Source organism: Agromyces sp. GXQ0307 (assembly GCF_044769845.1).
Taxonomy (GTDB): domain Bacteria; phylum Actinomycetota; class Actinomycetes; order Actinomycetales; family Microbacteriaceae; genus Agromyces.
This window is the reverse complement of record NZ_JBIZVY010000003.1, coordinates 338,738-454,080: the sequence shown is the minus strand read 5'-3', so window position 1 is coordinate 454,080 and position 115,343 is coordinate 338,738. Positions and strand designations below refer to the sequence as shown.

The following is a 115,343-nucleotide window of genomic DNA, read 5'->3' as shown; positions in this document are numbered from 1 at the left end:
CCACTCCGAGCGCGACGAGGCGCCAGAGCACCGGATCGGTCCAATCCGCGATGAGCGCGGGGACGAGGAGCACCGCGAGACCGGGGCCGAGCGTGGGCCAGCTGTGCTGGTCGGGTGAACGACGGAGGCGGATCGCCCCGGCGGCGACCAGTGTCGCGCCGATCGGCACGGTCACCAGATCGAAGGGATCGACCGCGCCGGAGCCGAGCGCGAGTCCGCCGGCCATCAGGGCCACGGCCAGACTGGTCCAGCCGAGCACGGGCCCCGCGAATGGTCGCGCTCGGACGGCCGTGCTGAGCACGTGCGCGGCTCCGACGACGAGCAGGAGCGCCGGAACGCGGGCATCGGCATCGAGACCGCGCACGATCGCGAGCGTGGTCGGTGCCGCGGCAGCCGTCAGCGACGCCGCGAGCGCGGCCTCGGCGAGGCCGGTCGGTTCGACCCGGTCGCGAACCCACAGCAGGCTCGCCACGACTCCGATCGAAAGGGCGATCACCGGCCAGAACTCGACCGGGAGGTCGCCGGGGCGGCCCGTGGCGATCGCCGAGCCCCGAACGAGCGCCGCGCCCGTCGCAGCAACCCATCCGGTGCCGACGACGAGCATGCGGATGGGAACGCCGCGCGCGAGGTCGGGGGTGAAGCTCCCGGCGATCACGAGCACGGCGCCCGTCGTGACGAGCACGAGCGTTCGCAGCTCGGACCCGCCCGCCAGGGCGACGCTCGGCAGGACGGCCACGGCTGCCGCCGCGCAGAGGAGCGCCGTGCGCCCTGCGGCAGTCGAGTCGGGCACGGCTCGCCTCCAGATCAGCAGTCCCGCCGCTGCCAGCAGGAAGCCAGCGAGCGGGAGCGTGTACGGCTCGACGTCGTCGACACCGCGATCGCTCGTCCACGTCCAGACGGTCCCGATGCCGAGTACGAGCGATCCCCACGACGCGTGCGCCGAAGGCGACGGGCCCGCGATCGGATCCCCGAACAGCGTGGCGATGAGCACCGGCACCGGGGTCAGAAGGAGGAGGACCAGCCAGGCCTCGTCGGGTGGAGCGGAGCCCGATACGCCGACGACGGCGGCGACCACGGTGAGTGCACCGGCGACGATCCCGGAAGCCCGCCTGAGGAGCGGCTCCGCCGGCACTACGACAAGCGAGACGCCGACGGCCGCGAGCACGCCGGCCGCGATTCCGATCGCGACGTTCCCGCCGTCGAGTTCCGCGCTCAGGCCCGCACCCGCGAACACCGCAGCCAGCGGGACGCCCCCGGCGAACAGCACCCTCATGGGCCGGAGGTCCGAGCGGACCCAGACGAGTCCGACCGCGACGAGCGCGATCGCCGGAGCCCACGCCCACGGCGCGAAGCCGGTCACCGCGAGCCAGGTCGTCCCGATCATCGCACCGGCGAACAGTGCCGCTCCGGCGGTGAGGCGATCGTCGCGCGGGAGTCGGCGCGCGGCGGCGAGCACCCCGAGCGCGAGCGTCGCGACCACGGCGGCGAGGAAGGCGGGTTCGTCCCACGGCGTCGGGACCGGCACGCCGGAGTCGACGGCCCGGCTCGGGTAGGCCACCGCCGCGAGCAGCGCGACGAGGGACGCCGCGAGCACGTGGAGGACCCGGGCCGTCGGCGCGGCGGCCCGGGTCACCCGATCGGCGAGGAGGCGCCCCGCGATCGTCAGAGCGAACACCGACGGCACCGCCCACCACCAGAGGCTCGTCCCGGCATTCGCGACCAGCCATGCGCCCGCGGCGGCAGGGATACCGCCGGCCGCGAGGACGGGGATCGCGCCCGCCAGTCGCCCCACCGCGGGGATCGAGGCGGCCGCGAGCGACGTCGCGGCGACGACGAGGAGCGCAGTCGTCGCCCAGGCCACGGTCGGCATGACCAGCGAGGCGGCGAGTGCGGTCGCGAGTCCGGTCGCGAGTGCGATCGCGGCGAGGCGGCGCAGTCGGCCGGTCAGCGCGAGGACGACCACGAGGGCGAGGGTTGCGATCCCGAGTGCGAGCACGGCGCTCCAGGCCTCGGCCGGCAGGTCTCGCGCCGCGGTCGAGCCGGGCGCACGCGACCATGACGCGTCCGCCACCAGCGCTTCCAGGCCGCCCAGCGCGACGACGAGCGCCGGGAGCGTCGCGATGACCGCGATCGTGCACGCCGTGAGCAGTGCGGGGAGCGCGTCCCGGCGCAGGGGGCGGATCTTCGTCACCGCCGCGAGGGTGCAGGCCACGAGTGCCGCGAGGCCCGGTGCGAGCCAGACGGACGTCTCGGGCTCTCGGTCGAGCGCGACCTCGAGGACGAATGCGAGCGGGATGGCGAGGCCCACTGCGACTGAGGAGAGCACCCGCCATCCGCTCGGGCCGGTCGCAGACGACGGCATCGAGACGAGGACCACGATCCACGCCGCCGCGACCGCGAGGAAGGACCACATGGTCCCGAACCCGACCGTAGGGAGCGACCATGCGGCGGACGCGAGTGCGATCCCCCCGCCGGCGAAGCCGAGGGTGCGCACGATGGTCCGCTCCGCGCCGGATCGGATGAACCGGGATGCCGCGCCGATGAGGGCGAGCGCCATCCCTCCCAGCCACAGTCCGGTGGCGATCTCGTCGTCGGGTGCGACGGCGACGGCGGCGATGAACGCGCCCGCCGGGGCGAGCGCCGATGCGGCGAGTCTCGGAAGACGCAGGCGGGTGATGAACGCGGCTCCGGTGAGGACCGCGGCGACGACGAGCAGCGCCACGCCCCAGTAGGCCGCCGCATCGAGGCGGTCGGCCCGGAAGAGGCCGTTCGCCTGGACGATCCAGGCATCGAGGACGAGCAGTACCGCAGCGACGGCCGACACCCCCTCAGCCGTGCCGGGGAGCCGGCGCGCGCGCAGGAACCACGCGAGGGCCAGGACGATCACGCTGACGACAGCGGTGATGAGCGAACGCATCTCGAGGTCGGCGACGACGAACGCGAAGAAGAGGAAGACCATCGCGGCGACCGAGAGGAGTACGACCCCGAGCGTGAGCAGCAGCAGCTGGACGCCGGACCGGCGAGGAGCCTCCGGGGCCGCGGCGATCGGTTCCCTGGCGGGCTCGGAGCTTCCCGGGATGGCGCGCCGCGGTGCGGTCGGCGCAGGCGGTGCGATCGGCACCTCGATGGAGGAGACGGCGCGGGTCGTGGCGCTCGCCGGGGCGGGCGCAGACTGCTCGGCGCGCATCCGCGTGATGATCGACTGCCGATCGGACTCCGCATCGCGGACGCGCACGCCTGCCGCGAGCAGGTCGGCCGCGGCGGCGACATCGAGTCGAAGCCCGCACATTCCGCAGGCGGCGCCGAGGAGGCGCGAGAAGCAGCCGGGACAGAGCGTGGTGTCGGTGAACTGAGCGGGGTCGCTCGGCCATCGACGCAGGTCGGGCGCAAGGGGGCGCGACGGGTCGGTCATGGCCACACTCTGGCATCGCGGGGGAAGCGGGCACCATAGGGGACTGCACTGAGCGAGTTCTCCACAACGCTCGCGGACGGCTCGGGCCTCGCGCTTCGGGTGCACCACGGCTCGTGCAGTAGACTTTCCCGGGTCCATTCCGCGCTTCGACGTGCTTCGGCGTGCCGACGCGCAGGACCGGCGAGTCAAGCCGGCGACTCGGGGCGTAGCTCAGCTTGGCTAGAGCGCCCGCTTTGGGAGCGGGAGGTCGCAGGTTCGAATCCTGTCGCCCCGACGAGTCGCATCGGCTCGACCACGTACTTCCACCAAACAGGAGAGACTTCCCCATGCCGACCACTTCGGTTGAGAAGCTGAGCCCGACGCGCGCCAAGCTCACCATCTCGGTGACGCCCGAGGAGCTGAAGCCCAGCATCGCCCACGCCTACGAGCACATCGCCGAGCAGATCAACGTTCCCGGCTTCCGCAAGGGCAAGGTCCCCGCGCCCGTCATCGACCAGCGCGTCGGCAAGGCCGCCGTCCTCGAGCACGCGGTCAACGAAGGGCTCGACAGCTTCTACCGCGCCGCCGTCACCGAGCACGAGCTGCGTCCGCTCGGCCGTCCCTCGGCCGACATCGTCGAGTGGCCGAACGAGAAGGACTTCTCGGGCGACCTGCTGCTGTCGATCGAGGTCGACGTCCGCCCCGAGATCGAGCTGCCCGACTACGCGGGCCTCGAGGTGACCGTGGACTCGGTCGAGGTCGCCGACGACGAGGTCGACGCAGAGCTCGAGCGGCTCCGCAGCCGTTTCGGCACCCTGATCACCGTCGACCGACCGGCCAAGACCGGCGACTTCGTGACGCTCGACCTCGTCGCGAAGATCGACGAGGCCGAGGTCGACACCGCCAGCGGCGTGTCGTACGAGCTCGGCTCCGGTGAGCTGCTCGAGGGCATCGACGAGGCGCTCGATTCGCTCACCGCCGGCGAGACCACCACCTTCTCGTCCAAGCTGCTCGGCGGCGACCACGAGGGCGAGACCGCCGAGATCACCGTCACCGTCACGGCGGTCAAGGAGCGCGAGCTCCCCGCGGCCGACGACGACTTCGCGCAGATCGCGAGCGAGTTCGACACGCTCGACGAGCTGACCGCGAGCCTGAAGGAGCAGGTCGCGAAGAACAAGTCGTTCGGCCAGGGCACCCAGGCGCGCGACCTCCTCGTCGACAAGCTCCTCGAGCTCGTCGAGGTTCCGGTGGCCGACAGCGTCATCGAGGACGAGGTGCACCGTCACCTCGAGTCCGAGGGTCGCCTCGAGGACGACGAGCACCGCGCCGAGGTCACCGAGGCGAGCACCAAGGCCTTCAAGACCCAGATCGTCCTCGACGCGATCGCCGAGGCGGAGAAGGTCCAGGTCAGCCAGGAGGAGCTCACCCAGTACCTCGTGCAGGGCGCCGCGCAGTACGGCATGGACCCGAACGAGTTCGTGCAGATCCTGAGCCAGAACGGCCAGATCCCCGCCATGGTCGGCGAGGTCGCGCGCAACAAGGCGCTCGCGATCGCGCTCGGCAAGGCGAAGGTGGCGGATGCCGCGGGCAACGCCGTGGACCTGTCCGAGTTCACCGCCGTCGCAGGCGACGACGAGGCCGCCGACGAGGCTCCGGCCGAGGCCGCCGCCGAGGAGGCTCCCGCCGAGAAGAAGCCGGCGCGCAAGCGGTCGACCAAGAAGGCCGCCGAGGAGGCTCCGGCTGAGGCCGCCGACGAGGCTCCCGCCGACGAGAAGAAGCCGGCGCGCAAGCGCACCACCAAGAAGGCCGACGCCGAGTAGTCGACGGTCGAGGCGACGGGGTCGGGCAGGCATGCCCGGCCCCGTCGTCGTCTTCCGGGCGAGTCGACGCGACGAGGAGATGAGGAGGAGACGTTGGACGACTGGCAGCGCCGCGTCGACGAGATCTGGGACGCGGCATCCGAGCTGGGCGAGCACGAGGTGATCGTGCGGATCGACGCGCTCGCCGCCGAACTCCCCGACGACGACCCGCGAGGGCCGTTCGAGGCCGCGGGCGCCCGCGACTCGGCGGGCCTCGAGGAGGAGGCCGAGCCACGCTACCGGCGTGCGCTCGAGCTCGGACTGTCGGGGCGGGCCCGTGTCGAGGCGCACATCCAGCTCGCCTCGACGATCCGGAACCTCGGCCGCCCGGGGGAGTCGCTCGCCCTGCTCGATGAGGTCGCCGGCGACGCGGGCGACCTCGCCGACGCGGTGGCCGCCTTCCGCGCCCTGGCGCTCGCCTCGATGGGCGACGAGGATGCCGCGGCATCCGTCGCCCTCATCGCGCTCGCCCCGCACCTGACGCAGTACCGTCGCGCGGTCGAAGGCTATGCCCGCGAACTCGTCGCGCCGCCGGCCGGCGCGCCGCGGACCGGCGCCTGACGGGCTCGACCGCGGCGCGGCATCCGCCGACGGCGAACAGCCCGGTTCGCGCGTGTTGCACCGGATAGATTCGAGATCAACGACGCAACGGAACGGAGCGAAATCCATGGCCGAACCGACACTGCAGCCCAGTGTGTTCGATCGACTGCTGAAGGACCGCATCATCTGGCTCGGCTCCGAGGTGCGCGACGACAACGCGAACGAGATCGCCGCGAAGCTGCTGCTCCTCGCCGCCGAGGACCCGAAGAAGGACATCTACCTCTACATCAACTCACCCGGCGGCTCGATCACGGCGGGCATGGCGATCTACGACACCATGCAGTTCGTCCCGAACGACATCGTCACGGTCGGCATCGGCATGGCGGCCTCGATGGGGCAGCTGCTCCTCACGGCCGGTACGAAGGGCAAGCGCTACATCACCCCGAACGCGCGCGTGCTGCTCCACCAGCCGCACGGCGGCTTCGGCGGCACCGCGAGCGACATCCAGACGCAGGCGCAGCTCATCCTCGACATGAAGAAGCGACTGGCCGAGATCACGGCGGCGCAGACCGGCAAGACGGTCGAGCAGATCAACCGCGACGGCGACCGCGACCGCTGGTTCTCCGCGCAGGAGGCGCTCGAGTACGGCTTCGTCGACCACATCCGCGAGTCGGCGCTCGACGTGTCGGGCGGCGGCGGGACCCAGGCCTAGGAAGAGAGAGACAGTGAGCATGAACATCCCCGCTTTCGGCGGCACCGCCTTCTCGGGCGGTGTGCAGGCCCCGGGCTCGCGGTACATCCTGCCGAGCTTCGAGGAGCGCACGGCCTACGGGTACAAGCGTCAGGACCCGTACGCGAAGCTGTTCGAGGACCGGATCATCTTCCTCGGCGTGCAGGTCGACGACGCGTCGGCCGACGACATCATGGCCCAGCTGCTGGTGCTCGAGTCGATGGACCCCGACCGGGACATCATGATGTACATCAACTCGCCCGGCGGCTCCTTCACGGCCATGACGGCGATCTACGACACGATGCAGTACATCCGGCCGCAGATCCAGACCGTCGTGCTCGGCCAGGCCGCGTCGGCCGCAGCGGTCATCGCCGCGGCGGGCACGCCCGGTCGTCGTCTCGCGCTGCCGAACGCGCGCGTGCTGATCCACCAGCCCGCGATGGGCGAGGCCGGCCACGGTCAGGCATCCGACATCGAGATCCAGGCGGCTGAGATCCTGCGAATGCGCACCTGGCTGGAGGAGACGCTGTCGCGCCACTCCAACCGCACCATGGGGCAGGTGAACGCCGACATCGATCGCGACAAGATCCTGTCGGCCGAGGAGGCCCGCGAATACGGCCTCATCGACCAGGTGCTGACTTCGCGCAAGACGCTGCCTGCGCTGAGCCGGTAGCTCGGAACGGATCCGAGGGGCGGGTGCATGTCGCATCCGCCCCTCGCCATGTCGTTTCCGCCAAACCGCGGCGGATCGGCTCCCAGCGGCCCGCGTCGGGCTAGGCTCGGAACAGACTCGGTTCGAGGGAGGAAGCGATGGCACGCATCGGGGAGAGTGCGGACCTCTTGAAGTGCTCCTTCTGCGGGAAGAGCCAGAAGCAGGTGCAGCAGCTCATCGCCGGCCCGGGCGTGTACATCTGCGACGAGTGCGTCGAACTGTGCAACGAGATCATCGAGGAGCGGCTCGCCGAGGCGGGCGAGCCCGAGTCCGGCGAGTTCGAACTTCCGAAGCCGAAGGAGATCTTCGCGTTCCTCGAGGAGTACGTGATCGGGCAGGATGCCGCCAAGCGCGCCCTCGCCGTCGCCGTCTACAACCACTACAAGCGCGTCCGCGCGAAAGCCGCGATCACGCCTGCCGAACGCGCGCACGACGACGTCGAGATCGCGAAGTCGAACATCCTCCTCATCGGCCCCACCGGCTGCGGCAAGACCTATCTCGCCCAGACGCTCGCGAAGCAGCTGAACGTGCCGTTCGCGGTGGCGGATGCCACGGCGCTCACCGAGGCCGGCTACGTCGGCGAAGACGTCGAGAACATCCTGCTGAAGCTCATCCAGGCGGCCGACTACGACGTCAAGCGCGCCGAGACCGGCATCATCTACATCGACGAGGTCGACAAGATCGCGCGGAAGGCCGAGAACCCGTCGATCACGCGCGACGTCTCGGGCGAGGGCGTGCAGCAGGCACTCCTGAAGATCCTCGAGGGCACGGTCGCCTCCGTTCCGCCCCAGGGCGGGCGCAAGCACCCGCACCAGGAGTTCATCCAGATCGACACCACGAACGTCCTCTTCATCGTGGCCGGTGCGTTCGCCGGACTGGAGGAGATCATCTCCTCGCGTGCAGGCAAGCGCGGCATCGGCTTCGGCGCGCCGCTGCACTCCAAGCAGGACGAGGCCGAGCTCTTCAGCGAGGTCCTCCCCGAAGACCTGCACAAGTTCGGGTTGATCCCCGAGTTCATCGGGAGACTCCCCGTCGTCGCCACCGTGACCCCGCTCGATCGGGCGGCGCTGATGGAGATCCTCACCGAGCCCCGCAATGCGCTCGTCAAGCAGTACCAGCGCATGTTCGAGCTCGACGGCGTGCAGCTCGACTTCGATCACGCGGCGCTCGAGGCGATCGCCGACCTCGCGGTGCTGCGCCAGACCGGTGCCCGCGGCCTCCGCGCGATCATGGAGGAGGTGCTCGGGCCGATCATGTTCGAGGTGCCGTCCTCCACCGGGGTCGCGCGCGTCGTCGTGACGAAGGAGACGGTCATCGACAACGCCGCGCCGACGATCGTGCCGTCGAAGCCGCGCCGCGCCGAGAAGTCGGCCTGATCGGCGTTCCGCAACTCGAGCGCCCGGCGAAGGCGGCGATGCTCGACGCCTCCGTCAGGCGGCGATGACACGGCTCAATCGAAGACGCGCAGCACGTGCCAGTGCGCGCCGTCGTGTCCGACGTCGAACACGTGGGTCTCGCCATCGGAGTCCGTCGCCTGGAAGCGCCATCCGGTGATCGCGAGCGGGGCGCGCCCCGCGGTCGCGTGCTCGCCCGCGAACGGGAGCCACCAGTCGGCGGGACCGACGAGTGGCGTCGGCATGTCGTCGACGCGATAGCGGCGGGCACGCCACACGAGGCGCTCCGGTGCGCCTGAGGCACCGGTCCACACTTCCACCGGTTCCATCGTCTGTGGCATCCCGGACCTCCGACATTCGAAACTCTGTTCGAATGCTAGCACCGAGAGAGCCACGGGGGAACGGTTCCGGAGCGTCAGCCGCGGCACCGGCGTGCGCACCGCGGTCGCCGCCGCGGCGCTCTCGTGCGCCTACGCCAGGTCGTCGTCGCTGCGAGCGCCGAAGACGATCTCGTCCCAGCTCGGCATCGCCGCGCGCCCCTTCTTCTGACGGGCGGTCTGGCCGGACTTGCCGCCCCACAGTGCCCTCGCGGCCGCGCCGGCTCGCTGCTGGGTCTCGTCCGCGTCCGGGTCGTCGTCGGTGAGTTGCTCGGGCCGGTCGGATGCGGAGTCGGAGGGTTCCGCCGGGGTGGTCGGCGCAGCCGGGGACGGCGTCAGGGTGATCCGCTCGGGGACCGGGCCCACCTCGCGCTCGCCGCGCCGCCGGCGCAGGGCCTCGAGCAGGTCGGCCGTCTCGCCCGTCGGCGGCGCCGGCTCATCCGCGCGCTTGATCGCCGCGCGCGCGACCGCTGCGCTCGATGCGGTCGTCGTCGACGACCCGGAACCGTTCGGTGCTGCGCCGGGCCGCGCGACCGCGAGCTCGGGCTGCGGAGCGGTGTCGTCGTCGGCCGTGTCGGCGGCATCGAAGGTGAACGCGCCGCTGTCGAAGCGGGACGCGTCGTCTGCGGTGGAGACGGCACGCAACCGCGGGATCATCCCCCCGCGGACCTCGCCGTGCTTCGACAGCGTCGTCGCGTCGGCGTTCTGCGGGTGCAGCGCCTGCTTGCGCGGCTCGAACGACCACCGGGCGTCGTGGTCGATGCCGTCGGCGGTGAACTCGAGCTTGACCATCCAGCCGCGTTCCTCGTCCTTCCAGCTCGCCCAGCGCTCGCCGTGCGCCCCGAGGCCGGCGAGGCGTTCCCGCACCATCGTGCCGAACGACGTCGGCTCTTCGCCCTCCGCGACCTCGGCGTGGGTGGGGACGGCGAGCGCCGAGGTCACCATGTGTTCGCGCTCCGCGATCACGGGGCCCTCGAATCGGCGGATGAACTCGACGGACGCACCGGTGAGCTCGGCGACCTCGTCGGCAGAGAGACCGGAGCGGATGTGCGCCTGCACCTCCCGAGGGGAGAGCTTCGGCCCCGTGTGCGTTTCGGGGACCGCCTGGCGGATGCGCGACTGCAGCACCTCGTCGACCTCGATCCGGAATCGCGCCCCGTCGTCGGAGGCCGCGATGAGGGCGCCGCTCTCGACCCCGATCACCTTGAGTTCCTGCATGGCGAGAAGCCCTTCCGTGCCCTTGATCTCCGCCCAAGGATGCCACGCGCCATCCCTCGCCGCTGGGAATACGCCGGGCGTGCCGTGAGTTGTGCATTCCACCGGTTCGGACGGTCGACGGATGGTTTGCTTACGCACTTGATTTCGTGCAGACTATGGCCGCCGAATCCTCGGCAATGGAAAAAGGATGGGAATGGCAACGGATTACGACGCGCCGCGGAAGACCGACGACGACTCCGAGTCGATCGAGGCCCTCAAGGAGCGCGTGCCCGACAAGATGTCGGGAAGCGTCGACGTCGAGGACGCCGACAACCCCGGCAGCTTCGACCTGGCGGGAGCCGACCTGTCCGACGTCGAACTCGACGTCGTCGTGCTGCCGCCGCAGGCGGATGAGTTCACCTGCGTCAGCTGCTTCCTCGTGAAGCACCGCTCGCAGATCGACCACGAGACGAAGCTCGGGCCGATCTGCCTGGAGTGCGCCGCCTAGGCAGGCTCCCCACCGACACGAGGCCGTCGCGATCCGTTGATCGCGGCGGCCATTTCGTGCGGATGCCGCGTCGAGACGAGCCAGTACGGTGCCGGATCGGCGGGGTCCTCGATGGGAATCCGCACGACGTCGCGGATCCATCCGCGGATCACGAGGAAGGCGCGAGCGTCGAGGCCGGTACCGCGTTCGATCCGCGCGGCCTCGCCCTCTGCGGGGACGGCCTGGCCCGTGAGCTCGAGCGGGACCTGGGCGCGCCCGGCGCGGACGCGGCCGTCGGACACCTCGATCACCGGCGAGGTGAGCGTCAGCGATCCCGCGACGGCCACGTAGAGGATCACTCCGGTGACGATGCCCGCGGGCAGCGACACCGGGGCGAGCACGAGGATGCTCGCCGGGACGAGCAGGAGACTGGTGAGGTAGATCCAGGGCGTCGGCCAGAGCCGTTCGCGGTAGTCGGGCATGGGACTATCAGACCAGACTTCTGCACTACCCTCGAACGGTGACCGATTCCGTCGATGTGCTGATCACGGCCGACCACGTCCCCGCCTACGCCCATCCGGGCGACGCCGGGGCCGACCTCCACGCCGCCGAGTCCGTCGTGCTCGAGCCGGGCGAGCGTGCCACGGTGGGCACGGGAGTGGCGATCGCGCTGCCCGACGGCTACGTCGCCTTCGTGGTTCCGCGCTCGGGCCTCGCGTTCAAGCACGGCATCACGATCGTGAACGCACCGGGAACGGTCGATGCGGGCTATCGCGGCGAGATCAGGGTCGCACTCCTGAACACCGACGCCCGTGAGCCGTACCGGATCGAGGCGGGGGACCGGATCGCGCAGCTCGTGGTCATGCCGGTGAGCCGAGCACGGTTCGTCGAGGTCGAGAAGCTGCCCGGAAGCCTTCGCGGCGAGGGAGGATTCGGGTCCACCGGATTCGGGGCGAACCAGTCAGGAGTACACGCGTGAGCGACATCGAGAACATCGACGACATCCCCGTCGACCACCCCAAGTCCGCCCCAGAGGACCGTGCGACGAACGGTCCCCTGGACGAGTCGGAGGCCAACCCGGTCCGCCCGTACGTCGACCTCGGCGGAGTCAAGGTCCTGCCCCGCGAGGGTCTGCACCTCCGACTCGAGGTCGAGGAGGGCACGAAGCGCGTCGTCGCGGTCGGACTCGACTACGCCAATTCGACCCTGCAGGTCCAGCCGTTCTCGGCCCCGAGGTCGAGCGGCCTGTGGCACGAGATCCGCGGCCAGATCGCCGACCAGATCGCCCGTCAGGGCGGCACCACGCAGGTGCGCGAGGGCACGTTCGGTCCGGAGCTGCTGGCTCAGATCCCCGTGACGACCGCCGACGGGCAGGCCGGCCAGATGCGACTCGCGCGATTCATCGGCGTCGACGGTCCGCGCTGGTTCCTCCGCGGCGTGATCGCCGGCGAGGCGGCGGCCGACCCGACCGCCGCGGCGAAGGTCGAAGACCTCTTCCGTTCGATCGTCGTGGTACGCGGCAACACGCCCATGCCGCCGCGCGACCTCATCCCGCTGCGCATGCCCGCTCCCTCCTCGGGTGGTCCGTCCGCGTGAGCGACGATCACGCTGCCGATCGCACGGACCGGGATCGCGCCGGCGAGGGCACCGGTGCTCCGAACGGCGAGGCGGATGACACGGCCGCCGAGTTCGGCCGACAGGTCGCGGCGGCCGCCGAGAAGTCCGGCCTCGGGCGCATCGCGCGCGACGAGACGCTGACTCCCGCCGACCTGGTCGGAGCGCTGGGCGGCATCCGCGGCCTCGCCGAGGCGATCCTCCCCGGCCTGGTCTTCCTCGTCGTCTACACGTTCACGCGCGAGCTCGGCTGGGCGCTCGGCGCCTCGCTCGGCCTCGCCGTCGTCTTCACCGCGCTGCGCCTGATCACGCGCAGCCAGCCGACGCAGGCGATCGCCGGACTGATCGGGGTCGCGGCATCCGCCGCGCTCTCGCTCTGGACCGGCCGGGCGGAAGACAACTACGTCATCGGCTTCTACACGAACGCCGCGTACGCCGTTGCGATCCTCATCTCCCTCGTCGTCCGCTGGCCGCTCGTCGGGCTCGTCGTCGGGTTCCTGATGGGCGACGGCACCGCCTGGCGCCGCGAGCGTCGGAAGTACCGCGCGATGCAGTTCCTGACCGTCGTCTGGCTCGGCATGTTCGTCGCGCGGCTGCTGGTGCAGGTGCCGTTCTACTACGCGGGCAACGTCGAGGCGCTCGGCGCGATGCGACTGCTCATGGGCGTGCCGCTGTACGCGCTGCTGCTCGTGTTCTCGTGGCTCGTCGTGCGCGCGGTCTACCCCGCGAAGCGCGCCGCCGAGTGATACAGTTATCTCGACATCAAGATAAATCACGGGTGCGGCCGGCGGCCTGTCGGCCGACGACGCGGTTGGGCTAGCCTTGCTGGGGCGGCTCCCGGCGACGCACGACGTGCGGCGCCCGGAACCGCCGGACCGCGGCATCCGCGAAGGAGAGGACATCGTGTCTGCAGTGAACAGTTTCGGGGCGAAGGACACGCTCCAGGTCGGGGACACCTCCTATGAGATCTTCCGGATCGACACCGTCCCCGGGTACGAGAAGCTTCCGTTCAGCCTGAAGGTGCTCCTGGAGAACCTGCTCCGCACGGAGGACGGCGCGAACGTCACCAAGGAGCAGATCGAGGCGCTGGGCTCGTGGGAGCCGACGGCGGAGCCCGACACCGAGATCCAGTTCACGCCGGCACGTGTGGTCATGCAGGACTTCACGGGCGTGCCCTGCATCGTCGACCTCGCCACCATGCGCGAGGCGGTCACCGCCCTCGGCGGCGACCCCAACCGGATCAACCCGCTCTCGCCCGCCGAGATGGTCATCGACCACTCGGTGATCGCCGACCTCTTCGGCACCGAGAACGCGCTCGAGCGCAACGTCGAGATCGAGTACGAGCGCAACGGCGAGCGCTACCAGTTCCTCCGCTGGGGGCAGACCGCGTTCGACGACTTCAAGGTCGTCCCGCCCGGCACCGGCATCGTGCACCAGGTGAACATCGAGCACCTCGCCAAGGTCATCTACGACCGCACGGTCGACGGCGTGCTCCGCGCCTACCCCGACACGTGCGTCGGCACCGACTCGCACACGACGATGGTCAACGGCCTCGGCGTGCTCGGATGGGGTGTCGGCGGCATCGAGGCCGAGGCCGCGATGCTCGGCCAGCCCGTGTCGATGCTCATCCCGCGAGTCGTCGGGTTCAAGCTCTCCGGCGAGATTCCCGCGGGTGTCACGGCCACCGACGTCGTGCTGACGATCACCGACATGCTCCGCAAGCACGGCGTCGTCGGCAAGTTCGTCGAGTTCTACGGCGAGGGCGTCGCGTCGGTCCCGCTCGCCAACCGCGCCACCATCGGCAACATGAGCCCCGAGTTCGGCTCGACCGCGGCGATCTTCCCGATCGACGACGTGACCCTGGAGTACCTCCGCCTCACGGGTCGCGACGAGCAGACCGTCGCGCTCGTCGAGCAGTACGCGAAGCTCCAGTCGCTCTGGCACGATGCGGCGAACGAGCCGTCGTACAGCGAGTACCTCGAACTCGACCTGTCGACCGTCGTCCCGTCGATCGCCGGCCCGAAGCGTCCGCAGGACCGCATCCTCCTCTCCGAAGCGAAGGAGCAGTTCAACGCCGACCTCACGAACTACGCCGACGCCGACCACGACCTCGTCGACCTGACGATCTCCGAGTCGTTCCCGGCGTCCGACCCGCCCGGCTTCACCCCTGAAGACGAGCACAGCCACCACGAGCACCACCACCACTCGCACGCGCCGCACACGGTCTCGAAGCCCACGGCCGTGACCCTCGCCGACGGCCCGTCGTTCACCCTGAACCACGGTTCCGTCGCGCTCGCGGCGATCACCTCGTGCACCAACACCTCGAACCCGTCGGTCATGATCGCGGCCGGACTCCTCGCGAAGAAGGCGCTCGAGAAGGGTCTGAAGTCGAAGCCGTGGGTCAAGACCACGCTGGGCCCGGGCTCGAAGGTCGTCACCGACTACTACGAGAAGTCGGGCCTCGACAAGGCGCTCGAGGGCCTCGGCTTCTACACCGTCGGCTACGGCTGCACGATCTGCATCGGCAACTCGGGTCCGCTGATCGAGGAGGTCTCCGCGGCGATCAACGACAACGACCTCGCCGTCACGGCGGTCCTCTCGGGCAACCGCAACTTCGAGGGTCGCATCAGCCCCGACGTGAAGATGAACTACCTCGCCTCGCCGCCGCTCGTCGTCGCGTACGCGCTGGCCGGTTCGATGAACTTCGACTTCGAGTCCGACCCGCTCGGCACGGACTCCGACGGCAACGACGTCTTCCTGAAGGACGTCTGGCCCGCGCCGGAGGAGGTCCAGGAGATCATCGATGCGTCGATCTCGCGCGAGCAGTTCATCAAGCAGTACGCGACCGTGTTCGACGGCGACGAGCGCTGGAAGAGCCTGCCGACCCCGGCCGGCCCGGTCTTCGAGTGGGACGCCTCCTCGACCTACGTCCGCAAGGCGCCGTACTTCGATGGCATGTCGATGGACCTCACGCCCGTGGCCGACATCACGGGTGCACGCGTCATGGCGACGCTCGGCGATTCGGTCACGACCGACCACATCAGCCCGGCGGGCAACATCAAGGCGGGCACGCCGGCAGCCCAGTACCTCACCGAGCACGGCGTCGCGCAGAAGGACTTCAACTCGTACGGCTCGCGCCGTGGCAACCACGAGGTGATGATCCGCGGCACGTTCGCGAACATCCGCCTCAAGAACGAGCTGGTCGCTGCCGTCAACGACGGTCAGGTCGTCGAGGGCGGTTTCACCCGCGACTTCACGAAGGAGGGCGGCCCGCAGTCGTACATCTACGACGCCTGCATGAACTACCAGGCGCAGGGAACGCCGCTCGTCGTGTTCGGCGGCAAGGAGTACGGCTCGGGCTCGTCCCGCGACTGGGCGGCCAAGGGCACCAACCTGCTCGGCGTGAAGGCCGTCATCACCGAGAGCTTCGAGCGCATCCATCGCTCGAACCTCATCGGCATGGGCGTCGTTCCGCTGCAGTTCCCGGCCGGCGAGAGCTGGAAGTCGCTCGGCCTGGACGGCACGGAGGTCGTCTCGATCACGGGCCTCGAGCAGCTGAACGAGGGCGTCACGCCGAAGACCGTGCGTGTCACCGCCGAACCGAGCGAGTTCTCGCCCGAGGGCAAGCAGACGATCGAGTTCGACGCGGTCGTCCGCATCGACACGCCCGGTGAGGCCGACTACTACCGCAACGGCGGCATCCTGCAGTACGTGCTCCGCAGCCTCGTCTGACGACGGCACGCGACGGGGGCGGCGGGCTTCGGCTCGCCGCCCCCGATCTCTGCCCGGGCTCACAGGTCGCCCGGCGTACACTCGAACGAAACCGGGCGCATGGCGCCCCTCGCACCCGGAGGCACGACGGATGAGGCTGCTCGACACGATCCGCGGACCGCGCGACCTCGATGCGCTGTCCTACGACCAGGTGGAGGAGTTGGCCCGCGAGATCCGCGAGGTCCTCGTGGCCGACGTGTCGAAGACGGGTGGGCACCTCGGCCCGAACCTCGGCGTCGTCGAGCTCACCCTCGCCATCCATCGCGTGTTCGATTCTCCTCGCGACCCGATCATCTTCGACACCGGGCACCAGTCGTACGTGCACAAGCTGCTCACCGGGCGGCAGGACTTCTCGACCTTGCGCCAGACGGGCGGGCTTGCGGGCTATCCGCAGCGCTCCGAGTCCGAGCACGACGTCGTCGAGAGTTCGCACGCGTCGAGTTCCCTGTCGTGGGCCGACGGCATCTCCAAGGCCTTCGAGATGACCGGCCAGGGCGACCGCCACGTCATCGCGGTGGTCGGCGACGGCGCGCTGACGGGTGGCATGACGTGGGAGGCGCTGAACAACATCTCCGACGACAACACCCGCAACCTGGTCGTGGTCGTCAATGACAACGGGCGATCCTATGCGCCGACCATCGGCGGGATGGCGCGCTTCCTCAACTCCGTGCGGACCAAGCAGTCGTACCGCTCGCTGCACCTCAAGAGTCGCAGCGCGTTCGACCGGCTCGGCGCGCCCGGGCGAGCGATCTACCGCGGCGTCCGCGGCGGGCTCCACGGTTTCCTGAGTCGGGTCAGCGGCAACGAGGCGCTGTACTCGAACCTCGACATCAAGTACATCGGCCCGATCGACGGCCACGACGAGCGCGCGCTCGAAGAGGCACTTCGACAGGCGAAGGACTACGGCGCACCGGTCATCGTCCACACGATCACCGAGAAGGGGCGCGGCTACGAGCCCGCGCGCCGCGACGCCGCCGACCAGTTCCACGCGGTCGGCCAGATCGACCCCGAGACAGGCGAATCGCTCGAGACTGCACCGGCGCCGTCATGGACGAGTGTCTTCGCCGACGAACTCGTGACCCTCGCCGAACGAGACGAGCGACTCGTGGGCATCACCGCCGCGATGCTCCGCCCGACGGGCCTCCACCGCATGGCCGAGCGATTCCCGAACCGCGTGTTCGACGTGGGGATCGCCGAGCAGCACGCCGTGACCTCCGCCGCGGGCCTCGCGTTCGGCGGCCTGCATCCGGTGGTCGCCGTGTACGCGACCTTCATCAACCGGGCGTTCGACCAGGTGCTGATGGATGTCGCCCTGCACCGGGCGGGCGTGACGTTCGTGCTCGATCGCGCAGGTGTCACCGGACCGGACGGGCCGAGTCACCACGGCGTCTGGGATCTGTCGATCTTGCAGGTCGTCCCCGGAATCCGCCTGGCGGCGCCGCGCGACTCCATCCGCCTCGCCGAGGAACTGGCCGAGGCGGTCCGCGTCGACGACGCCCCCACGGTCGTCCGGTTCCCGAAGGGCACGGTCGGCAACGAGTTCGAGGCGGTCCGCCGCTTGCATGACGGGGTCGACGTGCTCGCCGAGTCCGAGCGTCGCGACGTGCTCATCGTGACGGTCGGTCCGATGGCCGGGATCGGCCTCGAGGTGGCACGCAAGCTGGAGGCGCAGGGGATCGGGGCGACGGTCGTCGATCCGCGCTGGGTCGTTCCCGTCCCCGAGAGCGTCGTGTCGCTCGCGGGCGACTACCGCATCGTCGTGAGCATCGAGGACGGCATCCGCGTCGGCGGTATCGGGACCCGCATCCGCCAGGACCTGCGGGAGGCCGGCGTCGACACGGCGGTCACCGAGGTCGGGCTGCCGGACGAGTTCCTCGACCACGGCTCGCGCGCCGACATCCTGGAGCGCGTCGGACTCACGCCGCAGCACATCGCGCGCGACGTCACCGCGATGGTGCTCGGCAGCAAGCTCCCGCACGCACGCAACGCGGGCATCGACGTCGCGGCGGACACGGGCGCGCAGCCCCGAGTCTGATGCGGAACGCCCCCGCGCCGGGCACGATCAGCCGACGCGGTACACGTGCTCGACCGCGTCGCCGAGCCGCGTCACCCCGGTGAGGCTGAGCACCGGTGTGACGTCGGCGACCGGCAGGAGCGGTCGCCCGCGCCCGAGCGCGACCGGCATGTAGGTCACGAGCAGCTCGTCGAGGCGCCCAGCCGCGAGGAACTGCGCCGCGACGGGACCGCCGCCCACGACCCAGACGTTCCGTTCGCCGGCGGCCGCGACCGCCGCATCGGCGACCGACTCGATGTCGCCGGACGCGAAGCGGATGTCGGCTCCCTCCGGTGTCTCGAGCACGCGGTGGGTGAGCACCCACGTCGGCAGCTCGCCGTACGGCCACCCGCCGCCCTCTCGGAGCACCCACTCGTACGTCGTCGCGCCGAGGACGAGCGCCCCGACCGCCGCGAAGAAGCGTTCGTAATGCTCGCTGAAGTCGGCCATGCCGAACTGCAGGAGCCACTCGAGCCCGTCGTGCTCGTCGGCAATGAAACCGTCGAGCGTGGAGGCGACGTAGTACTGGATGCGCGTCACGACACCGAACATACGACCGGCCCCCGACATCGCGTCGGGGGCCGGTCGGGCGGTCGCCGGGTCGTCAGCCTTCGACGCCCTTCACGGGCGGATGGTGGAAGGTGTCGCCGAACACCCGCTCGGACGCGCCGACCCGGTCGAGGTAGGGCGTCAGCCCGCCCATCTGGAAGGGGAACCCGGCGCCGAGGATCATGCAGAGGTCGATGTCCTCGGCGGCCGCGACGACGTCGCCGTCGAGCATGAGCTTCGTCTCGCGAGCCAGGCCGTCCTGAAGCCGGGCGAGGATCGCCTCGGGGCTCGACGGGTTCGTGCCGCCGGCCACGATCTTCAGGGCACCCTTGTCGAAGCCCTTGACCTTGCCCTTGTCGTCCTTGTCGAGCAGCGAGCCGTAGTCGGCCAGCTTGTGGAGGTTCTCCGACCGGTAGAACCGGTCGGGGAATGCCGCGTGGTGGGTGTCGAGCACGTGTGCGCCCACCTTGAGGCCGACGAGGTCGAGCAGGACCGACGGCGACATCGGCAGGCCGAGCGGCGCCATCGCCTGGTCGACCGTCTCGAACGAGGTCCCTTCGTCGACCGCGCGCATCGCCTCGCCGAGCAGCACGGCGAGAAGGCGGTTCACGACGAAGCCGGGGGTGTCGGCCGTGATGACGGCGTTCTTCTTGAGCTTCGCGGCGGTGACCATCGCCGTCGAGAGCGTCGCGTCATCCGTCTTCGTGGTCTTCACGACCTCGATGAGCGGCATGACGGCGACGGGCGTGAAGAAGTGGAACCCGACGACCCGCTCCGGGTGCTCGAGCTTTGCTCCGATCTCCTCGACCGACAACGACGAGGTGTTCGTGGCGAGCACGGCCTCGGGGGAGACGACCTTCTCGATCTCGGCGAAGACGTCCTGCTTGATCGAGAGCTCTTCGAACACGGCCTCGATGACCCAGTCGCAGTCCGCGAACTCGGCCTTGTCGGTCGTGCCGTGCACGAGTGCCTTCAGGCGATTGGCCTCGTCGGGCGAGATGCGGCCCTTGCCGAGCAGCGTGTCGATCTCACCGCTGATGTACGCCACGCCCTTGTCCACGCGCTCCTGGTCGAGGTCGGTGATGATCACGGGCACCTGCAGGCGGCGGAGGAAGAGCAGGGCGAACTGGCTCGCCATGTAGCCGGCGCCGAGAACGCCGACCTTGGTGACGGGCTTCGCGAGCGCCTTGTCCGGCGCACCGGCCGGCTTCTTCGCCCGCTTCTGCACGAGGTTGAACGCGTACATCGACGCGTGGAACTGGTCGCCGGAGACCAGGTCGGCGAGCATCTCGTCCTCACGCGCGAAACCCTCTTCGCGCGTGCCGGACTTCGCGGCCTTAAGCAGTTCCAGCGCAGCGTACGGCGACTTCGGGACGGAGCCGATCCGGCTCTGCAGCATCTTCTTCGCGATGCCGATCGCGGCGTCCCACTTGACGAGCCGCTCGACCTTGCCGGGCTCGTTCGGCCGCTTCACCTTGACGCGTCCGGAGATCACGTCGTCGGCCCAGCGGATCGAGTCCTCGAGGTAGTTGACGGACGGGAACATCACGTCGGCGATGCCCAGTTCGAGCACCTCCGGCGCCTTGATGGTCCGGTTCTGCTTGAGCGGGTTCTCGACGACGATCTTCAGCGCGTTCTCGATGCCGATGAGGTTCGGCAGCAGCGTCGCGCCGCCCCAGCCGGGGATCATGCCGAGGAACACCTCGGGCAGCGCGAGGGCGGGCAGCGACGCATCGACCGTGCGGTAGTCGGCGTGCAGGCCGATCTCGACGCCGCCGCCGAGCGCGAGCCCGTTGATGAAGGCGAACGAGGGCACCCCGACGGTGGCGAGCTTGCCGAGCGCGTGGTGACCGAGCTGCGCGATGCGCAGGCCGGCCTCGCGGTTCGGCAGCTGGGACACCTTCGAGAGGTCCGCGCCCGCGGCGAGGATGAACGGCTTGCCCGTCACGGCCACGGCGTGGATCTCGCCGGCGGCGGCGCGAGCGGTCAACGCGTCGAGCGCGGCGGCGTACTCGAGGAGCGTGTTCGGCCCGAGCGTGTTGGGCCGGGTGTGGTCGCGCCCGTTGTCGAGCGTGACGAGCGCGAGCGTGCGCCCGTCCGACAGCGGGATGTCGCGCACGTACGAGTGCGTGACGACCTCGTCGTCGAACATGCCGGCGAGTTCGGTGAAGTCGATCTTCGTGTAATCGGTCATCGTCGTCGTCCTCAGGCCTTCTTCGCGGCCTTGCGCGAGTAGTTCGGGTTCTCCCAGACCATCGTCCCGCCCTGGCCGAGGCCGACGCACATGGTCGTGATGCCGTAGCGCACGTCGGGGCGCTCGGCGAACTGGCTGGCGAGCTGGTTCATCAGGCGCACGCCCGAGGAGGCGAGCGGGTGGCCGACCGCGATCGCACCGCCCCAGGGGTTCACGCGCGGGTCGTCGTCGTCAATGCCGTAGTGGTCGAGGAGCGAGAGCACCTGCACGGCGAACGCCTCGTTGACCTCGAGGATGCCGATGTCGTCCATCTTCAACCCGGCGATGCGGAGCGCCTTCTCGGTCGCGGGGACCGGGCCGATGCCCATGATGGCCGGGTCGACACCCGCGAAGGCGTAGCTCACGAGCTTCATCTTGACATTGAGGCCGTACTCCTTCGCGGCGTCGCCGCTGGCGAGGAGCGCGGCCGTGGCGCCGTCGTTCAGGCCCGAGGCGTTGCCCGCGGTCACCCGGCCGTGCGGTCGGAACGGCGTCTTCAGGGTCGCGAGCCCCTCGAGCGTCGTCTCGGGGCGCATGACCTCGTCGCGCGTGGCGAGGCCCCAGCCTTCGCCGGTGCGGATGGCGACGGGCACGAGGTCCTGCTGGATCTTGCCCGCCTCGTAGGCGGCGGCGGTGCGCTGCTGGCTGCCCATCGCGTAGCGGTCCGCGCGTTCCTTGGTCAGGTGAGGGAAGCGGTCGTGGATGCGCTCCGCGGTGGCGCCCATGACGAGGGCGTCCTCCGAGACCATCTTCTCGGCGACGAAGCGGGGGTTCGGGTCGACGCCCGAGCCCATCGGGTGGTGGCCCATGTGCTCGACGCCGCCGCCGATCGCCAGGCGGTACTGCCCGTAGCCGATGGACCCGGCGAGCATGGCCACCGAGGTCATCGCGCCGGCGCACATGCGGTCGATGGCGAAGCCGGGGACCGACTTCGGCAGGCCCGCGAGGATCGCGGCGCTCCGGCCGATCGTGAGTCCCTGGTCGCCGGTCTGGGTGGTGGCCGCGATGGCCACGTCGTCGATCTGGTCCTTCGGCGCGTTCGGGTTGCGCTCGAGGAGCCCGACGATCGCCTTCACCACCAGGTCGTCGGCTCGGGTGTTCCAGTACATGCCCTTTTCGCCGGCCTTGCCGAAGGGGGTACGCACCCCGTCGACGAACACGACGTCAGCTCGTTCAGCCACGCTGCAGCTCCCTTTCGAATGGAGGATCACCCGATCCTAGGAAGGCCCTCGGCGAGCTTCGGAATCGGTTGCCGGTTCCTACGAAGCGTCGTGTGCGGCGTCTTCGAGCGATTGTGCCGCCTGGACAAACGCATCGGCGATCTTCTGTGAGGTCGCCTCAATCTGCCAGGGCCGAGCACCGAGCTCGCCGAGTGCGCCGGCGATCGCCTCCGGCGTTGCATCGGCGGGCGGATGCCATGCGACGCGCCGCAGGTGATCGGGGGTGAGCAGGTTCTCGACGGGCATGCCGTACTCGTCTGCCACGTCGCCGACCGCCGCCTTCGCGAGCCGGAGGCGGGCGTCGGCCTCCGGGTTGCGCGACGCCCAGGCCCGAGGAGGCGGGGGAGCGTCGCTCGGGACGCGCGAGGCGGGCGGATCCGCCGTGCGTGCGTCTTCGATGGCGGCCCACCAGCGGTCGATCTCGGTGCGGCTCGCCCGACCGTTGAACGCCTTGAGGTCGGCGAGCGCGCGCTTGGACTCGGGGAGGGACTTCGCGACGGCGAGGATCGACGCATCCGGCACGAGGCGTCCGGGGGCGACATCCGTCTCGGACGCCAGGTCGTCGCGCGCGTGCCAGAGCGCGCGCGCGACCGCGAGGTTGCGGGGCGACCTGAGGGCGTGGATGCCGCTGAGCCGCCGCCACGGCTCGGCCGCCGGGGGCTTCGCCGCTCGATGGACGGTCGCGTCGAACTCCTGCCGGGCGATCTCCTCCTTGCCGGCGTCGACGAGGCGTTCCGCGAGACGGTCGCGCACGTCGACGAGGAGCTCGACGTCGAGCGCCGCGTAACGCAGCCAGGACTGGGGGAGCGGGCGTGTCGACCAGTCGGCCGCGGAGTGCTCCTTGGCGAGGCGGATGTCGAGGAGTTCCTCGACCACGGAGGCGAGGCCGACCCTGGGCATGCCGAGCAGGCGCGCCGCGAGTTCGGTGTCGAAGATACCGCTCGGGTCGAGCCCGACCTCGCGGAGGCACGCCAGGTCCTGGCTGGCCGCGTGCAGCACCCACTCCTCGTCGCGGATCGCCTCCTGGAGGCCCGTGAAGTCGTCGATCATCGTCGGGTCGAACAGGAAGGTGCCGGAATCGCGGCGGAACAGCTGGATCAGGTACGCGCGCTGCGAGTAACGGAAGCCGCTCGCCCGCTCGGCGTCGACGGCGACCGGACCCACGCCCCCCGCGATGGACTCGACGGCCTCGTCGTACGCCTCGCGGGAGTCGATCACGTGGAACTCGTCAGCCACGTCTCCTCCTCCGTGTGGGAAGGGCCGTCACCCCCTCCGAGCTCGGAGGCAGGCCGGCCAGCATGCACAGCAACTCGCTCCAGCCTTCCACATGCGGCGCGATCACGGCATCGAGCGGTGTCCACGACGCTCGCAGCTCGAGCTCGGCGCCGTCGCCCTGCCGGGCGAGTTCGCCGTACCCCGTCGAGAGGATCTTCGTCACGGTCCCGGACGCGGCGACGTAGCGTGCGCCGTGCGCGTCGAGCGCGTCGACGAGCCACGACCACGCGACATCCGCAAGGAACGGGTCGACGCCGATGTCGGTCTCGAGTGGAGCCTGCGCGAAGCAGACGACGCGGAAGCGTCCGCCCCACGACTCGGGCTCGGACGGGTCGTGGAGCAGCACGAACCGTCCGGTGCCGAGATCGGAGTCCTCCGCGTGGCGCCCGGGGATCAGGTCGGCCGAGAGCGCCACGGCCCACGGGGCGAGCGAGGAGGGCGCGGCGATCTCCGACACGCGCAGTTCGGCTCGCGGTGTCGCGGCCCGCAGCGATTCCAGCGCTGCGGCGAACTCAGGGGGAGGCGTGGTCGCCGAGTCGGACACGTGTGCAGACTAGAGTCTCGATCACGGGGCCGGGTGGCGGCGCGCCGCGCGACGACCTGTACCCCGTCCGTACGGACGGGGACGACGGGAGACTGGAGGCGGGATGTCGAGGCTCGAGCGCACGGTGATGGGGCCGATCGGCGCCGTGCTCGGCGGAATCGCCATCCTGGGCGCGGCGTTCGCGGCGGCCACCGCGGCCACCGCGATCGTGTTCGCACGGCGTGTCGTGACGCCGGAGCTCGACCGTGAGGACGACCTGCGCATCGAACGCGCTGACCTCGCGGCGGGTGAAGTCGTGCTCTCGGGGTCCGAGGATGCGCGGATGCGCGGACGATACGGCCTCTGGTTCGAGCACGACTCGGGTTACGCGCGCGTCGGCGACGTGCTCCACGACGACGGGCACCGGGTCCGGCGCGTGATCGAGTCCGTCGAGTTCGGCCGCCTGGACCGTGCCGCGCGCGGGCGCATCAGCGGGTGGGTGCACCTCGGCCCCTGGGAGGTCGCCGAGCGGTACGAGAACGTGCTCGTCCCGACTCCGCTCGGTCCCGCTCCGGCGTGGTTCGTCCCGGCGACGGATGCCGCGGGCGCGCCGTCGACGGACTGGCTCGTGATCGTGCACGGCCGCGGCGCCAAGCGCCACGAGGGTCTTCGCGCGGTCGAGCCCGCGACCCGTGCGGGGTGGTCGTCCCTGCTCGTCTCCTATCGCAACGACTTCGAGGCGCCGGCGAGCGAGGACCGTCGGTACGGGCTCGGGGGCACGGAATGGGAGGACGTCGTCGCGGCGGTCCGGTTCGCCGTCGAACGCGGCGCCCGGCGCGTCGTCCTCATGGGCTGGTCGATGGGCGGGTCGATCGCACTGCAGACCGTGCTGCGGTCGGAGCAGGTCCGCGAGCGCCTCGTCGGCGTCGTGCTGGAGTCGCCGGCCGTGGACTGGCCCGACATCCTCCGGTTCCAGGGCCGAGCCCTCGGCCTCCCGGCGGAACTCGGCGGCGCGGTCGCGCGCGTGCTGAGCGCGCCGATCGCCGGGACCCTGACCGGACTGGCCGCGCCGATCGATCTCGAGGCGCTCGACGCGGTGGCCCGTGCCGATGAACTGCACGTGCCGATCCTGCTCATGCACAGCGAGGACGACGGCTTCGTTCCGATCGACGGTTCGCGACGGCTCGCCGAGGTGCGCTCGGACCTCGTGCAGTTCGAGGTGTTCGAGGGAGCGCGTCACACGAAGCTCTGGAACCACGACCCGTCGCGGTGGACGATGCTGCTGCACGACTGGCTCGCGGAACGCTGATCCGCGAGCCAGTCGAAGCGGCCCGAGCGCGCCCGAGCGGGACCCACGCGGCGCCGCCGGCGCGCTACGCCGCGAGCCGCTCGGCGAGCTGGCGCTTCGCACGGGCGAGCATGCCCGACATGCCCCGTACCCGGAGCGGCGAGACGGCCTCGTTCAGGCCGAGCGACTGCGGGTAGTCCGCGGGGATCGCGAGCACCTCGTCGGGCGTGAGCCCGTCGAGGCCCTGCGCGAGGATCGACGCGAATCCGCGGGTGGTGGGCGCCTCCGCCGGCGCGGTCGCGTGCATGTGGACGAGCCCGTCGGCGTCGAGCTCCACGAAGATGTAGACGGGCGACTGGCACTCCTCGACACGTTCGAGCAGGTCGGGGTGGTCGCGGTAGCGCTCGGGCAGTTCGGGCAGCTCGTTGGAGAAGTCGAGCAGCAGCGTCAGCCGGTCCTTGACGCCGAGCGACAGGAAGTCGTCGCGCGTCTCGGCGAGCGCAGCGGGGAGGGTCGTGGCATCCATCCCGCCCATTCTCCCATCCGCGACCGCGTCGGCGCCTACCGGCCGGGCGCCTCGCCCCGGTCGGGGCCGGTGGCGATGGGCACGCGCACGGCGCTGCCCCACTCCGTCCACGACCCGTCGTAGTTCCGGACTCCCTCGAAGCCGAGCAGGTGCGTCAGCACGAACCAGGTGTGGCTCGAGCGCTCGCCGATCCGGCAGTAGGCGATGACGTCGTCGCCGTCCCGCAGCCCGACCTCGTCGCGGTAGATCGCATCGAGTTCGGCGCGGGTGCGGAACGTGCCGTCCTCGGCCGCGGCGCGGGCCCAGGGCACGGATGCGGCGGTGGGGATGTGACCGCCTCGCAGTGCCCCCTCCTCCGGATAGGCGGGCATGTGCGTGCGCTCGCCCGTGTACTCCTCGGGCGAGCGGACGTCGATGAGCGGGTTGCCGAAGTGCGCGAGCACGTCCTCCTTGAACGCGCGGATGGCGGTGTCGTCACGTTCCACGACGGGGTACTCGACGGGCTCGCGGTCGGGCGCGTCGGTCGTCAGCGGGCGGCCCTCGGCGATCCACTTGTCGCGGCCGCCGTCGAGGAGGCGGACGTCGTCGTGGCCGAAGAGCGTGAACACCCAGAGCGCGTACGCGGCCCACCAGTTGTTCTTGTCGCCGTAGATCACGACGGTGTCGTCGCGCGCGATGCCCTTGCCGCCGAGGAGCTCGGCGAACTGCTCGCCCGAGAGGTAGTCGCGGACCACCGGGTCGTTGAGCTCGGTGTGCCAGTCGACCTTCACGGCGCCCGGGATGTGCCCGATCTCGTAGAGCAGCACGTCCTCGTCGGACTCCACGACCACGAGCCCCGGCTGTCCGAGCCGTTCGGCGAGCCAGTCCGTGGTGACGAGTCGCTCGGGGTGGGCGTACTCGGCCAGCTTGTCGGCGGGGTCGAACTCGACGGACATGGGGAACCTCCAGTGGTCGCCCGGTCGGGCGATGCGGATCGGGGAGCGGACTAGGCTGGTGACCCGTCCACCACCGAATCTACGCGGCATGCCGGTCGTCGTCACCGCACATGTCACGAGGTGCAACAGGAGATCCCACGCCGATGACCACTGCCGCGGCATCCGCTCTCGAGCGACTCGTCGACCGCCACCCGTCGATCACCGGGGCCGAGATCGCCTCCGAGCTCGTCCCGCCGCCGCAGTTCGCTCACGCCTCCTTCGAGTCGTACCGGCCCGATCACGACTTCCCGTCGCAGCAGGCCGCCCTCGACCGGCTGAACGCCTTCGCCGGCGCGTGGCGGGCCGCACAGCGGCCGGGCGGGTTCTTCTCGCGCAAGCGTCCCGCGCGCATCGAACTGCCGGGCGTCTACCTCGACGGCGGCTTCGGCGTCGGCAAGACCCACCTGCTCGCTTCGCTCTGGCACGTCGCGCACGGGCCGAAGTACTTCGGCACATTCATCGAGTACACGGCCCTCGTCGGCGCGCTCGGCTACGCGCAGGCGGTCGAGCTGCTGCGCGGCGCCCGCCTCATCTGCATCGACGAGTTCGAGCTCGACGACCCGGGCGACACCATGCTCATGACCCGGTTCCTCGGCGAGCTCATGGCCGGCGGCACCCGGGTCGCGGCGACAAGCAACACGCCGCCGAACGCGCTGGGGGAGGGGCGCTTCGCCGCCGCCGACTTCCTCCGGGAGATCCACGCGCTGTCGTCGAACTTCGAGACGCTGCGCATCGACGGACTCGACTACCGTCGCCGCGACACGGAGGGGCATTCGGAGTCGCTCGCCGACGACGCGGCGGTCGAGCACGCGGCGGCGACGCTCGCCGCGCGGGGGCACCGCGTCTCGCTCGACGGGTTCGACGAACTCCTCTCGCACCTCTCCACCGTGCATCCGTCGAAGTACATCAAGCTCATCGACGGCCTCGAGTTCATCGCGCTGACCGGGGTCCGCGAGCTCGACGACCAGAACGCCGCGCTCCGGCTCGTCGCCTTCATCGACCGCGTGTACGACGCCGAGGTCCCGATCCTCGCGAGCGGCGTGCCGCTCGACGAGGTGTTCGGCGGCGACATGCTCTCCGGCGGCTACCGCAAGAAGTACCTGCGATCGATGTCGCGCATGATCGCCCTCACCACGGGTGAGCTGCCGCCGCACGACTGAGCCGTCGCGCCGGCCGGACACACGTCCTCGGCAGCTCTTTCGGAGGCTCGTCGCGGCATCCCGAAACACGCTCGTTACATCACGCGCGATTCCGTAACCGTTGCGAAACGCAGCGTGCCCCGTGGTCGAAACGTTCCCGCACCATTCTGAACGTCGTACCTCGAGACGAGCCCCAGTCTCATCCCCCTCGCGGTACGTCCCCTGCAAACCGAGAGGTGTGAGGATTACCTATGGATAGCGGCAACATCGCGTGGGCCGTGACGGCATCCGCGCTCGTGCTCTTCATGACGCCGGGCGTCGCGTTCTTCTACGGCGGCCTGGTCAAGGCGAAGAGCGTCGTCAGCATGATGATGATGAGCTTCGGCGCAATGGGCCTGATCAGCGTCCTGTGGGTGCTGTACGGCTTCAACATGAGCGCGGTCGGCAGCGCCTGGGAGTTCTCGGGCAACCCCTTCTCCGACTTCGGTCTCGCGAGCCTCGCCGGCGGCGAGTCGGCCAACGCCGACCTGCTCGGCGTCATCTTCGGTGCGACGTTCGCCATCATCACGGTCGCGCTCATCTCGGGCGCCATCGCCGACCGCGCCAAGTTCGGCGCGTGGATGATCTTCGCCGGCATCTGGGCCACCCTGGTCTACTTCCCGGTCGCAGCCTGGGTCTGGGGCGGCGGCTGGATCCTCTCGCTCGGCGACACGCTCGGACTCCCGGGTGTCATCGACTACGCGGGCGGAACCGCGGTGCACATCAACGCCGGCGCGGCGGCCCTCGCCCTCGCCCTCGTCCTCGGCAAGCGCGTGGGCTTCCAGAAGGGCATGGACAAGCCGCACAACGTGCCGCTGACCCTGCTCGGCGCCTCGATCCTGTGGTTCGGCTGGTTCGGCTTCAACGCCGGCGCAGAGTTCCTCGCCGAGGGCATGCCCGGCGTCGGCCTCATCGCCGTCAACACGCTCGTCGCCACGGCCGCGGCCATCCTCGCCTGGCTCGTCGTCGAGAAGATCAAGGACGGCAAGCCGACCTCGGTCGGTGCCGCATCGGGCGCCGTCGCCGGTCTCGTCGCGATCACGCCGGCCTGTGCCAACCTGACCCCGGGCTGGGCCACGGTCCTCGGCGTCGTCGCGGGTGCGATCTGCGCCATCGCCGTCGAGCTGAAGTTCAAGTGGGGCTTCGACGACTCGCTCGACGTCGTGGGCATCCACCTCGTCGGCGGACTCATCGGTACCCTCTACCTCGGCTTCTTCGCGACCGGCACCGGCCTGTTCGTCGGTGGCGACGCCGGCCAGCTCGCCGTGCAGGCGATCGCCGCCATCGGCGTGCTCCTCTACTCGTTCATCGTGGCCTTCGTGGTCGGCTTCGCGATCGAGAAGACCATCGGCTTCCGCGTCAAGAACGAGGACGAGCTGGCGGGCATCGACACGATCGTCCACGGCGAGGAGGGCTACAAGCTCGAGACCGTCTGATCCTGCGATCGCCGCGAGGGCGGTGAGGGTAGTGTGCGGGTGTGCCTGACACCCACCGCTTCCTCACCGCCCTCGGGCGTGTCATCCGATCCCTCTCCGGCCCGCCCGCACGGCGGCCCGCACCGGCCTCGGCAGCCGCGGATGCCGCGTCGCAGCCCCGCACGGATGACGCGGAGTGGCCGGGGCGGGCAGGCCCGGCGGCGACCGTCGAACTGGACCCGGCGGGAATCCGCCGGGTCCGTTTCTCGTACACGCCGGAGCGCGACGGCGAACCCGACCCGGGTGAGGTCGTCTGGACCTGGGTGCCCTACGAGGAGCGGGACGGGCGCGGCAAGGACCGCCCGGTCGTCGTCGTCGCGGCGGGCACCGAGGGGCGCTTCCTCGCGGTGCAGCTCACGAGCAGGTCGCAGGACGGCGACCGCGACGCGGTCGCGCTGGGCTCGGGCGCGTGGGACGGCGAGGGGCGCCCGAGCTGGGCGAGGATCGACCGCGTGTTCCTCGTGCACGCGGACGGGATGCGCCGCGAGGCGGCATCGCTCGACGCCGAGCGATACGGACGCGTCACGCGCGCGCTCGCCGCGCGATACGGGTGGGGCTGAGGCTCCTCACCCCAGACCGAGACGACGAACGCCCCCGCAGCAACGGGGGCGTTCGTGGTGGTGGGCGATGCCGGGCTCGAACCGACGACCTCTTCCGTGTGAAGGAAGCGCGCTACCAGCTGCGCCAATCGCCCATGTGGATTTCGCGGACCCGATCGGATCGCGACCGCGGACTCGATACTAGCCCACGCGATGGGTGGAATGCACATCGGTGCGCGTGGTGGTTCAGCGGTCCCATGCCGTCGATCCGAGGATCCGAGTCGTGCTCGCACGTCGCCCGATCGCGGCGCCGCGGAACCGCGACACGCCCGGGTTGCGCCGTCCGATTGGCCCGCTGATCGGCCGGAATCAGCGGTCGATAGGCGTCGGTTTGTCATTCGTTCACGTCATCGGTTAGAGTCTCTCTGTCGCCGAAACAGCGACAACGCGGATGTGGCGCAGTTGGTAGCGCATCACCTTGCCAAGGTGAGGGTCGCGAGTTCGAGTCTCGTCATCCGCTCTGATCAGGCCGGCGAGAGCCGGTTTGTTCTTTGGTGGTGAACCCAAGCAACGGTGGATTGGCCGAGAGGCGAGGCAGCGGCCTGCAAAGCCGTATACACGGGTTCGAATCCCGTATCCACCTCGAGACGGGCTCTCCGAGCTCACTCACAACCCGGGCGATTGGCGCAGCGGTAGCGCGCTTCCCTGACACGGAAGAGGTCACTGGTTCGATCCCAGTATCGCCCACCAGCACGAAGGCCCCGGCAGACGCCGGGGCCTTCGTCGTCTCCGGAGGTCAGGGGTTGCCGCCGAAGCCGCAGATGACCTGCGGAACGCAGGGCGAATGGTCGAGCACCTCGACCTTGGCGTTCGCGCTCGTCCGGGTGAGCCGGAACTTCACCCAGGTGAAGTTGTTCGTCTCATCGGACTCGATCCAGTGCCCGTCGGGGTCGGCGAGATGGGTGAGGTAGTACTCGCCGTCCGGGATGTCCGTGACGTCGAGTTCCTGCAGCGGCGTCGACTGGTGGTACGAATCGGCCCACCACGAAGCGAGTCCCTGCAGGTCGCCGTTGCACTCGAAGTAGGTGCGCGGCTTCGCCTTCTTCAGGGTTCCGGTCTCGCCGATGAACTCGATGTCCACGAAGCAGAAGGTGATCTTCACGCCTTCCGACCAGATCACGCTCATGTTCGCGGGGTCGGCGGGGTCGTCGCCCGGTCCGGCGCTCCGGATGTCGAAGAGTGCGACGCCGGACTGGTGCCAGTGGTTGTGCTCCGGGTGGAAGACGGCGGCGCCGGCGTCGTGCGTCGCGACGATCTGGCCGTTCGCATCGAGGATCTCCTGCGTCGCGATCGTGCACTCGGGGTACGCCTGGCCATCGATCTCGCACGGCTCGACCTGACCGCCTCCGCGGATCTGGAGGTTGCCCTCGCCGATGTTGATGTGCGTCGTCGAGAATCGCAGCCATTCGCGCTGCTGGGCGTTCTGGATCTGCAGGTGGTGCGGGACTTCCTCGATGACGTCGGGTAGCAGTGCGCCCGCGGGGAGGTCCGGCACTTCGACATCGTGGGCCCGGGCTGCAGCGCCGCCGGCGACGACGAGGAGTGCCGCGACGGCGGCGGCGGACATGACGGACGTGCGCTTCATGGCTCGCTCCAATTCCGAGGAAAGCTCGACTACATGCTTCGAGTGGAGCGTCCCAGTCCGCGCCATCCGCCCGCAAGGTCCCGTTCGGGGGCCGTTCCGGCCGCTGGGTCGTGGGCGAGCACGGCGCCCACGACCCGAGCCGGTCACCAGGCGGATGGTGCGGGCGGCGCGATCACCGGCGGACGATCGTCGCACGTGATCGTGTTCGGCAGCTGCCAGGGCGCGAGCCACGGCCCGGTCGTGTTCACGCCGGTCGAGTCGTTGCCGCCGAGATCGACGATCGAGAACTCCGAGCCCGCCGGTGTGAAGTGGAACGTCCCGCAGTTGTTGATGCCGACCGCACCCACGTTGCGCGCGTCGACGTTCTCGAACGACGCCGAACCGGCGACCCGGGCGCTGACGACCGAGGTGCCCGTCCCGTCGACCCGAACGTCGGCGAAGTGCACGTCCGAGATCGAGACCTGATCCTTCACCGGCCAGTCGGAGACGAGCATGATGGCGTTGTACGTGTTGTCGAGGTAGTGGTCGCCCGTGATCCGGATGTCGGCCTGATCGATCGAACGGTCGAGCGCGTAGAGCCAGATGGCGCCCAGCCCGATGTTCCAGTTCAGCTCGTACGTACCGGCCCGCACGGTGGTGTTGTCGGTGAACTCCAGCGAGCCCGCGAAGGGCTCTGCGCCGAATCGCGATCCCGCGTGCAGGGCGCTGCCCTCGCGGATCGGGTCGGCCACGAGGTTGCCCTCGACCGTCGTGTCGGCGCCGCCGTAGATCGCGATCCCGTTCGCGAGCGTCGGCGTCTGCACCGTGTTCCGGGCGAACGTGTTGCCCGCATTCGCGACGCCCTCCGACCACATCGCCAGGCCGTCGTCGCCGGTGTTCCGCACGAAGTTGCCCTCGGCGACCGAGTCGGAGACCCCGGTGTGGAAGTTCAGGCCGTCGGCGATCTGGTCGACGATGACGTTGTCGCGCACCACGACGCCGTCCATCGGGCCGTCGAACCAGAGCCCGACCTTCGTGTGCTCGATGTGCAGACGCTCGATCGTCGAATCGCTCATCGCGCCGCCGATGCCGTTGACCTGATCGGTGTCGATCCGCTCACGTACGTCGCCGCGGATGGCGAAGTCCGACAGGTGCACGTTCGAGCTGCCGCCGTCGGCGGCATCGCGGCCGTAGAAGCCCACGCCCGTATGGACCGAACCGTCGGCGGCCGGCTTCTTCAGTGCGACCTCCTCCCCGAACACGATCGAATGCCAGTTGCCCGCGCCGCGGATGGTGACGTCGTCGACCACGAGGTGCTCGCTCACCCGGAACCTGCCGACGGGGATGAACACCTCGACGCCATGGCGCTGGGCCCATCGAATGGCGGTCCGGAATGCCGGTGCGGAGTCGCGCACGCCGTCCGGGTCCGCGCCGAACCGCACCACGCTCACCGAGTCGGCCGGCTGGGCCGCAGGCGGGGCGACGAGCTCGGAGTCCAGCAGGTCGATCACCGTCCATGCGGCATCCGTGCCCTCGGGGGCGGTGAGCCGGACGACGGAACCGGCGGGGAAGGTCGCACCCAGCAGCATCCGCTGCTCGTCGTAGAAGTGCATGGGGCGGAACGGCGCGTCGACCTCGTAGCCCTCGCCGGGGACGCATCCGCACTCGGTGATCCACCAGTCGGGGTGCAGCAGACCGGCGTCCGGGTCGTTCGTGAACGGGTACTGGTTGTAGAGCCACGAGTACTCGGACGTGAGGGGCATGACGGCGGGTTCGCCGCCGCCGACGGCCACCTCGAGCGGCGCGGTGATCCCGCCGCCGCCGGGTGCGTCGGGGATGCTGTAGCGGACCGTGATCGCGTTCGCGGCCTCGGGCAGGACGAACTCGACGTGTTCGCCCGGGTCGAGTCGCACGGCCGAGCGCCCCGATGCCTCGGCCTCGAGGGTGTACGCGGTGCGGTCGGGGCCGATCACGTCGCCGTTCGTCGACGCGTGCTCGGCCTCCTGCTCGAGGAACGGCACCGCGGCGCCCCGGCCGGCGACGAGGGCAGGATCGAGGGCGGCACGGGTGACGACGGGCTCCGGGGCGGCCGAGGCCGGCGCCGGGCCGAGGATCGCCGCGCCGACGGCGACGGCCGTGGCCGCGGCGATTCCGAGCGGTGCGCGTCGGAATCCCGGACCTGGACCGCGGAGCGGCCGTGGGACGGGCATGGTGGGTCGTGTCATCGTCGACTCGATTCCTCTCGTTGTGCACGTCTGCGGGCACTGCTGGCGTCGCGGTGCCCTCGAGTGAGGCGAGGCTACGGCCGTGCGCGAGAACGGCACAAGGTGCTGCGAGGAATTGTCTGAGAAATGTCGAGTTCTTGCTAAATCACGCGCAAGCTCACGCAAGCGCCGACCTCGGATGGCGCGTCGGCTTGCGCGGTCGAGCGCAAGAAGGGACGAGCCGACGGGCGCCGCCCGGTGCGCGCGCCGCGCCCGCCGCGCGCGACTACAGTTGAGGGGTTGCGTCTCACACTGCAGGGGAGTGGATCCACTTGGCCGACGGCTTCGAGCTCTTCACCGATCGATCCGTTGTCGCGATGCGCGTCAACGGCGAGCTGAAGGACCTCGCGACGACGGTGACCGACGCCGACGTCGTCGAGCCGGTCACGATCGACTCGCCCGACGGGCTCGCGATCCTCCGCCACTCGACGGCGCACGTGCTCGCGCAGGCCGTGCAGAAGGTGAACCCCGACGCCAGGCTCGGCATCGGCCCGCCCGTGACCGACGGCTTCTACTACGACTTCGACGTCGCCGAGCCGTTCACGCCCGAGGACCTCAAGACCCTCGACAAGGAGATGGCTCGGATCATCCGCTCGGGCCAGCGGTTCGTGCGCCGGGTGGTGAGCGACGACGAGGCCCGAGCCGAGCTGGCCGCCGAGCCGTACAAGCTCGAGCTCATCGGCCTGAAGGGCCACCCGACGGGTGGTGAGGCCGGCCAGGACGACAACGAGTCGGTCGAGGTCGGCGGCGCCGAGCTCACCATCTACGACAACGTCGACCCGAAGACCGGCGAGGTCGCCTGGAAGGACCTCTGCCGCGGGCCGCACCTGCCGAACACGCGGATGATCGGCAACGGCTGGGCGCTCATGCGCGTGGCCGCTGCCTACTGGCGCGGCTCCGAGAAGAACCCGCAGCTGCAGCGCGTCTACGGCACCGCATGGCCGACGAAGGACGAGCTGCGCGCGTACCAGCACCGGCTCGAGGAGGCGCAGCGCCGCGACCACCGCAAGCTCGGGGTCGAGCTCGACCTCTTCAGCTTCCCCGACGAGATCGGCTCGGGCCTGCCCGTCTTCCACCCCAAGGGCGGGGTGATCAAGCGCGAGATGGAGGACTACGTCCGCCGGCGCCACATCGAGGAGGGCTTCCAGTACGTCTCGACCCCGCACATCACGAAGGCGCACGTCTTCGAGCTGTCGGGCCACCTGCCGTATTACAAGGACACGATGTTCCCGCCGATGGAGCTCGAGAATTCCGAGTACTACCTCAAGGCGATGAACTGCCCGATGCAGAACCTCATCTACCGCTCGCGCGGGCGCTCGTACCGCGAGCTGCCGCTGCGGTTCTTCGAGTTCGGCACCGTCTACCGCTACGAGAAGTCCGGCGTCGTGCAGGGCCTCACGCGCGTGCGCGGCCTCACGCAGGACGACTCCCACAGCTACGTCACCCCCGAGCAGGCGCCTGCGGAGATCCAGCACCTGCTGGACTTCGTGCTCGGCCTGCTCCGCGACTTCGGCCTCGACGACTTCTACCTCGAGCTCTCGACCCGCGACGCCAACTCCGACAAGTTCAAGGGCACCGACGAGCAGTGGGAGGTCGCGACGAACGTGCTGCGCGACGTCGCCGAGCGCTCGGGTCTCGAACTCGTGCCCGACCCGGGTGGCGCAGCGTTCTACGGCCCGAAGATCTCGGTGCAGGCACGCGACGCGATCGGCCGCACCTGGCAGATGTCGACCATCCAGTACGACTTCAACCAGCCCGAGGGCTTCGGCCTCGAGTACACCGCGGCCGACGGCACGCACCAGCAGCCGGTCATGATCCACTCCGCGAAGTTCGGCTCCATCGAGCGCTTCTTCGGCGTGCTCACCGAGCACTACGCGGGTGCGTTCCCGGTCTGGCTCGCGCCCGTCCAGGTCGTCGGCATCCCCGTCGCCGACGAGTACGCGCCCTACCTCGGCGGCATCCTGACCCAGCTCGCCGGCTCGGGCGTGCGCACCGAGCTCGACACGAGCGACGACCGCATGCAGAAGAAGATCCGCACCCACACGACGCAGAAGGTGCCGATCCAGCTCATCGCCGGCGAGAACGACCGCACCGGTGAGACCGTGAGCTTCCGCTTCCGCGACGGGACGCAGGAGAACGGCGTGCCGATCGCCGACGCGGAGCGCCGGATCCTCGATGCGATCGCGGATCGCCGCCAGGTGACGACGAGGGACGACCTGTTCGCATGACCGCGTACCAGCCCGATGAGTTCGACGGCGTGCAGACGGATGCCGCGACCGACCTCGCGGGCGTGCCCGACGCGTTCCAGCGCCTCTGGACCCCGCACCGGCTCGTCTACATCCAGCACGGGCAGCAGCCCGACGAGCACTCGTGCCCGTTCTGCCGCGCACCCGAGCTGAGCGACGAGCAGTCACTGATCGTCGCGCGCGGCGAGCACGCCTACGTGCTGCTCAACCTGTATCCGTACAACAGCGGACACCTGCTCGTGTGCCCCTACCGCCACATTGCGACGTACGACGAGGCGAGCCCCGAGGAGGTCGCCGAGATCGGCGAGCTCACGCAGGTGGCGATGCGCACGGTCATGCAGGTGTCCCGCTGCGACGGGTTCAACATCGGCATGAACCAGGGGCGGATCGCGGGCGCCGGCATCGCCGAGCACCTCCACCAGCACATCGTTCCCCGGTGGGCCCTCGACTCGAACTTCTTCCCGATCATCGCGGGCACCAAGGCGCTCCCGCGCCTGCTCGGCGAGGTGCGCGAGGAGATCGCCGAGGCCTGGCCGCGCTGACTCGATGGATCAGCGGACCCGGCGCACCTCGAACTGCAGGCGCGGGTGGGCGTACGCCTCCTGCGACTCGACGAGCTGCAGTTCGCGCTCGCTCGACTCGTGGGTGGTCGTCAGGAGGTCGAACACGCTCGATGCCGTGCGGGCGAGCGCGTCGGCCGCGTCGCCCGTGCGGCGGTAGTGCGCCGTGAAGAGCGCCGCCGTGACATCCCCCGAGCCGTTCGCCTTCATGGGCAGCATCGGAGTCTGCACGATCCACGCGCCGCGGTCATCGACCGCGAGCATCTCGATCGTGCCCTCCTCGCGATCGGGGCGCTCGACGCTCGTGACGAGCACGGTCCGGGGCCCCATGGCGCGCGCCAGGTCGACCGACTCGAGGGTCGACTCGAGCGAGCCCGGCTCGGTGCCCGTGAGGTAGCCGAGCTCGAACTGGTTCGGCGTGATGAGGTCGGCGGCGGGGACCACGCGATCGCGAAGCAGGATCGGGATCGCCGGAGCCACGAAGCATCCGCTCTTCGCATTGCCCATGACCGGGTCGCACGAGTAGATCGCCTCGGGGTTCGCGACCTTGATGCGCGCGACGGCGTCGAGGATGACGTCGGCGATGCCCTCCGAGCCCTGGTACCCGGAGAGGATCACGTCGATCTTCGGAAACGCGCCGCGATCCTCGATGCCGGCGATGACCTCGCGCACGTCGTCGGGGGCGATGAGCGGACCGCGCCACGCGCCGTAGCCGGTGTGGTTCGAGAAGTTGACCGTGTAGACCGGCATCACCTCGACGCCGATGCGCTGGAGCGGGAAGACGGCCGCGGAGTTGCCGACGTGGCCGTAGGCGACGGCGGACTGGATCGAGAGGACCTTCACCCCTCGATCATTCCATCCCGGCGGGTGCGAGCCGGCCGCCCGCGGCGCGGACCGCGGCGGCGATGTCGGCAGCGAGCCGCTCGGCGTCGGCCTCGGCGAGGTCGTGCACGGTCAGGCGCAGGCGACGGCTCGACGACGCATCGTCGGCGAGCACGAACTCGTCGCCGGCCCGCACGAGCCAACCTCGGCGCATGAGCTGCTCGGAGACGTCGCGGGCGGGCACGGGCAGGCTCACCCAGAGATTCAGCCCGTCGCCGGCGGTCGCGGGCAGACCGAGCGCCGTGAGTCGAGCGGCGAACGCGTCGTTGCGCTCGGCGTAGTGCTCGCCGGCCGCGTCGATGGCCGACACGACGTCGGGGTCGGTGACGAGCGCCAGCGCGAGGCGCTGGAGGAGGTGGCTCACCCACGTCGTGCCCGGCGTGAGTCGCATCGCGAGCCGGTCGGCCGTCTCGCGGTCGGAGGCCGTGACGGCGAGGCACATGTCGGGACCGAGGAACTTCGAGACCGAGCGCACGAGCGCCCATCGGCGATGGTCGGGCCCGATCAGCGAACGGTACGGGCTCCGCGAGAGCATCGAGAAGTGGTCGTCCTCGATCACGAGCACGTACGGATGCTCGCGCAGCACCGCACGCAGGTCGGCGGCCCGTCGTTCGGAGAGGCTCGCCCCGGTCGGGTTCTGCGCGCGCGGCGTGCACACGACGGCGCGCACGCCCAGCTCGAGCGCCGAGCGGAGCCCGTCGACGGTCATGCCCTCGTCGTCGACGGGGACGGGCACGGGGCGGTAGCCGCCCACGCGGACGGTGTGGATGCTGGTGAGGAAGCATGGGTCCTCGAGCGCGACCGCGTCGTCGCGCACGAGCGCCTGGGCGAGCAGCCTCTCGACCGCGTCGGCCGCGCCGCTCGTGATCGTGAGTCGCACGTCGGACGGAGCGAGGTCGGCGCCCACCCATTCGTGCGCCCAGCGTTCGAGGTCGGGGTCGATGACCGGCTCGCCGTAGAGCACCGGGCGCCCGGCCATGCCGGCGAGGGCGCGCGACGGGTCCGGGATCAGATCGGGATCGGGGTTGCCGGTCGCGACGTCGCGGAGCACGCTGTCGGCCGCGAAACCCTCCTGGGCGACGGGGGACCGGTCGGCGACGCGCGTGCCGCCGCGTCCCCGCGTGACGACCATGCCCGCCGTCGTGAGCTGCCGGTAGGCGGCGACGGCGGTGTTGCGGTTGACGCCGAGGTCGTCGGCGAGGCCTCGCACGGGCGGCAGCGGATCGCCCGGCAGCAGGACGCCGCGCTCGATGAGGGCGCGCACGCTCGCGGCGATGTCGGCGGCCGATCGGCCGGTGATCTCGAGGGTCATGTCACGATCCGTCGCTGTTCCGGGAGCAGGGTCCCGCCCATGCTATCTTTTGGCCTAGGCCAAGCAACCGTCTTGTCCGAGAATTTGCGCGAGTCCGCGCCATCCGTTCGAAAGGGAACCCCGATGAGCACTGCCGAGACCGGCTCGAGCCGCGTGAAGCGCGGCCTCGCCGAGATGCTGAAGGGCGGCGTCATCATGGACGTCGTCACGCCCGAGCAGGCGCGCATCGCCGAGGACGCGGGCGCCGTCGCCGTCATGGCGCTCGAGCGGGTCCCCGCCGACATCCGCGCCCAGGGCGGCGTCGCCCGCATGAGCGACCCCGACCTCATCGAGGCGATCATCGCCGAGGTCTCGATCCCGGTCATGGCGAAGGCGCGCATCGGCCACTTCGTCGAGGCGCAGGTGCTGCAGGCGCTCGACGTCGACTACATCGACGAGTCCGAGGTGCTCTCGCCGGCCGACTACGTCAACCACATCGACAAGTGGGGCTTCACGACGCCCTTCGTCTGCGGTGCGACGAACCTCGGCGAGGCGCTCCGCCGCATCAACGAGGGTGCGGCGATGATCCGCTCGAAGGGCGAGGCCGGCACGGGCGACGTCTCCGAGGCGACGAAGCACATCCGCAAGATCACCTCCGAGATCAACCAGCTGAAGTCGATGACGCGCGACGAGGTCTACGTCGCGGCGAAGGAGCTGCAGGCGCCGTACGACCTCGTGCTCGAGGTCGCCGAGACCGGCAAGCTCCCCGTCGTGCTCTTCACCGCGGGCGGCGTCGCGACCCCGGCGGATGCCGCCATGATGATGCAGCTCGGCGCCGACGGTGTCTTCGTGGGCTCGGGCATCTTCAAGTCGGGCAACCCCGAGCAGCGCGCCGCGGCCATCGTCAAGGCGACCACCTTCTACGACGACCCGAAGGTCGTCGCCGAGGTGTCGCGCGGGCTCGGCGAGGCCATGGTCGGCATCAACGTCGGCGACCTGCCCGCTCCGCACCGGCTCGCCGAGCGCGGATGGTGAGCCTTCGCGACGAGTCCCTGGGGGCGACGGATGCCGCGGGGCCGACCGTCGGCGTCCTCGCCCTCCAGGGCGACTTCCGCGAGCACGCGCGCGTGCTCGGCGAACTCGGCGCGCGCGTCGTGCTCGTCCGCCGGCCCGAGGACGTCGAGGGCATCGACGGGCTCGTGATCCCCGGCGGCGAGTCGACCGTGATGGACAAGCTCTCGCGGGCGTTCGGCGTCGCCGAGCCGCTGAAGCGGCGCATCGCCGCGGGGATGCCGGTTTACGGCACGTGCGCGGGACTCATCATGATCGCGGACACGCTGCTCGACACGATCGAGGGGCAGCAGAACCTCGGCGGGCTCGACGTCGTCGTGCGCCGGAACGCCTTCGGGTCGCAGAACGAGTCGTTCGAGACCGAGCTCGCGGTGCCTGCGCTCGGTGACGAGCCGGTCCACGCCGTGTTCATCCGGGGTCCGGTCGTCGAGTCGGTGGGAGCGCAGGCGAGCCCGCTCGCGGCGCTCGCCGACGGTCGCGTCGTGGCGGTCGAGCAGGGCAACCTGATCGGCACCAGCTTCCACCCGGAGATCGAGGGCGACCACCGATTCCACGAGTACTTCCTCGGGAAGGTCCGGGCCGCGGCCGTCGCTTCGGTCTGAGCGATCAGTGGTGGCCCGGGCCCCGCCATCGGGCGGTCCCTGGGCGGAACGGCGGGCCTCCACGGGCGCGGCGAGCCGCGGCATCCGCTTGCCTTGCCGTCATGACCACACGACTTCCCAGCACGGGTGCGCCCGATCGCAGCGCGCCCGCCACGACCTGCCGCAGCGACGAGGTGGTGGTGATCCACCGCCTGTTCCGTCGCCTCTTCGCCGAGGCGCCCCGCCTCGTCCGCCGCGTCGGGCACGGCGAGATCGAGCGCGCGAGGCACCTTTCGAAGCACCTCCACGGCATCACCGCGCTGCTCCACGTGCACCACCGCACCGAGGACGACTACTTCTGGGACCGCATGACCGAACGGGCGCCCGCGTGCGGGCTCCACGTCGAGCTCATGCGCCGTCAGCACGGCCTGGTCTCGGACCGGCTGGACGTCGTCGACGCCATCGTCGACCGGTGGGCGCGCGACGCCGACGCCGGCACGGCGACCCGGCTCGCCGCCGAACTCGACGAGGTGGACCGCCTGCTCACACAGCACCTCGCCGATGAGGAGCGCGACGCGTTCCCGGTGCTCGACGCGATCCTCTCCGACGCCGAGTGGGACGACATCCACCGGCACGCCCGTCGGCACAGGCCGCCGCTGCCGATCTTCGTGCTGCTCGGCCTCATGCTCGAGAGCGTGCCCGAGGCCGAGCGCGACGCGTGGTTCGAGAAGGAGATGCCCGCGCCGATCCGGCTGGCGTACCGCACCGTCGGTCGCCGTCAGTACGAGCGCGCGGTGCGCCGCCTGCGCGCGGACCGCGGCGTCGCTCCGGGGGCCGTGCCCGCGACCGCCTAGAATGTCGGGGTACTGAACCACCGTGACGGGAGAGGCATGTCCGGGCATTCCAAGTGGGCGACGACCAAGCACAAGAAGGCCGTCATCGACGCGCGCCGTGCGAAGTCGTTCGCCAAGCTCATCAAGAACATCGAGGTCGCGGCCAAGCTCGGCGGCGCCGACCTCGGCGGCAACCCGACCCTGTACGACGCGGTGCAGAAGGCCAAGAAGACGTCGGTGCCGAACGATAACATCGACCGCGCCATCAAGCGCGGCGCCGGCATCGGCGGCGAAGCGGTCGAGTACCAGAACATCACCTACGAGGCGTACGGCCCGAACGGCGTCGCCCTCATGATCGAGGTGCTCACCGACAACAAGAACCGGGCTGCAGCCGAGGTGCGCACCGGGCTGAGCCGCAACGGCGGCACACTCGCCGACCCGGGATCGGTCGCCTACAACTTCACGCGCAAGGGCGTCATCGTCGTCACCGGCGAGGGCACGACCGAGGACGACGTCATGATGGCGGCCCTCGAGGCCGGCGCCGAGGAGATCGAGCCGCACGCGCAGGGCTTCGAGGTCGTCACCGACCCGTCCGACATGGTCGAGGTGCGCAAGGCACTCCAGGAAGCCGGCCTCGACTACGAGTCGGCCGACATCGAGTTCGTGCCGAACCTCAAGGTCGAGGTCGACGCCGACACGGCCAAGAAGGTGTTCCGCCTCATCGACGCGCTGGAGGACAGCGACGACGTGCAGAACGTCTACAGCAACTTCGACCTCACCCCCGAGGTGCAGGCCGAGCTCGAGGCGGACTCGGAGTAGGGGCCGTGCGGGTCCTCGGCATCGACCCCGGGCTGACCCGCTGCGGCGTCGGCGTCGTCGACGTGGCGCCCGATCGTTCGGCGCGACTCGTCGACGTCGTCGTGCTGCGCTCACCGGCCGACCAGGCCACGCCCTCCCGTCTCGCGCGAATAGCGGACGGCCTCGAGGCGATCATCGAGGAGCACCGTCCGAACGCGGTCGCGCTCGAGCGCGTATTCGCGCGCAGCGACGTCTCGACGATCATGGGCACGGCGCAGATCTCGGGCGTCGCGATGCTCATCGCCGCGCGTCGGGTGCTGCCGGTCGCGCTGCACACCCCGAGCGAGGTCAAGGCCGCGATCACCGGCTACGGGCGCGCCGACAAGAAGCAGGTCGGCACGATGGTGGCGCGCATCCTCGGCCTCGACGAGGTGCCGAAGCCCGCGGATGCCGCCGACGCCCTCGCACTCGCGATCTGCCACGCGTGGCGGACGGGGGGCGTCGCGGGTGCGGCGATCGCCGACGCGCAGGCGGGCGCCGGCACCGTCGCGCGCACGGGGCGGGATGCCTCGGGCAACGCGCTCACCCCGGCGCAGCGGGCGTGGCTCGCCGCGGAACGCGCCGCGGCCGTGTCGGGGGCAGCCCGTAGGGTGAAGGAGTGATCTCCTCCCTCCGCGGCCGCGTGCTCCAGGCGTCCGGCAGTTCGCTCGTCGTCGAGGTGTCCGGGGTGGGGTACCTGGTGAACGCCACCCCCGCATTCGTCCTCGGGAGCCGGGTCGGCGACGAGGTGCTCGTGCACACGTCGCTGGTGGTGCGAGAAGACTCGCTGACCCTCTTCGGGTTCGCGACGCGCGACGAGCTCGAGGTCTTCGAACTCCTGATCGGCGTGACCGGCGTCGGTCCGAAGTCCGGGCTCGGCGTGCTCTCGGCGATGTCCCCGTCCGACGTGGCCCGCGCGGTGCAGGCGGAAGACGATGCGGCATTCCGACGTGTCAGCGGCATCGGCCCGAAGACCGCCAAGCTCATCACGCTCTCGCTCGCCGGCAAGCTGGTCGCACCGTCGGCCGCCGCCAGCGGCGCCCCCGTCGCGACGGGCGGCGTCGCCGACGACGTGCTCGCGGCGCTGACCGGGCTCGGCTGGTCCGAGAAGCTCGCCGGCGAGGCGATCGCCGAGACGCTCGAGGCGGCGGATGACGCCGCCGCGGCCTCGGTGCCGGTGCTGCTCAGACTGACCCTCGCCCGACTCGGTCCGGCGCAGCAGGGAGCGCGCGCGCAATGAGCGACCACGACCTCGACCTCACCGATCCGGAGCTCGCCTCGGAGGCCGAGCTCGCGTTCGAGGGCGCGCTGCGACCGAAGAGCCTCGGGGAGTTCGTGGGGCAGACCCGCGTGCGCGGCCAACTGCAGCTGCTCCTGTCCGCGGCCGCCATGCAGCAGCGGACCCCCGACCACATCCTGCTCGCAGGCCCCCCGGGCCTCGGCAAGACCACGCTCGCCATGATCGTCGCGCACGAGGGCGGGCGTCCGCTGCGCATGTCGAGCGGGCCCGCCATCCAGCACGCCGGCGACCTCGCCGCCATCCTGTCCTCGCTCGTCCCGGGCGAGGTGCTCTTCATCGACGAGATCCACCGCATGGCGCGCTCCGCAGAAGAGATGCTGTACCTCGCGATGGAGGACTTCCGGATCGACATCATGGTCGGCAAGGGCGCAGGAGCCACCTCCGTGCCCCTCGACCTCGCACCGTTCACGCTCGTCGGGGCGACCACGCGTGCCGGTCTCCTGCCGAACCCGTTGCGCGACCGGTTCGGGTTCACGGCGCACCTCGAGTTCTACGACGAGGCCGAGCTCGAGCAGGTGCTCGGTCGCGCGGCCCTGATGCTGGGGCTCGATATCGATCGGGCCGCGATCGCCGAGATCGCCGGCCGATGCCGCGGTACGCCGCGCATCGCGAACCGGCTGCTGCGGCGCGTCCGCGACTACGCGCTCGTGCACGGCGGGCGCGCCGACGTCGACGCCGTCCGGGCGGCGCTCGAGCTGTACGACGTCGACCCGCTCGGGCTCGATCGTCTCGACCGTGCCGTCATGATGACGATCCTCACCAGGTTCGGCGGCGGCCCCGTCGGTCTCAACACGCTCGCGGTCTCGGTCGGCGAGGAGGCGGAGACCATCGAGGCCGTCGTCGAGCCCTTCCTCGTGCGCATCGGCCTCATCACCCGGACCCCGCGCGGCCGAGTGGCCACTCCCACCGCCTGGCGGCACTTCGGACTCGTCCGCGAGGCCGAGGGCACCGGGGTGGCGCTGCCGATCGATGACCTATAATCCTTTGAGGCTCCGGCCACCCCGCCCCTGATCGTGCGCAACGGCGCACACCGGAAGGTTTCCCACCCCATGGTCCTTGATCCGCTGACTCTCATCATGCTCGCCGTCCTGGCGGTGCTGATCTTCTTCATGTTCCGGAACTCCCGGAAGCGCCAGGCGGAGCAGCGGGAGCTGCAGTCGAAGGTCCAGCCGGGCGCGACCGTGATGACGAACTTCGGGGTGTTCGGCACCATCCTCTCGATCGACGAGGAGGAGAACCGCGTGGAGCTCGAGTCGTCGCCGGGCACCGTCCTCACGGTGCACCGCCAGACCATCGCCCGCGTGGTGGAGCCCGTCGAGGCGCCCGCCGAGGCCGCCGCCGCGATCGAGGGTGAGCCCGAGTTCGGCGAGCGCGTCGACGAGTCGCCGAACGACGAGACGCCCGACGCCAAGAAGTCGGACGACTGAGGCCCACCCCATAGCTCTGCCCGCGCGATGCTGCGCGGGCTCCCTGCAGAGAAGGCACAATCGTGGCTGCACCATCCAAGCGGTCCTCGCGACCGACGCCCGTCCGCAAGGCCGTGCGATCACTGACCTGGCTCGGCGTCCTCATCGTCGCGCTGTTCGGCATCAACGCGGCCGGCGTCATCTGGGGCGGTGGCTCCTGGACCCCGAAGCTCGCGCTCGACCTCGAGGGCGGCACGCAGATCATCCTCGCGCCGCAGGTCGCCGAAGGTGAGACCGTGTCGCAGGAGCAGCTCGACCAGGCGGTCTCGATCATCCGCCAGCGCGTCGACGCCTCGGGCGTCTCCGAAGCCGACATCACGACTCAGGGCGGCCAGAACGTCGTGGTCGCGATCCCGGGCGAACTCGACGAGCAGACCCGCAATCGCATCGAGTCGTCGGCGAAGCTCGAACTCCGGCCCGTGCTGCTCGCGGATGCCGCGACCAACCAGTCGATCGACCCGAGCGAGAGCCTCGAGCCGACCGACGGCGCGGAGGAGGAGCTCTCCGCGACGCCGAGCGTCGAGCCGACGGACGCGAGCGACCCGAACTGGGTGACGCCCGCCCTGCAGGACGAGTTCGACACGTTCGACTGCGCGGCCCTCGACGAGAGCGGGGCGAACGTCGCCCCGTCCGACGAGCCGCTCGTCACGTGCGACTCCACCCGCACCATCAAGTACCTGCTCGGCCCGGTCGAAGTCAGCGGCGAGGACATCGTCGACGCGACCAACGGCATGGTCCAGACCCAGACCGGTGCGACGACCGGCCAGTGGGCCGTCAACATCGTCTTCAACGAGCGCGGGGCCGAGGCGTTCGCCGAGGTCAGCCAGCGACTGTTCGCGCTGAACGGCCAGACGCCGCGCGATCAATTCGCGTTCGTGCTCGACGGGGCGGTCCTGTCGGCACCGCAGATGAACGGCGTCATCACCGACGGACGGCCGCAGGTCACCGGCAACTTCTCGCAGGAGTCGTCGAAGGCCCTCGCCGATCAGCTGAAGTTCGGTGCGCTGCCGATCAGCTTCGAGGTGCAGTCCTCCGACACGATCTCCGCCACCCTCGGCACCTCGCAGCTGCAGTCCGGCCTCATCGCGGGCATCATCGGCCTGATCCTCGTCGTGATCTACACGCTGTTCCAGTACCGCGCGCTCGGCTCGGTCACGATCGCGTCCCTGATCATCGCCGGTGTGATCACCTACCTGATGATCACGATCCTCGGCTGGTACCAGGGCTACCGCCTCTCGCTCGCCGGCATCGCGGGCCTGATCGTCGCGATCGGCTTCACGGCCGACTCGTTCATCGTGTACTTCGAACGAGTCCGTGACGAGCTGCGCGACGGTCGGCCGCTCGTCGGGGCGGTCGAGGCCGGATGGAAGCGCGCGCTGCGTACCGTGCTGTCGTCGAAGTCGATGAACCTGCTCGCGGCGGTTGTGCTGTACATCCTCGCCGTCGGCAGCGTGCGCGGCTTCGCGTTCACCCTCGGTCTGACCACGATCATCGACGTCATCGTCGTCATCCTGTTCACGCACCCGATGCTGCAGCTGCTGGCGCAGACGCGCTTCTTCTCCAGCGGGCACTCGTGGTCGGGGCTCGACCCGCAGGCGCTCGGAGCGGTCTATCGCGGTCGTGCAGAGTTCCGCAAGCCGGTCGCCGTCCCGGCGAAGAAGGCGGCATCCAGTTCGCGCGAGGCGCAGAAGCGCCAGACCATCGCCGAGCGCAAGGCCGCGCAGGCCGACGCCACCGTCGGCGCCGGCGAGAGCAAGGAGTCCTGATGGCCAACCGACTCACCACGTTCGGCAACGACCTCTACACGGGCAAGCGTTCGTTCAACTTCGTCGGCGGGCGCAGGAAGTGGTACGCCATCGCGGCCGTGCTCATCATCCTGTCCGTCCTGATCCCCGTCGTGCGCGGCTTCAACTTCGGCATCGAGTTCCGCGGGGGTTCGCAGTTCCAGATCTCCGGGGTGGAGAATGCGACCGAGCAGCCGGCCATCGACGCGGTCGGCGAGGTCGTCCCCGGCGCCGTCGCCCGCGTGACGATCGTCGGTACCGACGGCGTGCGCGTGCAGACCGACCAGCTCGAGCAGGCCGAGTCCCGCGACCTGACCACCGCCCTCGCCGACGCCTACGGTGTGCCCGAGTCCGAGGTGACATCCTCGTTCATCGGCGCGAGCTGGGGTGCGGACATCACGCGGCAGGCGCTCCTCGGCCTCGCGGCGTTCCTCCTCCTGGCCGCGGTCATCATGGCGTTGTACTTCCGCACGTGGAAGATGTCGCTCGCAGCGATCCTGTCGCTCCTCGGCGACCTGATCGTGACCGCCGGACTCTACGCGGCGGTCGGCTTCGAGGTGACCCCGGCGGCGGTCATCGGCATCCTGACGATCCTCAGCTACTCGCTATACGACACCGTCGTGGTGTTCGACAAGATCCGCGAGAACACATCCGAGGACGGCCAGGAATCGCGTCGGACGTTCGCCGAGTCCGTCAACCTCGCCGTGAACCAGACGCTGGTGCGTTCGATCAACACGAGCGTGGTGGCGGCTCTTCCGGTCGCCGCCATCCTCTTCATCGGCGCCGGCGTGCTCGGTGCCGACACGCTCCGCGACATCTCGCTCGCGCTGCTGATCGGCATCCTCGTGGGTACGTGGTCGACGGTCTTCATCGCCGCACCGCTCTACTCGCAGCTGCGCGAGGGCGAGCCGGCGATCAAGCGGCACGACCAGAAGGTCCTCAAGGAGCGGGAGCGCGCGGGCGGGTCGTCGGCCGAGGCACTGCCGGTCGCCTGAGGCATCGACCGGACCTCGATGTCACCCGACCGCTTCGGAAGCGGTGATAATTGAGGTCTGGAGGTGCGGGGCTCATGACCGATACCGGTGTCAACTCGACAGCGTCACTGCGTCGACTCGTGCCTCGGATCTTCTCCAAGGCACTCCCCGCGGGGGCGGTCGACAACGTCATGCGCACCGTGCGGATGCACCACCCGAAGGCCGACCTGTCGGTCATCGAACGCGCCTACACGGTGGCCGAGCGCGCCCACGAGGGGCAGAAGCGACGCAGCGGCGAGCCGTACATCACGCATCCGATCGCGGTCGCCCAGATCCTCGCCGACCTCGGTATCGGCTCCAAGGCCGTCGCCGCCGCGCTGCTCCACGACACCGTGGAAGACACGGCATACACCCTCGACCAGCTGCGCGCCGATTTCGGTGACGAGATCGCGATGCTCGTCGACGGGGTCACGAAGCTCGACAAGGTCAAGTACGGCGACTCCACGCAGGCCGAGACCGTCCGCAAGATGATCGTCGCGATGTCGAAGGACATCCGGGTGCTCATCATCAAGCTCGCCGACCGGCTGCACAACGCCCGGACGTGGGGCTTCGTCCCGGCGGCGTCGGCGACGCGAAAGGCCACCGAGACGCTCGAGATCTACGCGCCGCTCGCGCACCGCCTCGGAATCCAGACCATCAAGTGGGAACTCGAGGACCTCTCGTTCGCGGTGCTCTACCCGAAGCTCTACGCCGAGATCGAGAGCCTGGTCAAGCAGCGCACGCCCCAACGCGAGGAGTACGTCCAGTCGGTGATCGACCTGGTCTCCGACGACCTCAAGGCCGCACGCATCCGCGGCAAGGTCGTGGGCCGGCCGAAGCAGTACTACTCGATCTACCAGAAGATGATCGTGCGCGGCCGCGACTTCGACGACATCCACGACCTCGTCGGCATCCGGATCCTCGTGAACTCGGTGCGGGACTGCTACGCCGTGCTCGGCTCCATCCACGCGCGATGGACCCCTGTTCCCGGCCGGTTCAAGGACTACATCGCGACGCCGAAGTTCAACCTGTACCAGTCCCTGCACACGACGGTGATCGGCCCGAAGGGTCGCCCCGTCGAGATCCAGATCCGCACGCACGACATGCACCAGCGTGCCGAGTACGGTGTCGCAGCGCACTGGAAGTACAAGGAGCGGATGGCCGCCGGCCACACCGACGGCGGCGCGACGCGCGGCGACGCCGACATGGCCTGGCTCGCCCACATCTCGGACTGGCAGGCCGAGACCGCCGATCCCGGGGAGTTCCTCGATTCGCTGCGGTTCGAGATCGGCGCGAAGGAGGTCTACGTCTTCACCCCGAAGGGTCGCGTGATCGGCCTGCCCGCCGGTGCGACGCCGGTCGACTTCGCCTACGCCGTGCACACCGAGGTCGGCCATCGCACGATGGGGGCGAAGGTCAACGGCCGGCTCGTGCCGCTCGAGAGCGAGCTCGTGAGCGGTGACGTCGTCGAGGTCTTCACATCGAAGAACCCCGATTCGGGCCCCAGCAAGGACTGGCTCAACTTCGTCAAGAGCCCGCGGGCCCGCAGCAAGATCCGGCAGTGGTTCACGAAGGAGCGGCGCGACGAGGCCATCGAGCACGGGCGTGACGCGATCGCCCGCGCGATGCGCAAGCAGAATCTGCCGCTCCAGAAGCTCATGAGCCAGGAGTCGTTCGCCGAGGTCGCCGCACAGCTGCGCTACGACGACGTCTCCGCGCTGTACGCGGCGGTCGGCGAGGGGCACGTGTCGACGCAGTCGGTCATCGAGAAGGTCATCGCCCTCGTGCGGGACGTCGACGATGCAGACGAGCCGGAACTGCCGGCCATCCCGGTGCGGTCGCGCCCGCTCCCGCGGACGAGCGACTCCGGGGTGCTCGTGCGAGGCGCGCCCGACATCCTCGTGAAGATCGCGCGGTGCTGCACGCCGGTTCCCGGCGACGACATCGTCGGGTTCATCACCCGCGGGTCCGGCGTGTCGGTGCACCAGGCGTCGTGCCACAACGTGCAGTCACTGCTCCGCGAGCCCGACCGCATGATCGACGTCGAGTGGGCGCCGAGCTCGAAGAGCGTGTTCCTGGTGCAGATCCAGATCGAGGCGCTCGACCGCGCCGGACTGCTCTCCGACGTGACCCGCGTGCTCAGCGAGCACCACGTCAACATCCTCTCCGCGAACGTCTCGACCTCGTCGGACCGGCTCGCCATCAGCCGCTTCGTGTTCGAGATGGGCGACACCACCCACCTCGACCGCGTCCTCAACGCGGTTCGACGCATCGACGCCGTCTACGACGTCTACCGGGTCAGCGACGGCTGATCCGCGACGCGCGGGCGTGCCGCCACGACGGACGGCGGACCTGCCGCGACGATCTCGGCGGAGGTGAGGCGCGCGAGCGCGGCCGCCTTGTGCGGCAGGCGATGGGCACGCTCCAGGCGTGCGCGCACCGCGTGGCCGGCCGAACGATCGCTCGTGAGCAGCGCCGCCACGATGTCGACGGCGTCGCGAGCGGGATCGGCGTCGCGAACGAGATCGTAGACGGTGCGGTGCACCGTGGTGCATCGGATGCCGCCGATGACGACGATGTCGGCGGCCTCGATCGCCACCTCGCGCAGGAGCATGCCCGCCGGCAGCGATCGGATCGCCACGCGTGCGGAGTGCGGGACACAGCATTCGGCGACGGGCGGCGGAGCAGGCAGCGCACCGTGCACCCACGCCGCGGAGCGGCGCTCGACGACGAAAGGCGGCGGCAGTCGTGGCGACACCGATGCGGCGCGGAGGCTCGGGAGATCGGGCTCGTCGATCGGGCACCATCCGGCCCCGATCGGCATCACCTCGCCATCGAGTCTCGCGGCGCAGAGTTCGGCCAACGGGAGGTCGTCGAGGTCGAGGACGGAGGGGAGTCGGGCCATGCGAGCCATGTTGCGGCATCCGGCGCGACCGTGGGCGGTGATCATCGCAGGTTGTGGATCATCGCCGAGGCCTGTGGACACGCGGTGGAACGCCGCGTGCGGGCGATGACGCACCTCGACCCGCCGCCGCGAACGCGACGACGGGTCGGTCGACGATGGGGCGACTCAGCCGCCGACGGCCTTCAGCCACGCCCGGCGGGCGTCGAGCGCCTCCCGCGCCGCGGCGACGGCCTTCGCATCGCCGGCGGCCTCGGCCTCGGCGAGCTCGGCCTCGAGCTTCGCGATCGCATCGTGCAACTGGCCGAGCATGCCCTCGGATCGCGCCTTCTTCTCGGGGTCCTCGCGCTCCCAGCGCTCGTCCTCGAGGCCGCGCACGTGGTTCTCGACCTTTCGGAGACGGTCCTCGACGGTCCGGACCTGATCGCGCGGCACGCGCCCGATCTCGTCCCAGCGGCGCTGGATGCCGTTGAGGGAGGCGCGCGCGGCGCGTGCGTCCTTCGAGGAGAGCAGCGCGTCGGCCTCGTCGAGCAGTGCCAGCTTCTGCGTCAGGTTCGCGCGGTACTCCTCGTCGTCCTTCGCATCGATCTCGGCCTTGGCCTGGAAGAGCACGTCGCCCGCAGCCTTGAACTTCGCCCAGAGTGCGTCGTCGACCTTCTTGCCTGCGCGGCCCGCCTGCTTCCACTCGTCGAGGAGCGACCGGTACTCGACCACCCCATCGGCGCCGCGCGGGGCGAGCGCCTCGGCGCGCTCGATGAGGCGCTGCTTGCGCTGTCGCACCTCCCGGTGGGCCGCGTCGAGCTCGGCGAAGAACGCCTTGCGGTGCTGCTCGATCGTCGAACGCGCGGCGCGGAACCGCTTCCAGAGTTCGTTCGCCTCCCCCTTGGGCAGGCGTGGGCCCTCCTGCTGGTGCTGCTGCCAGCGCGCGAACAGGGCGTCGAGCTCGGCGGAGGTCTGCTTCCACTGGGTCTTCGACGGGTCCTGCGCAGCGAGGGCCTCGGCCTCCTCGACGATGCGGGTCCGTTCGGTGATCGCGTCGGCGAGCGCGGCCTTGGCTTCGGCCTGCTGCTGCGCGGTGAGCTCCTGCGTCGTGCCGGAGAGCGCCTCGAGCCGGCGCGTGAGCGACTCGAGGTCGCCGACGGCGTGAGCGTCGGCGACGCTCGACTGGAGCGTGGCGACGGCCTTGGCGACATCCGCTGCCGGTGCACCGCGTCGCACCCGCTGCTCGAGCAGTCCGACCGCGCCCGCGAGGTCGGCGTACTTGCGCTCGAAGTACGCCAGCGCCTCTTCAGGCGTCGCGTCGGGGTACTGCCCGACCTCGCGCTCGCCCTCGCTGGTCCGCACGAAGACGGTGCCCGTCTCGTCGACGCGGCCCCACGGTTGCTGTGCTGAATCGGTCACGAACTCACCCTGTCGTCGTGCGGATGCCGCGTGCGCGGCGGATGACGGCATCAAGCCTATTGCACCCCCGAGGACCGTGTCCGTCGAGCGGAGGCACGCGGACGCCGCCGCTCACTCCACGACGAACGACGTGATGCTCACCGGGCGCACCGGGGCGCCGTCGGTCGCGTCGTCGGCGACGCCCTGGTCGGTGATGTCGGTGCGCAACGCGTCGAGGCCGTCGGTGACGCGGCCGATCACGGTGTATCCGCCCGCGGCGTCCGACGGGATCGTCGAGTCCTCGTAGACGATGAAGAACTCGCTGCCCTGGCTCTCGGCGGCTCCGCCCTGCCGGGCCATGGCGATGGTCCCGGCGGGGTAGACGTCGTCGGCGGGGGCGTTCTCGATCGGACCGTAGCTGTAGCCCGGACCGCCCGAGCCGTCGCCGTTCGGGTCGCCGCACTGCAGCACGAAGATGCCCTCGGTGGTGAGGCGGTGGCAGAGGAGTCCGTCGTAGAAGCCGGAGTCGGCGAGGCTGACGGTGCTGGCGACCGCCTGCGGCGCCGCGGCGCCGTCGAGTTCGATCGAGAGCGTGGTGTCGTTGAGCGTCAGCGCACCGACCCACGTGCGGTCCTCGGCCAGGTCGGGGGAGGGGACCTCGGCGGCCTCGGCGCTCGGCGTCGGCGTCGGAGTGGGTTCCGCTTCCGGCGTTCCGGGACCGCCGGAGAAGTAGAAGAGCTGTGCCGCGGTCGCGAGCGTGAGGATCACGACGAGCGCCACTCCGGCGATCACGTTGTCGCGCGTCCGGCGACGCACCGCGCGGCGGTGGACCTCCTGGCGGGCCTGGTAGGTGCGGAGGCGCGAGCGCTCCTCGCGCGCCTGACGGTCGTTCGTTGCCACGCTGCTCCTTCGGGGGAATCCTGCGGAGGAGAGCCTACGCAACCGCGGCATTCGCGGGCGAATCGGGGTCGCGAAGGGGGAGTGGCCGTGTCCGTGCCCGCGATTACGCTGGTCGGCATGGTGGATTCGGTCCAGGGGTTGCGCACGGGTGCGACCCCCCTCGCGGTGCGCATGCGCCCGCGGAGCCTCGACGAGGTGGCCGGCCAACGGCACCTGTTGACGCCGGGTTCGCCGCTCGTGGCGCTCGCCGCCGACCGGACGGGGGAGTCCGGGGCGGTCTCGGTCATCCTGTGGGGACCACCGGGCACCGGCAAGACGACGCTGGCCCAGGCCATCGCGCGCTCGTCGGGGCGCAAGTTCGTCGAGCTGTCGGCGGTCACGGCGGGCGTCCGCGACGTCCGCCAGGTGATGGACGCGGCCCGTGCCGACCGCGACCTGTACGGCGTCTCGACGGTGCTGTTCCTCGACGAGATCCACCGCTTCACGAAGGCTCAACAGGACGCGCTGCTGCCGGGGGTCGAGAACGGCTGGGTGATCCTCGTCGCGGCGACGACCGAGAACCCGTCGTTCTCCGTGATCTCGCCCCTGCTGTCGCGATCGCTCCTGCTCACCCTCGAGACGCTCGACGACGACGACCTCGCGCTGCTCGTCGACCGGGCGGTGGCCGATCCGCGCGGCCTCGGCGGGCGGGTCGAACTCGTGCCCGAGGCGCGTGCCGCGATCGTCCGGCTGGCGTCGGGCGACGCGCGGCGGGCCCTCACCGCGCTCGAGGCGGCGTCGACCTCGGCCCTCAGCGCCGAGACCCGCGAAGCAGCGGATGCCTCCGGCGAGGCCGCCGGTGCCGACGGGAACGACGGCGACGATGGGGGCGCGGGCGGCGACGCGGAGCGCGAGGACGGCGCAGCCGACGGCGACCGGATCCCGCAGTCGGCGCCGGTCCCGCTGATCACCCCCGAGATCGTCGCGCGCGCCGTCGATCGCGCACTCCTGCGCTACGACCGCGACGGCGACGAGCACTACGACGTCATCAGCGCCTTCATCAAGTCGGTACGCGGCAGCGACGTCGATGCCGCACTGCACTACCTCGCCCGGATGATCGAGGCCGGCGAGGACCCGCGGTTCATCGCGCGTCGCATCATCGTCCTCGCATCGGAGGACATCGGCATGGCCGACCCGACCGCGCTGGGTGTCGCGGTGGCCGCGGCCGATGCGGTGCAGTACATCGGCATGCCCGAGGGGCGGATCCCGCTCGCCCAGGCCGTGGTGCACCTCGCCACGGCACCGAAGTCGAACGCCGCCTACGTCGGGATCGACGCCGCACTCGCCGACGTCAGGGCCGGTCGCGCCGGCCGGGTCCCGACGCACCTGCGCGACGCGCACTATCCCGGTGCGAAGCGTCTCGGCCACGGAACGGGGTACGCCTATCCGCACGACGACCCCATCGGCGTGGTCCCGCAGCAGTACCTGCCCGACCCGCTCCGCGGGGCCGTGTACTACACGCCGACCGAGCACGGCAACGAGCGCGAGGTGTCCGCTCGCCTCGCGAAGCTCCGTCGTATCGTGCGCGGTGAGCGCTGACGGGCCGCTCATGGTAGGATCGACGCTGGCCTGAAGCCAGATTCTCGCGTGCGGCTGCGCGGTCTCCACGGCGAAGGGATGCGACCTGTAGCCGGTCGCCCCGTGGCGAACCCCTCTGAACATCGTCTTTCCGGCGCTCGGCGCGCCCGGAACCACACCGTTTGAGAATCCTCCGAAAGGACATCGTGACCAACCAGTCCCGTAGCAAGACCCGCCTCTCCCGTGCGCTCGGCGTCGCCCTCACCCCGAAGGCCGCCCGCTACATGGAGAAGCGTCCGTACGCTCCCGGTGAGCACGGCCGCACCAAGCGCAAGCAGGACTCCGACTACGCCGTGCGCCTCCGCGAGAAGCAGCGTCTGCGCGCCCAGTACGGCATCCGCGAGAAGCAGCTCCGCATCGCGTTCAACGAGGCCCGCCGCACCGACGGCCTGACCGGTGAGAACCTGGTCGAGCTGCTCGAGATGCGCCTCGACGCGCTCGTGCTCCGCGCCGGCTTCGCCCGCACCATCTCGCAGGCTCGCCAGTTCGTCGTGCACCGCCACATCACCGTCGACGGCAAGCTCGTCGACCGTCCGTCGTTCCGCGTGAAGCCGGGCCAGGTCGTCGGCGTCAAGCAGCGTTCCGAGGGCACCGAGCCCTTCCAGGTCGCGGCGGCCGGCGGCCACGTCGACGTGCTCCCCAAGACCCCGGGCTACCTCGAGGTCGAGCTCGACAAGCTGCAGGCCAAGCTCGTGCGTCGCCCGAAGCGCGCCGAGGTGCCCGTCACGTGTGACGTCCAGCTCGTCGTCGAGTACTACGCCGCCCGCTAGTCGGCGGTTCGCCCGAACGGGGTCGCGGTTCGCCGCGACCCCGTTCGTCGTCTCCCCGCGGCATCCGTGGCACGCCCTAGACTGGGGGGATGCGTGCGCACTGCGCGGCGCAACGACCCTTCGAGGAGTGAGACGTGAAGAGCATCCTGTGGTTCACCGTCGGCGTCGCGGCCGGGTTCGCGGTCGCGCACCAGGTCAACCGCACGGCGCAGGGCCGTGAGTTCTTCGAGGGGATCGACGCCAAGGCGCGGGCCTTCGGCCGCGCCGTCGCAGAGGGCTACCACGCACGCGAGGCCGAGCTCCGGGCGGCCGACGACCACTAGTCGCGGCGCGCGACGCACCCCGCGCCGGGCGCGGGACGTTCCATCAACCCCACGAACCAGAACGGAACCATGCAGACTGCCGAGATCCGCCAGCGCTGGCTTGACTTCTTCGCCGCGCGGGGCCACACCGTCGTGCCGTCGGCCTCGCTCGTCTCCGACGACCCGTCGCTGCTGTTCACGGTCGCCGGCATGGTGCCGTTCGTGCCCTACCTCACCGGGGTCGTGCCCGCGCCGTATCCTCGTGCCACGAGCGTCCAGAAGTGCATTCGCACGAACGACATCGAGGAGGTCGGCAAGACCCCCCGCCACGGCACGTTCTTCCAGATGAACGGGAACTTCTCCTTCGGCGACTACTTCAAGGAGGGGGCGATCACGGCAGCGTGGGAGCTCCTGACGACCTCGGAGGCCGAGGGCGGCTACGGCTTCGACCCGGACGACCTCTGGGTCACGGTCTACGAGGACGACGACGAGGCGCGCGAGATCTGGAAGCGCGTCGCAGGCCTGCCCGACGAGCGCATCCAGGGCCTCGGCAAGGACACGAACTACTGGCACACCGGCCAGCCCGGACCGGCGGGGCCCTGCTCGGAGATCTTCTTCGACCGAGGCCCCGAGTACGGCATCGACGGCGGCCCGGCCACCGACGACGACCGGTACGTCGAGATCTGGAACCTCGTGTTCATGCAGTACCTCATCGCCGACGTGAAGTCGAAGACCGACTTCACGATCGTGAAGGAGCTGCCGAAGAAGAACATCGACACCGGCATGGGCCTCGAGCGCGTCGCGTTCATCAAGCAGGGCGTCGACAACATGTACGAGATCGACCAGGTCCGGCCCGTGCTCGACGAGGCCGCGCGGCTCTCCGGCCGCCGGTACGGCGCCGATCATGAGGACGACGTCCGCATGCGTGTCATCGCCGACCACGTCCGCTCGTCGCTCATGCTCATGAGCGACGGCGTGACGCCCTCCAACGAGGGCCGGGGCTACATCCTCCGTCGCCTGCTCCGCCGCAGCATCCGCGCGATGCGCCTGCTCGGCGTCGAGGGGCCGACCTTCCGCGAGCTGTTCGCTGCATCGCGCGACGCTATGAAGGCCGCGTACCCCGAGGTCGCGACAAGCTACACGCAGATCGAGCAGCTCGCGCTCGGCGAGGAGGCGACCTTCCTCCGCACGCTCACGGCGGGCACGGCGATCCTCGACACCGCGGTGGCGAAGACGAAGGCGGATGGCGCGGAGCGCCTCGCAGGCGACACCGCGTTCCTCCTGCACGACACCTACGGCTTCCCGATCGAGCTTACGCTCGAGATGGCGGAGGAGGCGGGGCTCGCGGTCGATCGTCAGGCGTTCGACACGCTCATGGCCGACCAGCGCTCGCGCGCCAAGGCCGACGCGAAGTCGAAGAAGAAGGTGCTCGCCGACCTCTCGGTCTACAGCGATTTCCGCGCGAAGGGCGAGACCGTCTTCACCGGCTACACCGACCTCGTGACCGACTCGAGCGTGCTCGGCATCCTCGTCGACGGCCGACCGGTCGCGGCGGCGTCGGCCGGCCAGACGGCCGAGGTCATCCTCGCGGAGACCTCCCTGTACGCCGAGTCCGGCGGTCAGGCACCCGACCAGGGGCGCATCGTGGGCGACGGCTTCGAGCTGCAGGTGCTCGACGTGCAGAAGCCCGTGAAGGGGCTCATCAGCCACACGGTCAGGGTGACCACCGGCGAGGTCGGCGTCGGCGTCCCGGCGACGAGCATCGTCGACGAGGACTACCGTCGTGGGGCGACGCAGGCGCACTCGGGCACGCACCTCGTGCACGCGGCGCTCCGCCAGGTGCTCGGACCCACCGCGCACCAGTCCGGGTCCTTCAACAAGGCGGGCTACCTCCGACTCGACTACGGGTGGAACCAGGCGCTGTCGGCCGAGACGCGCAGCGAGATCGAGGAGGTCGCCAATGGCGCCGTCCGCGAGAACCTCGAGGTCCTCACCCGCGAGATGCCCATCGACGAGGCGAAGGCGCTCGGGGCGATGGCGCTCTTCGGCGAGAAGTACGGCGACGTCGTCCGGGTCGTCGACATCGGCGGCCCATGGTCCCGAGAGCTCTGCGCGGGCACGCACGTCGCCCGCAGCGCCGAGATCGGCATGATCAACATCGTCGGCGAGTCCTCGGTCGGCGCGTCCAACCGTCGCGTCGAGTCGCTCGTGGGCCGGGATGCCTTCGCCCGATTCGCCGCCGAACGCGCCCTCGTGCAGGAGCTCACCGGCACGCTGAAGACGCGTCCGGAACTGCTGGTCGACCGAGTCGGCGAACTCGTCGCGAACCTGAAGGCCGCCGAGAAGAAGATCCAGGCGTTCGAGTCGAAGGCACTGAACGATCGCGTGCCCGATCTGGCGTCGAAGGCCGAACGGGTCGGCGAGATGCTGCTCGTCACCGAGGCGGTCGGGAAGCTCGGCTCCGGCGATGAGCTGCGCTCGCTCGCGACGGCCGTGCGCGCCAGGCTGGGCGACGCGGCATCCGTCGTCGCCCTCGTCGGCGAGGTGGGCGGCAAGCCGCTTGCGATCGCGGCCACGTCGCCCGCTGCTCGCGACGCCGGTGCGAACGCCGGCGCGATCGCGAAGGCCATGGCCGGGGCGCTGGGAGGCGGGGGCGGTGGCAAGCCCGACCTCGCGCAGGGCGGCGGCACCGACCTCGGGGCGATCCCGACCGCGCTCGCGGCGGCACGTACCGCAGCGGGAGCCTGATCGTGCGACCCGGTGCGCGTCTCGGCATCGACGTCGGCCGAGCGCGCATCGGCGTGGCGCGCTGCGATCCGTCGGCGATCCTCGCCGTTCCCGTCGAGACGGTCGCGCGCCGCGCCGACGACGACGGCTCCGACGTCCGTCGCGTGCTCGACCTGGCCGCCGAGTACGGGGCCGTCGAACTCGTGGTCGGGAACCCGCTCTCGTTGTCGGGGCGGGCGACGGCGTCGACGGCCGATGCCGTCGGCTTCGCCGAGCGGCTCGCGGAGGCCGGGGCGTCGGTGCGCCTCGTCGACGAGCGGATGTCGACGGTGAGCGCGCAGCAGGCGTTGAGATCCGCGGGGAAGTCCGCGAAGAAGCAGCGTCCGATCATCGACCAAGCCGCAGCCGTTATCATTCTGCAACACGCCATCGATGCCGAGCGGGCATCGGGTACCGCCCCCGGACGCACCATCCCCGTCGAGGAAGGCCCCTGACCTCGTGACCCAGCTCCCCCCAGAGCGTCGACGCAGCTCCGACTCCGCGCCGCCGTCGCCCGATGCGCAGCCGTCGGCGCCGATGACCCGCCGGCAACTGCGCGAGATGGAGCAGCGGCAGGCCGCGGAGGCCGCCCAGCGCCTCGCCGCCATGGAGGCGCGCCGTGCTGCGGCCGATGAGGCGGAGCTCGCGGCGGAGGCGGAATGGCGCGCCGCGCAGGCGGCGCAGCGTCCCGACCCGCAGGTCCGGAGCCGGCAGGAGATGCCCCCGCCGCAGCCGGCTCGCGTCGCGCCGAGCGGCCCGACGCGACTGCCGGGCCAGCACCCGGACACGCCGCCGGCGCGCGAGCCGGTCGGACGCCGGGGCGACGAGGCGATCCGCGGGTACGGGACCGACGACGCTGCGTTCCGCTCCGCCGACGAGACGCTCGCAGCGTCATCCGCAGCCCCGCTCGGCACGGGAGCCGGAGTCGCCCCGGAGGAGTGGCCGCCGACCGGCGGGCGCGGCATCGTGACCGAGACCGACCCCCACGACCAGGACCCGTTCGCCGACTGGGGCGACGACGTGTCGCGCCCGTCCCGGTCCGACCGACGAGCTGCTGCGGCGTGGGAGTTCGAGGAGCACGAACGGGAGCCGAACCGCCGTCGGCGCGGCGCATGGGGGTGCCTCATCGCGTTGATCGTGCTCGGCGCGCTCGTCGCGGGCGCCGCGTTCTTCCTCCAGGGGCCGATCACCTCGCTCATGGAGCGCTTCCAACCGCCCGAGGACTACACGGGTGCCGGCAGCGGCGAGGTCGTCTTCATGATCAACGAGGGCGACGGCGGCGAGACGATCGCGGCCAACCTCGAGGAGCAGGACATCGTCGCCTCGTCCGAGGCGTTCATCGAGGAGGTCACGAGCCGGTCCGAGCAGCCGATCTTCTACCCCGGCGCCTACCGGATGGCCAACCAGATGAGCGCCGAGGACGCGCTGGATGCGCTGCTCGACCCCGAGAACAAGCTCGAGAACACGTTCGTGATCCAGGAGGGGCTGTGGGCCCGCGACGCCCTCGCGAACGCCGCCGCCGCGACGGGGATCCCGATCGAGGAGCTCGAAGCCGCGGCATCCGACCCCCAGGCACTCGGCCTGCCGGCCGAGGCCACGAGCGTCGAGGGCTTCCTCTTCCCGGCCACCTACACCTTCGGACCCGACGTCACCGCCGAGGAGGTCGTGCAGACCCTCGTCGACCGGTCGTTCCAGGCACTCGACGAGGCCGGGGTCGCACCGGAGGACCGCTGGGAGACCGTGATCATCGCCTCGATGATCGAGCGCGAGGCCGGCTCGGAGGAGGACGCCTACAAGGTCTCGCGCGTCATCCGCAACCGACTCGACCCGAACCAGTTCCCGTCGCAACTGCTCCAGTTCGACTCGACCGTGCACTACGGCACCGGCGACGACACGGTCGTGACGACCACCGACGCCGAGCGGGCCGACGCCTCGAACCCCTACAACACGTACCTGCACCCGGGCCTTCCGCCGGGGCCGATCGGCAACCCGGGCGACGTCACGATCGACGCCGCCCAGAACCCCGCAGACGGGCCGTGGCTGTACTTCGTCACGGTGAACCTCGAGACGGGCGAGACCGTGTTCTCGGCCACGCTCGAGGAGCACGAGGCGGCGGTCGAGGAGTTCCTGCGCTACCTCGACGAGAACGGATAGCGAGCGATGGCGACGACGCCCGGCGACACGAACCCGACCACTCCGACGCGCCCCGTCCGACTCGCCGTACTCGGGTCGCCGATCGGGCACTCGATGAGCCCGACGCTGCATCGGGCGGCGTACGAACGGCTCGGACTCGACTGGCGCTACGACGCGATCGAGGTCCGATCCGGCGGGTTCGCCGAGTTCCTCCGACGCCTCCGGGGCGACGCGGATGCCGCCTGGCGCGGCCTCTCGCTGACCATGCCCCTCAAGCACGAGGTACTCGACCACCTCGACGGCGCCGACCGGCTCGTGGAGCTCGCCGGCGCGGCCAACACCGTGCGGTTCGCCGAGGACGGCTCGCTCCAGGGGTTCAACACCGACATCGGCGGCATCGCGCGCACGCTCGGCGAGGCCGGCCTCGAACGGGTCCACCGGGCGGTGCTCATCGGGGGCGGCGCGACGGCGTCCTCGGCGCTCGTCGCGATCGCCGAGCTCGGCGCGGCCGAGGTGGACGTGCTCGTGCGCGACCCGGACCGTGCGGTCGGCGTCCGGGAGCTCGGACGACGACTGGGGCTCGTGGCCCGCGTGCGCCCGCTCGCGGAGCTCGCCGACGCGTCATCCGCCGAGCTCGTCGTGAGCACCGTGCCGGGCGGCACCGATCTCGGCGTCTCGCCGTCCGACGCCCTCATCGGGTCGGCGGTTCTGCTCGACGTCGCGTACGAGCCGTGGCCGTCCGCGCTCGGCGCCGCGTGGCTCGAACGCGACGGACGGGTGACCCACGGGCTCGGGATGCTGCTGCACCAGGCGCTGCTCCAGGTGCGCATCTTCACCTCCGGCGACCTGTTCGAGCCGCTGCCCGACGAGGCCGCGGTGCTCGACGTCATGCGCCGGAGCCTCTGACGCCGCTGTGGGAGGATGGTGATCATGCTCCGTTGGCTCACCGCCGGGGAATCGCACGGCCCCGAACTCGTCGCGATCCTCGAAGGCCTCCCCGCAGGCATCCCCGTCTCCCTCGACGACCTCCGCGCCGACCTGGCGCGACGCAAGCTCGGCTACGGCCGTGGTGCGCGCATGAAGTTCGAGCAGGACGAGCTGGCCGTCTCGGGCGGCGTCCGCCACGGCCTGACGCTGGGCAGCCCGGTGGCACTGCGGATCGGCAACACCGAGTGGCCCAAGTGGCAGCAGGTGATGAGTCCCGAACCGGTCGACGCCGACGCGCTCGGCCGCGGCCGCGGTGCGCCGCTGACGCGCCCGCGCCCGGGCCACGCCGACCTCGTCGGCATGCAGAAGTACGGCTTCGACGAGGCCCGGCCGGTGCTCGAGCGCGCGAGCGCGCGCGAGACCGCGGCCCGCGTGGCGCTCGGCGCGGTCGCGAGAGCGTTCCTCGCGGAGCTCGGCATCCGCCTCGTCTCGCACACGGTGGCCATCGGCCCGGTGCAGGTCCCCGAGGGCAGCCCGCTGCCCATGCCCTCCGACGTCGACCGGCTCGATGCCGACCCGCTCCGGTGCTTCGATGCGGCGACGAGCGAGCGGATGGTGGCCGAGGTCGACGCCGCGCACAAGGAGGGCGACACGCTCGGCGGCGTCGTCGAGGTGCTCGCGTACGGCCTCCCGCCGGGCCTCGGCTCGCACGTGCACTGGGACCGCCGCCTCGACGCGCAGCTTGCGGCCGCCCTCATGGGCATCCAGGCGATCAAGGGGGTCGAGGTCGGCGACGGGTTCGAGACGACCCGCCGGCGCGGATCGGCGGCGCACGACCAGTTGCACCTCGCCGACGGCCGGATCGTGCGTGCGAGCGACCGCGCGGGCGGCACCGAGGGTGGCATGTCGACCGGGACGGTGCTGCGCGTCCGGGCCGGGATGAAGCCGATCGCGACCGTGCCGCACGCGCTCCCGACGATCGACGTGGCGACCGGTGAGCCCGCGCCCGCGCATCACCAGCGCTCCGACGTCTGCGCCGTGCCGGCGGCGGGTGTCGTCGGCGAGGCCATGGTCGCACTGACCCTCGCGAACGCGGTGCTCGAGAAGTTCGGCGGCGACTCGGTCGGCGAGACGCGGCGCAACCTCGAGGGGTACCTCGCCGCCATCCCCGACGCGCTGGCGAGCGAGGTCGCCGACGGCGCGGTCCGTGCCTGAGCCGTCCGCATCGGACGTCGTGCCGGGCGCTCCGCGCCCGGTGCCGCTGCCGATCGTGCTCGTCGGGCCGATGGGGTCGGGCAAGTCCCGGGTGGGGGCCCGCCTCGCGGCATCCCTCGGCGCCCCTTTCGTCGACACCGACCAGCGCATCGTCGAGCGCCACGGCCCGATCGAGCAGATCTTCGAGCACCACGGCGAGGCGGGCTTCCGGGCGTTCGAGCGCGAGGTGGTCGCCGAGGCGCTGCGCGAGGAGGCGGTCGTCTCGCTCGGTGGCGGCGCCGTGCTCGACGCCGGCACCCGTGCCGACCTCGCCGGTCTCGCGGTCGTCCGGCTCGACGTGAGGCCCGAGGCCGTCGCGCCGAGGCTCAGCGGCGGCACCCGGCCGCTGCTCGCCGACGGCGGGCTCGAGCGCTGGATCCGCATCCGCGAGGAGCGCCGCCCCCTGTACGACGAGGTCGCCGGCCTCAGCATCGACACCACGCGTCGCTCGGTCGCGCGGATCGTCGAGGAGATCACCGAGTGGGCAGGAGGACGCGCATGAGCGAGCACGAGGCGACCGTGATCCGGGTCGGCGGCGAGGAGGGCTACGACGTGCGCATCGGCCGCGGCGTCGTCGACGGACTCGCCGAGGCGATCGGGTCGGCGGCCCGCAAGGTCCTCATCGTGCACCCGGCCACGCTCGGCGCGCGCGCCGCGGCGCTCCGCGAGTCGCTCGCGGACCGATTCGAGGTCCTGCTCGCCGAGGTCCCGGACGCCGAGCAGGCCAAGCGGGTCGAGGTGGCGGCGTTCTGCTGGCAGATCCTCGGGCAGGCCGACTTCACGCGGACCGACGTGGTCGTCGGATTCGGCGGTGGCGCGATCACCGATCTCGCGGGCTTCGTCGCCGCGACGTGGCTCCGCGGCGTCCGTATCGTGCAGGTGCCGACGACCGTGCTGGGCATGGTCGACGCGGCGGTCGGCGGCAAGACTGGCATCAACACGAACGAGGGCAAGAACCTCGTGGGCGTCTTCCACGCGCCGGCCGAGGTGCTGTGCGACCTCGAGGTGCTCGACACCCTGCCGAAGAACGAGATCCTCGCCGGCTTCGCCGAGATCGTGAAGGCCGGGTTCATCCGCTACCCCGAGATCCTCGACGTGATCGAGGCCGACCCGGAGGCCGCGACGGACCCGACGACATCCGAGTTCCGGCGGGTGGTCGAGCTCGCGATCCGCATGAAGGCCGACGTCGTCTCCGAGGACTTCCGCGAGGCGGGCCTCCGCGAGATCCTCAACTACGGGCACACGCTCGGCCACGCGGTCGAGCACGCCGAGCGCTACCAGTGGCGGCACGGAGCCGCCGTCGCGGTCGGCATGGCCTTCGCTGCCGAGCTCGGCCGTCTCTCGGGGCGCCTGTCCGACGAGGTCGCCGACCGGCACAAGCGCGTGCTCGACCTGCTGAGCCTGCCGACCTCGTACCCGGCGGGCCGTTGGAACACGCTTCTCGCGACCATGCAGCGCGACAAGAAGTCCCGGGCCGGCCAGCTGCGCTTCATCGTGCTCGACGACCTCGCGAAACCGACGGTCATGCTCGCGCCCGACCAGTCGCTGCTCTTCGCGGCATACCAGGAGATCGCGTCCTGAGGGCCCGTGCGGGCGCCGGGTCGGGCGACGGATGCCGCGCCGCTAGGCTTCGGGCATGACCACGATCCTCGTCCTGAACGGCCCCAACCTCGGCCGGCTCGGCACGCGCGAGCCCGAGGTGTACGGTTCGGAGACGCTCGCCGACATCGGCGCGGGCCTCGCGGCATCCGTTCCCGACGGCGTGGAGATCGACCTGCGGCAGACCGACGACGAGGGCGAGCTCATCGGATGGATCCACGAGGCCGTCGATCGCCGGCTGCCGGTCGTGCTGAACCCGGCTGCGTTCACGCACTACAGCTACGCGCTGCGCGACGCGGCCGCCCAGCTGACGACGGCCGGCGTGCCGCTCGTCGAGGTGCATCTCTCGAACCCGCACGCGCGCGAGGCGTTCCGGCACACGAGCGTGATCTCGGGTGTCGCGTCGGGGGTCATCGCGGGGTTCGGTGCCGAGTCGTACCGGCTCGCCGTCGACTGGGTCGTGCGCGCTGCCCTGCGCTCGCCCAGCTGAGTCGACTACACTCGATCAGTCGCATGCCCTTCGGCGTGCCCAGAGACTTCCCTCCATCGAACGGAAAGCACTTCCATGGCATCCACCGCTGACATCAAGAACGGCGTCGTCCTGAACATCGACGGCCAGCTCTGGAGCGTCGTCGAGTTCCAGCACGTCAAGCCCGGCAAGGGCGGTGCGTTCGTGCGCACCAAGCTGAAGAACGTCGTCACCGGCAAGGTCGTCGACAAGACGTACAACGCGGGTGCCAAGGTCGACATCGAGAACGTCGACCGTCGCGACTTCACCTACCTCTACAACGACGGCGACGGCTTCGTCTTCATGGACCAGACCGACTACGACCAGCTCACCGTTCCCGCGGCGACCGTCGGCGACGCCAAGAACTTCATGCTCGAGAACCAGGCGGTCACGATCGCGCTGAACAACGGCAACCCCCTCTACATCGAGCTCCCGGCCTCCGTCGTGCTCGAGATCACCTACACCGAGCCCGGCCTGCAGGGCGACCGCTCGACCGGCGGAACCAAGCCCGCGACGGTCGAGACCGGCTACGAGATCCAGGTCCCGCTGTTCCTCGAGACCGGCACCAAGGTCAAGGTCGACACCCGTTCGGGCGACTACCTCGGCCGTGTGAACGACTAGTGAGCGCCCGCACGAAGGCGCGCAAGCGCGCCCTCGACATGCTGTACTCGGCCGACATGCGCCAGGTCCCGGTCGAGCAGGTGCTCGTGGCCGAGGCCGAGCGGGCCGTGAACGAGCCCGAGCGCCAGGCGTCCTGGCTGTACGCCCGCGAGATCGTCGACGGCATCGTCGACCACCGCGAGGAGATCGACGAGCTCATCACGACGCACTCGCGCGGCTGGACGCTGGAGCGGATGCCGGCCGTCGACCGGGCGCTGCTGCGCATCGGCGTGTGGGAGATCGTCTACAACGACGAGGTGCCCGACCCGGTCGCGATCTCCGAGGCGGTCGAGGCCGCGACGGTGCTCTCGACCGACGACTCCGCGGGCTTCGTGAACGGCCTCCTCGCGGCCGTGTCGCAGGCGAAGGGCTGAGCCCGGGCGCGACGCGTCCGCGGTGGTCGGCCGCCGGCGCTCCGTTCCGGATCCGCTGATGCCGCAGCCCGCTCGTTCCGGCGAGGGTCAGGCCGCGGCGCGCTCGTTCCGTCGACCTTCGACGAGCGCCATCGTGTGCTCGACCACCTCGCGGGGGCCGTCGTGCGCCCGCAGCGCGCGGCCGATCGCCGCGGCCCGCTCCCGATAGGACGGGTCCGACGAGAGCCGCCGCCAGGCGCGGAGGATCGCCCGGGGCGTCGGCGTGCCCGTCCGCAGGTCGATGCCCGCGCCCGCCCAGCCGACGCGCGCCGCGATGACGGGCTTGTCGATGTCGCCGCCGGCGACGATGAGCGGGATGCCGTGGGAGAGCGCCGCCAGCACGCCACCCCAGCCGCCGTTCGTGATCATGGCCTCGAGGCGCGGGAGGAGGGCGGCGTAGTCGACGAGCCCGGCCACGTAGGCATTCGGGGGTGCCGGGAACGGCAGGTCGGGGGCGTCGGCGCGTCCGGTCGTCGCGACGATCGAAACGGGCTGCCGGCCGAGCGCCGCGAAGGCGGGGCGGATGAGGTCGTCCGGGTCGACGTTCAACGTGCCCTGCGTGACGTGCACGACGGGTCGGTCCTCCGGCAGTTCGCTCCACCAAGTCGGCGGGTCCGGCCGGATCGATCCGGTCGGTGCGAGCGCGCCGACGAACTCGATGCGGACGGGCCACGAGCGGCGCGGGAACTCGAGTTCGGGAACGCCAGACGCGCAGACGAGGTCGGGGGAGTGCCAGGCGGCCTCGAGCGGCGCGTCGGTCGGCGGAAGGCCGGATGCCGCGCGCTGCGCGTCGTAGGCACGCTGCACGCCGCGCGCGCCGACCGCGAGGACGGCGTTCAGCACCCGGTCGCGGAGCCGCCCGAGCGGTCCTCTCGCGGGGAGCAGCGGGAGGATCGGCGGCGGCAGCTCGGGCGTGGGGATCGAGAGCGGGACGATACTCACCGTGACGGACGGCGTGCCGGTGCGCTCCGCGGCGAAGTGCGTGCCGAGGCTCAGCCCGTCGGCGACGATGACGTCCCAGGGGCGATCCGCGTAGGCGGCGACGAGATCGTCGCCCTGCGCGGCCCCGGTCCCGACGAACAGGTGCTCGACGTTGGCGAGCAGCTGGCGTGGACCCTTGCGGTCCCGCAGCGCGGGGAACGTCGCGGCGATGTCGTGCTCGTCGAAGTCCGGCGCGGCCGACCAGGTGACCACCGCCGCGCCGAGTGCGGCGAACCGGTCGGCGTAGGCGCGCCCCGTGTAGACGCGGACCCGATGCCCCGCTTCGACGAAGGCGGCGGTCACGGCCGCGAGCGGTGCGACGTGGCCCGCGAAGGGCATGACGGCGATCATGACGTCGGCCATGCGCCATTGCAGCACGTGCTGCAATGGCGGCGCCAGACCTCCGCGGCAGGATCCCCCGGACGGGGGTGGAGTGCGGGTCCACCCGGAGCACGGCACCGGGCCTTCCCCCGACGGGAAACGGGGATGTCCCTCCGCGGGTTCCCGCGCGCGCACTGATCCGGGGGAGCGTCTCCGGTCGTTCACTGGGACATGTCGCACTCCGCGGCATCCATCACCCCCGCACTCGACCATCGCTCTGGAAGGAGCACTCCGTCATGACCACCTTCTCCGCTCACGGACTGCAGCAGGCCGGCGCACGACGCACCGTCGACCACCGGTCGCTCGCCGTCCGCCTGGCCGACGCCGAGGGCGCCCTCACCGCGTTCCTCGAGCGCTGGAGCATCCCCGCGCTGCGGGTCGCGCTCGGCGCCGTGTTCGTCGTCTTCGGCGCGCTGAAGTTCTTCCCGGGTGCCAGCCCGCTCGAGCCGCTCGTCGAGGCGACCTGGGGCGTGCTCACGTTCGACCTCGTGGGTGGGCAGATCGCGCTCGTGCTCACGGCCGTCATCGAGACCACGGCGGGCCTGCTGTTGATCTCGGGCCGATTCGCCCGGGCCGGGCTCGTCGTCCTCGCCGTGGCGTTCGTCGGCATCCTCTCGCCGATCGTGTTCTTCACCGACCAACTGGTCACGGCCGCCGGCCCGACGCTTCTCGGCCAGTACGTCGCCAAGAACTTCGTGCTCATCGCTGCGGCGCTCGTGATCGCCTCCCGGGTGCTGCACGGCCGCACCGGAACTCGGTGAACGGGCGGGACGATCGCCCGAAGGGGTGGGACGGGACGCGTCTCACCCCTTCCGGGTCGTGGACGGTGCCGCACGGGACATCCGCCGCTCGCTGGTAGGATCGAGCGACCGACAACCTTGAAGCCCGTCCCGTGAGGCGGAGAAGGGAGTCCGCACCGCTGTGCGCACCGTGCTCCAGCAGGCAGACCTCGAGCGGGCGTTGACCCGCATCGCCCACGAGATCCTCGAAGCCAATCGCGGCGCCGACGATCTCGTCCTCCTCGGCATCCCCACGCGCGGCGTGGCCCTCGCCGAACGACTCGCCCGGATCGTCTCCCGGATCGCCGGCGTCGAGGTGCCCGCCGGGGCCCTCGACGTGACGATGTACCGCGACGACCTGGGCCGCAACCCCGTGCGCGCCACGCATCCGACCGACGTGCCGGGCGACGGCATCGACGGCCGCATCGTCGTGCTCGTCGACGACGTGCTCTACTCGGGCCGCACCATCCGCGCAGCCCTCGACGCCCTCGCCGACCTCGGACGCGCCCGTGCCGTGCGCCTCGCGGTGCTCGTCGACCGCGGCCACCGCGAGTTCCCGATCCGCGCCGACTACGTCGGGAAGAACCTGCCGAGCTCCACCCGCGAGCGCATCAACGTGCACCTCGCCGAGATCGACGGCGAGGACGCCGTCACCATCGAGGGAGGCGACGAGTGAGGCACCTGCTGAGCACCCGCGACCTCTCGCGGGACGAGGCCATCGGTCTGCTCGACGTCGCCGAGGACATGGCGGCCGTGCAGGAGCGCGAGGTGAAGAAGCTCCCCACGCTCCGCGGCCGCACCGTGGTCAACCTCTTCTTCGAGGACTCCACGCGCACCCGCATCTCGTTCGAGGCCGCCGCGAAGCGGCTGTCGGCCGACGTCATCAACTTCAGCGCCAAGGGCTCGAGCGTCTCGAAGGGCGAGAGCCTGAAGGACACGGCGCAGACGCTGCAGGCGATGGGCGCCGACGGCGTCGTCATCCGCCATCCGTCGTCGGGTGCGCCGCTCACGCTGGCGACCAGCGGATGGATCGACGCGGGCGTCGTGAACGCCGGCGACGGCACGCACGAGCACCCCACGCAGGCGCTGCTCGACGCGTTCACCATGCGGCGCCGCCTGCACGGGGGCGCCTCGCGGGGCCGCGACCTCGACGGCGTGCGCGTCGTCGTCGTCGGCGACATCCTGCACTCGCGCGTCGCACGCTCGAACGTGTGGCTCCTCGAGACGCTCGGCGCCGACGTCACCCTCGTCGCGCCGCCGACGCTCGTGCCCGTCGACGTGTCGGGCTGGCCCGCCACGATCGAATACGACCTCGACCGGGCGCTCGCCGACGCCCCCGACGTCGTCATGATGCTGCGCATCCAGGCGGAGCGCATGCAGGGCGCGTTCTTCCCGAACAGCCGCGAATACGCGCGCACCTGGGGGCTCGACGACCACCGGTTCGCGCAGCTTCCCGAGACTACGATGGTCATGCATCCGGGCCCCATGAACCGCGGGCTCGAGATCGCCGCCCGCGCCGCCGATTCCACGCAGTCGACGGTGCGCGAGCAGGTCGCGAACGGAGTATCAGTGAGAATGGCCGCCCTCTACCTGTTGCTGTCCGGCGAACGGGGGGAGAACCGATGAGCGAGTCGTTCCTGATCCGCGGCGCGACGCTGCCCACGGGAGGGCGCGCCGACATCCTGCTCGACGACGGGCGCATCGCCGAGGTCGGCACGGTGGCGGATGCCGCGGGCGCCACGGTGATCGATGCCGACGGGCTCGTCGCCCTCCCCGGCCTCGTCGACCTGCACACGCACCTCCGCGAGCCGGGCTACGAGCAGAGCGAGACCGTGCTCACGGGCACGCAGGCGGCCGCCGCCGGCGGCTTCACGGCGGTCTTCGCCATGGCCAACACGTTCCCCGTCGCCGACACCGCGGGCGTCGTCGAGCAGGAGCTCTCGCTCGGCGAGGCCGCCGGCTACGCGACCGTGCAGCCGATCGGCGCCGTCACGGTCGGGCTGCAGGGCGAGCGACTCGCCGAGCTCGGCGCGATGGCCGCGTCGCGCGCGCGTGTGCGGGTCTTCAGCGACGACGGCTTCTGCGTCTTCGACCCGCTGCTCATGCGCCGCGCGCTCGAATACGTGAAGGCCTTCGACGGCGTCATCGCGCAGCACGCGCAGGAGCCGCGCCTCACGCAGGGCGCCCAGATGAACGAGGGCGCACTCTCCGGTGAACTCGGCCTCGCCGGTTGGCCCGCGGTCGCCGAGGAGTCGATCATCGCCCGCGACGTGCTCCTCGCCGAGCACGTCGGCTCGCGCCTGCACGTGTGCCACGTCTCCACGGCCGGGTCGGTCGAGGTCATCCGCTGGGCGAAGGCGCGCGGCATCGACGTGACCGCCGAGGTCACGCCGCACCACCTCCTGCTGACGGAGGACCTGGTCGCGGGGTACGACGCGCGCTACAAGGTGAACCCGCCGCTGCGCCGCGCGGAGGACGTCGAGGCGCTCCGCGACGCGCTCGCCGACGGCACGATCGACATCGTCGCGACCGACCACGCCCCGCACCCCGTCGAGGCGAAGGAGTCCGAATGGGACGCCGCGGCGAACGGCATGGTCGGCCTCGAGTCGGCCCTCTCGGTCGTGCAGCAGGCCATGGTCGACCCCGGGCGCATGGACTGGGCGGATGTCGCGCGCGTGCTGTCCGCCACGCCGGCGCGCATCGGCCGGCTCGCCGGCCACGGCGAGCCCGTCGCCGTCGGTTCGGCCGCCGAGGTGACGCTCGTCGACCCGAGCGCGAGCGCGGCCTTCGGCGTCGAGCGGCTCGCGGGTCGGAGCGTCAACTCGCCCTACCTCGGGCGCACCCTCCCGGGCCGGGTCGTCGCGACCTTCCACCGCGGCGTGCCCACGCTGCTCGACGGCACCGTCCGGCCGGCCGACGAGGTCGCCGAGGCATCCGCTCGCCTGAACGACGGGGGTGCGCGTGGATAGCCGCTGGATCGGCGCACTCGTCGCGGTCGTCGTCGTCGCCGTCGCCGCCTGGCTCATGTGGCGCTCCTGGCGTCGCCGCACGGTCCGCGACGAGACGCTCGCAGCCTACGCCCCGCCCGCCGATCCCGGCACGGCGACCCTGGAGGTCGAGGCGCTCTACGTCGCGACGACCCCCGAGGCCGACCCGCTCGAGCGGCTCGCCGTCGAGGGACTCGCGTTCCGCGGGTCCGCGCGGGTCGAGGTGCATCGCACGGGCGTACTGCTGCGCATCGCCGGCGAGCTCCCGACCTTCATCCCCGCCGACCGCATCGCGGCCGCCGGGACGGCCACCTACGCGATCGATCGCGGGGTCGAGCCCGAGGGCCTCGTGGCCCTCACCTGGATCGTCGACGACCGGTCGGAACCCGAGGTTCCGACACGGGTCGACAGCTACCTTCGGTGCCGGTACCCGGGCGACTCCGCCCGGTTCGTGGCGGCCGTGAACGAGATCGCCGCGGCGCCCGAGGCGCCGCGGCCGGATGCAGAAGAGAGCGAGGCCTCGGATGGCTGAGACCCCGACCACCGTCGACGAGCAGGCGCCCGCCGCCGTCGACCCGAACCGGGCCGTCCTCGTGCTCGAGGACGGAACCAGGTACGAGGGGCGCGCATACGGCGCCCGCGGACGCACGCTCGGCGAGGCCGTGTTCGCGACCGGCATGACCGGCTACCAGGAGACGCTGACCGACCCCTCGTACGCCGGGCAGATCGTGCTCATGACCGCGCCGCACATCGGCAACACGGGCATGAACGACGAGGACATGGAGTCCGCGCGCATCTGGGTCGCGGGCTTCGTCGTGCGCGACCCCTCCCGGGTCGTGTCGAACTTCCGTTCGCAGCGGAGCCTCGACGACGACCTCGCGGCCGCCGGGATCGTCGGCATCAGCGGCATCGACACGCGCGCCGTGACGCGGCACATCCGCTCGCTCGGCGCGATGCGCGCGGGCGTGTTCTCGGGCGAGGAGGCGTACCTCTCGCCCGGCGAGCAGCTCGACCTCGTGCAGTCCGGCGAGCAGATGGCCGGCCGCAACCTCTCCGGCGCGGTCTCCACGAGCGAGCGCTACACCCTGCCCGCGACGGGGGAGCGCATCGGCTCAGTCGCGGTGCTCGACCTCGGGGTGAAGACGTCCACGCTGAATCACCTCGCCGACCGCGGATTCGACGTCCACGTGCTCCCGCAGACCGTGACGGCCGACGACGTGCTCGCGCTCGAGCCCGACGCGCTGTTCTTCTCCAACGGACCCGGCGACCCGAGCGCGTCCGAGCGCCACGTCGAGCTCCTGCGCTCGGCGCTCCGCGCCGGCCTGCCGTACTTCGGGATCTGCTTCGGCAACCAGCTGCTCGGTCGCGCCCTCGGCTTCGACACCTACAAGCTGCCCTTCGGGCACCGGGGCATCAACCAGCCGGTGCTCGACCGCGCGACCGGTCGCGTCGAGATCACGGCGCACAACCACGGCTTCGCCGTCGCGGCGCCGACCGACGCGATCAGCGAGTCGAGCCAGGGCTTCGGCCGCGTCGAGGTCAGCCACGTCGACCTCAACGACGACGTGGTCGAGGGCCTCAACTGCCTCGACATCCCCGCCTTCTCGGTGCAGTACCACCCCGAGTCGGCGGCCGGCCCGCACGATGCGGAATACCTCTTCGACCGCTTCCGCGACATGGTCATCGCGAACAGGACCACCGACGACAGCCAGGAGGCCGGCAAGTAATGCCCAAGCGCGACGACATCAACTCCGTCCTCGTCATCGGGTCGGGCCCGATCGTCATCGGCCAAGCGGCCGAGTTCGACTACTCGGGCACCCAGGCGTGCCGCGTCCTCCGCGCAGAGGGCGTCCGGGTCATCCTCGTGAACCCGAACCCGGCGACGATCATGACCGACCCGGACTTCGCCGACGCGACGTACGTCGAGCCGATCACCCCCGAGGTGATCGAGTCGATCATCGTGAAGGAGAAGCCGGATGCCGTGCTGCCCACGCTCGGCGGCCAGACGGCGCTGAACGCGGCGATCGCGCTGCACGACGCCGGGATCCTCGACAAGCACGGCGTCGAGCTCATCGGCGCCAAGGTCGATGCGATCCGCAAGGGCGAGGACCGCCAGCTCTTTAAGGACCTCGTGATCGAGGCGGGGGCGGATGTCGCGCGCTCGCACGTCGCGACGACCCTCGAGCAGGCGAAGGAGTTCGCGCTCGACCTCGGCTACCCGCTCGTCGTCCGCCCCTCGTTCACCATGGGCGGTCTCGGCTCGGGCTTCGCGTACACCGAGGAGGACCTGGTCCGCATCGTGACGCAGGGCCTGCACGACTCGCCCACCACCGAGGTGCTCCTCGAGGAGTCGATCCTCGGCTGGAAGGAGTACGAGCTCGAGCTCATGCGCGACACCCACGACAACACCGTCGTGGTCTGCTCGATCGAGAACGTCGACCCGGTCGGCGTGCACACGGGCGACTCGATCACGGTCGCGCCCGCGCTGACGCTCACCGACCGCGAGTACCAGAAGCTTCGCGACATCGGCATCGACATCATCCGCGCCGTCGGCGTCGACACCGGTGGCTGCAACATCCAGTTCGCCGTCGACCCCGAGAACGGGCGCGTCATCGTCATCGAGATGAACCCGCGCGTGTCGCGTTCGTCGGCGTTGGCGTCGAAGGCCACGGGCTTCCCGATCGCGAAGATCGCCGCCAAGCTCGCGATCGGGTACCGGCTCGACGAGATCCCGAACGACATCACGAAGGTCACGCCGGCGAGCTTCGAGCCGACGCTCGACTACGTGGTCGTCAAGGTGCCGCGGTTCGCGTTCGAGAAGTTCCCGGCCGCCGACCCGACGCTGACGACCACCATGAAGTCGGTCGGCGAGGCGATGGCGATCGGCCGCAACTTCACGACCGCGCTGCAGAAGGCGCTGCGCTCGCTCGAGAAGCGCGGATCGAGCTTCCACTGGGCCGACGAGACGCGGTCGGTCGACGAACTGCTCGAGGCGGCCACGGTGCCGACCGACGGGCGCATCGTCCTCGTGCAGCAGGCGCTCCGCAAGGGCGCGTCGATCGAGCAGGCGTTCGAGGCCACGAAGATCGACCCCTGGTTCCTCGACCAGATCGTGCTCATCAACGAGGTCGCCGAGCGGATCGCCGGCGCCGACGCGCTCGACACCGATACGCTCCTGCTCGCGAAGGACCACGGGTTCTCCGACGCGCAGATCGGCCAGCTGCGCGGCTTCGGCGAGGCCGACGCCCGCGAGGTGCGTCACATCCTCGGCATCCGCCCGGTGTTCAAGACCGTCGACACGTGCGCGGGCGAGTTCCCCGCCCTCACGCCATACCACTACTCGAGCTACGACCTCGAGACCGAGGTCGCACCGAGCGACCGTCGCAAGGTCGTCATCCTCGGGTCGGGCCCGAACCGCATCGGTCAGGGTGTCGAGTTCGACTACTCGTGCGTGCACGCGTCGTTCGCGCTCTCCGACGCCGGGTACGAGACGATCATGATCAACTGCAACCCCGAGACGGTCTCGACCGACTACGACACGAGCGATCGGCTGTACTTCGAGCCGCTCACGCTGGAGGACGTGCTCGAGGTCATCCACGCCGAGTCGCAGTCGGGCGAACTCGTCGGCGTCGTCGTGCAGCTCGGCGGCCAGACCGCGCTCGGGCTCGCGAAGGGACTCGAGGCGGCGGGCGTGCCGATCCTCGGCACGACGCCGGAGGCCATCGACCTCGCGGAGGAGCGCGGGCAGTTCGCGGCGATCCTCGACGGAGCGGGCCTGCTCGCGCCGCGCAACGGCACCGCGACCGAGCTGACGGGCGCGGTGCAGGTCGCCGAGGAGATCGGCTACCCGGTGCTCGTGCGTCCGAGCTTCGTGCTCGGCGGACGCGGCATGGAGATCGTCTACGACACCGCCTCGCTCGTGGACTACTTCGCGCGCATCGACGATCAGGGCATCGTCGGCCCGACGCATCCGCTGCTCGTCGACCGCTTCCTCGACGACGCGATCGAGATCGACGTCGACGCGCTCTACGACGGCACCGAGCTCTACGTCGGCGGCGTCATGGAGCACATCGAGGAGGCCGGCATCCACTCGGGCGACTCGAGCTGCACCCTGCCGCCCGTCACGCTCGGGCGTGCCGAGGTCGACCGGGTCCGCGAGGCGACGCGCGCGATCGCCGAGGGCATCGGCGTCCGGGGGCTGCTCAACGTGCAGTTCGCCATCGGCGCGGGCGTCCTCTACGTGCTCGAGGCGAACCCGCGCGCGAGCCGCACGGTGCCCTTCGTGTCGAAGGCGCTCGGCATCCCGCTCGCGAAGGCCGCGTCGCGCATCATGGTCGGCGACTCGATCCGCACGCTCGTCGCCGAGGGCATGCTGCCCGAGGTCGACGGCTCGAAGGTGCCGCTCGACGCTCCGGTCGCCGTCAAGGAGGCCGTCCTGCCGTTCCACCGCTTCCGGACCCGCGAGGGCATCATGGTCGACTCGGTGCTCGGACCCGAGATGCGCTCGACCGGCGAGGTCATGGGCATCGACCGCGACTTCCCGCGTGCGTTCGCGAAGAGCCAGCTCGCCGCGTACGGCGGGATGCCGCTGTCGGGCCGCGTGTTCGTCTCGGTCTCCGATCGCGACAAGCGCGCGATCATCCTGCCGGTGCTCCGCATGCAGCAGCTCGGCTACGACCTCGTCGCGACCGAGGGTACGGCCGAGGTGCTGCGTCGCAACGGCATCGCCGCCGACGTCGTGCTGAAGTTCAGCGAGAAGCAGGGGGAGGACGCCACCTCGGTGGTCGAGCTCATCCACCGCGGCGAGATCGACGTCGTCGTGAACACGCCGAGCGGCCGTTCGGCGCGTGCCGACGGCTACGAGATCCGCGCGGCCGCGGTCGCGGCCGACATCCCGCTCTTCACGACCATCGCGGAGCTCTCGGCCGCGGTCGCCTCGCTCGACGCGAACGACGGCGGCTTCGACGTGACGAGCCTGCAGGAGTACGCGCGCCGTCGCGCGGCCGAGGTGGTCGCGTGAGCGTCGTCGCGTCGTTCGGCGAGCGTCTCGACGAGGCGTTCGGGACCCGGGGACGCCTCTGCGTGGGCATCGACCCGCACGCCTGGCTGCTCGACGAGTGGGGCCTGCCCGACTCGGGCGCGGGGGTCCGCGAGTTCGGCCTGCGGGTCGTGGATGCCGCGGCCGGACGCGTCGGGATCGTGAAGCCGCAGGTGTCGTTCTTCGAGCGGCACGGCTCCGCCGGCTACGCCGCGCTCGAGCGCGTGCTGGGCCTCGCCCGCGACGCGGGCCTCATCGTGATCGCCGACGTCAAGCGCGGCGACATCGGCTCGACCGTCGAGGCGTACGGCGAGGCCTGGCTCTCGCCGGCCTCCCCGCTGCGCGCCGACGCCATGACGATCTACGCGTACCAGGGCCTCGGCTCGATCGAGGGCGTCATGCGCCAGGCGGAGGCCGCGCAGGCCGGACTGTTCGTCGTCGCGGCCACCTCGAACCCCGAGGCGGCCGCGATCCAGCAGGCCGTGCTGCAGGGCTCGAGCCGCGAGGGATCGTCGGTGGCCGGTGCCATCGTGTCGGGTGTGGATGCGTGGAACCGGAGCCGCGACGGTGCCGACGAGCGCCCGTTCGGCTCGATCGGCGTGGTGCTCGGCGCCACGATCGTGCCCGAGGAGTTCGGCATCGACGTCTCGAGCGACACGCGCCCGCGCGTGCCCGTGCTCGTGCCCGGCATCGGGTTCCAGGGCGGCGAGCTGCGAGACGTCCCGGCGCGACTGGGTGCGCTCGCGCCCGGCGCGATCCTCACCGACAGCCGGGGGCTGCTCGCCGCGGGTCCCGACGGCATCGCCGACGCGATCGCGCGGCGCGCCGACGAGGTGGGAGCGCTCGATGTCTGACCGCGTCGTGGCATCCGCCCCGCCCGAGGTCGACCGCGTCGCCGCCTCGCGGGCGGCGGTCGCCGCGCGGCGCGCCCGCGCGGCCGTCAAGCACGACATCGCCGAGGGGAACCGGAGCCCGCTCGACGTGCTCCGCGCAGCGTTCGACGAACCGGAGGGCGTCGAGGGTCGACTGCGGGTGTCGGAGTTCCTGACCTCGATCCCCGCGATCGGGCAGACCAAGTGCGCGCGCATCATGGAGGAACTGCAGATCGCGAACTCCAAGCGCCTCGGGGGACTCGGCCGACTGCAGCGCCGGCGCCTGCGGGAGTTCACCGCGGGTTGGGTCGCCGATCACGGCGGCATCGGCGACCGACTCGTCGTGCTGGCGGGGCCGACGGCCGTCGGCAAGGGCACGGTCGCGGGCTACATCCGCGAGCACCACCCCGACGTCAAGCTCTCGGTGTCGGCGACGACGCGCGCGCCGCGGCCCGGTGAGGTCGAGGGCGAGCACTACTTCTTCGTCTCCGATGACGAGTTCGACCGGATGGTCGAGGCCGGCGAGTTGCTCGAGTGGGCGACCGTCCACAACGCGTACCGCTACGGCACGCCGCGTCGCCCGGTCGAGGAGGCGATCGCCGCGGGCAGCAGCGTGCTGCTCGAGATCGACATCCAGGGCGCGCGCTCGGTCCGCCGGGCGATGCCCGAGGCGACGCTCGTGTTCCTGCTCCCGCCGACGTGGGACGAACTGGTCCGCCGGCTCGTCGGACGGGGCACCGAGAGCCCCGCCGAACAGCAGCGCCGACTCGAGACCGCGAAGGTCGAACTCGCCGCGGTCGAGGAGTTCGACCACCAGGTCGTCAACCACGAGGTCCGCGACGCGGCGCAAAAGGTCGTAGACTTGATGCGGCCTCGCCGGGGTCGGCGTCAGCCTGCCTCGCGCCACGATCTTCCGCGCACGTCGAGTGCGCCCCACCTGAAGGAGTCCCTCCATGGCTGAGAAGCTGTCCGGCATCATCGACCCGCCGATCGACGACCTGCTGTCGAAGGTCGACTCGAAGTACCAGCTGGTCATCTTCGCCTCGAAGCGGGCGCGCCAGATCAACGACTACTACGCCGACCTCCACGAGGGCAGCCTGTTCGACAACGTCGGCCCGCTGGTCGATTCGTCGATCGACGACAAGCCCCTCTCGGTCGCCCTCCACGAGGTCAACGAGGACAAGCTGCGCCTCCGTCCGATCGGCGAGTAGCCGGCAGGCCCGGATGCCGCTGAACATCGTCGTCGGCATCACCGGCGGCATCGCGGCGTACAAGGCCGTGTCGGTGGTGCGGTCGCTGGTCCTCGCGGGCCACGACGTGCACGTGGTGCCGACGGAGTCGGCGCTGCGGTTCGTCGGGCGCCCGACGCTCGAGGCGATCTCGCGCAACCCGGTGCACGTCGACCTCTTCGAGGGCGTCGCCGAGGTCCGCCACGTCGCGATCGGCCAGGCGGCCGACCTCATCGTGATCGCCCCCGCGACGGCGAACTCGATCGCGAAGCTCGCGACGGGGCTCGCCGACGACCTCCTCGGGAACACGGTCCTCGCGAGCGAGGCACCCCTCGTCATCGCCCCGGCGATGCACACCGAGATGTGGCGGCATCCCGCCACGCGGTCGAACATCGCGACGCTCCGCGAGCGCGGCGTCACGATCGTCGGCCCCGCCGTCGGACAGCTCACGGGCACCGACAGCGGCCCGGGCCGGCTCGAGGAGCCCGACGCGATCGTCGCGGCGGCCCTCGAGGTCGCGCGACGGCACGGGCTCGACGCCGACCCGCCCGAAGCGGCATCCGTCGGAGACCTCGCCGGGCGACGCATCGTCGTGACCGCGGGCGGCACGCGCGAGCCGCTCGACCCCGTGCGCTTCCTCGGCAACCGCTCGAGCGGCAAGCAGGGCGTCGCGATCGCCGAGGCGGCCGCGGCGCGCGGCGCCGAGGTCACGCTCGTCGCGGCGAACCTCGAGGTGGCCTCGCCCGGCGGCTGCCGCGTGGTGGCCGTCTCGACCGCGCTCGAACTGCAGCAGGCCGTGACCGCGGCCGCCTCCGGCGCGGACGCCGTCGTGATGGCCGCCGCCGTCGCCGACTTCCGGCCGGCCGACGTCAGCGACGCGAAGATCAAGAAGGTCGACGGCCAGGAGCGGATGTCGATCGAACTCGTCCGCACCCCCGACATCCTCGCCGGGCTCGGTGCGGCGCCGCACGACGGCACCGTGCTCGTCGGCTTCGCGGCGGAGACGGAGCCCGATCCGGAGCGGCTGCTCGAGCTCGGTCGGGCGAAGCGCCGGGCCAAGGGCGCCGACCTGCTCGTCGTCAACCGCGTCGGCTGGAACCACGGCTTCGCCGCCGACGAGAACGCCGTGAGCGTGATCGGCGCCGACGACGCCGTCGCGGCCGAGGCATCCGGCACCAAGATGTCGGTGGCGCACGCCATCCTCGATGTCATCGCCGCGCGCCTCGCGCCCGGCTCCGAGCCCACCACGAAGGACACCCACCACGCATGAGCGCACTGCGCCAGTTCACCTCCGAGTCCGTCACCGAGGGCCACCCCGACAAGATCTGCGACCAGGTCTCCGACGCGATCCTCGACGCGCTCCTCACGGTCGACCCGGGGGCGCGCGTCGCGGTCGAGACGCTCGTGACGACGGGCCTCGTGCACGTCGCGGGCGAGGTCTCGACCGAGGGGTACGTCGAGATCCCCGCGATCGTGCGCGAGCGCATCACCTCGATCGGCTACGACTCGTCCAACGTGTGGTTCGACGGCCGCTCGTGCGGTGTGTCGGTCTCGATCGGCGCCCAGTCGCCCGACATCGCCCAGGGCGTCGACGACGCGTTCGAGACGCGCGAGGGCGCGAGCGTCGACGAGCTCGACCGGCAGGGAGCAGGCGACCAGGGCATCATGTTCGGCTACGCCGTGCGCGAGACGCCCGAGCTCATGCCCGTGCCGATCTGGATCGCGCATCGCCTCGCCGAGCGCCTCGCCGAGGTTCGGAAGCAGGGCGAGCTCGACTACCTCCGCCCCGACGGCAAGACGCAGGTGACCATCGGGTACGAGGGCCAGACGGCGCGCACCATCGAGACCGTCGTGCTCTCCACGCAGCACTCCCCGAAGGTGTCGACCGAGCAGCTGCGCGCCGAGGTCGAGGAGCTGGTCATCCGCCCCACGCTCGACCGGGTCGAGCTCGCGCGCCCCGAGCTGAAGGTGCTGATCAACCCGACCGGCCGCTTCGAGATCGGCGGCCCGCAGGGCGATGCCGGGCTCACCGGCCGCAAGGTCATCATCGACACCTACGGCGGCGCGAGCCGCCACGGCGGCGGCGCCTTCAGCGGCAAGGACCCGTCGAAGGTCGACCGCTCGGCGGCGTACGCCATGCGGTGGGTCGCGAAGAACGCCGTCGCCGCCGGGCTCGCCGACCGGCTCGAGCTGCAGGTCGCCTACGCGATCGGCGCCGCGGCGCCCGTTGGACTGTACGTCGAGACGTTCGGCACCGGCCACCTGCCCGAGGAGCGCATCACCGAGGCCATCCGCGAAGTGTTCGACCTCCGCCCGGCCGCGATCATCCGCGATCTCGACCTGCTGCGCCCGATCTACGCGAAGACGGCGACCTACGGCCACTTCGGCCGCGAGCTCCCCGACTTCACCTGGGAGCGGCTCGACCGCGTCGACGACCTCCGCGCGGCCGCCGGGCTCTGACGTGGCCGGCGGGCGCTGAGGTGACCGACCGGCCCGTGGCCAGGGTCCTCGTCGACTCGCCACTGCCGCAGCTCGACCAGCTGTTCGACTACCGAGTCCCCGCTCGTCTGGCGGACGCCGCCGTGCGTGGAGCCCGCGTGCGCGTGCCCCTGCGTTCCGGGGGGCGGATCGCCGCAGGGTGGATCGTGGAGCTCGCCGAGCGGTCGGAGTACCGCGGCGAGCTCAGCGAGCTCGACGACGTCGTCTCCGACGTTCCGGCGCTCACGCCCGACGTGTGGCGGCTCGCGCGTGCGGCGGCCGACCGGGCGGCGGGCAATGCGAGCGACGTCCTCCGCATCGCGATCCCGCCGCGGTACGTCCGCGCCGAGAAGGCCTGGCGGTCCGTCGAGCCCGATCCCGGGCCGCTGCCGGAGGCGACGACGATCGAGGGGTACGAACCGGGCCGGGTCGAGCGGGGAATCGCCGACGGCGAGCGGATGGCGCCGGCCGCCGACGCACGGCCGGTCCGGCTCTCGTCCGGGGCGTGGGTCGGCGGCTGGGCGCGCACGGTCGCGCAGGCGGCCGCGCACACCCTCGCGCAGGATCGCTCGACGATCGTCGCCGTTCCCGACTATCGCGACCAGGAGCAGCTCGAGGCCGCCCTCGCCGAGTTGGTCGACCAGCGCCGGGTCCTGCGGACCGACGCTCGTCAGACCGGTCCCGCGCGGTACCGGGCCTTCCTCGAGGCGACGGGCGACGCCGCCCGGGTCGTCATCGGCAGCCGGTCGACCGTGTACGCGCCGGCCGCCCGTCTCGGGCTCATCGTGATCGTCGACGACGGCGATGCGCTGCACGCCGAGCCGCTCGCACCGGGCGTGCACAGCCGCGATGCGGCACTCATCCGGCAGGAGCAGTCCGGCGCGGCGCTGGTGTTCCTCGCGCACAGCCGGAGCGTCGACGTGCAGCGACTCGTGGAAGTGGGCTGGGTGCACGACGTGCCGCTGCGACGCGGCGCGCGTCCGCGCGTCGTCCTGACCGACCAGCAGGCGGCGCCGGAGTCCGGCGGCGCGCGCATCCCGTCGGCCGCGTGGCGCGAGGCGCAGTCGGCGATCGCCGACGGCCCCGTGCTCGTCCAGGTCGCACGACCGGGGCACACGCCGATGCTGGTGTGCGACCGCTGCCGGGAACCGTCCCGATGTGCGGCGTGCGGGGGTGCGCTCGCGGTGCCCCGCGGCGGCGGCGCCCCGGTCTGCGCTCTGTGCGGCACGGTTGCGACGGCGTGGCGATGCGCCGTGTGCGAGGGCACGAAGCTGCGCGCGGCGGTCGTCGGCGCGAGCCGCACCGCCGAGGAGCTCGGGCGCGCGTTCCCGCGATCGCGCGTCGTGGTCTCCGACGGCGAGCGACCGATCCTCCGCGTCGGCGCCGAGCCGCAACTCGTCGTGGCGACCCGCGGGGCCGAGCCGATCGCCGACGGCGGCTACCGCGCCGTGCTGCTCCTTGACGGCGAGCGGATGCTGCTGCGCGAGTCGCTCCGCGTCGCGGAGGACTGCCTGCGGTGGTGGTCGAACGCCGCCGCCCTCGCGGCGCCCGGAGCGCCGGTCTTCCTCGTCGGCGTCGGCGGGGCGGTCGGCACTGCGCTCGCGACGTGGCGCCAACCGGCGTGGGCCGGGGAGGAGCTCGAGACGCGGCGCGTGCTGAGGTTCCCGCCCGCCGTGCGGATGGCCTCGGTCGTGTCGTCGCACGACCGGCTCGCAGCGGCGCTCGAGCGTGTGCGCGGCATCGAGGGCGTCGACGTACTCGGACCGACCCCGACCGGCGACGAGGGACTCGAGCGCGCGATCGTCCGCTTCGGCTACGGCATCGGCCCCGAGGTCGCCCAGTCGCTGAAGGGCGAGGCGATCCGCGCCGCGACCGAGCGCCGTCGACCGGTCGCGGGTCGGCGGCCCGGCCGCCCGCCGGTCGTCCGCGTCCGCATGGACGATCCCGACCTCCCGTGACACTGGGACAATGGGGTGTGCCCCACCTCCGGATCGTGTTCGCGGGAACCCCCGCCGTCGCCGTGCCCACCCTCGAACGACTCGCCGCATCCGGCCACGAGGTCGTCGGCGTCGTCACCCGCCCGCCGGCCCCGCTCGGCCGCAAGCGCGTCCTCACGCCGTCGCCGGTCGCGCAGGCCGCCGAGCGGCTCGGCATCCCGGTGATCGACGCGGCGCGCCTCGATGCCGAGGCCACGGGCCGCATCGCCGAGCTTCGCCCCGACCTCGGCGTGGTCGTGGCGTACGGGGGCCTCGTCCGCGAGCCGCTGCTCTCGACGCCCGCGCACGGATGGATCAACCTGCACTTCTCGGTCCTTCCCGCCTGGCGCGGAGCGGCGCCCGTGCAGCGCGCGCTCATCGCGGGCGACGCCGAGCTCGGCGCGAGCGTCTTCCGGCTCGTGCCCGAGCTCGACGCGGGCGACGTCTACGCGTCCCGCTCCCGGCCCGTGGCGCCCGGTGAGACCGCGGGACTGGCGCTCGAGTCGCTCGCCGAGACCGAGGCCGACCTGGTGCTCGGCGTGGTCGACGCGATCGCCGCCGGCACCGCCGTCGCGACCCCGCAGGCCGGAGAACCGACGTTCGCGCCCAAGCTCTCGATCGAGGACGGCCGGATCGACTGGACGCGATCGACGGACGAAGTCGATGCGCGCGTGCGCGGCGTCACCCCCGAACCCGGCGCGCACACGGAGGTCGGGGGCATCCGGTTGAAGGTCCTGGAGGCCCGGCCTGCCGCCGTCGGAGGCGAGCCGCCGCAGCTCGAGCCGGGCGGACTGCGCCTGGACGGCAGGCGCCTCCTCGTGGGCACGGCCGACGGGGCGATGGAGCTGCGTCGGGTCCAGCCCGCCGGCCGGAACGCGATGGCCGCCGCGGACTGGTGGCGCGGGCTCGGCGTCGAGCGGGCGGAGGCGCGATGAGCGGGCAGACCCCCGGTGACGGCCGGGAACGTGCGGGCGGCGGAGGTCGCTCCGGCGGTGCCGGAGGACGGAACGGACGCGGCACGACCCGACGGGACGGTGGCGGAGGAGGACGCGGCGGCCGCCCGCGACCGGAACAGGTCTCGCCGGCGCGCATGGTCGCCTTCGACGTCCTCGCCGCCGTCCGCGAGACCGACGCCTACGCGAACCTGCTGCTGCCGACCCGCATCGAACGGGCGAGGCTCAGCCCGGCCGATGCCGCGCTCGCGACCGAGCTGACCTACGGAACGCTCCGCCTCCTCGGGCGCTACGACGCGATCATCGCGCTCGCGGCGGGGCGCGACGTGGCCGCGATCGATCCGCCGGTCCTCGACGTGCTCCGGCTCGGCGCCCACCAGTTGCTCGCCACGCGCGTGCCGACGCACGCGGCCGTCAACGAGTCGGTCGCGCTCGCGCGTCGCGTCGCGTCGTCGGCCGCGGGGTTCGTGAACGCCGTCCTCCGCACCGTGTCGCGGCGCGAGGCGGCGGACTGGCTCGAGATGATCGCGGGGGAGGCCGGTTCGGCGGATGCGGCGCTGGCCGCGGTGCACTCGCATCCCGTCTGGGTGATCCGGGCGCTGCGAGCGGCGCTCGAGCGCGAGGATCGCGGCGACGAACTGGTCGCCCTCCTCGAGGCCGACAACGCGTCGCCGCGGGTGAACCTCGCCGCCCTCCCGGGGCTCGCGGCCGACCCGGCCGTGCTCGGCGAGCCCGATCGATACGCTCCGACGGGCCTCACGGCAGCGGCGCCGTCCGACGTCGTGGCCGCGAACGCGGGCCGGGTGCGCGTCCAGGACGAGGGCTCGCAGCTCGCAGCGCTCGCGCTGAGTCGGGTCGCCCCGGTGCGGCCGGGCGAACGCTGGCTCGACGTGTGCGCCGGACCGGGAGGCAAGACCGCGCTCCTCGCGGCCGAGGCGCTCGCGGGCGGAGCGACGCTCGACGCGAACGAGGTCGTGCCCGCGCGCGCCGAGCTCGTGCGGAAGGCCGTCGCTCCGGTGCCGCTGGAGGTGGCGGTCCACGTCGGCGACGGTCGTGACCTCGATCCGGCCGCGTTCGGCGCGGACGGCGGGTTCGACCGCATCCTGCTCGACGCGCCGTGCACGGGCCTCGGCGCGCTGCGCCGCCGGCCCGAGGCCCGCTGGCGGAAGTCCCCGACGGATGTCGCCGAGCTCACCGAGCTGCAGGGCGAGTTGGCGGATGCCGCGTTCGCCGCGCTCGCACCCGGCGGCGTGCTCGCCTACGTCACGTGCTCGCCGCACACGGCCGAGACGCACGGCAGCCTCGGGCGCGCGCTCGCGCGCTGGGGGGACTCCGCCGAGGCGATCGACACGGCCGCCGTCGTGCAGGGGCTCGCGGAGCATCCGCTCGACCTCGCCGGCGACGGGCGCACGGTGCAGCTCTGGCCGCACCGTCACGGCACCGACGCGATGTTCATCGCGCTCGTGCGCAAGCGCTGAGCGCGCGGCCGACGCCGATAGGGTTGCGGACATGGCGACGCGCATCAACCCGAGCATCCTCGCGGCCGACTTCGCGAACCTCGAGCGTGAACTCGGACGGATCGGCACCGCCGACCTCGTGCACGTCGACATCATGGACAACCACTTCGTGCCGAACCTCACGTTCGGCCTGCCCATGGTGCAGCGGCTGCAGCAGGTCAGTCCGATCCCGCTCGACGTGCACCTCATGATCGACGACCCCGACCGCTGGGCGCCGGGGTACGCCGAGGCGGGCGCGGCGTCGGTGACCTTCCACGCCGAGGCCGTGAACGAGCCCGTCGCGCTCGCGCGGCACCTGCGGCAGATCGGGGCGCGCGCGGGCATCGCGCTGAAGCCGGGGACGGATGCCGCGCCGTACCTCGACCTCCTGCCCGAGTTCGACCAGGTCCTCGTCATGACCGTCGAGCCGGGCTTCGGCGGTCAGTCCTTCATCTCCGAGACGATGCCGAAGCTGCGACGCGTCGCCGACGCGGTCGCCGCCGCCGGTCTCGACGTCTGGCTGCAGGTCGACGGCGGCATCACGGTCGACACGATCGGGATCGCCGCCGAGGCGGGCGCCGACACGTTCGTCGCCGGCTCGGCCGTGTTCCGCGGCGTGCCGGAGGAGCGGATCAGCGAGCTCCGCGCCGCGGTGGCGTCACACCGCCACGAGCCCCGCGAGGACCCCGCTAGTCTGGACGGGTGAAATCCTTCGACGACCTCTTCGTCGAGCTGCAGGACACGGCCCGCACCCGCCCCGAGGGCAGCGGCACGGTCCGTCAGCTCGACGCCGGCGTGCACGCCATCGGCAAGAAGATCGTCGAGGAGGCGGCCGAGGTCTGGATGGCCGCCGAGTACCAGAGCGACGACGAGACGGCTGAGGAGATCTCGCAGCTCCTCTACCACCTGCAGGTGCTGATGCTCGCGAAGGGCCTCGAGCTCGCCGACGTGTACCGACATCTCTGATCGCGCCATGACCGCAGATCAGTTCCGTCGACACGAAAGCCAGGGAATGCTCCGAATCGCCGTGCCCAACAAGGGCTCGCTCTCCGAGACCGCCGCGCAGATGCTCTTCGAGGCCGGGTACACCGGTCGCAGGGACTCGCGCGAACTCGTGGTCGCCGACCCCCGCAACGGGGTCGAGTTCTTCTACCTCCGCCCGCGCGACATCGCGACCTACGTCGGCTCGGGCGCGCTCGACGTCGGCATCACGGGCCGCGACCTGCTGCTCGACTCGGGCAGCGAGGCCGTCGAGATCGCGCCGCTCGGCTTCGGCGACTCGACCTTCCGATTCGCCGGCCCGCCCGGCGCCTACGCCGAGCTCGCCGACCTCGACGGCGTCCGCGTGGCGACGAGCTATCCGGGTCTCGTGGGCGACTTCCTGGCCCGGCACGGCGTGACGGCGAAGCTGGTCAGGCTCGACGGCGCGGTCGAGTCCGCGGTGCGGCTCGGCGTGGCCGACGCCGTCGCCGACGTCGTCTCCACTGGCTCGACGCTCCGCAAGGCCGGGCTCGACATCTTCGGCCCGGTGATCCTCGACTCCGAGGCCGTGCTCATCGGCTCGGGCGTGGAGCGCACCGGCACGCAGACCCTCGTGCGGCGGCTGCAGGGCGTCCTCGTCGCCCGCCAGTACGTCCTCGTCGACTACGACGTGCCCGTGGCCAAGCTCGAGGCGGCGACCGCCGCGGCGCCCGGGTTCGAATCGCCCACGGTCTCGCCCTTGCACGATCCCGAGTGGGTGGCCGTCCGCGTGATGATCCCCAGGGTCGAGACGAACCACGTCATGGACGCCCTGTACGAGCTGGGCGCGCGCGCGATCCTCGTGAGCGCGATCCACGCCGCCCGGTTGTAGGGAGCAAGGCATGTCCCTCGCCGTCCGCGTGATCCCGTGCCTCGACGTGGCCGGCGGCCGCGTCGTCAAGGGCGTCAACTTCCTGAACCTCCGCGACGCCGGCGACCCCGTCGAACTCGCCGCCCGATATGCGGAGCAGGGCGCCGACGAACTGACCTTCCTCGACGTCACCGCCACGGTCGACGACCGCTCGACGACGTTCGACATGGTCCGCAGGGTCGCCGAGCAGGTCTTCATCCCGCTCACGGTCGGCGGCGGCGTCCGCTCGACCGACGACGTCGCGCGCCTGCTCGGCCACGGCGCAGACAAGATCGGCGTGAACAGCGCCGCGATCGCGCGCCCCGAGCTGATCGCCGAGATCGCCGACCGGTTCGGCGCGCAGGTGTGCGTGCTCTCGCTCGACGTGAAGCGCTCCGGTCGCACCGAGTCGGGCTTCGTCGTCACCACCCACGGCGGTCGCACCGAGACCGAGCTCGACGCGCTCGACTGGGCCCGCAGGGCGATCGGGCTCGGCGCGGGCGAGTTGCTCGTCAACTCGATCGACGCCGACGGCACCAAGCAGGGCTTCGACCTCGAACTCGTGCGGCGCATGCACGAGCTCTCGAGCGTGCCCGTCATCGCGTCGGGCGGCGCCGGTGCGCTCGAGCACTTCGCGCCCGCGATCGAGGCCGGAGCCGACGCCGTGCTCGCGGCATCCGTCTTCCACAACGGCGAGCTCACCATCGGCGAGGTCAAGCGGGCCCTCGCCGCGGACGGAAGGGTGGTGCGATGACGTACCGCGACGACGAGGAGCTCGAACGCGACGCCGAGCCCTGGACGCCCGACGCGGCCGCGGTCGACCGGGCGGCGTTCAACGCCGACGGGCTGCTGCCCGCGGTCATCCAGCAGTGGGACACCGGGGAGGTCCTCATGCTGGGCTGGATGGACCGCGAGGCCATGCGGCGCACGCTCACCGAGGGGCGCGTGACGTTCTGGTCGCGATCGCGTCAGGAGTATTGGCGGAAGGGCGACACGTCGGGCCACGCGCAGTACGTCCGTTCCGCCGCGCTCGACTGCGACGCCGACACCCTGCTCGTGCAGGTCGAGCAGGTCGGCGTCGCCTGCCACACCGGCACCCGCACCTGCTTCGACGGCGACCCCCTGGAGGTCGTGACCGTCGGCGTCGGGTCCGCACCCGCACCCGACCCCAGATCCGGAGGAGCACGATGACGGCCGCCCGCACCGCCACGACCCGCTTCGGCGACTTCACGGCGCTCCTGCCCGGGCGCCGCGTCGTGCCCGTCGTGCGCGAGCTCTTCGCCGACGGCGAGACGCCGGTCGGCATCTACCGCAAGCTCGCGGGCGGCCGGCCCGGGACCTTCCTGCTCGAATCGGCCGAGCAGGGCGGCATCTGGTCGCGCTACTCGTTCGTGGGCGCTGCCTCGCACGGCGTGCTCACCGACCGCGATGGCCGGGTCGAGTGGCTCGACTACGGGATGTCGCGCGAACGCGCCCTCGGCGAGACATCCGTCGAGCTCGCGCCGCTCGCCGCGCTCGAGGCGCTCTACCTGCGGTGGCAGACCGAGGACGTGCCCGGTGCGCCGCCGCTCACCGGCGGCCTCGTCGGCTTCATCGGCTGGGAGGCGATCCGCCAGATCGAGCACCTGCCGAATCGCCCGCCGGCCGACTTCGACGTGCCCGGCCAGGCCTTCGCATTCGTCTCCGAGCTCGTCGTGATCGACCACCGGACCGGAACCGTCCAGCTCGTGGCATCCGTGCTCAACGACCGCGACGAGCCGGCCGAGCAGCTCTGGGCCGACGCGCAGGCGCGCCTCGACCGCATGCAGTCCGCGCTCGCCGAGCCCGCCGAGGCACACCTCGCGGAGATCGACCTCGCGCGTGCACCCGAGCCGCGGTCCCGCACCGAGAAGGCCGACTTCCTCGCCGCGGTCGAGCGGTCGAAGGAGTACATCCGCGAGGGCGACATCTTCCAGGTCGTCGTCTCGCAGCGGTTCGAGCAGGAGGCGACGGCCCACCCGATCGACGTGTACCGGGTCCTCCGCAGCCTGAACCCCAGCCCGTACATGTACCTGCTGCACCTCGAGGATGTCGCGGGCGAGCCGTACTGGATCGTCGGCTCGTCGCCGGAGGCCCTCGTCAAGGTCGAGGACGGCCGCGTGTACACGCACCCGATCGCCGGCTCGAAGCCCCGCGGCGCCACCCCGGAGGACGACGCCGACCTCGAGGCCGAACTCGTCGCCGACCCGAAGGAGCAGGCCGAGCACCTCATGCTCGTCGACCTCGCGCGCAACGACCTCGCGAAGGTCTGCACGGCGGGCACGGTCGAGGTGACCGAGTTCATGCGCGTCGAGCGCTTCAGCCACATCATGCACCTCGTCTCCTCCGTCGAGGGCGATCTCGGGCCCGACGCGAACGCGGTCGACGTGTTCCGGGCGACGTTCCCGGCTGGCACGCTCTCGGGCGCACCGAAACCGCGCGCGCTCGAGATCATCGACGAACTCGAGCCGGCGCAGCGCGGCGTCTACGGAGGAGTGGTCGGCTACTTCGGCTTCGGCGGCGACGCCGACCTCGCGATCGCGATCCGCACCGCCACCATCATCGGCGGCGTCGCGCGCGTGCAGGCGGGCGGTGGCCTCGTGGCCGACTCGAACCCCGAGTCGGAGTACCAGGAGTCGGTGAACAAGGCGGCCGCGCCGTTGCGCGCGGTCGCGGTCGCGAACGCCATGCGGCCCGTGCAGGCGGGGTGAACGTGCCGGCCCGCCGCATGAAGCTCGTCGCGATCCTCGGCATACTCGTGGGATCCGGACTCGCCCTCCTGTCGTGGAGTCAGGCGTGGTACACGGCGACTCTGGTCGACGGTGCGGCCGCAGGTTCCGCGGCGAGCCTCGAGGTCGGCGGCCAGGGCGCTTCGCCCGCCCTCTCCGCGCTCGCGCTCGCCGGATTCGCGCTGGCCGGTGCGCTCACGATCGCCGGCCCGCTCATCCGGATCGTGCTCGGCCTGCTCGCCGCGCTGCTCGGCGGGTGCGTCGTGCTCGCCGTCTCGCTCTCGATCGCCGATCCGGTGCGCGCCGTGTCGTCGGCGGTCGCCGAGGCGACGGGAGTCGCCGGCGCCGAGTCGACGGCCGAGCTCGTCGCCGACGTGGTCGCGTCGCCCTGGCCCGCCGTCGCGCTCGCCGGCGGCGTCGTCGTGGTGCTCGCCGGCATCGCGGTCGTCGTCACGGGCCGTGCCTGGCCCACGTCGCGTCGGTACGGCAGCGGTGTGCGTGTCGCGGCGGACGGCGCGTCGGCGGTTCCGACATCCGATCGTGCCGTCGACGCGTGGGACGATCTCAGTCGCGGCGACGACCCCACCGATGGCGACGAGCGCGCCGAACCCACCCGCTAGACTCTTCCCCGACCCCGCACAGAAGGAGCACCATGAGCACTGAGCACGTTGACCCCGGCCACGGACACTCGCCCGCGGCCTGGACGGCCGTGGTGATCATGCTCCTCGCCTTCACCATCGGTACCGTCGCGTTCTTCTTCGACGTGCAGTGGCTCGTGTGGGCGTCCGCGGCGCTCCTCGTCGTCGGGCTCGTGGTGGGGTGGGCGCTCGCCCGCGCCGGCTACGGTGTCGACGGCGACAAGGTCGCGCCCAAGGCGCACTGACGCGTGCTCGCCGAGCTCACCGCGAACGCGGTCGCCGACGCCGAGGCGCGCCGCGCCGATCGCCCGATGGCCGAGGTCGAGGCCGCGGCCCTCGCGCGCCCCGACGCGCTCGACGCGCTCGTCGCCCTCGCCCCCGCCGACCGTGTGAAGGTCATCGCAGAGATCAAGCGCTCGAGCCCGTCACGCGGCTCGCTCGCCGCGATCGACGACCCCGCCGCGCTCGCCCGCACCTACGAACTCGGCGGTGCGAGCGCCATCAGCGTGCTCACCGAGGGCCGGAGGTTCGGAGGATCCCTGGCCGACCTGGAATCGGTGCGGGCGGCGGTGTCGCTGCCCGTCCTCCGCAAGGACTTCATCGCGACGGCGTACCAGGTCTTCGAGGCGCGCGCCGCCGGTGCCGACATGGTGCTCCTCATCGTCGCCGCGCTCGACGACGCGACGCTCGCCGAGCTGTACGGGCTCATCACCGAGCTCGGCATGACGGCCCTCGTCGAGACGCACTCCGCCGATGAGCTCGATCGCGCCGCGCAGCTCGGCGCGAAGCTCATCGGCGTGAACGCCCGAGACCTCACCACCTTCGAGCTCGACCGCGACCTCTTCGGCCGCATCGCAGACCGCTTCCCCGCAGACGCGATCAAGGTCGCCGAGTCGGCCGTGCAGTCGGCGGCGGATGTCGCGCACTACCGCTCCGCGGGCGCCGACGCCGTTCTCGTGGGCGAGGCGCTGGTCACGGGCGACCCCATCTCGAACCTCTCTGCATTCCTGGCGGTGTGACATGGCCCTTCGTGCCCAGACCGGTCCCTACTTCGGCGAGTTCGGCGGGCGCTTCGTGCCCGAGTCGCTCGTCGCGGCCCTCGACGAACTCTCGGAGGCGTACACGCTCGCGAAGCTCGACCCGGCGTTCGGCGAGGAGCTCGCCGAGCTCGGTCGCAGCTACACGGGCCGACCCTCGATCATCACCGAGGTTCCCCGCTTCGCGGAGCACGCGGGCGGCGCCCGGGTCATCCTGAAGCGGGAGGACCTCAACCACACGGGCTCCCACAAGATCAACAACGTGCTCGGCCAGGCGCTGCTCACCAAGCGCATCGGCAAGCAGCGCGTCATCGCCGAGACGGGCGCCGGCCAGCACGGCGTCGCGACCGCCACCGCCGCCGCGCTCTTCGGGCTCGACTGCACGATCTACATGGGCGAGGTCGACACCGAGCGTCAGGCCCTCAACGTGGCGCGTATGCGGCTGCTCGGCGCCGAGGTGATCGCGGTGAAGACCGGATCGCGCACGCTCAAGGACGCGATCAACGACGCGATGCGCGACTGGGTCACGAACGTCGAGACGACGAACTACATCTTCGGCACGGTCGCGGGTCCGCACCCGTTCCCCGAGATGGTGCGCGACTTCCAGAAGATCATCGGCGAGGAGGCGCGCCAGCAGGTGCTCGACCTGACCGGCTCGCTGCCGACCGCCGTCGCGGCATGCGTGGGCGGCGGGTCGAACGCGATCGGGATCTTCCACGCCTTCCTCGACGACGCCGACGTGGCGCTGTACGGCTTCGAGGCCGGGGGCGAGGGTGTGGAGACGCCGCGTCACGCCGCGACCATCTCCAAGGGCCGACCGGGCGTCCTGCACGGCGCGCGCAGCTACCTCCTGCAGGACGAGGACGGCCAGACGATCGAGTCGCACTCGATCTCAGCGGGCCTCGACTACCCGGGCGTCGGCCCGGAGCACTCCTGGCTCGCCGCGCTCGGCCGTGCGACGTACCGTGCGGTGACGGATGACGCGGCCATGCAGGCCCTTCGACTGCTGACGCGCACCGAGGGCATCATCCCGGCGATCGAGTCGGCGCACGCGCTCGCGGGTGCGATCGAACTCGGCAACGAGCTCGGACGGGACGCCACGATCCTCGTGAACCTGTCCGGGCGCGGCGACAAGGACATGGACACCGCTGCCCGCTACTTCGGACTGTACGACGGAGGCGAGCAGTGAGGAACGTCGGCCCCGTCATCGCACGGAGGAACGAGGAGGCCGCCGGCGCGCTGATCGGCTACCTGCCCGTCGGCTTCCCGACGCTCGACGAGAGCGTCGACGCCGCCGTCGCGCTCGTCGAGAACGGCGTCGACGTGCTCGAGCTCGGCCTTCCCTACTCCGATCCCGTCATGGACGGCACCGTGATCCAGGCCGCCACGCAGCAGGCGCTCGCGAACGGCTTCCGGCTCGCGCACGGCTTCGAGGGGGTGCGCCGCGTCACCGAGCGCGTGGATGCCCCGGTGCTCCTCATGACCTACTGGAACCCCGTCGTGCAGTACGGCGTCGACCGTTTCGCCGACGACCTGGCCGCCGCCGGGGGTGCGGGACTCATCACGCCCGATCTCATCCCCGACGAGGCGGCCGACTGGATCGCGGCATCCGAGCGCACCGGGCTCGACCGCGTGTTCCTCGCGGCTCCGACCTCGACCGACGCGCGGCTGCGCGCCACGATCGATGCGAGCCGCGGGTTCGTGTACGCGGTCTCGACGATGGGCATCACCGGGGCGCGGAGCGACGTCGACCGCGCCGCCCGGACGCTCGTCGCCCGCCTCGGTGAGGCGGGATCGCCGGCCAGCTGCGTCGGCGTCGGCATCTCGACGGCCGCGCAGGTCGCCGAGGTGCTCGAGTACGCCGAGGGCGCGATCGTCGGCTCGGCGCTCGTGAAGGCGCTCGCCGACGGCGGCGTCGCCGCCGCCGGCACGCTCGCGGCGGAGCTCGCGCGCGGCACCGTCCGACAGTGAAGTAGTCTCGTCGGGGCCGCCCCTCACGGCGCCTCCCGCAGCATCGACGAAAGGCAGAGCCCGGCGTGATCGCACCGCTCAGCATCCCGAGCCCCGACCCGGCGTGGCGCACGCTGGAGATCCCGATCTTCGGGCTCACGCTCAACATCCAGATGTACGCCCTGTGCATCCTCGCGGGCATCATCCTCGCCACGATCATCACGTCGCGCCGACTCACCAAGCGGGGTGCCGAGCCGGGGATCGTGCTCGACGTCGTCCTGTGGGCGGTGCCGCTCGGCATCATCGGCGCCCGGCTCTACCACGTGTTCACGCACCCTGACGACTACTTCGCCGGCCAGGAGTGGTGGAAGGTGTTCGCGATCTGGGAGGGCGGCAACGCCATCTACGGCTCGCTCATCGGCGGCGCGGTCGGCGTCATCATCGCGTGCCGCCTCACGGGCCTCCGCTTCTGGTCGTTCGCCGACGCGCTCGCTCCCGGCCTCCTCGTCGCGCAGGCGATCGGGCGCCTCGGCAACTGGTTCAACCACGAGCTCTTCGGCTGGCCGACCGATCTCCCGTGGGGCCTCGAGATCGAGGCCGACAACGCGGCGTTCCCCGCAGGACTGCCCGAGGGCACGCTCTTCCACCCGACCTTCCTGTACGAGATCGTGTGGAACCTCCTCGGCGTCGTGGTCCTCCTCGCACTCGAGCGTGCGTTCCGCCTCCGCTGGGGCAAGATGTTCGGCGCCTACCTCATCTGGTACGGCGCGGGTCGGGCCGTCTTCGAGACGATCCGCGTCGACCCGAGCGAGATGTTCCTCGGCATCCGCTCGAACGTGTGGGCGTCGTTCGCGGCGATCCTCATCGGGATCGTGATCATCATCGTCCAGAGCCGTCGGCACACCGGAATCGAGACGAGCGTGTACCGTCCGGGGCGTGAATGGGTGCCCGCGGATGCTGAGGTAGACTCTGACGACACCGAGTCCGACACCGACTCTCTCGACGATGGCGTCGAGGGCGAGAACGCACACGGCGAGCCGGCTGCCACAAGCTCGAGCCGCCCGGCCTCCGAATAGGGGCCACGCCGAAACCGCGTTCCCCATCGCTGCGCCGCACCTCGCGCTGCGAATCCTCCATCGTGGGCCGACGACGTCCCCGTTGCCACCGAGATACCGAGGACGGTCCAACGTGTCGCTTCCCCCTCCCCACGCCAGGTTCGGTCTGACTCCGCCCGCACAGGGCATGTACGACCCTGCCGACGAGAAGGACGCCTGCGGGCTCGCGATGGTCGCCACGCTGCGCGGCACCGCCGGGCACGACATCATCACTGCGGCGCTCGACGCGCTGCGGAACCTCGAGCACCGCGGTGCGGTCGGTTCCGACGCGGGCACGGGCGACGGCGCAGGGATCATCACGCAGGTGCCGGACGCATTCCTCCGAGAGGTCGCGGACTTCCCGCTCCCCGAGGCCGGTGCGTACGCGGTCGGCAACGCCTTCCTCCCCGTCGACCCCACCGCGCGGAGCCAGGTCAAGCAGCAACTGCGGCGCATCGCCGGTTCCGAGGGGCTCGAGGTCATCGGATGGCGCGAGGTCCCCGTCCGACCGGACGAGCTCGGAACGCTCGCGCGTGCGGCGATGCCGGTCGTCCAGCAGCTCTTCGTCCGGAGCTCCGCGACGACCTCGGAGGGCGCGCACGTCACGGGCATCGCACTCGACCGCCTGACGTTCCGGCTGCGCAAGCGCGCCGAGCGCGAGCTGGAGCTCTACTTCGCATCGCTGTCGAGCCGCACCCTCGTCTACAAGGGCATGGTCACGACGCTCCAGCTCGAGCCGTTCTACCCCGACCTCTCCGACGAGCGCTTCGCGTCCAAGCTCGCGCTCGTCCACTCGCGCTACTCGACGAACACCTTCCCGTCGTGGCCGCTCGCGCAGCCGTTCCGGATGATCGCGCACAACGGCGAGATCAACACGATCCAGGGCAACCGCAACTGGATGCGCGCGCGCCAGTCGCAGCTCGAGTCCGAGGTGCTCGGCGACCTCGCGCCGGTCATGCCCGTCGTCACGCCGGGTGCGAGCGACTCGGCCTCCTTCGACGAGGTCGTCGAACTGCTCACGCTCGCCGGTCGGAGCCTTCCGCACGCCGTCATGATGATGGTGCCGGAGGCGTGGGAGAAGCAGACCGAGATCGACCCCGCACGGCGGGCGTTCTACGACTATCACTCGATGCTCATGGAGCCGTGGGACGGCCCGGCGGCGATCGTGTTCACCGACGGCACTCTCGTCGGCGCGACGCTCGACCGGAACGGCCTGCGTCCGGGCCGCTACCTCGTGACCGACGACGGGCTGGTGGTCCTCGCGAGCGAGATCGGCGTGATCGACCTCCCGCAGCGTCGTGTGGTCCGCAAGGGCCGGTTGCAGCCGGGTCGCATGTTCCTCGTCGACACCGAGGCGGGTCGCCTCATCGAGGACGACGAGATCAAGGCCGAGCTTGCGGCATCCGCCCCCTGGCAGGAATGGCTCGACGAGGGTCGCATCCGCCTCGCCGACCTGCCCGAACGCGAGCACATCGTGCACCCGCCGGCGTCGGTGAACCGACGACAGCGCACCTTCGGGTACACCGAGGAGGAGGTGAAGGTCCTCCTCGCGCCCATGGCGAAGGCGGGGCAGGAACCGATCGGCGCGATGGGATCGGACACCCCGATCGCGGTGCTCTCGCAGCGCCCGCGACTGCTGTTCGACTACTTCACCCAGCAGTTCGCCCAGGTGACGAACCCGCCGCTCGACTCGATCCGCGAGCAGGTCGTGACCTCGCTCTCGACCTCCCTCGGTCCGGAGCGGAACCTGCTCGCCGAGGGTGCCGAGCACGCGCGGCAGGTCTCGCTCGACTTCCCGGTCATCGACAACGACCAGCTGGCGAAGATCGTGCACATGACCGCACCCTCGGGGGCGCGTGCCGCGCGCACGCTCCGCGGGCTGTATCGCGTCGACGAGGGCGACGCGGGCCTCCGTGTCCGGATCGACGAGCTCTGCCGCGAGGTCGACGAGGCGATCGAGGAGGGCGCGTCGTTCATCGTCCTGAGCGACCGCGACACCACGAAGGACCTCGCGCCGATCCCGTCGCTGCTCATGCTCTCGGCCGTGCACCATCACCTCATCCGGTCCGAGACCCGCATGAAGGTCGGCCTCGTGGTCGAGGCGGGTGACGTCCGCGAGGTGCACCACGTGGCGCTCCTCGTCGGCTACGGCGCGTCGGCCGTGAACCCGTACCTCGCCATGGAGACGTGCGAGGAGCTCGTGCGCTCGGGCGTCCTCACGGGGATCACCCCCGAGCAGGCGGTGCGCAACGTCATCACCGCGCTCGGCAAGGGCGTGCTGAAGATCATGTCGAAGATGGGCATCTCGACCATCGCGTCGTATGCGGGCGCCCAGGCCTTCGAGGCCGTCGGGCTCTCGCAGGAGTTCATCGACGAGTACTTCACGGGCACGACCTCGAAGCTCGGCGGCGTCGGCATCGACGTCATCGCGGCCGAGAACCGTTCGCGGCACGCGGTGGCCTACCCGGCGGATGTCGCGGTGCGGGCGCACGAGCGCCTGCAGACCGGCGGCGAATACCAGTGGCGTCGCGACGGCTCGCCGCACCTCTTCAACCCCGAGACGGTCTTCCGCCTCCAGCACTCGACGCGGAACCGCCGCTACGACGTCTTCCGCGAGTACACCGACATGGTCGACACGCAGGCGGAGCAGCTCATGACGCTCCGCGGCATGTTCGCGCTGCGCACCGGGGTGCGCCCGGCCGTGCCGATCGACGAGGTCGAGCCGGTCGAGTCGATCGTCAGGCGCTTCTCGACCGGCGCGATGAGCTACGGATCGATCTCGAAGGAGGCGCACGAGACCCTCGCGATCGCCATGAACCGCCTCGGCGCGAAGTCGAACACGGGGGAGGGCGGCGAGGACCTGGACCGCCTGCTCGACCCGGAGCGGCGCAGTGCGATCAAGCAGGTGGCGTCGGGCCGGTTCGGCGTGACGAGCATGTACCTCACGCATGCCGACGACATCCAGATCAAACTCGCGCAGGGCGCCAAGCCGGGCGAGGGTGGGCAGCTGCCCCCGACGAAGGTCTACCCGTGGGTCGCTCGCACGCGGCACGCGACGGCGGGCGTCGGGCTCATCTCGCCGCCGCCGCACCACGACATCTACTCCATCGAAGACCTCAAGCAGCTGATCTTCGACCTCAAGCGCGCCAACCCCGGTGCGAGGGTGCACGTCAAGCTCGTGAGCCAGTCCGGTATCGGCGCCGTCGCTGCCGGCACCGCGAAGGCCCTCGCCGACGTCATCCTCGTCTCGGGGCACGACGGCGGCACCGGCGCGAGCCCGCTGAACTCGCTGAAGCACGCGGGTACGCCCTGGGAGCTCGGCCTCGCCGAGACGCAGCAGACGCTCATGCTGAACGGCATGCGCGACCGCGTCGTCGTGCAGGTCGACGGACAGCTCAAGACCGGTCGCGACGTCGTGATCGGTGCGCTGCTCGGGGCCGAGGAGTTCGGCTTCGCCACCGCTCCGCTCGTCGTCGAGGGCTGCGTGATGATGCGCGTCTGCCACCTCGACACGTGCCCGGTCGGCGTCGCGACCCAGAACCCCGAGCTGCGCAAGCGGTTCACGGGCAAGCCGGAGTTCGTCGTGAACTTCTTCGAGTTCATCGCCCAGGAGGTGCGCGAGTACCTCGCCGAGCTCGGATACCGGTCGCTCGACGAGATCATCGGGCGACGCGAGCTCCTCGACGTCGAGCGCGCGGTGAGCCACTGGAAGGCCTCCGGCCTCGACCTCACGCCCGTGCTCGTCGGCCCGGACTTCTCCGACGCCGAGCCGCGTCGCAACGGCCGGTCGCAGGACCACGAGCTCGACGAGCACTTCGACAACGAGCTCATCCGGCGCAGCGCCCTCGTGCTCGAGCAGGGCGGGCGGGTCGAGATCGAGCTGCCGATCCGCAACACCGAGCGTGCCGTCGGAACGATGCTCGGCCACGAGGTCACCGTGCGCCACGGCGCGCAGGGCCTCCCCGAGGCCTCGATCGACGTGACGCTGACCGGCAGCGCCGGCCAGTCGTTCGGCGCGTTCCTGCCGAGCGGCATCCGCCTGCGCCTCGAGGGAGACTCGAACGACTACGTCGGCAAGGGCCTCTCGGGCGGCCAGATCATCGTGCGGCCGTCGCGTGAGGCCGGATTCATCGCCGAGCGCAACGTGATCGCCGGCAACGTGATCGGCTACGGCGCGACGCAGGGCAGCATGTTCATCCGCGGCATCGTGGGGGAGCGCTTCCTCGTCCGGAACTCGGGGGCGACCGCCGTCGTCGAGGGCGTCGGCGACCACGCGCTGGAATACATGACCGGCGGGCTCGCCCTGATCCTCGGTCCGACGGGGCGGAACCTGGGTGCCGGGATGTCGGGCGGCACGGCCTACGTGCTCGACCTCGCGGAGGCGAAGGTCAACCGCGAGTCGCTCTCGAGCGGCGAGCTCGAGCTCCACGAGCTCGGCAGCGCCGATCACGAGATCGTCCGCGACCTGCTCGAGCAGCACCTCGAGCACACCGATTCCGCGGTCGCCGCGAGACTGCTCGCCGAGGGCGACGCCGCGTTCGACCGATTCACGAAGGTGCTCCCGCGCGACTACGCCGCGGTCCTCCGGACCCGGCAGAGCGCCGTCGACGAGGGCCTCGACCCCGACGGCGACGTGGTGTGGAGCCGGATCCTGGAGGTGACCGGTGGCTGAGCGCCAGGCGCACGGCCGCACGGTTCCGATCGACTGCATGGAGGTGACGGGTGGCTGACCCGAAGGGCTTTCTGAAGGTCACCGAGCGGGAGCTTCCCAAGCGTCGCCCCGTCCCGGTGCGCATCATGGACTGGAAAGAGGTCTACGAGCAGGGCGACTCAGCCCAGCTCAGACGCCAGGCCGGGCGATGCATGGACTGCGGCATCCCGTTCTGCCATCAGGGCTGCCCGCTCGGCAACCTGATCCCCGAGTGGAACGACCTGATGTGGCGCGGCGAGGGCCGCGCCGCGATCGAGCGGCTGCACGCGACGAACAACTTCCCGGAGTTCACCGGTCGGCTCTGCCCCGCCCCGTGCGAGTCGGCGTGCGTCCTCGGGATCAACCAGCCGGCGGTGACGATCAAGCAGGTCGAGGTCTCGATCATCGACCAGGCGTTCGGGAGCGGATGGGTGCAGCCGCAGCCGCCCGGCCGCCTCACCGGGAAGACCGTCGCGGTCGTGGGCTCCGGTCCGGCGGGCCTCGCGGCCGCCCAGCAGCTCACCCGTGCCGGGCACACCGTCGCCGTCTACGAGCGCGACGACCGCATCGGCGGGCTGCTCCGCTACGGCATCCCCGACTTCAAGATGGAGAAGAAGCACCTCGAGCAGCGCCTCGCGCAGATGACGGCCGAGGGCACCCGCTTCCGGGCAGGTGTCGAGATCGGTGTCGACCTCGCGTGGGACGAGCTCCGCCGGCGCTACGACGCCGTCGTGGTCGCCACGGGCGCGCTCGTGCCCCGAGACCTGCCGATCCCGGGTCGCGACCTGCCGGGCGTGCACTTCGCCATGGAGTACCTCACGCAGTCGAACCGGGTGGTCGCGGGCGACGACGTGTTCGACCAGATCAGCGCCGAGGGCAAGCACGTCGTGGTCCTCGGCGGAGGCGACACCGGCGCGGACTGCATCGGCACCGCCCACCGCCAGGGCGCGCTGTCGGTCACGAACCTCGCGATCGGCAAGCAGCCGAGCGCGACCCGCTCGGCCGAGCAGCCCTGGCCGATGCACCCGAACGTGTTCGAGGTGCAGAGCGCCCACGAGGAGGGCGGGCAGCGCCAGTACCTCGCCTCCACGGTCGAGTTCCTCGCCAACGAGGTCGGCGAGGTGCGCGCCATCCGGGTCGCCGAGACCGAGTACCTCGACGGGCGCCGCGTGCCGAAGGCGGGCACCGAGCGCGAGATCCCCGCCGACCTCGTCCTCCTGGCGCTCGGGTTCACCGGCCCGGAGACCGAGGCGGCGCACGACCAGCTCGGGCTCCGTGCCACTGACCGCGGCAACTTCGCGCGCGAGGCCGACTACGCCACCGAGGAGCCCGGCGTGTTCGTCGCCGGCGATGCCGGCCGCGGGCAGTCGCTCATCGTGTGGGCCATCGCCGAGGGCCGGGCTGCGGCGGCATCCGTCGACCGGTACCTTGAAGGTGAGACGCAGCTGCCGAGCCCCATCCCCGCGACGGCGCGAGCCTTCGCCGTGTGACCGGCGCCGTCGGCGCCTGCAGACCCCGATCCAGCGCTTCGGCGCGTAACCCCTGGAGCACACACCACATGAGAAGAGCGAAGATCGTCGCCACCCTCGGGCCGGCGACATCGAGCTACGAGCAGATCCGCGCGATCATCGATGCCGGCGTCGACGTGGCGCGCATGAACCTCAGCCACGGCAGCTACGACGTGCACGAGGGGGTCTACCAGAACGTCCGGAAGGCGGCGAACGACTCCGGTCGAGCGGTGGCCGTGCTCGTCGACCTCCAGGGTCCGAAGATCCGCCTCGGGAAGTTCGCCGACGGGCCGCACGAGCTCGCCGAGGGCGACATCTTCAAGATCACGACCGAGGACATTCTCGGAACGAAGGAGATCGTCGGCACCACGTTCAAGGGACTGCCGCACGACGTCGAGGCGGGCGACCACCTCCTCATCGACGACGGCAAGGTGCGTGTCGAGGTCCTCGACACGGACGGCACGACCGTGACCACGAAGGTGGTCGTCGCCGGTCCGGTGTCGAACAACAAGGGCATCAACCTGCCGGGCGTCGCCGTGAACGTGCCGGCCCTGTCGGAGAAGGACGAGGCCGACCTGCGCTGGGCGCTGAAGCTCGGCGCCGACCTCATCGCGCTGTCGTTCGTCCGGAACGCGCGCGACATCGAACGCGTGCACCAGATCATGGCGGAGGAGGGTCGCCGGCTGCCGGTCATCGCCAAGATCGAGAAGCCGCAGGCCGTGGAGGCGCTCGAGGAGATCATCGAGGCGTTCGACGCCATCATGGTCGCTCGTGGCGACCTCGGCGTCGAGCTGCCGCTCGAGGCCGTGCCGATCGTGCAGAAGGGGGCGATCGAGATCGCGCGGCGACTGGCCAAGCCGGTCATCGTGGCCACGCAGATGCTCGAGTCGATGACCCACGCGCCCGTGCCGACCCGCGCCGAGACATCGGACGTCGCGAATGCGATCCTCGATGGCGCGGACGCCGTCATGCTCTCCGGCGAGACGAGCGTCGGCGAGTACCCGGTGCAGACCGTGAAGACCATGGCGCGCATCATCGAGTCGACGGAGCAGCACGGCCTGCACCGGATCGCCCCGCTCGGCACGAAGCCGCGCACGCAGGCCGGGGCGATCACGCTCGCCGCGGTCGAGGTCGCGGACTTCGTCGAGGCCAAGTACCTGTGCGTGTTCACGGAGACGGGTGAGTCGGTGCGACGGATGTCGCGCCTGCGCAGCACCATCCCGATCCTGGCGTTCACGCCGTACCCCGAGATCCGTCGCCGCATGGCGCTCAACTGGGGCGTGGAGTCGTTCGTCGTCGCGCCGGTGACCCACACCGACCAGATGGTCGGTCAGGTCGACGAGGTCCTCGGGAAGACCGGGAAGGCCGAGGCCGGCGAGAAGATCGTGATCATCTCCGGGTCGCCCCCCGGCATCCCCGGCACCACGAACGACGTGCGCGTGCATGTCGTCGGCGAGGTGCTCTGACCCGATCCGTCCCGACGGCCCGGTCGCGTGCAGCGGCCGGGCCGTTCGGCGTGTCCGGGGGCATGCCGATCACGGGATCCGACCGCGTGGTGCCGGTGGTGGGGGTCGAACCCACACGCCCTTTCGGGCAAAGCATTTTGAGTGCTCCGCGTCTGCCATTCCGCCACACCGGCCTCAGGGCCCCGGCCAGAATACCGTAGGCTTTCCAGCGTGACAGACACCGAAGACACCCAGCCGGCACCGCGTCGCGTCGTGGTCGCGGAGGACGAATCGCTCATCCGCCTCGACATCGTCGAGATCCTGCGCGACAACGGCTACGAGGTGGTCGGCGAGGCCGGCGACGGCGAGACCGCGGTCCAGCTCGCGACCGAGCTGCGGCCCGACCTGGTCATCATGGACGTGAAGATGCCCCAACTCGACGGCATCTCTGCGGCGGAGCGACTCTCGAAGGGCCACATCGCCCCGGTCGTGCTCCTGACCGCGTTCAGCCAGAAGGAACTCGTCGAGCGTGCGAGCGAGGCGGGCGCGCTGGCGTACGTCGTCAAGCCGTTCACCCCCAACGACCTGCTGCCCGCGATCGAGATCGCCCTGGCCCGCCACGCGCAGATCATCGCGCTCGAGGCCGAGGTCGGCGACCTGGTCGAGCGATTCGAGACCCGCAAGCTGGTCGACCGTGCGAAGGGCCTGCTGAACGAGAAGATGGGACTCACCGAGCCCGAGGCGTTCCGTTGGATCCAGAAGGCCTCGATGGATCGTCGCCTGACGATGAAGGACGTCTCGCAGGCGATCATCGAGCAGCTCGCGCCCAAGAAGTAGGTCCTCCGGCCCTAGGCGGGAATCGACCCGCGGGGGAGTGTGTGGTGTATCCCGGGCCGTGACGGCCCGGTTCCATTCGGAACGAGGGGTGCGCACATGCTGCACGACGCGACGTCCAAGCTGGTCAGCCGGTTCGAGGAGGTCCGCCTCGGCGATGCCCCGACCGTCGGCGGCAAGGGGGCGAACCTCGGGGAGATGACCTCCGCGGGCCTGCCGATCCCGCCCGGATTCGTGGTGACCGCCGAGGCGTACCTCCGCGCGGTCTCCGCCGCCGGCGTCCGCGCGGAGCTGCTCGAGCGGTTCCGCGCGGCGGCGGAGACGGTCAACGACCCTGCCGCCCTCGCGGCCGCGGCCGCGGCACTGCGCGAGACGGTCGGCACCGTCGCGGTGCCGGACGACGTGCGTGCCGCGATCCTCGACGAGTACCACCGCCTGGGTGACCGGCTCCCCGTGGCGGTCCGTTCGTCCGCGACGTCCGAGGATGCCGAGGGCACCTCGTTCGCCGGGATGCACGAGACGTACAACAACGTCCTCGGTGACGAGGACCTGATCGCTCGGGTCCGGGACTGCTGGGCGTCGCTGTACGGCGACCGGGTCATCTCCTACCGCGCGAGCCAGGGGATGGACGAGGAGCCCGAGCTCGCCGTCGTCGTGCAGACGCAGATTCCCTCCGATCGGTCCGGCGTCATGTTCACGGTCGATCCGTCGACCGGCGCCCGGGACCGCCTGGTGATCGAGGCCGCGCTCGGCCTCGGCGAGGTCGTCGTCTCCGGCGCCGTCGAGCCGGACACGTACGTCGTCGCGAAGGACGGGCCGCGCCTCATCTCGGTGCGCGTCGGGCGTCAGACGCATCGACTCGTGCCGGGTTCGGGCGGGACCGTGGAGCGTGAGGAACTCGGACCCGAGCAGGCGGACGGACGCGTGCTCAGCGACGAGGAGGTGCTCGAGGTCGCCGCGCTCGGGCTCCGGGTCGAGGCGCACTACGGAGAGCCGCAGGACACCGAGTGGGCGTACTCCCGAGGGCGCCTCTGGATGCTGCAGTCCCGGCCGGTCACGACGCTCGGCGGTGGCTCGACGCCGACGGCGGGAGGGACGAGCAGTCCGTCCGTCGAGGGCACCGCGCCGGCGGGCACCGCGCCGGCGGGGACCGTGCTGCTGCGGGGCCTCGCCGCCGCCCCGGGGCGCGTCTCGGGGCGCGTCCGCATCCTCCAGGAGCCCGAGGACGGCGGCCGGTTGCAGGCGGGCGAGATCCTCGTCGCCCCGATGACCAATCCCGACTGGGTCCCGACCATGCGTCGCGCGGCCGCGGTCGTGACCGACGGCGGCGGCATGACCTGCCATGCCGCGATCGTCGCGCGCGAGCTCGGCGTCCCTGCGGTCGTCGGGGCGCGGACCGCGACGACGGTGCTCCGCGACGCCGAACTGGTGACGGTCGACGGTGCGAAGGGCGAGGTGATCGAAGGGGCGGATGCCGCGGGGGCCGCGTCATCCGCCCCCGCGGTCACGACCGCGCGGGCCGTGCCGACCTCCGGAGCCTCCGCCGAACGCGAGTCGCTCGCGACGAAGCTCTACGTCAACCTCGCGATCGCGGAACGCGCGGCGGACGTCGCGGCGCTCGAGGTCGACGGTGTGGGTCTGCTGCGGGCCGAGTTCATGATCACCGACGCGCTCGGGGGACTCCATCCCCGCGAGATGCTCGCGCGCGGCGAGCGCGACGAATTCGTCCGCCGTATGACCGAGTCGCTGCTCGCGGTGACGCGCGCGTTCGGGCGCCGGCCCGTCGTGTACCGCACGATCGACTTCCGCACGAACGAGTTCCGCGGCCTGGAGGGCGGCGATCGCTTCGAGCCGCAGGAGAACAATCCGATGATCGGCTACCGCGGCGCGTACCGATACGTGAAGGAGCCCGAGCTCTTCGCCCTCGAGCTCGAGCTCCTCGCCAGGGTGCGCGAGGAGACGCCGAACCTGCACGTCATGCTGCCGTTCGTGCGCACGCGGTGGGAACTGGAGGCGTGCCTCGAACTCGTCGACGCGAGCCCGCTCGGTCGCCAGCGCGGCCTCAGGCGATGGGTCATGGCCGAGGTGCCGTCGGTGGTCTACCGGATCCCCGAGTACGCGGCCATGGGCATCGACGGCGTCTCGATCGGTTCGAACGACCTCACGCAGCTCATGCTCGGCGTGGACCGCGACTCCGAGATCTGCGCCGAGCTCTTCGACGAGTCCGACGCCGCGGTCCTGGACGCGATCGAGCGCATCGTCACGGCGTGCCGCGCGTCCGGCATCACGTCGTCCCTCTGCGGCCAGGCGCCCTCGAACGATCCGGCGTTCGCCGAGCACCTCGTGCGGTTCGGCATCGACTCGATCTCGGTCAATCCGGATGCCGCGGAGCGCACCCGCAGGGTGGTCGCGGCCGCGGAGCGGCGGATCCTCCTCGATGCCGCGCGGGGCGCGCGAGCCCACTGAGGCCCCGACGGCGGGAGGGGTCGGTGTCGGTGCCCGCTTGTAGTCTTGTCGGGTGCCCGACCCCACCCCCGTGAAGCCCACCCTGCTCGTCGTCGACGGCCACTCGCTGGCCTACCGCGCCTTCTACGCGCTCCCCGTCGACAGCTTCAGCACCCGAGACGGTCAGCACACGAACGCCATCCACGGCTTCCTGTCGATGCTGCTCATGCTGCTGCGCAACGAGCGGCCCACGCACCTCGCCGTCGCCTTCGACACGTCGCGCCAGTCGTTCCGCACGCGCGAGTACACGGAGTACAAGGCCAACCGCAGCGAGACGCCGCACGAGTTCAAGGGGCAGATCGGCCTCCTGAAGGAGGCGCTGCGCGCCATGCGGATCACCGTGCTCGAGAAGGAGGACTTCGAGGCCGACGACATCCTCGCCACGCTGGCCACGCGTGGCGCGGCCGAGGGGTTCGACGTGCTCGTCGTCTCCGGTGATCGCGACACGATCCAGCTCGTCGACGACGACGTCACGCTGCTCTACCCCAACGTGCAGGGGGTCTCGCAGCTGAAGCGCTACGACTCCGATGCCGTGCTCGAGCGCTACGGGGTCCGTCCCGAGCAGTACCCCGACGTCGCTGCGCTCGTCGGGGAGACGAGCGACAACCTGCCGGGCATCACGAAGGTCGGCGAGAAGACGGCGGTCAAGTGGCTCGGCCTGTACGGCAGCCTCGACGGCATCCTCGAGCACATCGACGAGATCAAGGGCGTCGTCGGCGACAACCTGCGCCGCGAGCGCGAGAATGCGGTGCGCAACCGTCGGCTCAACCGCCTCGTGCGTGATCTCGACCTCGACGTCGAGCTCCCCGACCTCGCGGCGCAGCCGATGGACGAAGCCGCGGTCCGCGAGCTGTTCGACCGGCTCGAGTTCAAGACCCTGCTCGAGCGCGTCACCAAGATGGCGGCCGAGTCGAACGGGCTGACGGCCGACGGTACCGCTGCGCTGTCCGCCGAGGCCGAGGCGGCGGCGGTCGCCCCGGTCCCGCAGGCCCTTCGGGGCGACGAACTCGCCGCGTGGTTCGCACGGGCGACGGCGGCCGAGCCCGCCGGCCTCGGACTCAGCTTCGAGGTGCTCGACGGCCGGGTGATCGGCGCAGGCATCGCGAGCACGACCGAGAGCGTGCGGCTCGACTGGGTGGCCGGTTCGGTCGAGCTCGAGCCGTTCGAGGCGTGGCTCGCGAGCGACGCTCCGAAGGTCATGACCGATGCGAAGCCCCAGCTCAAGGCGCTGCGTCGATCGGCTCTGCCCTTCGACGGACTCGTCGTCGACACGCTCATCGCCGGATGGCTCGTCCGCCCGAGCCTCGCGGAGAAGGACCTCGTCGATCTCGTCTCCCGCTACCTCGGCGAGACCGTTCCCATGGCCGACCCGTCGCAGCTGGTCCCCGACGCCGACAGCACGGCCGGGGCGTCGGAGTTCGCCTGGTACTCGCTGCGGGTCGCCCCGCAGGTCCTCGCGGCGCTGTCCGAGGGGTCGCGGCGCGTCCTCGCCGACATCGAGATCCCGATCGTCGGGGTCCTCGCAGAGATGGAGCTCCGCGGCGTGACGGTCGAGCACGAGAAGCTCGCCGAGCTCTCGGGCCAGCTGGGTGAGCGTGCGGCCGCGCTCGCGCAGTCGGCGTACGACGAGATCGGCCGCGAGGTGAACCTCGGATCGCCGAAGCAGCTCCAGGAGGTGCTGTTCGAGCAGCTCGGCATGCCGAAGACGCGGGCCACCAAGACGGGCTACTCGACCGATGCGGGGGCGCTCGCCGACCTGCAGGAGACGAACCCCCACCCGTTCCTCGGCCTCCTCCTCGAACACCGCGACGCGACCAAGCTCCGGCAGATCGTCGAGACGCTCGACCGGTCGATCCAGTCCGACGGCCGTGTGCACACGAGCTACGTGCAGGTCGGGACCACGACCGGCCGCATCTCGTCGACCGACCCGAACCTCCAGAACATCCCGGTCCGCACCGAGGAGGGTCGGCGCATCCGCTCGGCCTTCACGCACGGCGCCGACTACGTGGAGCTGCTGACGGCCGACTACTCGCAGATCGAGATGCGGATCATGGCGCATCTGTCGGAGGATCCGGGGCTCATCGAGGCCTTCCACTCCGGCGAGGACCTGCACCGGTTCGTGGGCGCGCGCATCTTCGACGTCGACCCGGCCGAGGTCACGCCGCTCATGCGCACGAAGGTCAAGGCCATGTCGTACGGGCTCGCGTACGGGTTGAGCGCGTTCGGCCTGTCGAAGCAGTTGCGCATCGATCGCGCCGAGGCGACGCAGCTGATGAAGGACTACTTCGAGCGCTTCGGCGCGGTTCGCGACTATCTGCGCGGGGTTGTCGCCCAGGCGAAGCTCGACGGGTACACCGAGACGATCTTCGGCCGACGCCGTCCGTTCCCCGACCTGAACAGCCCGAACCGCGTGCTGCGCGAGAACGCCGAGCGTGCCGCGCTCAACGCCCCGATCCAGGGTTCCGCCGCCGACATCATGAAGTTCGCGATGATCGGCGTGGAGCGCGAGCTGCGCGAGCGCGAGCTCCGCTCGCGCATGCTCATGCAGGTGCACGACGAGCTCATCTTCGAGGTCGCGGCGGGCGAGGGCGACGAGCTCGAGGCCCTCGTGCACGACCGGATGTCGCATGCCGCGGAGTTGCTGGTGCCGCTCGACGTGCAGGTCGGCCGCGGTCGGGACTGGGAGGACGCGGCCCACTGAGCCCGGTGCCGATGCCCCCCGCTGCGCTCGGACCCGAGGCGTCCTCGCGGCTTCGCGGTCGCGGCATCCGCTCGTCTAGGCTCGCCGTCATGGCCACCGAAGACCGCACTCCCACCGATGTCGACCGGATCGCCGAGGAGTGGGTCGACACGATCGTCGAGCTGAACCCCACCGTCGGCACCTACATCGGCCGCACCGAGCAGGACCACCGGCTTCCGGACCTCTCGCCCGACGGCCATGAGGCCCGCATCGCGGCCGTCCGGGCGACGCGAGCGGCGCTCCAGGCTGCGAACCCCGCAGATGACGTGGACCGGATCACGGTGGTCGACCTGGGCAGCGAGCTCGGGCTCGACCTCGAGGCGGATGCGGCCGGCCTGCACCTGCGCGACCTCAACGTCATCGCGAGCCCCGCACAGGAGATCCGCGAGGTCTTCGACCTGATGCCCACTGCATCCGAGGAGGACTGGGCGCGGATCTCGGCGCGGCTCGGCGCGGTCTCCGACGCGATCGACGGGTACATCGAGACGCTGCGGCTCGGGATCGAACGGGACACCGTGCCGGCCGTCCGCCAGGTCCACGAGGTCGCCGTCCAGGCGCGCCGGCACGCGCGGACCGACGGCTTCTTCGCCGCCTTCGTCGGCGGCGCGGGCACGGTGGTCGGCGAGTCGCTGCGACGCGACCTCGACGCCGGAGCCGCGCAGGCGGCATCCGCCTACGGCCGGCTCGCCGAGTTCCTCGAGGGCGAACTCGCGCCGCGCGCCGGCGAGGCCGACGCGGTCGGCCGGGAGTTGTACGCGCTCCGGTCGCGTCACTTCCTCGGGGCGGTGATCGACCTCGACGAGACGTACGAGTGGGGGATCGATGAGCTCGCCCGGATGGTCGCCGAGCAGGAGGCCGTCGCGAACCGCATCCTCCCGGGGGCGAGCGTCGAGGAGGCGGTCGCGCACCTGGAATCCGACCCGGCGCGCAAGCTCGTCGGCACCGATGCGCTGCAGCGGTGGATGCAGGAGACCAGCGACCGCGCGGTCGCCGAGCTCGGAGCGACCCAGTTCGACATCCCGGAGGAGATCCGCACGCTCGAGTGCCGCATCGCGCCGACCCAGGAGGGCGGGATCTACTACACGGGTCCGAGCGACGACTTCACGCGGCCCGGGCGCATGTGGTGGTCGGTGCCCGAGGGCGTCACCGAATTCGACACCTGGCGCGAGAAGACCACGGTGTACCACGAGGGTGTACCCGGTCATCACCTCCAGATCGGGCAGGCCGTCGTGAACCGGCGGCAGCTGAACACCTGGCGCCGACAGCTCGCCGGCACGTCGGGACACGCCGAGGGGTGGGCGCTGTACGCCGAGCGGCTCATGCAGGAGCTCGGATACCTCGACGACCCGGCGGACCGGCTCGGCATGCTCGACGGGCAGCGGATGCGCGCAGCGCGCGTCGTGCTCGACATCGGCGTGCACCTCGGCAAGCGGCGTCCCGACGGCGACGGTGTGTGGACGGGGGAGTACGCGTTCGAGTTCATGGGCCGGAACGTCAACATGCCGCCGGAGTTCGTGCGGTTCGAGGTGCACCGCTACCTCGGCTGGCCCGGACAGGCGCCGTCGTACAAGGTCGGGCAGCGTATCTGGGAGCAGCTGCGCGACGACGTGCGCCGGCGCGACGGGCAGGCTTTCGACATCCGCGAATACCACCGTCGGGCGCTCTCGCTCGGCGGGGTCGGGCTCGACACGCTGCGGGGTGCGTTGGCGGCGTGACGGCGGAATGGCGCGACACGCCCGGGTTGCTCGGTGCTGCCGCGAGCGGCTAGGATGGAGTGTCACTCGTGTGACAATCCTGTCCGCCTGCCCGTCGCGGACCAACCAAAGACACCGCTCTTCCCGCGTCGGGCCCGATACTGTCCATTCGGAGCATCCACTACATGACAACCGCAACGACCAAGGCGCCCAAGCAGGTCGCGATCAACGACATCGGATCTGCTGACGATTTCCTCGCCGCGGTCGAGAAGACGCTCAAGTTCTTCAACGACGGCGACCTCATCGAGGGCACCGTCGTGAAGATCGACCGCGACGAGGTCCTCCTCGACGTCGGCTACAAGACCGAGGGTGTCATCCCCTCGCGCGAACTTTCCATCAAGCACGACGTCGACCCCAGCGAGGTCGTCGAGGTCGGCGACACCGTCGAGGCCCTCGTTCTCCAGAAGGAGGACAAGGAAGGCCGTCTGATCCTGTCGAAGAAGCGCGCGCAGTACGAGCGCGCGTGGGGCGACGTGGAGAAGATCAAGGAGAACGACGGCGTCGTCACCGGCTCGGTCATCGAGGTCGTCAAGGGCGGCCTCATCGTCGACATCGGCCTCCGCGGCTTCCTGCCCGCGTCGCTCATCGAGCTGCGCCGAGTCCGCGACCTCACGCCGTACCTCGGCCAGGAGATCGAGGCGAAGATCCTCGAGCTCGACAAGAACCGCAACAACGTGGTCCTGTCGCGTCGCGCCCTCCTCGAGCAGACCCAGTCGGAGTCGCGCTCGACCTTCCTGCAGAACCTCCACCCGGGCCAGATCCGCAAGGGCGTCATCTCGTCGATCGTCAACTTCGGTGCGTTCGTCGACCTCGGTGGCGTCGACGGTCTCGTCCACGTCTCGGAGCTCTCGTGGAAGCACATCGAGCACGCGTCCGAGGTCGTCGAGGTCGGCCAGGAGGTCACCGTCGAGGTGCTCTCCGTCGAGCTCGACCGCGAGCGCGTCTCGCTCTCGCTCAAGGCGACCCAGGAGGACCCGTGGCAGGTCTTCGCGCGCACGCACGCGATCGGCCAGGTCACCCCGGGCAAGGTCACGAAGCTCGTCCCGTTCGGTGCGTTCGTCCGCGTCGCGGACGGCATCGAGGGCCTCGTGCACATCTCGGAGCTGTCCGGCCGCCACGTCGAGCTGGCCGAGCAGGTCGTCTCGGTGGGCGAGGAGGTCTTCGTCAAGGTCATCGACATCGACCTCGAGCGTCGCCGCATCTCGCTCTCGCTCAAGCAGGCGAACGACGGCGTCGACCCCGAGGGCACCGAGTTCGACCCGGCGCTCTACGGCATGCTCACCGAGTACGACGAGCAGGGCAACTACAAGTACCCCGAGGGCTTCGACCCGGAGACCAACGAGTGGCGCGAGGGCTTCGAGGCCCAGCGCGAGAAGTGGGAGCAGGAGTACGCTGCGGCCCAGGCTCGCTGGGAGGCGCACAAGAAGCAGGTCGCGGCCTCGCTCGCGGCGCAGACGTCGGACGACTCGTTCTCGTCGGGCACCTCGTCGTACTCCAGCGACTCGGCCGGTGCGGGCACCCTCGCCGACGACGCCTCGCTGGCGGCGCTGCGCGAGAAGCTCTCGAGCAACTGATCGAGTCGCGCGGCGTCGCGCCGCGCGAACGGCACACGGAAGGCCGGTCCCCTCGGGGGCCGGCCTTCCGTCGTCCGGGTGCGCCGCCCGACCACCCGTAGAGTGGACCTCGTGTATCTGATCGGTCTCACCGGCGGCATCGCGTCGGGCAAGTCCACCGTTGCGCGTCGACTCGTCGAGCACGGCGCCATCCACATCGACGCCGACCAGCTCGCGCGTCGCGTCGTCGAACCTGGCACGACCTGCCTGGAGGAGATCGTCGCCGCGTTCGGAGAGGATGTCCGGAGGTCCGACGGGACGCTCGACCGGCAGCGACTGGGTGAACTCGTGTTCCGGGACGATGACGCGCGAGCCAGGCTGAACGCGATCGTGCATCCAGCCGTGCGGGAGTTGTCCGCGAAGCTCATCGCGAAGGCCGAGGCCGACGACCCGGATGCGGTCGTCGTCTACGACGTGCCGCTCCTCGTCGAGGCGCAGGTCGACCACCCGTTCGACCTCGTCGTCGTGACGAGCGCGCCGAAGCGCGCGCAGGTCAAGCGACTCGTCGAGGAACGCGGATTCGATCCCATCCAGGCCGAGGCCCGAGTCGACGCCCAGGTGAGCGATGAGGAGCGACGTGCGGTGGCGGACGTCGTCATCGACACCGGCGGAACGATCGCGCACACCGTGAGCCAGGCCGACGCGCTGTGGGTCGACATCGACCGGGCGAGACGCGCCGAGCACGCCTGACGTACGCCCTCGGCGTACCCGGCTCGCCTGTCGGTGGGCCGACCTAGACTCGGATCCATGCAGTCGACCCGTTCCGTGCGCCCGTTCGAGGTCGTCAGCGAGTATGCGCCGAGCGGCGACCAGCCCCAGGCGATCGCCGACCTCGCAGCGCGAATCAACGCGGGCGAGACCGACGTCGTGCTGCTCGGTGCGACCGGCACGGGCAAGTCCGCCACGACGGCCTGGCTGATCGAGCAGGTCCAGCGGCCGACGCTCGTGCTCGCGCACAACAAGACGCTCGCCGCACAGCTCGCGAACGAGTTCCGGGAACTCATGCCGAACAATGCCGTGGAGTACTTCGTCTCGTACTACGACTACTACCAGCCCGAGGCGTACGTGCCGCAGACGGACACCTTCATCGAGAAGGACTCGTCGATCAACGCCGAGGTGGAGCGTTTGCGGCACTCGACGACGAACTCGCTGCTCAGTCGGCGCGATGTCGTGGTGGTCTCGACGGTCTCGTGCATCTACGGCCTCGGCACGCCCGAGGAGTACCTCAGCGCCATGATGCCGCTGCAGGTCGGGCAGCGGGTCGACCGCGACTGGCTCATCCGCAAGTTCGTCTCGATGCAGTACCAGCGCAACGACGTCGACTTCTCGCGCGGCACCTTCCGCGTCCGTGGCGACACGATCGAGATCATCCCGGTGTACGAGGAGCACGCGATCCGCATCGAGATGTTCGGCGACGAGATCGAGGCGCTGCACAGCCTGCATCCGCTGACCGGAACGGTCGTGGCGAAGCTCGACGCGGTGCCGGTGTTCCCTGCGTCGCACTACGTCGCGAGCGTCGACGTCATGCAGCGGGCGATCGGCACGATCCGCGACGAGCTCGACGAGCGGCTGCAGGAGCTCGAGCGCGAGGGGAAGCTCCTCGAGGCGCAGCGGCTCCGCATGCGGACGACGTTCGATCTCGAGATGATGGAGCAGATCGGCTTCTGCTCGGGCATCGAGAACTACTCGCGCCACATCGACGGGAGGGCACCCGGCGAGGCGCCGCACTGCCTCCTCGACTACTTCCCCGACGACTTCCTCGTCGTCATCGACGAGTCGCACGTCACCGTTCCGCAGATCGGCGCGATGTACGAGGGCGACGCGTCGCGCAAGCGCACGCTCGTCGAGCACGGTTTCCGCCTGCCGAGCGCCCTCGACAACCGACCGTTGAAGTGGGACGAGTTCAAGGACCGGGTCGGCCAGACCGTGTACCTCTCGGCGACGCCCGGCAGGTACGAGATGGGCATCGCCGACGGCGTCGTCGAGCAGATCATCCGTCCGACGGGCCTCGTCGACCCCGAGATCGTGGTGAAGCAGAGCAAGGGCCAGATCGACGACCTGCTCGAGGAGATCCGGGCCAGGGCCGAGCGCGACGAGCGCGTGCTCGTCACGACGCTCACGAAGCGGATGGCGGAGGAGCTCACCGACTTCCTGACCGAGGCCGGCGTGCGCGTGCGATACCTGCACTCCGACGTCGACACGCTCCGGCGCGTCGAACTCCTGACGGAACTGCGTGCGGGCGTCTACGACGTGCTCGTGGGCATCAACCTCCTCCGCGAGGGGCTCGACCTGCCCGAGGTGTCGCTCGTGGCGATCCTCGACGCCGACAAGGAGGGCTTCCTGAGGTCGTCGACCTCGCTCATCCAGACGATCGGTCGAGCGGCCCGCAACGTCTCCGGCCAGGTGCACATGTACGCCGACGTGATGACCGAGTCGATGCAGCTCGCGATCGACGAGACGAACCGGCGGCGCGACCGGCAGATCGAGTACAACCGCGTGAACGGCATCGACCCGACGCCGCTCCGCAAGCGGATCGCCGACATCACCGAGGTCCTCGCGCGCGAGGAGGCCGACACCGCCGCACTCCTCGCCGGCCGCGACGGGCGCAGGACCTCGCCGGTCCCGATGCGGCGCGACGGCATCGCCGCGGCCGGAGCGAACGACCTCGAGGAGCTCATCCGCGACCTCAACGACCAGATGCTCGAGGCCGCGGGCGAGTTGAAGTTCGAGCTCGCGGCCCGCCTGCGCGACGAGGTGTCCGAGTTGAAACGCGAGCTGCGGCAGATGGAGAAGGCGGGCCACCTGGGCTGATCATGCGACGCGGGCCACGAGGCATCCGACTGGGAATCGAACGTGTGTTCGCTCTCAGCAGGTGTGCTCGCGGCGAGAGTGTCGGAGGCCGTTCGTAGACTCGTAGGGTGCCAGTTTCACGTCTCGATGCCCATTCGCGCCTGAGTGTCCGCGGGGCACGCGTCCACAACCTGCGCGACGTCGACGTCGAGATCCCTCGCGACGCGATGGTGGTGTTCACCGGGCTCTCGGGGTCCGGCAAGTCGTCCCTCGCGTTCGACACGATCTTCGCCGAGGGCCAGCGCCGCTACGTCGAGTCGCTCTCCGCATACGCGAGGCAGTTCCTCGGGCAGGTCGATCGGCCCGACGTCGACTTCATCGAGGGGCTCAGCCCCGCCGTGTCGATCGACCAGAAGTCCACCAACCGCAACCCGAGGTCGACGGTCGGCACGATCACCGAGATCTACGACTACATGCGCCTGCTCTGGGCGCGCATCGGCGTGCCGCACTGCCCCGTCTGCGGCGAACGGATCCAGCGGCAAACGGTGCAGCAGATCGCCGACCGGCTCATGGAACTCGAGGCGGGCACCCGGTTCCAGGTTCTGAGCCCTGTCGTGTCGCAGAAGAAGGGAGAGTTCGTCGACCTGTTCCGCGAGCTCTCCGGGCAGGGCTACTCGCGAGCCGTGGTCGACGGCGAACTCATCCGCCTCGACGAGGCGCCGAAGCTGAAGAAGCAGGTCAAGCACGACATCTCGGTCGTGATCGACCGCCTCGTCGCCTCCGACGACATCCTCGGTCGACTCACCGATTCGCTCGAGACGGCGCTGCGTCTCACCGACGGACTCGTACAGGTCAACTACGTCGATCGCGAGGGGGATGCCGCGTGGCAGACCTTCTCCGAAAAGCTCAGCTGCCCGAACCAGCACCCGATCGCGCTCACCGAGATCGAGCCTCGGACCTTCTCGTTCAACGCCCCGTTCGGCGCGTGTCCCGAGTGCTCCGGGCTCGGAACGCGCATGTCGGTCGACGAGGAGCTGCTGCTCGGCGATCCGGCCCTCAGCATCGCCGAGGGCGTCATCCTCCCGTGGACCTCGCAGGGCAAGAGCCTCTACAACTACTACGAGAAACTGCTCGACGGGCTGGCACGCGACCTCGGATTCTCGCTCGACA

The 115,343-nt window shown here is 70.9% G+C and carries 97 protein-coding genes, 6 tRNA genes and 1 pseudogene (2 of these 104 running past the window's edge); 83 read left to right on the top strand and 21 right to left on the bottom strand.

The genetic code is table 11. The features are described 5' to 3' along the window. On the bottom strand, positions 1 to 3,412 hold the 5' portion of the coding sequence (locus ACIQH8_RS12155; RefSeq protein ID WP_400998939.1) for an SCO7613 C-terminal domain-containing membrane protein. Its footprint begins 248 nt before the window's first position; the window shows 3,412 of its 3,660 coding nt (coding positions 1-3,412); the start codon lies at positions 3,410 to 3,412; its stop codon lies off the left edge, out of view. Between the two features lie 199 nt (positions 3,413 to 3,611). On the opposite strand from ACIQH8_RS12155, the gene ACIQH8_RS12150 reads away from it, so the two are divergent. The 6 genes from ACIQH8_RS12150 (at position 3,612) to clpX (ending at position 8,608) form a co-directional block, all read left to right on the top strand. Further along, positions 3,612 to 3,686: transfer RNA gene (locus tag ACIQH8_RS12150), tRNA-Pro, on the top strand. A 52-nt stretch (positions 3,687 to 3,738) separates the two neighbouring features. Further along, positions 3,739 to 5,211 carry a trigger factor gene (gene tig, locus ACIQH8_RS12145; protein WP_400998937.1) on the top strand — a complete coding sequence of 491 codons (1,473 nt, stop codon included), beginning with the start codon at positions 3,739 to 3,741 and terminating at the stop codon, positions 5,209 to 5,211. 93 nt (positions 5,212 to 5,304) lie between these two features. Beyond that, a complete protein-coding gene (locus ACIQH8_RS12140) occupies positions 5,305 to 5,811 on the top strand; it encodes a tetratricopeptide repeat protein (protein WP_400998935.1) in 507 nt (168 codons plus the stop codon). A 64-nt stretch (positions 5,812 to 5,875) separates the two neighbouring features. Continuing rightward, positions 5,876 to 6,502 (top strand): ATP-dependent Clp protease proteolytic subunit, encoded by a 627-nt coding sequence (locus ACIQH8_RS12135; protein ID WP_400999815.1) that lies wholly within the window; start codon positions 5,876 to 5,878, stop codon positions 6,500 to 6,502. 19 nt (positions 6,503 to 6,521) lie between these two features. Beyond that, the gene (locus tag ACIQH8_RS12130) at positions 6,522 to 7,193 is read left to right on the top strand and encodes an ATP-dependent Clp protease proteolytic subunit (protein WP_400998933.1); all 672 of its coding nucleotides are present in this window, start codon (positions 6,522 to 6,524) and stop codon (positions 7,191 to 7,193) included. Between the two features lie 137 nt (positions 7,194 to 7,330). Continuing rightward, a complete protein-coding gene (gene clpX, locus ACIQH8_RS12125; protein WP_400998930.1) occupies positions 7,331 to 8,608 on the top strand; it encodes an ATP-dependent Clp protease ATP-binding subunit ClpX in 1,278 nt (425 codons plus the stop codon). 74 nt (positions 8,609 to 8,682) lie between these two features. Here the strand turns inward: clpX and ACIQH8_RS12120 are convergent, their stop codons facing one another. Both ACIQH8_RS12120 and sepH read right to left on the bottom strand, forming a co-directional pair. After that, positions 8,683 to 8,967 (bottom strand): hypothetical protein, encoded by a 285-nt coding sequence (locus ACIQH8_RS12120; protein WP_400998927.1) that lies wholly within the window; start codon positions 8,965 to 8,967, stop codon positions 8,683 to 8,685. A 129-nt stretch (positions 8,968 to 9,096) separates the two neighbouring features. Continuing rightward, entirely contained in the window at positions 9,097 to 10,221 is a 1,125-nt protein-coding gene (gene sepH / locus ACIQH8_RS12115) for a septation protein SepH (RefSeq protein WP_400998924.1), read from the bottom strand. Positions 10,222 to 10,414: 193 nt separating this feature from the next. Between sepH and ACIQH8_RS12110 the strand changes: the two genes are divergently transcribed. Next, a complete protein-coding gene (locus ACIQH8_RS12110; protein ID WP_155052155.1) occupies positions 10,415 to 10,708 on the top strand; it encodes a DUF4193 domain-containing protein in 294 nt (97 codons plus the stop codon). Here ACIQH8_RS12110 and ACIQH8_RS12105 read toward each other — a convergent pair. Continuing rightward, positions 10,705 to 11,169: a DUF3093 domain-containing protein gene (locus ACIQH8_RS12105; protein WP_400998921.1), complete on the bottom strand. Its 465-nt coding sequence runs from the start codon at positions 11,167 to 11,169 to the stop codon at positions 10,705 to 10,707. The genes ACIQH8_RS12110 and ACIQH8_RS12105 overlap by 4 nt on opposite strands. A gap of 38 nt (positions 11,170 to 11,207) precedes the next feature. On the opposite strand from ACIQH8_RS12105, the gene dut reads away from it, so the two are divergent. From dut to dxs, 5 genes are all read left to right on the top strand, one after another. Then, positions 11,208 to 11,666 (top strand): dUTP diphosphatase, encoded by a 459-nt coding sequence (dut, locus tag ACIQH8_RS12100; RefSeq protein WP_400998918.1) that lies wholly within the window; start codon positions 11,208 to 11,210, stop codon positions 11,664 to 11,666. Further along, complete coding sequence (locus ACIQH8_RS12095) at positions 11,663 to 12,283, top strand: DUF3710 domain-containing protein (protein ID WP_328289133.1); 621 nt, start codon at positions 11,663 to 11,665, stop codon at positions 12,281 to 12,283. The genes dut and ACIQH8_RS12095 overlap by 4 nt, the downstream gene beginning before the upstream one ends. Further along, on the top strand, positions 12,280 to 13,047 hold the full coding sequence (locus ACIQH8_RS12090) for a DUF3159 domain-containing protein (RefSeq protein WP_400998914.1): 768 nt from the start codon (positions 12,280 to 12,282) through the stop codon (positions 13,045 to 13,047). The genes ACIQH8_RS12095 and ACIQH8_RS12090 overlap by 4 nt, the downstream gene beginning before the upstream one ends. Before the next feature lie 157 nt (positions 13,048 to 13,204). Further along, a complete protein-coding gene (locus tag ACIQH8_RS12085) occupies positions 13,205 to 16,033 on the top strand; it encodes an aconitate hydratase (RefSeq protein WP_400998911.1) in 2,829 nt (942 codons plus the stop codon). 130 nt (positions 16,034 to 16,163) lie between these two features. Then, complete coding sequence (gene dxs / locus ACIQH8_RS12080; protein ID WP_400998908.1) at positions 16,164 to 18,107, top strand: 1-deoxy-D-xylulose-5-phosphate synthase; 1,944 nt, start codon at positions 16,164 to 16,166, stop codon at positions 18,105 to 18,107. Positions 18,108 to 18,134: 27 nt separating this feature from the next. Here dxs and ACIQH8_RS12075 read toward each other — a convergent pair whose 3' ends face one another. The 5 genes from ACIQH8_RS12075 to ACIQH8_RS12055 all read right to left on the bottom strand — a co-directional run bounded on the left by ACIQH8_RS12075 (position 18,135) and on the right by ACIQH8_RS12055 (position 23,946). Further along, positions 18,135 to 18,665 (bottom strand): dihydrofolate reductase family protein, encoded by a 531-nt coding sequence (locus ACIQH8_RS12075; RefSeq protein WP_400998906.1) that lies wholly within the window; start codon positions 18,663 to 18,665, stop codon positions 18,135 to 18,137. Between the two features lie 64 nt (positions 18,666 to 18,729). Further along, positions 18,730 to 20,868, bottom strand: coding sequence for a 3-hydroxyacyl-CoA dehydrogenase NAD-binding domain-containing protein (locus ACIQH8_RS12070; RefSeq protein WP_400998903.1), 2,139 nt, complete (start codon positions 20,866 to 20,868; stop codon positions 18,730 to 18,732). 11 nt (positions 20,869 to 20,879) lie between these two features. Next, positions 20,880 to 22,088 (bottom strand): thiolase family protein, encoded by a 1,209-nt coding sequence (locus tag ACIQH8_RS12065; RefSeq protein WP_400998900.1) that lies wholly within the window; start codon positions 22,086 to 22,088, stop codon positions 20,880 to 20,882. Between the two features lie 78 nt (positions 22,089 to 22,166). After that, positions 22,167 to 23,363 (bottom strand): ribonuclease D, encoded by a 1,197-nt coding sequence (locus ACIQH8_RS12060; protein WP_400998897.1) that lies wholly within the window; start codon positions 23,361 to 23,363, stop codon positions 22,167 to 22,169. Continuing rightward, on the bottom strand, positions 23,356 to 23,946 hold the full coding sequence (locus ACIQH8_RS12055; RefSeq protein ID WP_400998895.1) for a DUF3000 domain-containing protein: 591 nt from the start codon (positions 23,944 to 23,946) through the stop codon (positions 23,356 to 23,358). Before ACIQH8_RS12055 ends, ACIQH8_RS12060 begins: the two co-directional genes overlap by 8 nt. Before the next feature lie 103 nt (positions 23,947 to 24,049). Here ACIQH8_RS12055 and ACIQH8_RS12050 point away from each other — a divergent pair, with 103 nt between their 5' ends. Beyond that, complete coding sequence (locus ACIQH8_RS12050) at positions 24,050 to 25,234, top strand: alpha/beta hydrolase family protein (protein ID WP_400998894.1); 1,185 nt, start codon at positions 24,050 to 24,052, stop codon at positions 25,232 to 25,234. 64 nt (positions 25,235 to 25,298) lie between these two features. On the opposite strand, the gene ACIQH8_RS12045 is transcribed toward ACIQH8_RS12050, so the two are convergent. Both ACIQH8_RS12045 and ACIQH8_RS12040 read right to left on the bottom strand, forming a co-directional pair. Continuing rightward, positions 25,299 to 25,739 carry a SufE family protein gene (locus ACIQH8_RS12045; protein WP_400998893.1) on the bottom strand — a complete coding sequence of 147 codons (441 nt, stop codon included), beginning with the start codon at positions 25,737 to 25,739 and terminating at the stop codon, positions 25,299 to 25,301. A 35-nt stretch (positions 25,740 to 25,774) separates the two neighbouring features. Next, the gene (locus tag ACIQH8_RS12040) at positions 25,775 to 26,674 is read right to left on the bottom strand and encodes a sulfurtransferase (RefSeq protein ID WP_400998891.1); all 900 of its coding nucleotides are present in this window, start codon (positions 26,672 to 26,674) and stop codon (positions 25,775 to 25,777) included. 143 nt (positions 26,675 to 26,817) lie between these two features. Between ACIQH8_RS12040 and zapE the strand changes: the two genes are divergently transcribed. The 3 genes from zapE (at position 26,818) to ACIQH8_RS12025 (ending at position 29,926) form a co-directional block, all read left to right on the top strand. Next, complete coding sequence (zapE, locus tag ACIQH8_RS12035; protein WP_400998889.1) at positions 26,818 to 27,873, top strand: cell division protein ZapE; 1,056 nt, start codon at positions 26,818 to 26,820, stop codon at positions 27,871 to 27,873. 230 nt (positions 27,874 to 28,103) lie between these two features. After that, on the top strand, positions 28,104 to 29,327 hold the full coding sequence (locus ACIQH8_RS12030) for an ammonium transporter (RefSeq protein ID WP_400998887.1): 1,224 nt from the start codon (positions 28,104 to 28,106) through the stop codon (positions 29,325 to 29,327). A gap of 41 nt (positions 29,328 to 29,368) precedes the next feature. Then, the gene (locus ACIQH8_RS12025; protein WP_400998884.1) at positions 29,369 to 29,926 is read left to right on the top strand and encodes a type II toxin-antitoxin system PemK/MazF family toxin; all 558 of its coding nucleotides are present in this window, start codon (positions 29,369 to 29,371) and stop codon (positions 29,924 to 29,926) included. A gap of 58 nt (positions 29,927 to 29,984) precedes the next feature. Here the strand turns inward: ACIQH8_RS12025 and ACIQH8_RS12020 are convergent. Further along, positions 29,985 to 30,060: transfer RNA gene (locus tag ACIQH8_RS12020), tRNA-Val, on the bottom strand. A gap of 292 nt (positions 30,061 to 30,352) precedes the next feature. Here ACIQH8_RS12020 and ACIQH8_RS12015 point away from each other — a divergent pair. The 3 genes from ACIQH8_RS12015 (at position 30,353) to ACIQH8_RS12005 (ending at position 30,655) form a co-directional block, all read left to right on the top strand. Then, positions 30,353 to 30,425, top strand: a tRNA-Gly gene (locus ACIQH8_RS12015). Between the two features lie 52 nt (positions 30,426 to 30,477). Continuing rightward, positions 30,478 to 30,548 (top strand) — tRNA-Cys (locus tag ACIQH8_RS12010). A 32-nt stretch (positions 30,549 to 30,580) separates the two neighbouring features. Then, a tRNA-Val gene (locus tag ACIQH8_RS12005) sits at positions 30,581 to 30,655 on the top strand. Positions 30,656 to 30,701: 46 nt separating this feature from the next. Here ACIQH8_RS12005 and ACIQH8_RS12000 read toward each other — a convergent pair. Beyond that, positions 30,702 to 31,550 (bottom strand): lysyl oxidase family protein, encoded by an 849-nt coding sequence (locus tag ACIQH8_RS12000; RefSeq protein ID WP_400998882.1) that lies wholly within the window; start codon positions 31,548 to 31,550, stop codon positions 30,702 to 30,704. Positions 31,551 to 31,693: 143 nt separating this feature from the next. Next, entirely contained in the window at positions 31,694 to 33,754 is a 2,061-nt protein-coding gene (locus tag ACIQH8_RS11995; protein ID WP_400998880.1) for a glycosyl hydrolase family 28-related protein, read from the bottom strand. 356 nt (positions 33,755 to 34,110) lie between these two features. On the opposite strand from ACIQH8_RS11995, the gene thrS reads away from it, so the two are divergent. Both thrS and ACIQH8_RS11985 read left to right on the top strand, forming a co-directional pair. Further along, entirely contained in the window at positions 34,111 to 36,021 is a 1,911-nt protein-coding gene (thrS, locus tag ACIQH8_RS11990) for a threonine--tRNA ligase (RefSeq protein ID WP_400999813.1), read from the top strand. Beyond that, positions 36,018 to 36,581 (top strand): HIT family protein, encoded by a 564-nt coding sequence (locus ACIQH8_RS11985; RefSeq protein ID WP_400998877.1) that lies wholly within the window; start codon positions 36,018 to 36,020, stop codon positions 36,579 to 36,581. Before thrS ends, ACIQH8_RS11985 begins: the two co-directional genes overlap by 4 nt. A 9-nt stretch (positions 36,582 to 36,590) precedes the next feature. Here the strand turns inward: ACIQH8_RS11985 and pdxY are convergent, their stop codons facing one another. Continuing rightward, entirely contained in the window at positions 36,591 to 37,442 is an 852-nt protein-coding gene (gene pdxY, locus ACIQH8_RS11980; protein ID WP_400998874.1) for a pyridoxal kinase PdxY, read from the bottom strand. A gap of 7 nt (positions 37,443 to 37,449) precedes the next feature. Continuing rightward, positions 37,450 to 38,793: an aminotransferase class I/II-fold pyridoxal phosphate-dependent enzyme gene (locus tag ACIQH8_RS11975; RefSeq protein WP_400998872.1), complete on the bottom strand. Its 1,344-nt coding sequence runs from the start codon at positions 38,791 to 38,793 to the stop codon at positions 37,450 to 37,452. Positions 38,794 to 38,916: 123 nt separating this feature from the next. Here ACIQH8_RS11975 and pdxS point away from each other — a divergent pair, with 123 nt between their 5' ends. The 11 genes from pdxS (at position 38,917) to ACIQH8_RS11920 (ending at position 49,969) form a co-directional block, all read left to right on the top strand. Beyond that, a complete protein-coding gene (gene pdxS, locus ACIQH8_RS11970) occupies positions 38,917 to 39,807 on the top strand; it encodes a pyridoxal 5'-phosphate synthase lyase subunit PdxS (protein WP_400998870.1) in 891 nt (296 codons plus the stop codon). Next, complete coding sequence (pdxT, locus tag ACIQH8_RS11965; RefSeq protein WP_400998868.1) at positions 39,801 to 40,445, top strand: pyridoxal 5'-phosphate synthase glutaminase subunit PdxT; 645 nt, start codon at positions 39,801 to 39,803, stop codon at positions 40,443 to 40,445. The genes pdxS and pdxT overlap by 7 nt, the downstream gene beginning before the upstream one ends. A 101-nt stretch (positions 40,446 to 40,546) precedes the next feature. After that, positions 40,547 to 41,278, top strand: coding sequence for a hemerythrin domain-containing protein (locus tag ACIQH8_RS11960; protein WP_400998865.1), 732 nt, complete (start codon positions 40,547 to 40,549; stop codon positions 41,276 to 41,278). 36 nt (positions 41,279 to 41,314) lie between these two features. Beyond that, positions 41,315 to 42,076 (top strand): YebC/PmpR family DNA-binding transcriptional regulator, encoded by a 762-nt coding sequence (locus ACIQH8_RS11955; protein WP_400998862.1) that lies wholly within the window; start codon positions 41,315 to 41,317, stop codon positions 42,074 to 42,076. A gap of 5 nt (positions 42,077 to 42,081) precedes the next feature. Then, positions 42,082 to 42,717, top strand: a complete 636-nt coding sequence (gene ruvC / locus ACIQH8_RS11950) for a crossover junction endodeoxyribonuclease RuvC (RefSeq protein ID WP_400998859.1) — start codon at positions 42,082 to 42,084, stop codon at positions 42,715 to 42,717. Continuing rightward, a complete protein-coding gene (gene ruvA / locus ACIQH8_RS11945) occupies positions 42,714 to 43,334 on the top strand; it encodes a Holliday junction branch migration protein RuvA (RefSeq protein WP_400998856.1) in 621 nt (206 codons plus the stop codon). Before ruvC ends, ruvA begins: the two co-directional genes overlap by 4 nt. Beyond that, complete coding sequence (ruvB, locus tag ACIQH8_RS11940; protein ID WP_400998852.1) at positions 43,331 to 44,374, top strand: Holliday junction branch migration DNA helicase RuvB; 1,044 nt, start codon at positions 43,331 to 43,333, stop codon at positions 44,372 to 44,374. The genes ruvA and ruvB overlap by 4 nt, the downstream gene beginning before the upstream one ends. Positions 44,375 to 44,470: 96 nt before the next feature. Further along, a complete protein-coding gene (gene yajC, locus ACIQH8_RS11935; RefSeq protein WP_400998849.1) occupies positions 44,471 to 44,821 on the top strand; it encodes a preprotein translocase subunit YajC in 351 nt (116 codons plus the stop codon). 62 nt (positions 44,822 to 44,883) lie between these two features. Then, positions 44,884 to 46,626, top strand: a complete 1,743-nt coding sequence (gene secD, locus ACIQH8_RS11930; RefSeq protein ID WP_400998846.1) for a protein translocase subunit SecD — start codon at positions 44,884 to 44,886, stop codon at positions 46,624 to 46,626. Continuing rightward, entirely contained in the window at positions 46,626 to 47,639 is a 1,014-nt protein-coding gene (secF, locus tag ACIQH8_RS11925) for a protein translocase subunit SecF (protein WP_400998843.1), read from the top strand. The genes secD and secF overlap by 1 nt, the downstream gene beginning before the upstream one ends. Before the next feature lie 74 nt (positions 47,640 to 47,713). Further along, the gene (locus tag ACIQH8_RS11920) at positions 47,714 to 49,969 is read left to right on the top strand and encodes a RelA/SpoT family protein (RefSeq protein ID WP_400998840.1); all 2,256 of its coding nucleotides are present in this window, start codon (positions 47,714 to 47,716) and stop codon (positions 49,967 to 49,969) included. Here the strand turns inward: ACIQH8_RS11920 and ACIQH8_RS11915 are convergent. The 3 genes from ACIQH8_RS11915 to ACIQH8_RS11905 all read right to left on the bottom strand — a co-directional run bounded on the left by ACIQH8_RS11915 (position 49,948) and on the right by ACIQH8_RS11905 (position 52,839). Then, positions 49,948 to 50,562: a hypothetical protein gene (locus ACIQH8_RS11915; RefSeq protein WP_400998837.1), complete on the bottom strand. Its 615-nt coding sequence runs from the start codon at positions 50,560 to 50,562 to the stop codon at positions 49,948 to 49,950. The genes ACIQH8_RS11920 and ACIQH8_RS11915 overlap by 22 nt on opposite strands. A gap of 165 nt (positions 50,563 to 50,727) precedes the next feature. Next, positions 50,728 to 51,960, bottom strand: a complete 1,233-nt coding sequence (locus ACIQH8_RS11910; RefSeq protein WP_400998834.1) for a DUF349 domain-containing protein — start codon at positions 51,958 to 51,960, stop codon at positions 50,728 to 50,730. Between the two features lie 111 nt (positions 51,961 to 52,071). Then, a complete protein-coding gene (locus ACIQH8_RS11905) occupies positions 52,072 to 52,839 on the bottom strand; it encodes a peptidylprolyl isomerase (protein ID WP_400998831.1) in 768 nt (255 codons plus the stop codon). A gap of 117 nt (positions 52,840 to 52,956) precedes the next feature. Here ACIQH8_RS11905 and ACIQH8_RS11900 point away from each other — a divergent pair, with 117 nt between their 5' ends. From ACIQH8_RS11900 to nusB, 13 genes are all read left to right on the top strand, one after another. Further along, positions 52,957 to 54,417: a replication-associated recombination protein A gene (locus ACIQH8_RS11900; protein ID WP_400998829.1), complete on the top strand. Its 1,461-nt coding sequence runs from the start codon at positions 52,957 to 52,959 to the stop codon at positions 54,415 to 54,417. Between the two features lie 182 nt (positions 54,418 to 54,599). Then, entirely contained in the window at positions 54,600 to 55,226 is a 627-nt protein-coding gene (gene rpsD / locus ACIQH8_RS11895; protein ID WP_400999812.1) for a 30S ribosomal protein S4, read from the top strand. Between the two features lie 134 nt (positions 55,227 to 55,360). Continuing rightward, on the top strand, positions 55,361 to 55,549 hold the full coding sequence (locus ACIQH8_RS11890; RefSeq protein WP_400998827.1) for a hypothetical protein: 189 nt from the start codon (positions 55,361 to 55,363) through the stop codon (positions 55,547 to 55,549). A 69-nt stretch (positions 55,550 to 55,618) separates the two neighbouring features. Then, entirely contained in the window at positions 55,619 to 58,276 is a 2,658-nt protein-coding gene (gene alaS, locus ACIQH8_RS11885; protein WP_400998824.1) for an alanine--tRNA ligase, read from the top strand. A gap of 2 nt (positions 58,277 to 58,278) precedes the next feature. Further along, positions 58,279 to 58,749: a Holliday junction resolvase RuvX gene (ruvX, locus tag ACIQH8_RS11880; protein ID WP_400998821.1), complete on the top strand. Its 471-nt coding sequence runs from the start codon at positions 58,279 to 58,281 to the stop codon at positions 58,747 to 58,749. Between the two features lie 4 nt (positions 58,750 to 58,753). Next, positions 58,754 to 60,448 carry an endolytic transglycosylase MltG gene (mltG, locus tag ACIQH8_RS11875; protein WP_400998818.1) on the top strand — a complete coding sequence of 565 codons (1,695 nt, stop codon included), beginning with the start codon at positions 58,754 to 58,756 and terminating at the stop codon, positions 60,446 to 60,448. 6 nt (positions 60,449 to 60,454) lie between these two features. Next, on the top strand, positions 60,455 to 61,333 hold the full coding sequence (locus ACIQH8_RS11870; RefSeq protein WP_400998815.1) for a shikimate dehydrogenase: 879 nt from the start codon (positions 60,455 to 60,457) through the stop codon (positions 61,331 to 61,333). Positions 61,334 to 61,357: 24 nt separating this feature from the next. Beyond that, on the top strand, positions 61,358 to 62,569 hold the full coding sequence (gene aroC, locus ACIQH8_RS11865) for a chorismate synthase (RefSeq protein WP_400998813.1): 1,212 nt from the start codon (positions 61,358 to 61,360) through the stop codon (positions 62,567 to 62,569). Then, complete coding sequence (locus ACIQH8_RS11860; protein WP_400998811.1) at positions 62,562 to 63,110, top strand: shikimate kinase; 549 nt, start codon at positions 62,562 to 62,564, stop codon at positions 63,108 to 63,110. Before aroC ends, ACIQH8_RS11860 begins: the two co-directional genes overlap by 8 nt. Beyond that, a complete protein-coding gene (gene aroB, locus ACIQH8_RS11855; RefSeq protein WP_400998808.1) occupies positions 63,107 to 64,189 on the top strand; it encodes a 3-dehydroquinate synthase in 1,083 nt (360 codons plus the stop codon). Before ACIQH8_RS11860 ends, aroB begins: the two co-directional genes overlap by 4 nt. A 55-nt stretch (positions 64,190 to 64,244) precedes the next feature. Continuing rightward, the gene (locus ACIQH8_RS11850) at positions 64,245 to 64,697 is read left to right on the top strand and encodes a type II 3-dehydroquinate dehydratase (RefSeq protein ID WP_400998806.1); all 453 of its coding nucleotides are present in this window, start codon (positions 64,245 to 64,247) and stop codon (positions 64,695 to 64,697) included. A 75-nt stretch (positions 64,698 to 64,772) separates the two neighbouring features. Then, complete coding sequence (efp, locus tag ACIQH8_RS11845) at positions 64,773 to 65,336, top strand: elongation factor P (protein ID WP_400998804.1); 564 nt, start codon at positions 64,773 to 64,775, stop codon at positions 65,334 to 65,336. Continuing rightward, positions 65,336 to 65,749, top strand: a complete 414-nt coding sequence (nusB, locus tag ACIQH8_RS11840; protein ID WP_400998801.1) for a transcription antitermination factor NusB — start codon at positions 65,336 to 65,338, stop codon at positions 65,747 to 65,749. The genes efp and nusB overlap by 1 nt, the downstream gene beginning before the upstream one ends. 87 nt (positions 65,750 to 65,836) lie before the next feature. Here the strand turns inward: nusB and ACIQH8_RS11835 are convergent, their stop codons facing one another. Further along, entirely contained in the window at positions 65,837 to 67,132 is a 1,296-nt protein-coding gene (locus tag ACIQH8_RS11835; RefSeq protein WP_400998799.1) for a glycosyltransferase, read from the bottom strand. Between the two features lie 254 nt (positions 67,133 to 67,386). On the opposite strand from ACIQH8_RS11835, the gene ACIQH8_RS11830 reads away from it, so the two are divergent. The 30 genes and pseudogenes from ACIQH8_RS11830 to pyk all read left to right on the top strand — a co-directional run bounded on the left by ACIQH8_RS11830 (position 67,387) and on the right by pyk (position 101,958). Continuing rightward, positions 67,387 to 67,911 carry a DoxX family membrane protein gene (locus tag ACIQH8_RS11830; RefSeq protein ID WP_400998797.1) on the top strand — a complete coding sequence of 175 codons (525 nt, stop codon included), beginning with the start codon at positions 67,387 to 67,389 and terminating at the stop codon, positions 67,909 to 67,911. Positions 67,912 to 68,035: 124 nt separating this feature from the next. Further along, a pseudogene (pyrR, locus tag ACIQH8_RS11825) lies at positions 68,036 to 68,605 on the top strand (bifunctional pyr operon transcriptional regulator/uracil phosphoribosyltransferase PyrR); the annotation flags it as partial. Further along, positions 68,602 to 69,555 carry an aspartate carbamoyltransferase catalytic subunit gene (locus ACIQH8_RS11820; protein ID WP_400998794.1) on the top strand — a complete coding sequence of 318 codons (954 nt, stop codon included), beginning with the start codon at positions 68,602 to 68,604 and terminating at the stop codon, positions 69,553 to 69,555. The pseudogene pyrR and the gene ACIQH8_RS11820, both read left to right, overlap by 4 nt. Next, the gene (locus ACIQH8_RS11815) at positions 69,552 to 70,898 is read left to right on the top strand and encodes a dihydroorotase (protein ID WP_400998792.1); all 1,347 of its coding nucleotides are present in this window, start codon (positions 69,552 to 69,554) and stop codon (positions 70,896 to 70,898) included. Before ACIQH8_RS11820 ends, ACIQH8_RS11815 begins: the two co-directional genes overlap by 4 nt. After that, positions 70,891 to 71,448 (top strand): hypothetical protein, encoded by a 558-nt coding sequence (locus ACIQH8_RS11810; protein ID WP_400998790.1) that lies wholly within the window; start codon positions 70,891 to 70,893, stop codon positions 71,446 to 71,448. Before ACIQH8_RS11815 ends, ACIQH8_RS11810 begins: the two co-directional genes overlap by 8 nt. Then, positions 71,441 to 72,643 (top strand): glutamine-hydrolyzing carbamoyl-phosphate synthase small subunit, encoded by a 1,203-nt coding sequence (gene carA / locus ACIQH8_RS11805; RefSeq protein ID WP_400998788.1) that lies wholly within the window; start codon positions 71,441 to 71,443, stop codon positions 72,641 to 72,643. The genes ACIQH8_RS11810 and carA overlap by 8 nt, the downstream gene beginning before the upstream one ends. Beyond that, positions 72,643 to 75,936 carry a carbamoyl-phosphate synthase large subunit gene (carB, locus tag ACIQH8_RS11800; RefSeq protein ID WP_400998785.1) on the top strand — a complete coding sequence of 1,098 codons (3,294 nt, stop codon included), beginning with the start codon at positions 72,643 to 72,645 and terminating at the stop codon, positions 75,934 to 75,936. The genes carA and carB overlap by 1 nt, the downstream gene beginning before the upstream one ends. Next, positions 75,933 to 76,808 carry an orotidine-5'-phosphate decarboxylase gene (gene pyrF, locus ACIQH8_RS11795; RefSeq protein WP_400998782.1) on the top strand — a complete coding sequence of 292 codons (876 nt, stop codon included), beginning with the start codon at positions 75,933 to 75,935 and terminating at the stop codon, positions 76,806 to 76,808. The genes carB and pyrF overlap by 4 nt, the downstream gene beginning before the upstream one ends. Further along, positions 76,801 to 77,787, top strand: coding sequence for a guanylate kinase (gmk, locus tag ACIQH8_RS11790; RefSeq protein WP_400998779.1), 987 nt, complete (start codon positions 76,801 to 76,803; stop codon positions 77,785 to 77,787). Before pyrF ends, gmk begins: the two co-directional genes overlap by 8 nt. Next, positions 77,780 to 78,037: a DNA-directed RNA polymerase subunit omega gene (gene rpoZ / locus ACIQH8_RS11785; protein ID WP_092669843.1), complete on the top strand. Its 258-nt coding sequence runs from the start codon at positions 77,780 to 77,782 to the stop codon at positions 78,035 to 78,037. The genes gmk and rpoZ overlap by 8 nt, the downstream gene beginning before the upstream one ends. 19 nt (positions 78,038 to 78,056) lie before the next feature. Next, a complete protein-coding gene (coaBC, locus tag ACIQH8_RS11780) occupies positions 78,057 to 79,325 on the top strand; it encodes a bifunctional phosphopantothenoylcysteine decarboxylase/phosphopantothenate--cysteine ligase CoaBC (RefSeq protein WP_400999810.1) in 1,269 nt (422 codons plus the stop codon). After that, positions 79,322 to 80,515 carry a methionine adenosyltransferase gene (metK, locus tag ACIQH8_RS11775; RefSeq protein ID WP_400998775.1) on the top strand — a complete coding sequence of 398 codons (1,194 nt, stop codon included), beginning with the start codon at positions 79,322 to 79,324 and terminating at the stop codon, positions 80,513 to 80,515. Before coaBC ends, metK begins: the two co-directional genes overlap by 4 nt. 35 nt (positions 80,516 to 80,550) lie before the next feature. Next, positions 80,551 to 82,491: a primosomal protein N' gene (locus ACIQH8_RS11770; RefSeq protein WP_400998772.1), complete on the top strand. Its 1,941-nt coding sequence runs from the start codon at positions 80,551 to 80,553 to the stop codon at positions 82,489 to 82,491. 17 nt (positions 82,492 to 82,508) lie between these two features. Then, a complete protein-coding gene (fmt, locus tag ACIQH8_RS11765) occupies positions 82,509 to 83,444 on the top strand; it encodes a methionyl-tRNA formyltransferase (protein WP_400998769.1) in 936 nt (311 codons plus the stop codon). Between the two features lie 155 nt (positions 83,445 to 83,599). After that, entirely contained in the window at positions 83,600 to 84,940 is a 1,341-nt protein-coding gene (locus tag ACIQH8_RS11760) for an RsmB/NOP family class I SAM-dependent RNA methyltransferase (protein WP_400998766.1), read from the top strand. Positions 84,941 to 84,971: 31 nt separating this feature from the next. Beyond that, positions 84,972 to 85,664, top strand: a complete 693-nt coding sequence (gene rpe / locus ACIQH8_RS11755; protein ID WP_400998763.1) for a ribulose-phosphate 3-epimerase — start codon at positions 84,972 to 84,974, stop codon at positions 85,662 to 85,664. Beyond that, on the top strand, positions 85,661 to 85,924 hold the full coding sequence (locus ACIQH8_RS11750; RefSeq protein WP_400998760.1) for a phosphoribosyl-ATP diphosphatase: 264 nt from the start codon (positions 85,661 to 85,663) through the stop codon (positions 85,922 to 85,924). The genes rpe and ACIQH8_RS11750 overlap by 4 nt, the downstream gene beginning before the upstream one ends. Before the next feature lie 46 nt (positions 85,925 to 85,970). Continuing rightward, positions 85,971 to 86,810 (top strand): ATP phosphoribosyltransferase, encoded by an 840-nt coding sequence (hisG, locus tag ACIQH8_RS11745; RefSeq protein ID WP_400999808.1) that lies wholly within the window; start codon positions 85,971 to 85,973, stop codon positions 86,808 to 86,810. A 10-nt stretch (positions 86,811 to 86,820) separates the two neighbouring features. Continuing rightward, positions 86,821 to 87,582, top strand: coding sequence for an imidazole glycerol phosphate synthase subunit HisF (gene hisF, locus ACIQH8_RS11740; protein WP_400998757.1), 762 nt, complete (start codon positions 86,821 to 86,823; stop codon positions 87,580 to 87,582). Continuing rightward, the gene (gene hisI / locus ACIQH8_RS11735) at positions 87,579 to 88,019 is read left to right on the top strand and encodes a phosphoribosyl-AMP cyclohydrolase (RefSeq protein ID WP_400998754.1); all 441 of its coding nucleotides are present in this window, start codon (positions 87,579 to 87,581) and stop codon (positions 88,017 to 88,019) included. The genes hisF and hisI overlap by 4 nt, the downstream gene beginning before the upstream one ends. Then, positions 88,016 to 89,557, top strand: a complete 1,542-nt coding sequence (locus ACIQH8_RS11730) for an anthranilate synthase component I (protein ID WP_400998752.1) — start codon at positions 88,016 to 88,018, stop codon at positions 89,555 to 89,557. Before hisI ends, ACIQH8_RS11730 begins: the two co-directional genes overlap by 4 nt. After that, positions 89,554 to 90,195: a Trp biosynthesis-associated membrane protein gene (locus ACIQH8_RS11725; RefSeq protein ID WP_400998750.1), complete on the top strand. Its 642-nt coding sequence runs from the start codon at positions 89,554 to 89,556 to the stop codon at positions 90,193 to 90,195. The genes ACIQH8_RS11730 and ACIQH8_RS11725 overlap by 4 nt, the downstream gene beginning before the upstream one ends. Before the next feature lie 32 nt (positions 90,196 to 90,227). Then, positions 90,228 to 90,458 (top strand): DUF6704 family protein, encoded by a 231-nt coding sequence (locus ACIQH8_RS11720; protein WP_155843226.1) that lies wholly within the window; start codon positions 90,228 to 90,230, stop codon positions 90,456 to 90,458. 3 nt (positions 90,459 to 90,461) lie between these two features. Continuing rightward, the gene (gene trpC, locus ACIQH8_RS11715) at positions 90,462 to 91,232 is read left to right on the top strand and encodes an indole-3-glycerol phosphate synthase TrpC (protein WP_400998746.1); all 771 of its coding nucleotides are present in this window, start codon (positions 90,462 to 90,464) and stop codon (positions 91,230 to 91,232) included. A gap of 1 nt (position 91,233) precedes the next feature. Then, complete coding sequence (gene trpB, locus ACIQH8_RS11710; RefSeq protein ID WP_400998743.1) at positions 91,234 to 92,439, top strand: tryptophan synthase subunit beta; 1,206 nt, start codon at positions 91,234 to 91,236, stop codon at positions 92,437 to 92,439. Then, positions 92,436 to 93,221 carry a tryptophan synthase subunit alpha gene (gene trpA, locus ACIQH8_RS11705; protein WP_400998740.1) on the top strand — a complete coding sequence of 262 codons (786 nt, stop codon included), beginning with the start codon at positions 92,436 to 92,438 and terminating at the stop codon, positions 93,219 to 93,221. Before trpB ends, trpA begins: the two co-directional genes overlap by 4 nt. Before the next feature lie 65 nt (positions 93,222 to 93,286). Then, on the top strand, positions 93,287 to 94,276 hold the full coding sequence (gene lgt / locus ACIQH8_RS11700; protein ID WP_400998737.1) for a prolipoprotein diacylglyceryl transferase: 990 nt from the start codon (positions 93,287 to 93,289) through the stop codon (positions 94,274 to 94,276). A 166-nt stretch (positions 94,277 to 94,442) separates the two neighbouring features. Next, positions 94,443 to 98,966: a glutamate synthase large subunit gene (gene gltB, locus ACIQH8_RS11695; RefSeq protein WP_400998735.1), complete on the top strand. Its 4,524-nt coding sequence runs from the start codon at positions 94,443 to 94,445 to the stop codon at positions 98,964 to 98,966. 50 nt (positions 98,967 to 99,016) lie between these two features. After that, complete coding sequence (locus tag ACIQH8_RS11690; RefSeq protein ID WP_400998732.1) at positions 99,017 to 100,474, top strand: glutamate synthase subunit beta; 1,458 nt, start codon at positions 99,017 to 99,019, stop codon at positions 100,472 to 100,474. Positions 100,475 to 100,542: 68 nt separating this feature from the next. Continuing rightward, the gene (gene pyk / locus ACIQH8_RS11685) at positions 100,543 to 101,958 is read left to right on the top strand and encodes a pyruvate kinase (RefSeq protein ID WP_400998729.1); all 1,416 of its coding nucleotides are present in this window, start codon (positions 100,543 to 100,545) and stop codon (positions 101,956 to 101,958) included. Between the two features lie 87 nt (positions 101,959 to 102,045). Here pyk and ACIQH8_RS11680 read toward each other — a convergent pair. Next, positions 102,046 to 102,131: transfer RNA gene (locus tag ACIQH8_RS11680), tRNA-Leu, on the bottom strand. Positions 102,132 to 102,168: 37 nt separating this feature from the next. Here ACIQH8_RS11680 and ACIQH8_RS11675 point away from each other — a divergent pair. From ACIQH8_RS11675 to uvrA, 8 genes are all read left to right on the top strand, one after another. Next, positions 102,169 to 102,774 carry an ANTAR domain-containing response regulator gene (locus ACIQH8_RS11675; RefSeq protein ID WP_129233325.1) on the top strand — a complete coding sequence of 202 codons (606 nt, stop codon included), beginning with the start codon at positions 102,169 to 102,171 and terminating at the stop codon, positions 102,772 to 102,774. 96 nt (positions 102,775 to 102,870) lie between these two features. Beyond that, positions 102,871 to 105,237, top strand: a complete 2,367-nt coding sequence (gene ppsA, locus ACIQH8_RS11670; protein ID WP_400998726.1) for a phosphoenolpyruvate synthase — start codon at positions 102,871 to 102,873, stop codon at positions 105,235 to 105,237. Positions 105,238 to 105,289: 52 nt separating this feature from the next. Next, positions 105,290 to 107,977 carry a DNA polymerase I gene (polA, locus tag ACIQH8_RS11665; RefSeq protein WP_400998723.1) on the top strand — a complete coding sequence of 896 codons (2,688 nt, stop codon included), beginning with the start codon at positions 105,290 to 105,292 and terminating at the stop codon, positions 107,975 to 107,977. An 89-nt stretch (positions 107,978 to 108,066) separates the two neighbouring features. After that, positions 108,067 to 109,731: a DUF885 domain-containing protein gene (locus ACIQH8_RS11660; RefSeq protein ID WP_400998720.1), complete on the top strand. Its 1,665-nt coding sequence runs from the start codon at positions 108,067 to 108,069 to the stop codon at positions 109,729 to 109,731. A 164-nt stretch (positions 109,732 to 109,895) separates the two neighbouring features. Continuing rightward, entirely contained in the window at positions 109,896 to 111,344 is a 1,449-nt protein-coding gene (gene rpsA / locus ACIQH8_RS11655; RefSeq protein WP_400998717.1) for a 30S ribosomal protein S1, read from the top strand. A 111-nt stretch (positions 111,345 to 111,455) separates the two neighbouring features. After that, a complete protein-coding gene (gene coaE, locus ACIQH8_RS11650; RefSeq protein ID WP_400998714.1) occupies positions 111,456 to 112,073 on the top strand; it encodes a dephospho-CoA kinase in 618 nt (205 codons plus the stop codon). Between the two features lie 57 nt (positions 112,074 to 112,130). Then, positions 112,131 to 114,194: an excinuclease ABC subunit UvrB gene (uvrB, locus tag ACIQH8_RS11645; RefSeq protein ID WP_400998711.1), complete on the top strand. Its 2,064-nt coding sequence runs from the start codon at positions 112,131 to 112,133 to the stop codon at positions 114,192 to 114,194. 107 nt (positions 114,195 to 114,301) lie between these two features. Beyond that, positions 114,302 to 115,343, top strand: the 5' portion of a protein-coding gene (uvrA, locus tag ACIQH8_RS11640; RefSeq protein WP_400998707.1) for an excinuclease ABC subunit UvrA. 1,850 nt of this gene lie beyond the right edge of the window; the window shows 1,042 of its 2,892 coding nt (coding positions 1-1,042); the start codon lies at positions 114,302 to 114,304; its stop codon lies off the right edge, out of view.

What these genes read in the sequence shown, in the direction of transcription:
- tig (WP_400998937.1), top strand. Translation starts at nt 3,739, where the DNA reads ATGCCGACCACTTCGGTTGAGAAGCTGAGCCCGACGCGCGCCAAGCTC.
- ACIQH8_RS12130 (WP_400998933.1), top strand. Translation starts at nt 6,522, where the DNA reads ATGAACATCCCCGCTTTCGGCGGCACCGCCTTCTCGGGCGGTGTGCAG.
- clpX (WP_400998930.1), top strand. Translation starts at nt 7,331, where the DNA reads ATGGCACGCATCGGGGAGAGTGCGGACCTCTTGAAGTGCTCCTTCTGC.
- ACIQH8_RS12120 (WP_400998927.1), bottom strand. Translation starts at nt 8,967, where the DNA reads ATGCCACAGACGATGGAACCGGTGGAAGTGTGGACCGGTGCCTCAGGC.
- sepH (WP_400998924.1), bottom strand. Translation starts at nt 10,221, where the DNA reads ATGCAGGAACTCAAGGTGATCGGGGTCGAGAGCGGCGCCCTCATCGCG.
- ACIQH8_RS12110 (WP_155052155.1), top strand. Translation starts at nt 10,415, where the DNA reads ATGGCAACGGATTACGACGCGCCGCGGAAGACCGACGACGACTCCGAG.
- ACIQH8_RS12105 (WP_400998921.1), bottom strand. Translation starts at nt 11,169, where the DNA reads ATGCCCGACTACCGCGAACGGCTCTGGCCGACGCCCTGGATCTACCTC.
- dxs (WP_400998908.1), top strand. Translation starts at nt 16,164, where the DNA reads ATGAGGCTGCTCGACACGATCCGCGGACCGCGCGACCTCGATGCGCTG.
- ACIQH8_RS12070 (WP_400998903.1), bottom strand. Translation starts at nt 20,868, where the DNA reads ATGACCGATTACACGAAGATCGACTTCACCGAACTCGCCGGCATGTTC.
- ACIQH8_RS12050 (WP_400998894.1), top strand. Translation starts at nt 24,050, where the DNA reads ATGTCGAGGCTCGAGCGCACGGTGATGGGGCCGATCGGCGCCGTGCTC.
- ACIQH8_RS12045 (WP_400998893.1), bottom strand. Translation starts at nt 25,739, where the DNA reads ATGGATGCCACGACCCTCCCCGCTGCGCTCGCCGAGACGCGCGACGAC.
- ACIQH8_RS12040 (WP_400998891.1), bottom strand. Translation starts at nt 26,674, where the DNA reads ATGTCCGTCGAGTTCGACCCCGCCGACAAGCTGGCCGAGTACGCCCAC.
- zapE (WP_400998889.1), top strand. Translation starts at nt 26,818, where the DNA reads ATGACCACTGCCGCGGCATCCGCTCTCGAGCGACTCGTCGACCGCCAC.
- ACIQH8_RS12030 (WP_400998887.1), top strand. Translation starts at nt 28,104, where the DNA reads ATGGATAGCGGCAACATCGCGTGGGCCGTGACGGCATCCGCGCTCGTG.
- ACIQH8_RS12000 (WP_400998882.1), bottom strand. Translation starts at nt 31,550, where the DNA reads ATGAAGCGCACGTCCGTCATGTCCGCCGCCGCCGTCGCGGCACTCCTC.
- ACIQH8_RS11995 (WP_400998880.1), bottom strand. Translation starts at nt 33,754, where the DNA reads ATGACACGACCCACCATGCCCGTCCCACGGCCGCTCCGCGGTCCAGGT.
- thrS (WP_400999813.1), top strand. Translation starts at nt 34,111, where the DNA reads ATGCGCGTCAACGGCGAGCTGAAGGACCTCGCGACGACGGTGACCGAC.
- ACIQH8_RS11985 (WP_400998877.1), top strand. Translation starts at nt 36,018, where the DNA reads ATGACCGCGTACCAGCCCGATGAGTTCGACGGCGTGCAGACGGATGCC.
- ACIQH8_RS11975 (WP_400998872.1), bottom strand. Translation starts at nt 38,793, where the DNA reads ATGACCCTCGAGATCACCGGCCGATCGGCCGCCGACATCGCCGCGAGC.
- pdxS (WP_400998870.1), top strand. Translation starts at nt 38,917, where the DNA reads ATGAGCACTGCCGAGACCGGCTCGAGCCGCGTGAAGCGCGGCCTCGCC.
- pdxT (WP_400998868.1), top strand. Translation starts at nt 39,801, where the DNA reads ATGGTGAGCCTTCGCGACGAGTCCCTGGGGGCGACGGATGCCGCGGGG.
- ACIQH8_RS11960 (WP_400998865.1), top strand. Translation starts at nt 40,547, where the DNA reads ATGACCACACGACTTCCCAGCACGGGTGCGCCCGATCGCAGCGCGCCC.
- ACIQH8_RS11955 (WP_400998862.1), top strand. Translation starts at nt 41,315, where the DNA reads ATGTCCGGGCATTCCAAGTGGGCGACGACCAAGCACAAGAAGGCCGTC.
- ruvB (WP_400998852.1), top strand. Translation starts at nt 43,331, where the DNA reads ATGAGCGACCACGACCTCGACCTCACCGATCCGGAGCTCGCCTCGGAG.
- yajC (WP_400998849.1), top strand. Translation starts at nt 44,471, where the DNA reads ATGCTCGCCGTCCTGGCGGTGCTGATCTTCTTCATGTTCCGGAACTCC.
- secF (WP_400998843.1), top strand. Translation starts at nt 46,626, where the DNA reads ATGGCCAACCGACTCACCACGTTCGGCAACGACCTCTACACGGGCAAG.
- ACIQH8_RS11920 (WP_400998840.1), top strand. Translation starts at nt 47,714, where the DNA reads ATGACCGATACCGGTGTCAACTCGACAGCGTCACTGCGTCGACTCGTG.
- ACIQH8_RS11915 (WP_400998837.1), bottom strand. Translation starts at nt 50,562, where the DNA reads ATGGCCCGACTCCCCTCCGTCCTCGACCTCGACGACCTCCCGTTGGCC.
- ACIQH8_RS11900 (WP_400998829.1), top strand. Translation starts at nt 52,957, where the DNA reads ATGGTGGATTCGGTCCAGGGGTTGCGCACGGGTGCGACCCCCCTCGCG.
- alaS (WP_400998824.1), top strand. Translation starts at nt 55,619, where the DNA reads ATGCAGACTGCCGAGATCCGCCAGCGCTGGCTTGACTTCTTCGCCGCG.
- ACIQH8_RS11870 (WP_400998815.1), top strand. Translation starts at nt 60,455, where the DNA reads ATGGCGACGACGCCCGGCGACACGAACCCGACCACTCCGACGCGCCCC.
- aroC (WP_400998813.1), top strand. Translation starts at nt 61,358, where the DNA reads ATGCTCCGTTGGCTCACCGCCGGGGAATCGCACGGCCCCGAACTCGTC.
- aroB (WP_400998808.1), top strand. Translation starts at nt 63,107, where the DNA reads ATGAGCGAGCACGAGGCGACCGTGATCCGGGTCGGCGGCGAGGAGGGC.
- ACIQH8_RS11850 (WP_400998806.1), top strand. Translation starts at nt 64,245, where the DNA reads ATGACCACGATCCTCGTCCTGAACGGCCCCAACCTCGGCCGGCTCGGC.
- efp (WP_400998804.1), top strand. Translation starts at nt 64,773, where the DNA reads ATGGCATCCACCGCTGACATCAAGAACGGCGTCGTCCTGAACATCGAC.
- ACIQH8_RS11835 (WP_400998799.1), bottom strand. Translation starts at nt 67,132, where the DNA reads ATGGCCGACGTCATGATCGCCGTCATGCCCTTCGCGGGCCACGTCGCA.
- ACIQH8_RS11830 (WP_400998797.1), top strand. Translation starts at nt 67,387, where the DNA reads ATGACCACCTTCTCCGCTCACGGACTGCAGCAGGCCGGCGCACGACGC.
- ACIQH8_RS11815 (WP_400998792.1), top strand. Translation starts at nt 69,552, where the DNA reads ATGAGCGAGTCGTTCCTGATCCGCGGCGCGACGCTGCCCACGGGAGGG.
- carA (WP_400998788.1), top strand. Translation starts at nt 71,441, where the DNA reads ATGGCTGAGACCCCGACCACCGTCGACGAGCAGGCGCCCGCCGCCGTC.
- carB (WP_400998785.1), top strand. Translation starts at nt 72,643, where the DNA reads ATGCCCAAGCGCGACGACATCAACTCCGTCCTCGTCATCGGGTCGGGC.
- gmk (WP_400998779.1), top strand. Translation starts at nt 76,801, where the DNA reads ATGTCTGACCGCGTCGTGGCATCCGCCCCGCCCGAGGTCGACCGCGTC.
- rpoZ (WP_092669843.1), top strand. Translation starts at nt 77,780, where the DNA reads ATGGCTGAGAAGCTGTCCGGCATCATCGACCCGCCGATCGACGACCTG.
- metK (WP_400998775.1), top strand. Translation starts at nt 79,322, where the DNA reads ATGAGCGCACTGCGCCAGTTCACCTCCGAGTCCGTCACCGAGGGCCAC.
- ACIQH8_RS11760 (WP_400998766.1), top strand. Translation starts at nt 83,600, where the DNA reads ATGGTCGCCTTCGACGTCCTCGCCGCCGTCCGCGAGACCGACGCCTAC.
- rpe (WP_400998763.1), top strand. Translation starts at nt 84,972, where the DNA reads ATGGCGACGCGCATCAACCCGAGCATCCTCGCGGCCGACTTCGCGAAC.
- hisG (WP_400999808.1), top strand. Translation starts at nt 85,971, where the DNA reads ATGCTCCGAATCGCCGTGCCCAACAAGGGCTCGCTCTCCGAGACCGCC.
- hisF (WP_400998757.1), top strand. Translation starts at nt 86,821, where the DNA reads ATGTCCCTCGCCGTCCGCGTGATCCCGTGCCTCGACGTGGCCGGCGGC.
- hisI (WP_400998754.1), top strand. Translation starts at nt 87,579, where the DNA reads ATGACGTACCGCGACGACGAGGAGCTCGAACGCGACGCCGAGCCCTGG.
- ACIQH8_RS11730 (WP_400998752.1), top strand. Translation starts at nt 88,016, where the DNA reads ATGACGGCCGCCCGCACCGCCACGACCCGCTTCGGCGACTTCACGGCG.
- ACIQH8_RS11720 (WP_155843226.1), top strand. Translation starts at nt 90,228, where the DNA reads ATGAGCACTGAGCACGTTGACCCCGGCCACGGACACTCGCCCGCGGCC.
- trpB (WP_400998743.1), top strand. Translation starts at nt 91,234, where the DNA reads ATGGCCCTTCGTGCCCAGACCGGTCCCTACTTCGGCGAGTTCGGCGGG.
- gltB (WP_400998735.1), top strand. Translation starts at nt 94,443, where the DNA reads ATGTACGACCCTGCCGACGAGAAGGACGCCTGCGGGCTCGCGATGGTC.
- pyk (WP_400998729.1), top strand. Translation starts at nt 100,543, where the DNA reads ATGAGAAGAGCGAAGATCGTCGCCACCCTCGGGCCGGCGACATCGAGC.
- ppsA (WP_400998726.1), top strand. Translation starts at nt 102,871, where the DNA reads ATGCTGCACGACGCGACGTCCAAGCTGGTCAGCCGGTTCGAGGAGGTC.
- ACIQH8_RS11660 (WP_400998720.1), top strand. Translation starts at nt 108,067, where the DNA reads ATGGCCACCGAAGACCGCACTCCCACCGATGTCGACCGGATCGCCGAG.
- rpsA (WP_400998717.1), top strand. Translation starts at nt 109,896, where the DNA reads ATGACAACCGCAACGACCAAGGCGCCCAAGCAGGTCGCGATCAACGAC.
- uvrB (WP_400998711.1), top strand. Translation starts at nt 112,131, where the DNA reads ATGCAGTCGACCCGTTCCGTGCGCCCGTTCGAGGTCGTCAGCGAGTAT.